The organism is Betaproteobacteria bacterium, assembly GCA_016720855.1.
In the GTDB taxonomy this organism is placed as follows: domain Bacteria; phylum Pseudomonadota; class Gammaproteobacteria; order Burkholderiales; family Usitatibacteraceae; genus FEB-7.
In genome coordinates, this window is the sequence record JADKJU010000002.1 from 1,185,395 (window position 1) to 1,291,498 (window position 106,104).

Here is a 106,104-nt window from a genome sequence, read left to right on the forward strand (position 1 = left end):
CTCGTTCCAGCCAGTCGCCGTGACACCGGTTGACTGTCCCGCCAGGGTATCGACCCGGACGCCGAGCATCTCCAGGACCGGGCCGGAAACCTTGGTGAAGCTTCCGTGCTCGTCCTGCTCCCAGTACCAGTCGGAGGCCAGCTCCGTCAGGCTGCGATAGCGGGCTTCGCTTTCGCGCAGCTCCGCGGTGCGTTCCTGCACGGTTTGCTCCAGCTCCTTGCTGTAGTGCTCCAGCTTCCTGTGGAGCAGGCGCACCTCCAGCATGTTGTGGATGCGCGTCTTGACCTCCACCAGGTCGAAGGGCTTGCTGATGAAGTCCTTCGCGCCAGCCTGCAGCGCGCGCAGCTTGTGGCCGGGCTGGGCGGTGATCACGAGGACGGGAAGGTAGCTGTCGCGATCGTTGGTCTTGAGGCCTTCCATGACCTGGAAGCCGTCCATGACGGGCATCTGCAGGTCGAGCAAAATCAGGTCGTAGCGGTTCTTTCGGTGCAACGCGCAGACCTCCTGCGGATTCATGGTCGAGGTCACGCGGGTGTAGCCGGCCTGGCGCAGCATGTTTTCGAGGAGGCTGACATTGGCCTCCTGGTCGTCGACGATCAGGACGCTGGCGTCGAGAATGTCGGAGTCCGTGACTTTCATGCAGGGTCCTTTGTCGCTGCCCGGGCCGGTGCCGATCGCGAGTGCGCCAGAGCCACGTCCAGCGCCTCCATGAACTCGCTCACCTTGATGGGCTTGGTGAGATAGCTGAAGAAGCCGGCCGCCAGGCCGCGCTCGATGTCGCGGGGTACCGCGTTGGCGCTCAGGGCGATGATCGGGATGTGCGCCGTCGAGGGATCCGCGCGCAGGATCTTCATGGCCTCGATCCCGCTGATGCCGGGCAGGTTGATGTCCATGAGGATCACCTCCGGCTGGTAGGCGCGCGCGAACTCGATGCCGAGGCTGCCGTCCGCGGCGCCCAGCAAGCGCAGCTCGGGGCGGCGGGCGACGAGCTGCTCGACCAGCTCGAGGTTGGCCGGATTGTCTTCCACGTAGAGCACGGTGCGAAGGGGCATGCTTTCGGGCACAGGCGGTTGTGCCAGCGAAGTGCGCTCGGCTCCCAGGGTGGTCAGGTGCGGAGCGGTCGTCAGGGGCAATTCGATCCAGAACACGCTCCCCACGCCGACCGTGCTGTCCGCGCCGATGTCGCCGTCCATCAGCTCGATCAGCCGCTTGGTCATCACCAGGCCGATGCCCGTGCCTTCCTCCGCGCTGGCCTCCTTGCCGAGGCGATTGAAGGGCTGGAAGAGCTGCGCGAGCTGTTCCGGGGCCAGTCCTGCGCCGGTGTCGCGCACGCTGATGCGAATCGAGCCCGGGGGCTTCAGGACGCATTCCACGGAAACCGCGCCGCCCGGCGTGTTGTACTTGATGGCATTGAAGAGGAGGTTGATCAGGACCTGCTTGACCCGGGTCCGGTCGGCATTGACGAAGTAGGGGGTCTCGAACCTCGGGAACGTCATGCCGATGCCGCGCTTGCGCGCCTGCGGCTCGATCATCGCGCGGCACTCGAGCATGACTTCGACCAGCGATACCGGTTCGGGGGACAGCGTCAACTTGCCCGACTCGATCAGCGCGAGGTCGAGGATTTCGTTGATCAGCTCGAGCAGGTACCACCCGGCCTTGAGAATCTGGTCGATGTTGCGCTTCTGCGTCGGCGTCGGCGCCGGAGAGCCGGATTCGAGGAGCTGGGCGAAGCCCAGGATCGCATTGAGCGGCGTGCGCAATTCATGGCTCATGCCGGAGAGGAAGTCGGATTTCGCGAGGTTGGCCTTTTCCGCGGCGGCCATGGCCTCGTTAAGCTCGGACTCGACGCGCTTGCGCACCGAATTGTCCGTGCCGATCAGGAGGTATCCGATGATGTCGCCGAAGTCGTCCCGCAACGCCGTGATCGACACGATGGCCGGGAAGCGGCCGCCATCCTTGCGGATATAGGTCAATTCATAGATGTCCTCGATCCCGCGCGACGCCTTGAAAGCAAGCGCCTCGAAGCCCGCCGCAATGGGAGTCGCGAGCTCGACGCTCAAGGCCTCGGCACGCGCCTTCACTTCCCGGGGGTCGTGGATATCGCTCGGGCTTATCCGGTTGACGACCTCGGCGGCGCTGTAGCCGAGCATGCGCTCGGCGCCGACATTGAACAGCTGGATGATGCCCTTCTCGTCGGTGGCGATGATCGAGAAATTGGCGCTGGTGAGAATCGCGTTCTGCAGTGCCCCCGCCTTGAGCAGCGCGTTCTGGCGCCGCACGTCGGTATTGCTTTCCGACTTCCAGGCATCGCCTGCCGGGATAAGATCGTCTACGGGTGCGGGCATGGTCTTGGCCGGTTGAATGCGTGCGATGACCTGCGCACGGGTCATGCGTGCCGGGCGGGAAGCCAAGCTCAGGGCAGCCTCCAGCGACAGGCAGGGACTCGAGTTTCCCCGGGTCAGCGCGACCATAGCGTACTCCCCGGCGGAGGTCGGTGCGCCAGGACACATAAGGCCCAGGCGCTGCGAGCTACCGTCCAAGCAGCTCTCCCGCGGGCTTGAGCGATTCGACCCGGTCGCAGATCACCTTGGCGATGGCGATTAGCGGCCCGCCGAGAAGGAGGCCCGCCATACCCCACAGCCATCCAAAGAACAGCAGCGCAATGAACAGCACCGCGGAGTTGACGCGCGCGAAGCGGCCCTGCAGCCAGGTCTGGAACACCAGGCCGATGAGGCCGGCGATCAGCATGGCGGCGCCCGCCACGGCCACGGCATGCAGCAGGTTTCCGAACTGCAGGAAGCCTGCGATGCCAGCGGCAAGCGCCAGCAGCACCGGGCCCAGGTAGGGGACGAAATGCAGCACGCCGGCAGCAACACCCCATACGCCCGCGTTCTCCATGCCCATCGCCCGGAACGCGAGCCAGGTCGCGATGCCGATCAGGGCGTTCGAGACGAGGATCGAAAGCAGGTAGCGCTGCACCTGGCTGTCGATCTCCTCGAGAATCCGCACCGTGTCCTTCTTGCGGGCGGGGGAGGGGCCGACGAACTGGACGAGCTTGCGCCGGAAGTGCTCGCCCGAGGCGAGCAGGAAATAGGCAAGCAGGAGCACGATCGGCGTCTGGCCCGCGACCGCGAACAGCAGCGCAGACTGAGCGACGGCGTAGTCGCGCAGCCAGGCGGTGGGCTCGGTCGCCCTCGCGGTGATCACGCGCGCCCCCGGCTTGGCGCCAGCATCGGCGGCGACGCCCTGGAGCTCGTTGGCCACCTCCTGCATGTTCTGCAGTGCGGTCGGTCCGCTGGTGCGCGCCGCGCTCAGGCTGTGACGCACCTTGCGGGCGGCTTCGGGAAGCTTCTCGATCATCGCGGTCACGTCGTCGCTCACGGAGACCACGACCCACGACACTCCGCCGACCAGCGCGGCCAGGACGATGGCCGCGCCGATGGCGCGCGGAACGTGCAGCGCCTGCAACTGATCGATCACCGGGCGCAGGGCGTAGCTGGCCAGGATGCCGATCAGCAACGGGACGAAGAAGGTGCGCGCAAGATAGAGCGTGGCCACGAGGGCGATGACTGCCAGGATGCCCACGGCCGTTCCCGTCGATTGCGCCGGAGCGCCAGCGGCGGCGACCGTGACTGCTTCAACCGTATCGCCTTTCATCATTCCCGCCCGGTGTGCGTCGTCAATCTGCGCAGGATACGCAGCGAGGGGCCCGCGCTCGGTGCGCTGGCGTACTTACCTAATGTGCGCAATCAAACAGACGGGTCCCTCGGGGCGGCGCAGCATGGGGCCAGGGTCCGCTGCCGGGATCCGATTCCAGAAGGCGAGCGCATGGCGCGCATCCGGAACCGGCGGCGATTTCACACGGAGGCACGAATGAACGCAAAACTTAAAGTCGCATTGGCCATATCCACGCTCTTCATGGCCACGCAGGCGGTGGCCCAGATCACGTTCTACGAGGGCGAAGGTTTCCGCGGGCGCGTGTTCGCCACGAACAAGAAGGTTCCGAATCTCGACAAGATCGGGTTCAACGACCGCGCTTCGTCGGTGGTCGTGGAGCGCGGCAGCTGGGAAGTTTGCCAGGACGCGAAGTTCGCGGGCCGTTGCGTCATCCTGCGCAAGGGCAGCTACGATTCGCTGAGCCAGCTGGGAATGAACGACCGGATCTCGTCGGTGCGGCCGGCGGACGACCGCAGGCGCTATGAGAACGAGGTGCCCGCGCCCCTGACCGCGCCCAACTATGAGTACCGGCGCCGCCCGAGCGAGAAGGTGTACGACGTTCCCGTCACTTCGGTCCGCGCCGTGATGGGGCCGCCCGAGCAGCGTTGCTGGGTCGAGCGCCAGCAGGTCAGCGAACCGGGCCGCGGGGATCCGAACGTGGGCGGCGCGATCGTGGGCGCGATCCTCGGCGGCGTTCTCGGCCACCAGGTCGGCAGCGGACGCGGGAACACCCTCGCGACCGCGGGCGGCGCGGTCGCCGGTGGGGTGGTCGGTGCCAATGTGGGGCGCAGCAGCGGCGGCACGACGGAACACGACGTGCAGCGCTGCGAGAACGTGGCGAGCGACGCGCCGGCATACTGGGACGTCACCTACGATTTCAAGGGCGTCCAGCACCGGGTGCAAATGAGCGCTGCTCCGGGCCGCACCATCGCGGTGAACCGGAACGGCGAACCGCGGCAGTAGGGTCTTCCTGGCAGGAAATGAAAAGCGGCCCTTCGGGGCCGCTTTTCCATGTGTCCGGGGCATTGCCCTCTCGTTCAGGCGCTCATCGCGGCGAACAGAACTGTACGCCCTCGTCGATCCAGTCCGACATCGTCGGGCGCAGCGCGGAATTGAGCATGAACCGATGGTTCGAGTCGCCCTGGGCCGCGCGATCGTTGTAGACGCGGAACACCGGGACCGCATCGGCGGTACACGCCCCGTTCTGCGGCATGAGTGCCCAGAAGAAGATGCCTTCGAACCCCCATCCGAGGAAAGATTTGCCGGCGGCTGCAGCGTCGGCGCGCTGTGATTGCTCGACGTCCTTCAGGTATTGGCATTCGCCCTCGTTGCCCGTGTAGAAGTGCGAATTCGGCCCGTAGGCATAGAAGCGGCAGACGGGATGGGCGCTCGCGGGCGCGTCGGCCTGCCTCATCCACGCCTTGAACTTCTGACCGGTACGCTGCCAGCCGCCCTGTCCGCCCGCATCGAGCTGCTTCACGGAGTCGGGATCGCCGGCCATGAAGTAATGGCCGAGCTGGTCCTGGTAGTACTCGATCATCGGCGTCTGGGTTCCGATGGTGAAGTCGAGCGCGAAGGCTTGCGTCGGCGCGCCGCCGGAGAGCGGGCGTCCATAGGCCTCCACGCGGTAGGCGCCGGGCGCCAGCCCCTCGATGCCCACCCCGGCATACGAAACGGGGCTGGCCGTGGCGGCCGATGCGTAGTCGAAGTCAACGCGGATCACGTTGCCGGTGACCGCGGCGCGCAGCGTGGCCGAATCGAAATTGGCCGGGCTGTGCACGAGCACGCTTGCGGCCTCCCACGCCCCCGGGGCGAAGGGCACGAGAAACACACCCCACGCCGGGGGCGGCGTCACGGCGAATGTTGTCCGCACTATCTGCGGTGCAGTGCCCGGCAGGTCGATGTCGAAGAGCCGTGCCTGGACCGTATAGCTGCCCGGCACGAGTTGACCGATGGGCACGCCCATGTAGCCGAACGTGGGGTCCATCGGGCCGAAGTTTTCGGTCACGTAGTCGAAATCGACCACGATGTTCTTGCCCGAGCGCACGAAGCGGTTCGCGGGCAGGTATTGCGGCACCTCGGTGGTGCCGAGGTAGAGCCGAACCTCCTGTCCGTAGGCCGGCGCCACCGGCAACGGAGCGACGGTGACGGCGTTTGCCCCGAACGAGACGAAAACCGCGGCGATCGCGGCCGCGATTGCGGTGCGCGGTGCGCGGCTCACGGGACGAACCTGTGGGGCATGGGGCGGGTCTGGGTCATGGCGCTGGTACCTTCATGGGATGTCAGTCCGGGAAAGCGCCCGGAGCGAAGCGTCTAGGGAGGAAGAGTAGGGAGCGGGGCGCGAATCGTCTGTCTGGCAGCGTACGGACGGCCCGGCGCCGGTCCCGCTCAGGTCGTCGCGAGGCAGGAGTCTTTCTGCTTCGCCATCTGCCCGCGCTTCATCGACAGGTACTGGCCCTGCTCCATGTCGTGCAACTGCAGCGGGTAGCGCTCCGCCGCCGCGAACCAGTCGCGCAGGCGCCTCTCGGGCTGGTCGGCCGCGGGCAGCGAATACGCGCCGAGGTAGGCCTCGATCGCGAGGTAGTAGCGCATCGTGTTCCTCTCGACCACGCCGCGGATGTCGCCCAGGTAGACCGGGGTGCCGTCGGGCTTGCGCTCGACGATGCTGAAGCCGACCTTGTCGCGGCCGAGTGTGGCGAGATAGGTGCGCATGGCGATCCGCGCCACGACGCCGTACGAAAAGGCGGCTCCGAGGGGCTCGGTCGAACATGCGGCCGACGACAACGTTCAGGATGCTTCCGGCGCCGGCACGGCGCGCGCGGCAGCTCTTGACGTTGAGATGCATGATGAGGATTTCGCACCAGTGGGTGGTTCCCTGCAGCGCCTGGCCGACGACGCTGAAGGGGTGCGCCACGACCGCGAAGGCGTCGCCCTTCATGCCGGTCGTATCGCGAGCAGCGAACCGGTAACCGTGACCGCGGCCACGACGAAAAACAGAACTGCATCCATGGGCGTTCTCCTGCAAGCAGGGTGTGCGCGATGCGGAACGCGGGCCTGTACGCTCACGCACTCATCGATGCCCCCGTGTTTGCCGCCGTGTAAAATCAAGCTTGGGACTGCATTGGGAAATGCATGGTGGCTGCCGCCAATATTCAGCGTAATCAATTGCTTGCGTCCATTCCCGAGGTCGAGTTGGCGCGCTGGCTTCCGCACCTGGACCTCGTGGACATGCCGCTCGGCAAGGTGCTCAACGAGTCCGGCCACACCCTGACCCATGTGTATTTTCCGACGACGTCGATCGTCTCGCTGCTGTACGTCATGGAAGACGGCGCGTCGGCCGAGATCGCGGTTGTCGGGAACGAGGGAATCGTCGGGATCTCGCTCTTCATGGGGGGAGAGTCGACGCTCAGCCGCGCGGTGGTGCAAAGCGCGGGGCAGGGGCTTCGCCTCAAGGCCAGCCTGCTGATGCAGGAGTTCAACCGGGCCGGCCCGGTGCTGCACCTGCTGCTGCGCTATACGCAGGCCCTCATCACCCAGATGGCGCAGACGGCGGTGTGCAATCGCCACCATTCGCTGGACCAGCAGCTGTGCCGCTGGCTCCTGTTGAGCCTGGACCGCCTGAAGTCCAACGAACTGGTGATGACGCAGGACCTCATCGCCAACATGCTGGGCGTGCGCCGCGAGGGCGTGACCGAGGCGGCCGGCCACCTGCAGTCGGCCGGGCTGATCAAGTACCGCCGCGGCCACATCACGGTGCTCGACCGCGCCGGGCTCGAGCGGCGCACCTGCGAGTGCTATGCCGTGGTCAGGAAGGAATACGAGCGCCTGCTTCCGGATTCGACCGCGACCTAGGCGGCTGCGTTACCGGAGAGAAGGAATCTCCCGCGCGAAGTCACTTGCGATCCTGGCCGTGTTCTTCGCTTTTGTTGTCGTGGCCCTTGCCCTGCGAGTTGGACTGGGGAGGCTGCATTTGATGCGGCTGCTGCTGCCGCTGCTGGCCCGGCTGGGAGTGCTGCTGGTAGGTTGGCGTCTGTTGCGGGGCCGGCGCGTGCTGCTGCGGCTGGGCGCGCGATCCGCCCGGGCCACCCTGCTGATGGTAATGCTGCTGCGCCACGGACTCGCGCGGCTGGTACCGGTAGTTCCCGGATCGTATCGATTGCTGCTGCTCCGCCGCGCGCGGATAGCGTTCGCCCGAATACTGCCTCTGGTACGACGGAAGCGGAGCGGCGGACGGGGAGGAGCGGTGGTCCCATCGATCCCACCCGCTTCGGCGCGCTTCCCAGTCGCGGCCCCAATGATCGCCCCAGCGCGGCGGCGCGTCGGCACGCCAGCCGCGGAAATACGCAGGCGGCTGCCGGTAGTAGCGCACCGGGACGCGCAGCACGTAGAGCGGCACGTACTCGGGGCCCACCCGGTACCACGGACCGTTGTACCAGCTGCTTGAATACCAGTTGTCGGTGCGGAAGACCCAGTACAGGCCGTCGTAGAAGAAATAGTTCGAGCTCGCCTGGGGAGCGTAATAGACCGGATAGCCCGGAATCCGGACGAGCTGCGGATACGTCGGGATGTTGATGCCGATGCTGATGCCGGGACCCTGGAAGCCGAAACTGACTTCGGCGCGGGCCGGCATGGCCTGGGCGACGAGCAGCGACAACGCGATGATCAAGTAGCGCATTTCCGTCCTCCTTCTGGTTCGATGACCACCGCATTGGGACGGCCACGCGGCTGATGATAATCCCCGCGCCGGAGGCGGTCTGTGTGGCGGCCCACATTGCCGCGTTCCGTGGCGACGGGTACCCGCCGCGTGTGCGTTGGCAGACAGACGCAAGCCGATCGCGTGCGCAGACTGCACTTGCCTCGACATCGAGGCCGCGCCGCCCCCGCACGCCGGGGCCCGAACACTCCACCTGAGGAATGCCCATGAATACCATGCCGTCGAACTCCAACCGGGCCGCCATGCTGGCCTTGGCGCTCGCCACGTCGTTCGCCGTCGTGGCGGGAGGCTGCGCAAGCGCGCCAGCGCCTCGCGAACAGATGGCGGTGGCGGAAGCCGCCGTCCAGCACGCCAACACCAGCAGCACGAGCAAAGACGCCGCCGCCGAGCTTCAGGTCGCGACGGACAAGCTGGCCAGCGCCCGGCAGGCGGTGGCCAACAAGGACTATGAGCGCGCCAGCCAGCTCGCCGAGCAGGCCGAGGTCGATGCGCAGGTTGCCGAGCTGCACGCGCAATCGGAGCGCTCGCGCAAGGCCGCGCACGAATCCCAGGAAGCCGCGCGCGCCCTGCGCGAGGAAATCAATCGCAATTCCGTTCGTTGAGCGGATAAAGGAGCCCAAAGCATGAAGACCCGGATTTTCGTCCTCGCCACGCTCACTGCCGCCGTCGCGGCCTGCAGTTCCATCCCGGAGCGCAACACGGCTCTCGACCAGGCCCGCGGCCGCTACCATTCGGCCCAGGGCGACCCGCAGGTCACCACGCTGGCGCCCGATGAGTTGAGGCGTGCCGGCGAATCGCTTCGCGTGGCCGAGAAGGCCTGGGCCGACGATGGCACGACGGCCACCGTGAATCACCTTGCCTACATGACCAGCCAGCGCGTGACGATTGCGCAGGAGACCGCTTCGAGCCGGGCCTCGCAGGCCGTCACCGCAGGCGCCGCCGCCGATCGCGACAACATGCGGCTCGCCGTTCGCACCTACGAGGCCGATTCGGCCAAGCGGCAGCTCGTCGTGTCCCAGGAAAACAACGCGCGCACGATCACTGCGCTGGCCGAGGCCGATGCGGCAGCCGAGCGCGACAGGATGCGGCTCGCCGCGCGCACCAACGAGGCGGACGTGGCGCAACAGCAGCTCGCGCTGTCCCGGCAGAGCAATGCGCAGAAGTCCGCGGCACTGGCCGAGGCCGATGCCGCCGCCTTGCGCGGGCAGGCCAGGATCGAACGCCGCGACGCGCGAGTGAGCGACCTCGAGATGCAGCTCAAGGACCTCAATGCGAGGAAGACCGAGCGCGGCATGGTGGTGACCCTGGGCGACGTGCTGTTCGACAGCGGCCAGGCGCGACTCCTGCCCGAAGGCGCGCGCAACATGGTCAAGCTGGCGGAAGTCTTCAAGCGCGATTCGCACCGCAAGGCCTCGATCGAGGGATACACCGACAGCACCGGCGCCGCGAGCGCCAACTACGACCTGTCGGGGCGCCGCGCCAATGCGGTAATGGCGGAGCTGGTGAACCTTGGCGTGCCGGCGGATCGCCTGAGCATGCAGGCCCATGGCTCGGACAACCCGGCAGCCAGCAACGCGACCGCGGCAGGACGGCAGATGAACCGCCGGGTGGAGATCGTGTTCGCCCCGCAGGGCGAAGACATCTCGATGCGGTAGCGGCGGGGCGGGCCCTCGTGTGGTGACGATTCCCGGTTCGCTGAATCGACCGGGCTGCGTCGCTGCCTCAGGCGGGGGCCCCGAACATCGCGCCCACGCCGGCGGTGATCGCCATCGCGAGGGCACCCCAGAAAGTGACCCGCCACGCGCCCGTGAGAACGTCCGCGCCGCCGACGCGTGCCGCAATGGCGCCCAGCAAGGCCAGGAAGGCGAGCGAGGTTCCGGAAACCCAGGCAATCAGGCCCTGCGCCGGCGCCAGGGCCGTCACGGCCAGCGGCAGCACGGCGCCCACTGCGAAGCTCGCGGCCGAGGCCAGGGCGGCCTGGAGAGGCTTCGCGCTCAGGGCCTCGGAGATGCCGAGCTCATCGCGCGCGTGGGCCCCGAGCGCGTCGTGCGCCATCAATTGCCCGGAAACCTGGTTCGCCAGATCCGGCTCCAGCCCCCGGGCGACATAGATGGCCGCCAACTCGCGATGCTCCGCCGCGGGGTCGGTCTCGATCTCGATGCGCTCTCGCGCCAGGTCGGCCTTCTCCGTATCAGCCTGCGAATGGACGGAGACATACTCGCCCGCGGCCATCGACATCGCTCCGGCCACCAGCCCCGCGACGCCGACCACGAGGATGCTCCCCTGGCTCGAGCCGGCCGCCGCGACGCCGACCACGAGACTGGCCGTCGAGACGATTCCGTCGTTGGCGCCGAGCACGGTGGCGCGCAGCCAGCCGATGCGATCGGTGCGGTGACGTTCGGCATGCCGGCGCGACGACTTCATGGGCCCTTGTCCCTTCGGGCCGATCCGAGGCTCGGCCGCGCAATCCCGTTGCCGAAAGTTTACCTGCGCTGCGGCTCGCCGTCGCTGCCGAACACGCGGTCCCGGAACGCGTCGGTCACGCGCTCGCGGAATGGAACCGGAATCGTGTGTGTTCCAGCGCACCGACAGGTGCCGTTCGCTCCTCCATCCTGAGCCTGTGTCCGCAGAGCATTCCGTGTCGGACACGACGGCTGAGCAGCTTCGACGACCATACCGGATCGCCGGACCGGCCGCCGAAACCTGAGAGGAACAAACCATGAACATCCAATTCTTCCGCCGCACCGCCGCGGCCGCTCTCGTCATCGGCTTTGCGGCCATGGCCGGCTGCGCCTCGACTTCGCGCACCGAAGGCACGGGCGAATACGTCGATGACACCGTCATCACCACCAAGGTCAAGGCCGCGGTGCTCAACGAACCGACCCTCAAGTCGGCCGAGATCAACGTCGAGACCTTCAAGGGCAAGGTGCAGCTCAGCGGTTTCGTCAACTCGCGTGCCGACATCGACAAGGCCGTGGCCGTGGCGCAAGCCGTCGGTGGCGTGAAGTCCGTCTCCAACGACATGAAGCTGAAGTAATGACGCAAGCCATGTCTGCCGTGGACACGGCGGATATGTCCGGCTGCCGGGCCCGCCCGATCCCCGCCGACGTCGATACGCCGTTGCGAAGGTCGGGGGCGGGCGGTCCGCGGAATCGCAAACGCTGTGCAAAGGATCAATCATGAACAAGTTCAATTTCACCGCACTAGCGGCCGCTTTCTGCCTCGCCATGAGCACCGGCGCGATCGGTGCCACCCTGTCGAAGGCGGAGCACAAGTCCGCCAAGGAAGACGTCGAATCCCGCTACAAGTCCGAGGCGGAGGCCTGCAAGGCGATGAGCGGCAACACGAAGGACATCTGCATCGAGGAAGCCAAGGGGCGCGCCAAGATCTCCAAGGCAGAACTCGAGGCGAGCTTCAGCCCCTCCGACAAGCACAGCTACGATGTGCGAGTGGCGAAGGCCGATGCCGCGTATGGGGTAGCCAAGGAAAAGTGCGATGACTTCGCCGGAAACGCGAAGGACGTCTGCCGCAAGGAAGCGAAGAGCGCGCACGTTGCCGCCAAGGCGAACGCGAAGCTCGCCGAAAAGACCGCCGATGCCAATGCCTCCGCGGCCGAGAAGACGAATGATGCCAAGGCGACGGCCCGGGCCAAGACCAATGACGCGGTGAGGGATGCGACGGCCGAGAAGGCCGAGGCCGCCTATGCAGTGGCGAAGCAGAAATGCGACGCGTATGCCGGCGACGCCAAGGCCAACTGCATCAAGGACGCCAAGGTTCGCTACGGGCAGTCCTGAACGACGGAGACGAAAATCATGGAAGCGATGGAAAAGCCGGTGATGGGGGCGGGTGACGTGGGTGGCGCGATAGCGCGCACGGTGGATCGCGCCTCGGGTAGCGCGCACAAGGCGATCGACAGGGCATCGGATGCGGCGCATCCCGCGGTGGAGCACATCGCCGCGGGTGCCCACGGGACGGTGGACAGGCTCGCCGGTGCGGCGACCCAGGCCGTCGATACGCTCGACCGCAGGGGCGGGCAGTTGCGGGGCGCGCAAGCGCAGTTCACCGAGAGCTGCCGCGGCTACGTCCGGGAAAATCCGCTCGCTTCGCTGGGAATCGCCGTCACCGCCGGATTCCTGCTGAGCTGGTTGCTGAAACGACGCTAGAGGGAGATCGTCATGCTTTACACCATTGCCGTAGTGCTGTTGATCCTGTGGGTCCTCGGGCTGGTCACCTCGACCACCATCGGAGGCTTCGTCCACATCCTTCTGGTGATCGCGATCGTGATGATCCTGCTGCGGCTCATCAGCGGCCGCGGCGTGTAGCAGCGCCCCGCGCCTTGACGCTGCAACGCCAGGTGGCGCGGGATTGTCTTTGCGAGGCCGCCTTGGCGTCGGAGCCGGCCTCGGTTGATGTGTAAGGGCGCAAGCCGCCGAAACGCAACGTCTCGCATTCCGGAGGTTCTGCTGTTGCCACCCGGAGGAGAGCCCGACTCGCCATGCCGTTGATGCAATCGAAGCGTGTCCGCTGGGGGGAGTTCTGGCGCGGCACCGGCCTGGCGAAGTCCGCTGGCGAGGCGCCGCTTCGTGCGGAGCTGTTCAGCGCCGACCAGATGGAAGAGCACGGTCGAACGTTGGCGGCGGCGCACAAGCTGAGCCCGCGACGTACCCGCAACCGTCTCCTGGCGCGGTTGGCCGACAACGAAGCCGTCCTGGTCGGCGCCGGCAACCTGCTGAAGTCGGCGCTCGAGACGAACCAGCGCATCGCGCCGGCCGGCGAATGGCTGCTCGACAACTTCTACCTGATCGAGGAGCAGGTCCGCACCGCCAGGCGGCACCTGCCGAAGGCCTACAGTCGGGAGCTGCCGCGCCTGCTGAGCGGCCCGTCCAGCGGGCTGCCCCGCGCGTACGACATCGCGCTGGCGGCCATTTCCCACGGCGACGGACGCGTGGACCCGGAAAGCCTGCGGCGCTTCGTGGCGGCCTACCAGACGGTGACGGCCCTGAAGCTGGGCGAATTGTGGGCGATCCCGATCATGCTTCGCCTGGCGCTGATCGAGAACCTGCGGCGCGTCTCGGCCCGGATCGCGGCCGGCACCACCGAGCGAAACCGCGCCGACGTCTGGGCGGACCAGATGATGGAGGTCGCCGAGCAGGATCCGAAGAGCCTCATTCTCGTGACCGCGGACATGGCGCGTTCCAATCCGCCGATGGTGAGTTCGTTCGTCGCGGAGCTCGCCCGCCGGCTGCAGGGACAAAGCCGTGCGCTGGCGTTGCCGCTCACGTGGATCGAACAGCGGCTGTCCGAGTCCAGCCTGACCATCGAGCAGCTGGTCCAGTCCGAGACCCAGGAGCAGGCCGCGGACCAGGTGTCGATGAGCAACAGCATCGGCAGCCTGCGCTTCCTGGGCGCGGTGGACTGGCGCGAGTTCGTCGAGTCGATGAGCATCGTCGAAAGGCAGCTCCGGGAGGACCCCGTCTACGTCGCGATGGATTTCGCCACCCGCGACCGCTACCGCCACGTGGTGGAAAAGGTGGCGAAAGCGAGCCCCCTCTCCGAGGGCGAGGTGGCGGGGCAGGCGATGCGTCTGGTGCGCGAGGCGTCGACCGGCCTGCCATCGCACGGCGAGGTCGACGCCCGCGCGTCGCATGTCGGGTTCTACCTGATCGACAAGGGATCGCTCCGGCTCGAACACGCGGCGCAGGTGAAGGTGTCCGCCGCCGAGGGCCTGCGCAGGATGGGCCGCCGGCATTCCCTGCTGCTCTATCTGGGCGCGATCGCGCTGTTCACCGGCATCCTTGCGGCAGGCCTCATGGCCATGGCGTACGACGAGGCGGCGCCCGATGCCTTGCTGGCGATGATCGGCATCCTGTCGCTCCTCGCCACCAGCCACCTGGCGGTGGCCCTGGTAAACCGGCTGGCCACGTCGTTCATCGCTCCGCATCCGCTGCCGCGGCTGGATTTTTCCGCAGGCATTCCGCCGCATTGCCGGACCCTGGTCGTGGTCCCGGCCATGCTGACCGGCGCCATGGCCATCGAGGACCTGGTCGAGGCGCTGGAAGTGCGCTTCCTCGCGAACCGGGACGACAACCTGTACTTCGCCCTGCTCACGGACCACAAGGACGCCGGCGAGGAAACGCTGCCGGAAGACGCGCCGCTCGCGCAGCTCGCCCGCACTCGAATCGAGGCGTTGAACCGGAAGTACGGGAAGGGCAGCTTCTTCCTCTTCCATCGCGCGCGACGCTGGAACCCCCAGGAACGCTGCTGGATGGGCTACGAGCGAAAGCGCGGCAAGCTCGCGGAACTGAATGCGTTGCTGCGCGGCGGCTCGAAAGGCCTCTTCGCGCTCGTCGTGGGCGACACCCGCCTCCTGGCGAACGTGAAATATGTGATCACCCTCGACACCGACACCCAGCTTCCCCGCGGCGCGGCGCAGCAGCTCGTGGCGACAATGGCGCACCCGCTGAATCGGCCGCGCTACGACGAAGCCAGGCAGTACGTGGCCGAGGGGTACGGCATCCTCCAGCCGCGCATGGCGGTGAGCCTTCCCGGAACCAGCCGGTCGCGCTATTCGCGCCTCTGCGGGAGCGAGCCCGGCATCGACCCGTATACCCGCACCGTGTCCGATGTCTACCAGGACCTGTTCGGCGAAGGCTCGTTCATCGGCAAGGGGATCTACGACGTCGAGGCCTTCGAGCGCTCTCTCAAGGGACGGTTTCCCGAGAACCAGATCCTCAGCCACGACCTGCTCGAAGGGTGCTATGTACGCTCCGGCCTGCTGAGCGACGTGCAGCTGTACGAGGAGTATCCCGACCGGTACAGCGCGGACGTGAAGCGCCGCCATCGCTGGATCCGGGGGGACTGGCAGATCGCGCAGTGGCTGCTCTCGCGCGTGCCCGGGAGCGGCGATCGCGGATCGCGAGGGCGCGCCAATCCGCTCTCCGGACTTTCGCAGTGGAAGATATTCGACAACCTGCGGCGCAGCGTCGTGCCGGCGGCGCTGACGCTCATGCTGCTCGCCGGCTGGACGATCCTGTCGCCGGCCTGGTTCTGGACCGTGTCCGTGCTTGGAATCATGCTGGCGCCCCCCGCGCTGGCGTCGATCGTCGAACTGCTCTACAAGCCGGCCGATGCACCGCTGGGCCTGCACCTCGCCGCGGCAATGCGATCGGCGGGACGCAACTTCGCCCTGGCGACGTTTGCGCTGGCCTGCCTGCCCCACGAGGCGTTCTTCAGTTTGCACGCGATCGCGCGCACCGCGGTGCGCATGCTGGTGACCCGGACCCGCCTCCTTGAATGGACCGCCTCGAGCGAGTCGGATCAAAGCGGCACGCAGGGCGGCCACGGCGAGTTCGCGGCCACGCTTCGCCTGATGTGGATCGGTCCGGTGATCGCCTGCGCCACGGCAATCCCTCTCGCGGCCTTCAGGCCCGCTGCCCTGGCCGTGGCCGCGCCGATTCTCCTGCTCTGGCTCGCCTCTCCCGCCATCGCCTGGTGGCTCGGACGGCCGCGGGCCCGCCGCGATTCCGCGCTCACGGCGGACGAGACTGCGTTCCTGCGCAGATTCGCCCGCAAGACATGGGCGTTCTTCGACCGCTTCGTCGGCCCCGGCGATCATTGGCTGCCGCCCGACAACTACCAGGAGCAGCCCGCCGCGGTGCTCGCGCATCGCACCTCCCCGACCAACATGGGCTTCGCGTTGCTCGCGAACCTGTCCGCGTACGACTTCGGCTACATCACGGGCGGACGGCTGGTCGAGCGCACGGCGAAAACGCTGGCCACGATGCAGGCGCTGGAGAGGTACCAGGGCCACTTCTACAACTGGTACGACACCCTCTCCCTGAAGCCGCTGCCGCCCCTCTACATTTCGTCGGTCGACAGCGGGAATCTCGCCTGCCATCTGCTCACGCTGCGCCCGGGCCTCGCTGCGCTTTGCGACGCGACGATCCTGGGGGCGCGATGGCTGGAGGGCTTTTGCGACACGCTGGGCCTGCTGGGCGACAATCGGTCCGTGCAGGAGCTGGAGACCGCTCGGCGAACTCCGCCAACGACCCTGCGCACGGCCCGGGCCGTGGTCGAGAAGCTTGCCGCGCGCGCGGCGGAAATCGCAGCAGGCGCCGATGCCATCGCCGGGAGCGATATGCAGGAGTGGTCGCAGGCCCTCGCCCGGCAGTGCGGCGACGTGCTCGGTGAACTCGCATTCCTCTTCCCGGACGCCTCGAGCGAATTTCCGCGGGCAGGCGCCATCCCGACGCTGCGTGAACTTGCCGCACTCGACGGCGAAACCGGCCAGCGCGCGAGGATGCGGATCGGTGAGATCGAGCGGCTGGGATGCCAGGCGGGCGAGCTTGCCGCCATGGAATACGACTTCCTGTTCGACTCCGATCGCAAGCTGTTGTCCATCGGATACAACGTGGCCGAGGACCGGCGCGACTCGAGCTTCTACGATCTCCTGGCTTCCGAAGCACGCGCCGCCAGCTTCGTGGCGATCGCCCAGGGCATGCTGCCCCAGGAAAACTGGTTCGCTCTCGGACGCGTGCTCACCAGCGCGAGCGGGGAGTCCGCGCTCCTGTCTTGGAGCGGCTCGATGTTCGAGTACCTGATGCCGCTGCTGGTGATGCCGGCGTACGAGGACACGCTGCTCGATCAGACCTGCCGCGCGGCGGTCCAGCGGCAGATCGCGTACGGAAACCAGCGCGGCGTGCCGTGGGGCATGTCCGAATCGGGCTACAACGCGGTCGACAGCAGCTTCAATTACCAGTACCGGGCGTTCGGCGTGCCCGGCCTCGGGCTCAAGCGCGGATTGACCGAGGATCTCGTCGTCGCCCCTTACGCCTCGGCGCTCGCGCTCATGGTGGCGCCCGCGCAGGCCTGCGCAAACCTGCAGCGGCTGGCAGGCGCGGGGCTCGAAGGAACATTCGGCTTCTATGAAGCGATCGACTACACGCCATCGCGCCTGCCGCGAGGCCAGTCGAGCGCGGTGGTGCATTCGTACATGGCGCATCACCAGGGCATGATTCTCCTGTCGCTCGACGGCCTGGTCCTGGACCGGCCGATGCAGAAGCGCTTCGCCTCGGAGCCGCTGTTCCAGGCGACGATGCTGCTGCTGCAGGAGCGGATTCCGAAGCCCACGGCGTTCCATTCGAGCACCGCCGGGCAGTTCGACATGCTCGCGCGCTCCAGCGGCCCGGAACTTCCCGTACGCGTGCTCGCGAGCGCCGACACCCCGATTCCCGAGGTCCAGCTGCTGTCGAACGGCAGGTACCACGTCATGGTGACGAACGCGGGCGGCGGTTACAGCCGGTGGAAGGACATGGCGGTCACGCGCTGGCGCGAGGACAGCACCTGCGACAACTGGGGCGCCTTCTGCTACCTGCGCGACGTGGCGAGCGGCGAGTTCTGGTCGAGCGCGCACCAGCCGACCCTCAAGCGCCCGGACAGCTACGAAGCGATCTTCTCGGAGGCGCGCGCCGAGTTTCGCCGCAGCGATCACGATTACGAGACGCACACCGAAATCGTGGTGTCACCCGAGGACGACATCGAGCTGCGCCGGCTGCGCATCACCAACCGGGCTCGCACGCGAAGGACGATTGAGGTCACGAGCTATGCCGAAGTGGTCCTCGCCTCGCCTGCCGCCGACGCGCTGCATCCGGGGTTCAGCAACCTCTTCGTGCAGACCGAGATCCTCGGCGATCGCCAGGCGATCCTCTGCACCCGCCGGCCGCGTTCGGCGACGGAAGAGGCCCCCTGGATGTTTCACCTGATGGCCGTGCACGGGGCGGACGCCGGCAGAATTTCGTACGAGACCGACCGGGCGCGATTCATTGGCCGCGCGCGCACGGTAGCGTCCCCTCAAGCCATGACGGGGCCCGAAGCGCTCTCCGGAAGCCAGGGTTCTGTGCTGGATCCGATCGTGGCGATCCGCCAGGGCATAACGCTCGATCCGGGACAGTCGGCGACGGTCGACATGGTCAGCGGCGTCGGCGAGTCGCGCGACGCGTGCCTGACCCTCGTCGGCAAGTACCACGACCGCAACCTTGCCGATCGCGTCTTCGACCTGGCGTGGACGCACAACTGGGTGACGCTCAGGCAGATCAATGCGAGCGAGTCCGACGCGCAGCTCTACGGCCGGTTGGCGAGTTCCGTCCTCTACGCCAATTCGTCGCTTCGCGGCGAGCCCGGCGTGCTTCAGCGCAACCGCCGCGGCCAGTCCGGGCTCTGGGGCTATGCCATATCCGGCGACCTGCCGATCGTGCTGCTGCAGATCGCGGACGCGGAAAACATCGAGCTGGTGCGCCAGCTGGTGCAGGCCCACGCCTACTGGCGCCTGAAGGGGCTGGCCGTGGACCTGGTGATCTGGAACGAAGACCACGCCGGATACCGCCAGGCGCTCCAGGAACAGATCGTGGGACTGATCGCGGCGGGGATCGAGGCCCACGTGGGGGAGCGGCCGGGCGGCATCTTCGTGAGGCGCGCGGAGCAGATCGCGGACGAAGACCGCATCCTGTTCCAGTCGGTCGCTCGCGCCGTGCTGAGCGACAGGCGGGGAACGCTGGCCGAGCAGATCACGCGCGGCCTGGCCGAGGCGCGCGCACCGCACCTGAACCTGCCGCGCTTCACGCCCGCGCGAGTCGCCCGTGCGGAGCGTGCGGAAGACGCGGAGCCTGCACCGCGCGAGCTGATCCTGTCCAACCCCGTCGGCGGCTTTTCTCCGGACGGCACCGAATACGTCATCACGACTTCGCCCGGACGGGTGACGCCGGCGCCGTGGGTAAACGTGCTGGCCAATCCGCACTTCGGTACGGTCATTTCCGAAAGCGGGCTTGCCTACACGTGGAGCGAGAATGCCCACGAGTTCCGGCTCACGCCCTGGAACAACGACCCGGTCACGGATTCGAGCGGCGAAGCCTTCTACATTCGCGACGAAGAAAGCGGGGAGTTCTGGTCCCCGACGGCGCTGCCCTGCCCGGGAGAGGCGCCTTACGTCACCCGGCACGGCTTCGGTTACAGCATTTTCGAGCACGCCGAGGGCGGAATCCACTCGGAGCTGCGGGTCTACGTGGACCTGGAGACGGCGGTCAAGTTTTCGGCGCTCACGGTATCGAACCGCTCGGGCCGCCCGCGCCGGCTCTCCGCGACGGGTTACGTCGAATGGGTGCTGGGAGACCTGCGGGCGAAAACGGCCATGCACGTGATCACCGAAATCGACTCGGCGAGCGGCGCTCTGTGCGCGCACAACGCCTACAACACCGAGCTGGCCGGGAAGACCGCATATTTCGATGTCGACGACACGACCCGCCGCTTCACGGGCGATCGCACCGAGTTCCTGGGTCGTAACGGGACCCTTGGCGATCCCGCCGCCCTGTCCCGCTCGCAGCTGTCGAACAAGGTGGGCGCGGCCCTGGATCCCTGCGGCGCGATCCAGGTGTCGTTCGAGCTTGCCGACGGGCAGGAACGCGAGATCGTCTTCCGGCTGGGCGTGGCGGAAAGACGGGGCGCGAATGATGCAGGCAGCGTGGCGCGCCGCTTGCGGGGATCGGCCGTGGCGCGAGGCGCATTGGAGAAGGTGCGGCAGTACTGGAAGCGCACGCTCGGCGCGGTTCAGGTGGAAACGCCCGATCCGTCGCTGGACGTTCTGGCGAACGGCTGGCTCCTGTACCAGACCCTCGCGTGCCGGGTGTGGGCCCGCAGCGGCTACTACCAGTCGGGAGGCGCCTTCGGCTTTCGCGACCAGCTCCAGGACGTGATGGCGCTCATGCATGCCGAGCCTCGCCTCGCGCGCGAGCATCTGTTGCGCTGCGCGGCGCACCAGTTCAGCCAGGGCGACGTCCAGCATTGGTGGCATCCGCCGTCGGGACGGGGCGTGCGCACGCATTGCTCGGACGACTACCTCTGGCTAGCCTGGGCGACATGCCGCTACGTGCGGGTCACCGGGGATAGCGCGGTGCTCGATGAACCGGCCCACTTCCTCAAGGGCCGGCCGGTCCCTCCCGAAGCGGACTCCTACTACGACCTGCCCGGCCAGTCCGGCGAGTCGGCCAGCCTCTACCAGCATTGCGTGCGAGCCATCGAGCGGGGTTTCCGCTTCGGCGCGCACGGCCTGCCGCTGATCGGCTCCGGCGACTGGAACGATGGCATGAACACCGTGGGCGCGGCCGGCAAGGGCGAAAGCATCTGGCTGGGCTTCTTCCTCTACCAGGTGCTGGTGCAGTTCGCAAAGGTTGCGCGCGACCATTCAGACCCGAACTTCGCGCAGGTGTGCGAGAAGGAGGCGGCGCTCGTCCGTGCCAACATCGAGAAGCACGGCTGGGACGGCGAGTGGTACCGCCGCGCCTACTTTGATGACGGCTCGCCCCTCGGATCGGCGGCCGGCGCGGAATGCCAGATCGATTCGATCGCGCAGAGCTGGTCGGTGCTTTCCGGTGCCGGCGATGAGGAGCGTTCGCTCAAGGCGATGCTGGCCGTGGACCGGCGCCTCGTCCGCCGGGAGCACGGCCTGGTGCAGTTGCTGGATCCGCCGTTCGACAAGCCGGGATCGAATCCCGGATACATCAAGGGCTACGTCCCGGGAGTGAGGGAGAACGGCGGCCAGTACACCCACGCGGCGATCTGGGCGGCCATGGCGTTCGCCGAACTGGGCGACAGCCGCCGCGCGTGGGAATTATTCAGCATGATCAATCCCGTGAACCATGCCCTGACCGCCGGGACCGTCGCTACCTACAAGGTGGAGCCGTACGTGGTCGCGGCCGACGTCTACGCCGTCACTCCCCACATCGGGCGCGGCGGATGGACCTGGTACACGGGCTCAGCCGGCTGGATGTACAGGCTGATTGCGGAATCGCTTCTGGGATTGAGGCGCGAAGGAAACAAGCTGCGCCTCTTGCCGTGCCTGCCGGCGGAATGGGAAGGATTCAATCTGCGCTACCGGTACGGCGAGACCGTCTACCGTATCGCCGTGCTGAACGCGCGCGGCGCAAGCGCAGGCACGCGAGTGACGGTGGACGGCGTGGAACAACCCGACCCGGTGATTGCGCTCGTCGACGACCGCCAGGAACATTCAGTCGAAGTGGAACTTGACCGCGAATCACCGCCTTGAGCCGAGCGATGTGCGGGCATTCGATGCCGGATTGCGCTCGCCTCGAGTTCGCGTGTAGTGTGATCCGGTGACCCGTTTCGCCATTCTCTTCTTCGTCATCGTGACCGCGCTCTTCGCCGCGGAGCTGACCGTTCCCGCCCAGAGCGCCCTGGTGATTCCCTGGACCGAAGGACTCGCGCGCCTGAGCGCGGGGCTGGCCACGCTCATCGACCCGCAGGTCGTCGCCTACGGCAAGATCCTGCAAAGCACCAGGAACGGCTTCGCGGTCTCCATCGAGGCGGGATGCAACGGGATCGAGGCGGCGCTCATCCTGATCGCGGCCATGCTCGCCTTCCCCGCGCCGTGGAAGCACCGGCTGATCGGGATAGCCGTCGGCCTCGTCGCCATCCAGGCGCTCAACGTCGTGCGTGTCGTGAGCCTCTTCTACCTGGGCCAGTGGAGCATGAGCGCCTTCGAATGGGCGCACCTGTACCTGTGGCAGGCGCTCATCATGCTCGACGTGCTGGTCGTCTGGCTGATCTGGATCCGGACGGTGCCGGAAAGAGCGGGGTCGCCGGTACATGCGGCCTGACGACGCGCTCGGCGGATTTGTCCTCAGGTCGGTGCTCTGGCTGCCGGTCTGCTTTGCGGCGTGGTACTGGAGCGCACCGCTCCTCGCCTTCTTCGTCGGCCCCCTGGCGCGGGCGTTCGTCGACGGATTCCAGTCCGGCCTGGTGACCGTTCTGGAGCAGACGGGAAGGAACCTGGCTTTCGTGACCCGCATCACGGTGACGGCCAGCAATGGAGAGATCGGGTTCCTCGTGCCCGAGGTCGATTCGCTCCTGTACACCTACGGGCTTGCCCTCTTCGCTGCCCTGATGCTGGCTGCGCGCGCAAAGGCCTGGATGCTTCTCGTCGGCGCGGTGGCCCTCCTGCCATTCCAGGCCTGGGGGGTCGCCTTCGATGTCCTGGTGCAGATCGGCGTGAAGGCCGGCCCGGATGTCGCCGGGCAGGCGGGATTGATCGGCTGGAAGCGCGAGGCGATCGCGCTGGGCTACCAGCTCGGCGGGCTCATTTTCCCGACCCTGATTCCGGTCGTGCTATGGGTGGCGTTCAACAGGCCGTTCCTGGAGAACGTGCTGGGCTCTCGAGCGAAAAGCCTTGGCACGGGTACGCCATAGCCCGGCGATTCGACGCCTCGCATGTGACAAGGGGCGCTTTCGCGCCCCTTGTGCGTGCCGCGTTGGAGAACCGGCGACCCTAGGTGTTACGCCTGCGAATCGCCGCGAAACCGGCGGCCGCGAGCAGCATCGCCAGCGCGATCATCGCCCACTCCGACAGCGTGGGAACGCCCGAGGCCCCGCCCGCCGGACCGCCGCCAGCGGGGACGAAAGGTGGCGGCACACCGCCCATGCCGCCGCCAGCGCCGCACGCGGCAAAGGACACGTTGTTGTTATCCAGCGTCACCGCGGCAGTTCGCGCCAAGGCTCGCCCGACCAGGTTGGAGCCGTTGGCCATGGTGATGGCCGATTGCGCAAGGATGTTTCCTTTCATCTGACTGCCTACACCAATCGTTGCGGAGGTGCCGATTCGCCATTGCGCGCCGCAAGCGTTACCGCCATTGATGAAGTTGACGTTGCCCGCGGTCGTGAGCGTGCTTCCTGTCTTGAAGGTCCAGACCGCATTGGGGTTGCCCTGGGCGTCGAGAGTGAGGTTTCCCGTCAATTGAGCTGACGTCGCAAAGCAATAGACGCCGGGAACGAGCGTGAGTCCACCCAGATCGATGCCGGTCAAGTCAGCTGTGCACGCAAGGCCAGTCAAGGTATTGAACGCGGTCGTGAGGTCATTCTGCGCGGCAAGCGACGTCGCATCGGCTGCATGCATCACTCCAGCGATTGCGCACGGAACGGGGATGCCAACGATCGCCGCCCCTGGGCTGGTGCCCACATCTCCCGTGAGGGAGGACGCGCCGACGCAGGTCACCGTCGGGCCGGCCAGGACCGCGAAGGGAACCAGGCTCGCGCCCAGGTATTGCTGGGCGAATGTCGAGGTGGAAACCAGAAGAAGCGTGGCGAAGCCTGTGCCCGCCATGACGAGCAGATTCTTAAGGTGCATTGACAATCTCCATGTTGGCCAAGTCACCTGCGCGGGAAATCCCTTGCCGTATTTGCGATGGCGCCATGGCGGTGTCGTGGATGGCGAAGGTCGGCAATTGTTCGCTCTCCACCGGATGAGGCAATGGACATTTGATCGCCGTTGGCCGGCGCTGTCCGTGCGCTGGCGAACATTTCCATCCGCGGTCGCACCTTGCCTTGGCGCCGCTGTGGCCCCGCTGGATCGCGTCCTCGACGGGCGCTGGCGGAAGCGAAGTTCGCTGGCGCACAGACTGCTTCCTGCAATCGCGCTATAGGTATGCACTCCGGTTGCCCGGATCCCTTCGGAGAATCGCATGAACATGACACTCGCCATCGGCCCCTTGGTTTCCTTGATCGCAGGCATCCTCATCCTGGCCGTGCCGCGGCTTCTGAATTACATCGTCGCCATCTACTTGATCGTCATCGGCGTGCTCGGGCTCTTCGGCGCGGGTGGATTTCACCTCCGGTAGGGGCATGCAAGTCGACAGTCCGACCAGGCAACCCGAGCGGCGTGCGTGAGGCCGGCCACAGGACCTATGTTTTCCGGATTTGCACATCGACTGGCGAGGCGAACGCCCGCCTGGCTGGCCCGCCACCGGGACGTTCTCGCGGCGTCGGTGAGGGCCTGGGTCAACCACCGCGCCGACAGCAAGGGTGCGGCGCTGGCCTTCTACACGCTGTTTTCGATGACGCCGATCCTGGTAATGGCGATTGCGGTTGCCGGGTATTTCTTCGGCGCAGAGGCCGCGCAGGGCGAGATCATTGCCCAGGTATCGAGCCTCGTGGGACCCAACGGGGCCCAGGCGATCCAGGCCCTGCTGGTCGCCGCGCGCAACCCCGCGTCCGGGCTGCTGGCAACGATGGTGGCGAGCGTGGTGTTCCTGGTGGCCGCGACCACCGTCTTCGTGGAGCTGAAAAGCAGTCTCGACGAGTTGTGGGGAATCGATCCGCGCGCCAAGCCGGTGCAGGCCCGCTCGGCGTTCGGCCTCATCCTGCAGACCCGGCTGCTGGCCTTCGGGCTGGTGCTCGTCCTCGCCTTCCTCCTGCTGATTTCGCTGGTCGTGAGCGCCGGGCTGTCCGTGGTCGAAAGCCGCGCGGCAGTCCTCTGGGGCGGTTCCGCCGTGGCCCTGCAGGCGGCATCGTCGATCATCTCGCTGGGCGTCGTCGCGTGCCTCTTCGCCGTGATCTACAAGATGCTGCCGGATGCGCCGCTCTCGTGGCGAGACGTCTGGAGCGGGGCGGCGTTCACTTCCGCGCTGTTCAGCCTCGGCAAGTATGCGATCGGCCTGTATATCGGCGGCAGCGGGATCGCCTCGAGCTTCGGCGCGGCGGGCTCGGTCATCGCGCTCCTGCTGTGGGTCTACTACTCGGCGCAGATCTTCTTCTTCGGCGCGGAGTTCACGCGCCAGTACGCGCTGCGGGTTGGCAGCCTGCGGCAATTCCGGCCGCTTTCCTAGGCGGCCGGGTTCGCACGGCGGGTGTCGCTATCCCTTCTTGCCGCCGAAGACCAGGAGCAATCCACCGACCACGATCGCTCCGACACCCGCCCAGACCGGGATGTTGACGGTTTCCTTGTCCTTGACCGACAACTCGATGGGGCCCAGCTTCATCTCGTGGGTTTCCTTGGTGTAGCTGAAGCTGCCATAGGCCAGGCCGAGAGCGCCGGCGACGATCAGTGCGATTGCGATGGCTTTAAGTGCGTCCATGTCTTCTCCTCGAGAGCGATGTCACGGTTCAGGATGCGGTGCCCCAGGCACTTCGGCCAAGCGAAGGGCAATCGGAATGCCGTCGCTCGTACCCGAACGGCGGTTGAGGCTGGGCCGGCGCGCCGACAGACTGGAGCTGGGCGGGGATCGATTCACGCTTGGAGGTCGTGGGCATGGGTCATGGGCACATTCCGGTCGGGGCGCGGTGACTCCACCGACCCAAGGCTAGTCTAGGAGTCCGGACTTGCTTCATCTGTGCGCCCGCGCACGGATCGCATCGTCGCGAATCGAAAGCGGGCAGGCGCTCCGCCTGGAGCCGGCGCCTGTGTTGCGCACCGTACAGACCGGCACGGCCATCGCGCGGCAAGCTGGACGCACTTCAGAGAGGAACTCCGCAATGCGGCAGCCTCGCCACGCCGGCAACGGCGCATCACGGCCCCTCAAGTTCGCAGCGACATGCAGCTCTCAACCGGAGAAACGCATCATGAAAAGCAGGCTTCGTTACATCCCCCTGGCCATCGGCCTCGCCATGGCCGGCAGTGCCTTTGCCAACGTCACGTTCTACGAACGCGAGAATTTTTCGGGACGGGAGATCACCCTAAACCAGTCCGCGGCCAATTTCGACAACATGGGGTTCAATGATCGCGCCCGCTCGGCGGTCGTCAACAGCGGCCAATGGGAAGTGTGCGTCGACGCCGGGTTCAACGGCGAGTGCCAGGTGATCGGGCCCGGGCGATATCCGGATCTCGGCGGGATGGCGAAGCGCATCAGTTCCGTGCGGCCGGTTTCGGACTCCATGTCGCAGCGCGGGCACGAAGGCCAGAGGCATGGTGGCGACCGCAGGGCGCGCGCCATGCTGTTCGAGGGCCAGAATCTCTCGGGACGTTCGTTCGCGCTCAAGAGCGGCATGATCTCGAATCTCGACGGCACCGGATTCAACGACCGGGCGTCGTCGTTGCGCGTCGAAAGCGGCTACTGGGTCTTCTGCAGTGACGCCAACTTCGGCGGCGAATGCCGCACGTTCGGCCCCGGGGACTACGCCAGCCTGCCGTCGGGTCTTGACGAGAGGATCTCGTCTGGCCGCCGCATTTCGGACGAATACCCGTACAGCCAGAAGCCGAACTGGCAGCGCTAGACGTTCAGATGAAGAAGGCCCGCGGAACGCCTTGATGGCGCTCCGCGGGCTTCCCTTTTCTGCTTGCTGCTGCCAATTCCCTGCGTCAGGCCTTGGCGTCGTTGACGGCTTGCTTCAGGTCGCCGACGGCCTTCTGAACCTTGCCTTCGGCCTGGTTCTTCAGACCCATGATTTGCTGTTCCTTGCTGCCGACCAGCTTGCCGGCTTCCTCCTGGATCTTGCCGCCGATATCCCTTGCCGCGCCCTTGACTTGATCCTTGTTCATGGTGAACTCCTCTATGATCGGTTGGAAAATCTCCTGAACGAACCGGAATCGGTTCGCGCTCCGGGTCACACGAAAGTTGAACCGTGTGGTTGAGAGGATGGTAGATCGGAGCGGGAGGGGCGTCGGTGCGCTCGGCAACATTGGGGAGACGCTGCGGCATCCCTGTTGTTGGGTGCGCTATCGCACGGACGAAATCGGCGCCTTTCCGCAACCTTGTCGCCATGGACGAAGAGGGGGTGCCTTGGATCGATCGAGAGTAACGCTGGCGGCAGCGTTGTCGGGGATCGCGCTCGCGATCGGCGGATGTGGCGGCGGAGGCGGCAGCGATGCGCCCGGCCCCTTGCACATGCTGGCCATCGTGCAACCCCTGCCGGTTCCGGGGCCGTATGCGGTGGCGTGCAGCAACGTCGCGCAGGACTTCAGCCGGCTGGCTGCCGGCGAGGACGTGACGGGCTACTGGGAGGGCTTGCCCTCGGCCGGCGGCGCGCCGAGATATGCGATTGACCTGCTGGCCGACCCGGCGAATGCGCTCTCCGTCACCGTGACGGCACCGAACGAGAGTGGCCTCTACGGGTCGTTTGCCGGAAGGCCGGTTGGGTTCGTGGTGCTCGCCTGCTACCCGACCGCCGCGGACAATCCCCGTGCCGACTATCCTCTGCCGACGGGCAAGGTCGTTCCGCACATGCAAACGGGCGCGAGTCCGCCGCTGTTCGCCGACGCCGCGGTGCGATATCCGGTGCTTGCGTTCTCGCACGGCTACCGCGGCAGCCCCCTTTCGAGCGACTACCTGGCGGTGCTGTCCCTGTTCGCGAGCTACGGCTACGTCGTGGTGGCGCCGTTTCACGGCGATCCCCGATTTGCCGACCTCGGCGTCGACGACCTCGGCGACGCCGTGAGGTTCCTGGCGCACATGAGCGACGCCAATGCGATGCAGGCCCTGCGTCCGCTTTCGATGTCGGCCGCGTTCGACCTCGTGCTTTCGCATCCGCAATGGCGCGACCACGTCGATGCGAACCAGATCGGGGGCTTCGGGGCGAGCATGGGCGGCGAGACTCTCATGCTGATGGGGGGCGCGGGATTGACCACGGCGTTCGGGCAGTCATGGACCCAGGTAACGACCGACCCGCGACTCAAGGCGGCGGTGGGCTACGTGCCCTATTTCGGTCAGCCGTTCCTGCCGGCATTCGGTCGCGACCAGCATGGACTCGACGACGTGAAGCTGCCCTATCTCGCCATCAGCGGGACGGCGGACACGACGGCACCCATCGCCATGACGCAGCAGGGCATGGGTCGCCTTGCCGGGACGCGCGAACTCGTCTCGCTGGTCGGCGTGAAGCACGAATTCAATGTTGCATCGACCGGCGACATCTTCACCTGGTCGCTCATGTTCCTCGATGCGGAGGTTCGCGGACTTGCGTCCGCGCGACGCCAGATGGCGGCAATGACGAGCGTGGCCGGCGGGGGCGACGATCGCGTGGTGATTCCCTACAACGGCCCGGCCCCGAACTGAAGGCGCGTGACGGGCCGGAACCGCCGCGGCCCCATGCGGGGCTCCGGCTCAGGCGACCTGCTGGATCCCGGCGATGAGCCAGGTCGCCTTGCGATCGGTCATGCTTTTTCGAACGTGCCAGATCTCGTCGACGGGTTCGGGATTCGCGCCGGCCGATTCCCGGATGAGACCGGTGTAGCGCACGCTCGCGATCGCGTAGTCGCCCTCGACCACGGCCTCGACGAGCTTCGCGTCGATGCTGACGACTTCCGTCTTCTGGGGCGCGTCGCCGCGCTCGCCCACCTGCATCGAGATTTCCGCGAACATCTCCGGCGTCGTGTAGTCGCGGATGTCGTCCAGGTCCTTCGCGTCGTTGGCCGCCTGCAGGCGGATGAAGGAAGTCCTGGCCACGCGCAGGAACGGCTCGGTCTCGAAGCCCGGGATCGGCGTGGAAGCGCTTCCCGCGGGAGCCTCGACCGGAGCGCCAGCGCCGCCGCCGATATTCAGGGCAGGGCGCATCGTGGGTTCCACATTGCCGACACCGGCGAATTCGACCGGCGCATTCGCGGTGGAAGTCCTGCGCGACGCGAACGCGCGCCAGGCCATGAAGGCCACTCCGGCGATGAGCAGCAGCGTGAGGATGCCCCCCATCCCGCCCAGGCCACCGCTGAAGAGCGAGCCGATCAGCGCGCCCATGCCGAGCCCCGCGATCAGGCCGCCCCACCGGCTCATGAAGCTCGGCTTGGGCGGCGGGGTGGTCGGGACGGGTGCGGCCTGCGCAGGCTTTGCCGGGGCGGGCGTGGCGGCCGGCGCTGCCGGGGCGCTGGTGGCGCTCCTCTGCTTGCCGAGATTGCTTCCGCCGCCGAAGCGCCTGGCGGCATCCGAGTCGCCCGCGGCGAAAGTGAGGCTCAGGAGCGCAGCAGTCAGCAAAAGTGATAGTTTCATGAGGTTCTTCCCGGTGCTCAGCCGGCAGGATTGCCGGTCGTGGATGAGGGGCGCTGCGGTATTGCTGGGCAGGCACGGTGGAGAGTATAGCCGGGACCCGCGATTTCAAGGGGGCCCCGCGCGTCAGTCGATCTTCACCCAGGTCATCTCGATGTAGTTGTCCGGCCGGTGGAACACGGTGACGCCCTTCCTCACCGCCCAGGGAATCATCTGGCGGTGCAACGGGATCGTGTAGGCGTTCATGCGCACGCGCTGCAGGGCTTCCTCCATCAGCGCCGAGCGCTTCGCCGGATCCATTTCGACGTCGCTGCGCTCGATCAGCCGGTCGAGTTCCGAGTCCCTGAACTTGCCGGAATTGAAGTCGCCCTTGCCCTTGCCGTCGAAGGAGTGCAGCACCGGTCCGAGCGTAAGGCCGGGGTCCGTGGCCGCACCGCCCCAGCCGTAGAGGTGGATCGCGAAGTCGGTCTGGTCCACTTTCTGGAAGAACTGGGCGCGCGGCAGCAGCACGAGGGAAGCCTTCACCCCGATGCGCGCCAGCATGGCGGCGAGCGCCGTGCAGATGCGCTCGTCGTTCACGTAGCGATTGTTGGGGCACAGGAGCTGCGTCTCGAACCCCTGCGGGAATCCGGCCTCCGCCAGAAGCTTCTTCGCGCGCTCCGGGCCGTAGGGGAGCAATCGCGGCTCGAGCGAGGCGTAGCTCGAGCCCCGGGCGGGCACCATCGCGCCCGTGGGCACCGATTGCCCGCGCATCACCTGCGAGCGGATGGCCTCGACGTCGATCGCCGCGTAGAGAGCCTGCCTGACGCGCTTGTCGGTGAAGGGGTTGCGCCCCTTCACGTTCGAGTACTTGAGCTCGCCGCGCATCTGCTCCATCACGAGGAAGATGACGCGGTTCTCCGGGCCCTCGACGATGGTCACCTGCGGGTTGAACTTGAGCCGGGCGATGTCCTGCAGGGGAGGATCGAGGACGAAGTCGATCTCGCCGGAGACGAGTGCCGCCATGCGCGTCGCATCGGACTTGATGGGGCGATAGACGATCTCGTCGACATTGCCCTCGAAGCGGCCCGCCGCGATGCCCCACCAGTCCGGGTTCTTCTTCAGGACGGTCTTCACCTCCGGCTCCCACGAGACGAAGCGGAAGGGGCCGGTGCCGTTGGCGTTACGCGAGGCGTAGGTATCCTCGGCGCTTTTGAAGTCCTGCGGCTTCGTCGCGCCGTTCTTCAGCGCCCACGCGCGGCTCATGATCATGATCGTGTTCACGTACTCGAGCAGGATCGGCGCCGGGCCGGGGGTGGCGATCTCCACCGTGTGATCATCCACGCGGCGGGGCTTGCCGATGGCGTTGGCGAAGGTCTTGAAGTTGGAGCTGGGCAGTTGCGCGCGCTCGATCGAGAACACCACGTCGTCGGCGGTGAAGGGGGTGCCGTCGTGGAACTTCACGCCCTTCCTCAGGTTGAAGCGCCAGGTGGTGGCGTTCACCTGCTCCCAGGAGGTGGCGAGCGCGGGTACCAGCCTCAGGTTTCTATCGCGGGCCGTGAGGCGCTCGAAGAAATGATAGGAAAGGAGGGTGTTGATCCCCTCGTTCTGCGCGTGGGGGTCGGCGGTGAGGAAATCGCCCTGCGAGGACCAGCGGAATGTGGCGGCCAGCCCCGGAAGGAGCCAGGTCGCGATCAGCAGGGCGACCAGAGCTCGCATCGGGGAAGGCGATCCGGGGACGTGTTCGCGAACACGCCCCCGAAGGGGCCTACTTGATCTTGACCCAGGTGGCCTGCAGCCAGTTGTCGGCGCGGTGGATCACCTCCACGTTGGCGCGCGAGGCCCACGGGATCACCTGCAGGTGCAGCGGGATGTGCAGCACCTGGTCGTGGTGCATCTGCATCGCCTTGTTGATCGTTTCCTGCCGGTGCGCGGGATCGGTGTCGCCCTTGGCGGAGTCGATGAGCGCATCGAACTCGGGCACCTTGTAGTTGCCCCAGTTGTAGTCGCCGTCGCCCTTGTCATTGCGGCTGTGCAGGACGGGCTGCAGCGTGAAGATCGCGTCCGTGGTGGCGCCTCCCCAGCCGAGCATGTACATGGAGACGTCCAGGCGCTGCGCCTTCGGGAAGTACTGCGCGCGCGGCAACGCGTTCACCTTCATCGTGATGCCGCCACGGGCCACCATGCCTGCGACCGCCACGCAGATCTTCTCGTCGTTGATGTAGCGGTTGTTGGGGCAGTCGAGCGTGACCTCGAAGCCGTCGGGATAGCCCGCCTGCGCCAGCAGCTTCTTCGCCGCCGCCACGTCGTAAGGGTAGCGCTTGTCCATCTCCGGCGGGATGCCCGCGCGCGTCGGGTTGGGCAGGTTGATCGCCGTGGGCACGGAAAGCCCGCGCATCACCGCCTTGTTGATGGCGTTCACGTCGATCAGCCGGTACATGGCCTCGCGCACGCGCCGGTCCTTGAAGGGGTTCTTGCCTTTCACGTTGGAGTAGAGCAGCTCGTCGCGCGCCTGGTCCATGCCCAGGAAGATGATGCGGTTCTCGCGCCCCTCGTAGACCTTCACGTTCCTGTCCTGCTTGAGCTTGCCGATGTCCTGCACCGGCGGGTCGAGGACGAAGTCGAGGTCGCCCGAAAGGAGGGCGGCCATGCGCGTGCCCTCCGACTTCACGGGCGTGTAGACGATGTCGTCCACGTTGCCGTCGAAGTAGCCCGGCACCTTCAGGCCCCACCAGTTCGCGTTCTTCCTGAACACGCTCTTCACGTCCGGCTCGCGCGACACGAGAACGTAGGGCCCGGTGCCCATGGCGTTGCGGGCCGTGTAGGCCTCCTTCTCGTTCGTGAAGTCCTGCGCCTTCACGGCGTTGTTCTTCTCGCACCAGCTCTTGCTCATCATGAAGAGGCTGTTGGCGAGCATCTCGAGCATCACGGGGTTCGGCACCGGCGTGGTGAGCTCGACCGTGTAGTCGTCGATTTTGCGCGGCTCGCCCACCGCGTTGCCGTACACGCGGAAGTTGGAGGTCGGGCCCTGCAGGCGCCTGATCGAGAAGACGACGTCGTCGGCCGTGAAGTCCGAGCCATCGGTCCACTTCACGCCCTTCCTCAGGTTGAACACCCAGACCGTGGGGCTCGTCTGCTTCCAGCTCGCGGCGAGCGCGGGAAGGATCTCGAGCTTCTTGCCGCGCGTGACGAGCGGCTCGTAGACGTGGCCGTTGATCGAGTTGGTGAGCAGCTCGTTCTGCGCCATGGGATCGGCGGTGAGGTAGTCGCCCTGGCTGGACCAGCGAAGGGTTTTCGCGCCGGCAAGCGAGGCGCAAGCCAGGATGGCGATCGAGACGGCGACGGTCAGGATTCGGCGCATGGGATTCTCCTCCGGTCGGAAGCGGCCCATGATACGCGAAGGGCGCGGCGCTATACTTTCAGGTTCACCGAGGAGGAAACGCCATGAATGCCGCCGTTGACCGCAAGCCTTGCCCGCCCGTCCTCAAGGATCCTTCGCTTCTGCGCGACCGGTGCTATCTCGACGGCGCCTGGGCGGACGCCGATTCGGGGCGACGCTTCGACGTGGACAATCCCGGGGACGGCACGATCGTCGGCTCCGTGCCCGACATGGGCGCGGCGGAAACGCGGCGCGCCATCGAGGCGGCCGAACGGGCCTTGCCCGCGTGGCGCGCGGCCCCGGCCAAGGAGCGCTCGAAGATCGTGCGCAAGTGGTACGAGCTCATCATGGCCAACGCGGACGACCTGGCGCTCATCCTCACCACGGAGCAGGGCAAGCCCCTGGCCGAGGCGAAGGGCGAAATCCTGTACGGCGCCTCCTTCGTCGAGTGGTTCGCGGAGGAAGCCAAGCGCATCTACGGCGACACGATCCCCAGCCCCACCGTCGACCGGCGCCTCATCGTGCTGAAGCAGCCCATCGGGGTGTGCGCCGCGATCACGCCGTGGAATTTTCCCAACGCGATGATCACGCGCAAGATGGCACCGGGTCTCGCGGTGGGCTGCACCTTCGTCCTGAAGCCCGCGGAACAGACGCCGTTCTCGGCGCTGGCGCTGGCGGAGCTCGCCGAGCGCGCCGGCTTCCCGAAGGGCGTCATCAACATCGTCACCGGCGATGCGCCCGCCATCGGCAAGGAGCTGTGCGCGAACCCGATCGTGAAGAAGGTGACCTTCACCGGGTCCACGGAAGTGGGCCGCATCCTCATGCGCCAGAGCGCCGACACCGTGAAGAAGCTCTCGCTGGAGCTGGGCGGAAACGCGCCCTTCATCGTCTTCGACGACGCCGACCTCGACGCGGCCGCCGATGGCGCCATGGCCTCCAAGTACCGCAACGCGGGGCAGACCTGCGTGTGCGCCAACCGCATGTACGTGCAGGACAGCGTTTACGACGCCTTCGCCGCGAAGCTCGCCGAGCGCATGAAGAGCCTCAAGGTGGGCATGGGAACGCAGGCGGGCGTGAACCTCGGGCCGCTGATCGACGCGCAGGGCCTGGCGAAGGTCGAGGAGCACGTGGCGGACGCGGTGGCCAAGGGCGCGACGGTGGTGGTGGGCGGCAAGCGGTCCGCGCTGGGCGGGCGGTTCTACGAGCCCACGCTCCTCACCGGCGTCACGTCCGGGATGAAGGTGTCGCGCGAGGAAACTTTCGGCCCCGTGGCGCCGCTCTTCCGGTTCAAGGACGAGGCCGAGGCACTGGAGCTCGCCAACGCGACGGAGTTCGGCCTGGCCGGGTACTTCTACGCCCGCGACGTGGGGCGCGTCTTCCGCGTGGCGGAGGGCATGGAGACGGGGATGGTCGGCGTGAACGTCGGCATCATCGCCAACGAAGTGGCTCCCTTCGGCGGCGTGAAGCAGTCGGGGCTCGGACGCGAGGGTTCCAGGTACGGCGTCGAGGATTTCCTCGAGATCAAGTACGTGTGCCTTGGTGGAATCCAGTGACGGTAGCGAGTGATGCGGGACAAAAACGGGGACACGGATGAACACGGATGAACACGGATAATTCGAGTGTTTATCTTGATCATGTGACGCCTTCCCGAATGATGGCCCATCGGCATCACCATCGCCTTGATATCGAATCCTGAAGGAAATATCCGTGTTCATCCGTGTTCATCCGTGTCCCCGTCTTTGGCTGGCCTCACTCCTTGTCGCCACCTCATTCGCCGCGACAGCGCAACTCAGGCCCTCGCAGCCGGAGCCGCCCAGCGGCTGGACGACGAAGGCGCTGGTCACCGCGAAGAAGTACGCCGTCGTCGCGGCCCACCCCCTTGCCGCCGACGCCGGCCTCGCGATGCTGGACAAGGGTGGGAGCGCGGTGGATGCCGCCATCGCCACGCAGCTCGTCCTGGGCCTGGTCGAGCCGCAAGCCTCCGGGCTCGGAGGCGGCGCATTCCTCATCGTCCACGAGGCGAAGGGCAAGCGCACCTTTGCCTATGACGGGCGCGAGACGGCTCCCTCCGGGGCCCTGCCGCAACTTTTCATCGGCGCCGACGGCAAGCCCATGCCCTTCCAGGCCGCCGTGGTCGGCGGGCGCTCCGTGGGCGTGCCAGGCACGCCACGCCTGCTGGAGGTAGCGTACGCGAGGCACGGAAAGCTCCCTTGGGCGACGATCTTCCAGCCCGCCATCGACATCGCCGAGAAAGGCTTTCCGATGTCGCACCGGCTCTTCACTCTGGTGAGCAAGGATGCGAGCCTCGCGGAGCAGCCGGCGGCGAGGGACTACTTCCTCGGTCCCGACGGGAAGCCGAAACCCGTCGGCACGCTGCTGAAGAATCCCGAGTACGCGCGCACGCTCCGGGCCATCGTCGCGAAGGGCGCGGACGCCTTCTACGGCGGCGAGATCGCGGCCGATATCGTGGCGGCCGTGCGCGCTCACCGGAATCCCGGCTCCATGACGCTCGAGGACCTGTCCGGCTATCGCGTTCGCGATGTGGAACCGCTCTGCGGCGGCTACCGCGAATGGACGCTGTGCGGCATGCCGCCGTCGTCGTCCGGGGGCATCGCCGTGCTGCAGATCCTGGGCGTGCTCCAGGGACGCGACATGGCGAACCTGCGGCCGGGCTCTGCGCACGCCGTGCACCTCGTCTCGGAAGGCGGCCGCCTCGCCTTCGCCGACCGCAACCGCTACGTGGGCGACGATCGCTTCGTCGACGTGCCGGTGAAAGGGCTCGTGGACGCGGGCTACCTCGCGGACCGCGCAAAGCTGATCGCCACCGACAAGGCGATGGGCCGCGCGCAGCCGGGTCATCCGCCGGGCCTCAGGGTGGCGTTTGCCGACGACCCGGTGGACGAGGTCGCGGGCACCAGCCACATCGCGGTCGTGGACGGGCAGGGAAACGCCGTCTCCATGACGACGACCATCGAGGGCTACTTCGGCTCGAAGCAGATGGTGCACGGGTTCCTCCTCAACAACGAGCTCACCGATTTCAACTTCCAGCCGGTCGAGCAGGGGCACACGGTCGCCAATGCCGTGGCGCCCGGCAAGCGGCCGCGCAGCTCCATGGCCCCCTTTGTCGTGCTGGACGCGAAGACGGGCCGCCTGGAGGAGGTGATCGGCAGCCCCGGCGGCAGCCTCATCATCAACTACGTCGCCAAGGCGCTCCTCGCGACGCTGGACTGGAAGATGGACATGCAGTCGGCCCTCGCGCTTCCCAACTTCGGCAGCCGCGGGGGGCCCACCGAAATCGAGGCGGGCACGGAACTCGAGGGCGTGTCCGCCGCTCTGAAGGCGATGGGCCACGAGGTTCGCGCCATCGACATGACCAGCGGACTGGCCGGCATCCGCCGAACGCCGACGGGCTGGGAAGCCGGTGCCGACCCGCGTCGCGAAGGCGTGGCTCGCGGCCGCTAGACCTCATTTCCGGCTTTTCCGACAATCCGAAACGCAGAGAAAGGAAACACCTTGAAGAAGATCGTCATCGCAACCGCCCTTGCCATCGCGCCGATTGCCGCCCTTGCACAAATCGGCATGGCGCCTGCGGCTGCCGCGACGCCGGCCCCGGCCGTCACGGAGCTGGTCAAGAAGGACACCAAGGTCGGTGAAGGCAAGCTTGCCGAGAAGGAAAAGGCCGTCCTCGTGCACTACACCGGCTGGATCTACGATCCGAAGGCCCCCGACCACAAGGGCGCCCAGTTCGACACTTCCGTGGGAAGGGCCACTCCGTTCAGCTTCTTGATCGGCAGGGGGCGCGTCATCAAGGGCTGGGACGAAGGCGTTCCCGGGATGAAGGAAGGCGGCAAGCGAACGCTCATCATTCCGCCCGCCATGGGTTACGGCGACAAGGGGGCCGGCGGCGTCATCCCGCCCAACGCGACGCTGCTGTTCGAAGTCGAGCTCATCACCGTGATCAACTGAAACAGGGAGGGGCATCCGAATGCAAGTCACCAGCGCCAGCTTCCGGGACGGTGCGCCGATTCCCGCCGAATTCGCCTTCTGCGCGATGGACTCGAAGACGCACGCCACGCTTTCGCAGAACCGCAATCCGCAGCTTGCCTGGACGGGCGTTCCTGCGGGCACGAAGTCCTTCGCGATCGTCTGCCACGATCCCGACGTGCCCAGCCGGGGAGACGACGTGAACCAGGAGGGGCGCACGGTGCCGGCTTCGCTGGCGCGCGTCGATTTCTTCCACTGGGTACTGGTGGACCTGCCGGCCTCGGTGACTTCCGTTGCGGCGGGCGAATTCGCCTCGGGCGTTACTCCCCGGGGCAAGCCCGGCCCGGCGGCGGCTCATGGCGCGCGTCAGGGCACCAACGACTACACGGGGTGGTTCGCGTCAGACAAGGACATGGCCGGCGACTACTACGGCTACGACGGTCCGTGCCCCCCGTGGAACGACGAGATTGCGCACCACTACGTGTTCACGGTCTTCGCGCTCGACGTCGCGAGGCTCGCGGTGAACGGTCCCTTCATGGGCGCCCAGGCTCGCGAGGCGATGAGGGGTCACGTGCTCGGGCAGGCCTCGATCACCGGCCGCTACACGCTCAACCCGGCCGTCAGGCTCTAGTGCCCGTCGGCATCCTGGTCATCGGCGACGAGATCCTGTCCGGCAAGCGGCAGGACAAGCACTTCGCCAAGGCGGTCGAGATCCTTGGCAGGCGCGGGCTCGAGCTCGACTGGGCGGAGTACCTCGGCGACGATCCGGCGCGCATCACCACCACCCTGCGCCGGACGTTCGCGACGGGCGACATCGTGTTCTCGTTCGGCGGAATCGGCGCAACGCCCGACGACCACACGCGGCAATGCGCGGCGGCGGCGCTGGGCCGGCTTCTCGCGCGCCATCCGGACGCGGTGAGGGAGATCGAGGCGCGCTTCGGCGAAGGCGCGTATCCGAAGCGCGTGCTGATGGCGGAGTTTCCCGAGGGTGCCGATGTCGTTCCCAACCCCGTGAACCGCATCGCCGGCTTCAGCGTAGGCACGCACTACTTCCTGCCCGGCTTTCCCGAGATGGCCTGGGCGATGATGGAGTGGGCGCTCGACACGAAGCATCGCGCGATCTTCCGCGACCACCTCCCCTTCGAGGAGGCAATCATCGTGAGCGGCGCGGGCGAGTCCGACCTGCTCGAGATCATGAACGCGGTGGTGCGCGACTATCCCGAGCTCAAGCTCTCGAGCCTGCCGACGTTTTCCGGCGGCGGGGCCCGGCTCATCGAACTTTCCGTGCGCGGGGATTCCGGGCGCGTCCCGGTCGCCATGGCGCAGGTGCGCGACGAGATCGCGAAGCTGGGTTACTCTTTCGCCAATCGGCCGGTGAAGCCGGCCCCCCTCAATCCCTGAGCTCAGGAGAACCCATGGGACTGCTCGATTCCGTACTCGGTGCCCTCAACCAACGCGGCACCGGCAATCCGTTGCTCGATTCCGTTCTCGCGATGGTCAACAACCCGCAGACCGGCGGTCTCGAGGGCCTGCTCGCGAAATTGCAGCAGGGCGGCCTCGGCCATCTCGCGGACAGTTGGGTATCCACCGGCAAGAACCTCCCGGTCTCGGCGGACCAGATCACTGGCGCACTGGGCCCGGACCAGCTCGGCTCCCTCGCGCAGGGACTCGGGATGTCGCATGGGGACCTGTCCTCGAAGCTCGCGGAACTGCTGCCCGGCATCGTGGACAAGCTCACGCCCAACGGCCAGGTTCCCGATGCCGGCGCACTGGGGCAATTGCTGAACTCGTTCAAGGATCGCATCGGCTGACCGTGGCCCGGGGGTGGTCGATATCGCCGGAGATCGGGCCGGCAGCCCGGGGGATCCGCACCCGGCGCGCGTTACTCGCCCTGGCGCTGGTCCTGGCCGCCGCGCCCGCGATCGCCGACGAGGCGGCCGCCTGGGCCGCGCTGCGCAGCGGCGGCCACGTCGCTCTCGTCCGGCATGCGTCCACCGAACCCGGCCTGGGCGATCCGAAGGGCTACCGGCTCGACGACTGCGCCACGCAGCGCAACCTTTCCGTGCAGGGGCTCGAGGAATCGCGCCTTATGGGCGAGAGATTCCGGCGTGAAGGCATTGCCGTGGACAGGGTCTACTCGAGCCCCTGGTGCCGCTGCAGGGACACCGCGAAGCAGGCGTTCGGCACGGCCGAGGAATGGCAGGCGCTTTCGAGCTTCTTCGACGATCCGCAACGCGGCCCCGGCCTCACGGAACGCGTGAAGCAGCGCATCGGGGGCTATTCCACGCGCCGACCGAAGGGCACGGTCGTCATGGTCACGCACCACGTGAACATCCTGGCGCTCACGAAACTCGCGGTCGGCACGGGAGAAGTCGTGGTCGTGCGGCCCGACGGCTGCTGCGGCCTGAAGGTGGTGGGGCTGGTCCGGATCCCGTGAACGCCCGTCAGGTATAGGCGAGCAGCCGCCCGCAGGCAATCACCGCGGCCCAGATCGCCAGCGAGAGGGCGACCGAGATTCGCGCCGCGACCGGGGCACGCACGCCCGTATCCCATGCATTCACGCCCTGGTACGGCCCGGTGCGGAAGATCATCGCGTTGATGCCCGCGGCGAGCAGCAGCCCCATCTTGAGCACGAACAGGCGGCTGTCGATGAGGTCGTCGGCGTTGGCAAGGAAAAGCAGCCCGCCGGTGGGCACGATGAGCGCAAGCGCCGCGGCGCTCCATGGCAGCAGATGACCCGACAGCGCGCGCACCGACAGGTGCTTCGAGAGTCCGAGCACGCGCAGGTCGAAGGCGAAGACGCTGCCGACGAGCACGACGAAGCCCAGGGTGTGCGCGATCTCGAGCGCGGGCTGCGCCCACGCGGACTCGCGCAGCAGGATCACGAACGGCACCGCGTCGAGGGGGTTGGCCGTATTCACCGGCTCAGTCCTCGTCCTGGCGCTGGAAGAAGTGCACGAGAGTGCGGCGGTCCTTCTTGGTGGGCCGGCCCTTGAAGACCGGAGGCGGCATGGCCTTGAGCTCGGCCGCCACGGCCTCGCGCCGGGCGCGGCTCTGCGCCGTTTCCTCGTACAGCTTGTGCGCTTCGGATGCCGGTCCGCGCCGGTCCGAAATCGCCATCACCGTCACCAGGTGCTCGAAGGGCGGCCGCCGGATCGCCAGCGTGTCGCCCGGCTTCACCGTCTTAGAGGGTCTGGCCCGGTCGCCGTTCACGCTGATGCGGCCGGCGTCGATCGCCTGGACCGCCAGGGCGCGCGTCTTGAAGAAGCGAGCGGCCCAGAGGAACTTGTCCAGCCGGAGGGATCCGGCGCTCCCGCTCATTCGAGGAGCGTCACCGTGTGCAGGGACATCGGCAGCGACGACCCCGTATCGTATTCGGCGCCGGCTTCCACGCCGATCCTCGCCACGGACTCGGGGTTGCGCGCCCGTGGGTAGGAGACATACATGGCGCCCAGCGCGAAATCACGACCCGATCCGATGGCCCAGTAGCGGTCGAACTCGAACACTTCGCGCATCGAATACACCGCGAAGATGCCCGAGGGGTTGGCGATCATCACCGTCATCTGCGAGGACTCGTACGGATCGTCCTCCTCCTCCTTGGGGTTGAGGAATGCCTCGTCCTTGAGCAGCGGGTGCAGGCGCCGGAAGGATTCGTAGATCGCCTCCTTGCCATGCAGCGCGAGATCGGGATTGCGCCCGAGGAGGTTCTCCAGCACGAGCTGGTGCGCCGCGCTGCCGGCCACGCCGATGAAGGAGTCGGCATAGGTGATGATCTTGTGGGGGTTGCGGTCGTAGGCGGGGGCGAGCCGCGTGGTCCCGAAGGTGGTGAGGGAATCGGCGGCGAGGGCGGCCTGCCTGCCCTTGCGGACAGCGACGATGGTGGTCATGGTTTGCCTATTCTAGTCCCGCGCGTGACGAGGGCGACGCCGGCTGCCGAGACGGCGAGTCCAGCGAGCGCGATTCCGGGCAGGCGCTCTCCGAAGAGCAGGAAGGCCATCACGGCAGTCACGGGCGGGGTGAGGAAGAAGTAGCTCGAGACGCGCGAAGCTTCACCGTGGCGGATCATCATGAAGAGGATCCCGATGGCGCCCGTCGAAAGTACGAGGACGAGCCAGCCGAGCGCGAACACGAATTGCGGCGTCCACTGCACCAGGCCCGTCTCGGTCGCGAGAGCGGCGATGAAGGTGACGGCACCGGCGGACGAGTACTGGATCACGCCCCCGGTGAGCATCGGCACGGCGCCGCAGAAGCGCTTCTGATAGAGCGTGCCGGCGGTGATTCCGCCCAGCGCGAAGAGAATCGACGCGTACGCGGTGGCATCCGTGGAGATTCCGCTCCACTTGCCCGCGACGACGAGCACAAGCCCGCCGAAGCCCAGCGCGATGCCAAGCCACTGCCGCCCCGTGAGCCGCTCGCCCAGCAGTGGCCCTGCGGCCAGCGCGGTGAGAATGGGCTGCATGCCCACGATGAGGGACACCGTCGCGAGCGGCATGCCGCGCGCCACGCCGCAGAACACGCCCCCGAGGTAGGCGCCGTGCACCAGGAGGCCCGCGATGGCTGCGTGCCCCACCGCCGCGGGGGACGACGGCCAGGCCGCGCGCGTGACGAGCGTTGCCGCGAGCAGGAGTGCGACCACGACGAGGTAGCGCCACGAAAGGAACGTGAGGGGTTCGGCGAAGGGCGCGCCCAGGCGGCTGCCGATGAAGCCGGTGCTCCACAGGAAGACGAAAAGAGCGGGCGCCCAGCGCAGCCAGGCGGGAGGGGGGGAGTGCATGGGAGGAGGAATTGGGGAAATCGGGGTCAGGTTACTTTACTCATCGCCCCGCGCAGTTGGGGCTCCATGACACTGTAAAGTAACCTGACTCCGATTTTTCCCTGACCCCGTTTTCTCCAATTCCTCCTCCCATGAACCTGGCCCTCTGGCTCGATAGACACGCCCGGACGGATCCGTCGCGGACGGCCGTGTTCGTCGGCGCATCGCCGTGGAAGTCGTACGCGCGGCTCGCGGCCGATGCGGCGGCGCTCGCGCGCGGCTTGCGCGAAAAGCTCGGTCTTCGCGCGGGCGAGCGCGTGGCGCTCGTCATGACCAATGCGCCGCAATACCCGGAGATCCTCCTCGGCATCTGGTGGGCGGGGCTCGCGGCGGTGCCGGTGAACGCGAAGCTGCATCCGCGCGAAGTGGCGTTCATTCTCGGGAATTCCGGGGCGACTGCGGTCTTCGCGACGCCCGACTGGATCGCGGGGCTCGCCGAGGCATCGACGCAGCTCGGCAGGTCTCCGGACGTGATCGAGGCGGGGAGCGTGGGATACCACGCGCTTTTCGGTGAACCCCTGCCGGTCGCCGCCGTGCCGGACGGCTCGCTCGCCTGGATCTTCTACACCAGCGGCACGACCGGTCGCCCCAAGGGCGCGATGCTGACGCACGCGAACCTGAGGGCGATGGCGCAGGGATATCTCACCGACGTCGATGTCGTCGGTGCCGGCGACTGCCTGCTGCACGCCGCGCCGATGTCGCACGGGTCCGGGCTCTACCTCGTCCCGTACCTGCTTGCGGGTGCGGCGCAGGTCATTCCGGAGTCGGGAGGATTCGATCCCGGCGAGCTCTTCGACCTCGTGGCGGCGCACCGGGGAGCGGGGATGTTCGCCGCGCCCACGATCGTGCGCCGCATGGTCGAGCACGCGGCAGTGCACGCGCCTTGCCTCGATGGGCTGCGCACGGTGGTGTACGGAGGCGGCCCGATGTACGTGGCGGACCTGCTTCGCGCGCTGGACGTGATGGGACCGCGCTTCGCGCAGATCTACGGGCAGGGCGAGAGCCCGATGACGATCACGGCGCTCGCCAGGCGTTTCGTGAACGACCGCGGCCATCCCCGCCACCTTGCGCGCATCGCTTCGGTCGGCCTGCCGCAAAGCGCGGTGGAGGTGGCGGTGCGGGACGAGGACGGCCGCGACCTGCCGCCGGGCGAGGTGGGGGAGGTGTGCGTGCGCGGTGCCGCCGTGATGTCGGGTTACTGGAAGGATCCGGAGGCCACCGCAAAGTCGATTCGCGACGGGTGGCTGTGGACGGGAGATCTCGGCGCGTTCGACGAGGAAGGATTCCTCGTCCTCAAGGACCGCAGCAAGGACCTCATCATCAGCGGGGGCTCGAACATCTATCCGCGGGAGGTGGAGGAGGCGCTGCTCACCCATCCGGGCGTTGCGGAAGTGTCCGTGGTGGGACGCCCCGATGCCGATTGGGGAGAGGCCGTCGTGGCTTTCGTGGTGGTGCGCGGGACAGCGACCTCAACTGCGGATCTCGACGCGCATTGCCTTGCGGCGATCGCGCGCTTCAAGCGGCCGAAGGAGTACCGGTTCGTGAGCGAATTGCCGAAGAACAACTACGGCAAGGTGCTCAAGACCGAACTGCGCGAGCGCCTGGCGCGCGAAGCGGCGCGGGAGTGACCCGGCCGGACCGGCGCCACGCCGCCTACGGGTAGCACTGCGAGCCGCCCGGCGACGGGGTGTAGGTGGGTTGCGTCGAGCAGGAGTAGCCGGCGGGAATGTACAGGTTCCCCCACGCCTGGCAGCCCGAGAGGGAGCAGAAGGGACCTTTCGATCCGGCCGATCCGCCCATTGCCGCGGCGCACCCGCTGCTCGTGCCGCAAGTCCAGTTCGCGTAGTAGAACGTGCCGGGGGACGAGGGGCACCCGAACGAGTAGGAGTAGGTGCGCCCGTCGCACGTGCCGCAGCAGTTCGAGCACGACGAAGTACCGCCGAGTCCCACGCCCCAGGTGTACGACCCCGATTGCCCCCCGATGCAGACCTGGGATCCCGAGGCGCAGTTGAGCGTGTGCGCGATCGACTGGCCGTAGGTGTTGTAGTAGTGCGAGGTCGCGTTCGGCCACACCCACTGGTTGATGGAATCGTAGAACTTGTAGTCAACCTGCGAGCCGTTGTTGCACTGGTTGCCGACCGTCCACTTGATCGTCCCGTCGGGCGTCACCGCGCCCACGGTCACGGAAGTCTGGGTGCACCTCGAGCTGGCGGCGATATCCGTCACGCAGATGCCGAACGTGTAGGTTCGCGTGGTCGTGATGGTGCTCGAGGGCGTGCCCTGCAGCATCCCGTCCAGCGTGAAGATCATTCCGGGCGGGGGCGTGCCGTTGGCGAAGGTGTCGGACTGGAAGTGGTAGGGAGGCGATCCTCCGGAGGCGGTCGCCGCGAGCCTGGAATAGTAGGTTCCCGCCGTCAGGGTTCCGACATCGACCGGCGTGATCGCAAGCGGCTGGACCGAGCTCCCCGGCGCCGAGTTGCCGAACGGTTGCTGCGTGATCTGCTTCGTCCTCGAGACCCCGTTGATCGTGTAGCTGAAGCTGCCCGAGCGTCCGGAAAAGGCGATCGTGGCGGTGCCCACCGACGTGACTCGCACCTGCGAAGGATCGAACGTCGCGTTCCCGTAGTAGGGTCCGGTCGTCGTATAGAGCGTTCCCGAGAAGCTGCCGTCGGCGTTGAAGGTGACGCCGGGCAGGACCACGAAGAGCGGCTGACCGTCCGAGTCGTACGTGAACAGCACGCCGAACACGTTGTTGCCGTGCTGTGCCAGCGTAAGGCCCCATCCCGATTCGGCGGAGTTCCACCAGATGTCCGTGAAGTCGCGGCCCCAATCGGGCGTCGAGTTGCCGAAAGGCTGGCGCTGGATCACTTTAGTCTGCGAGACGCCGCCGACCGTGTAGGAAAAAAGCGAGTTGCCCGACGCGACGCCGGAAGGCGAGAAGTCGAATGTCGCGCTGCCCACGCGCGTGACCGTGACGAGGTTCGGGTTGAACGTTGCGGCGTAGGCGGGGCCGGTGGTCTGGTACAGGTCCCCCGTGAAGAAACGGCGGTTCTCGGTGAAGGTGCCGCCGGGCACGACGAACCACATCGGCCGGCCGTTCGCCTGGTAGGTGTACCAGACTGCGAAAATGTTCGTCTCGTGGTCCGCGATCGTGATGCCCCATCCCGATTCGGCGGGGTTCCACCAGATGTCGGAGCGGTTCGCCGACGTCGGGTTCGTCGGGGATCCGCCCGTGGCCGTGAGCGAAATGTCGTCGATGTAGAACGAAGTGATGTTGGAGACGTCGCTCGTTGCGACGAACCGCAGCCGGACGGTTCGCCCCCGGAAGGCCGAGACGTCGTATTGCCGGCTTTGCGCCCAACCGCTCGTCGCGTCGCGGTTGGAGAAGGAGGCGAGCGTGGAGGAACTGCCGCCGGACACGTCGGCGACGAATACCTGCATCGTGTCGTAGGCAGCGCTTCCCGAGGGCTCGTTCGTCTCGATGCGGTACCAGAACTGGACGTAGGCCTGCTGGGCATTGGACGGGATCGCGATGTCCTGGGACAGCGAATCCGTCCCGCTGTTGTACCCCCCAAGCCATGCGTATCCGCTGCCGGCGTGGGCCGCGGAGGCATTGCTGTAGATGATCGAGTAGCCGGTAGTGGAGGCCTCCACCCACGCCGCCGTCCCGCTCTCGAAGCCCGGGTTCGAGACCAGGTTGTCCGATGCTTTCGGTTGGGCGGCGGCGGGCTCGACGCCCCCCAGGGCACAGGCAAGGATGGCAAGGACTGCCGCCGCGGAACGGAATAGCCCGGCGAACAGCCGGTCCTTGCGCGCCTTCATGCGATCTTCCCAGCCCCCCCAGGGGCAGCGGGTAATGCCGCGCTTTCTGGGTCGGCGCGGTCAATGAATGGCAGAAGGAGACACTATGCCCGCCGGTCGATAGCCGTCAAGCGGAGCGACCCGGTGGCGCGGAGAGTCACTTCGAGGTGTTAGCCACCAGCAGCTTTCGATTGACCCCGCTCGTCCATAGTTGGCAAATGCCTCTCTTGAGGCGCGGCCCTCCGGGTGGCGGAAAGCTAGGCCGCCTTGGCGGTCGCCACCGCGCTCAACCAGGCGCCCAGCGACTCGGCGGTGGCGTGCGCGTTCGCAATGCAGTCTCCGACGGAAACCCCGCCGCGGTAGTTGGCGCAGAAGCGAAGACCGGGCACCGCCTTCTCGGCTTGCGCGACCTTGGCGATGCGGCCGAGATGGCCCAGCTCGTACTGGGGAATGGCGCGCGGCCAGCGCGTGACGGCATTCCACAGGGCGGGCGCGCGGGCGCCCAGGAGGGTGCGGTGCTCGCTGGCGACCTTCTCCACGAGCATCTCCTCGTCGGCCGCGGCCAGTTCGGGATTGCGCCGGCCTCCGACGAAGTTGGTGAGTATCACCGTGCCCTCGGGCGCACGGCCGTCGAACATCGAGCTGGAGAAGAGCGTGCCCAGGACGTTGCGCTTTTCCACGCGCGGCACCAGGAACCCGAACCCGCCCAGCGAATGCGTGATGTCATCGCGGCGATAGGCGGATGCGACCACGGTCACGGGCGGGTACTCGATCTCCTGCAGCGCGCGGGTAGCGTCGGGCGCCAGGGGATAGGCCAGGCGCGCGGCCTCTCCCGCCGGCACCGCCAGCACCACGGCGCGGGCATGGCGCTGCAGCGTCTCGCCGTCCTTGTCGAACACCACCACGAAGGAGCCGTCGGGCAGGTGCGAGAGCGCCACCACCTTCGCGCCCAGCGTCACGCGGCCGACATCGCGGGCCAGCGCGTCCGTGAGCGTCTGCATGCCGTTGCGGAACGAGAAGCTCTTGGCTGTGTTCTTCGCGGTCTCCGCGCGCTTGCGGCGCTCGCGCGCGCCGAGGATGGCCCCGAGGATCAGGCTGCCGTAGCGCTGCTCGAGGGCGTGCAGCTTCGGGAACGCCGCCGGTACCGACAGCCGCTCCGGATCGCCCGCGTAGATGCCCGCCACGAAGGGCTCGATGGCGTAATCGAGGAACTCGCGACCGAGGCGCCGGCGGACGAAGTGCGCGATGACCTCCTCCTGGTCGGCGGGCTGCCGGGAGATGAAGGGCTCGAGCACGAGTCGCATCTTCGCCATTGTGGAGAAGAGCGGCGTCGCGAGGAAGGAGCCCGGCGACATCGGAAGCGCGACCGGCCGGCCGTTCTTGACCACGAAGCGCGTATTGGAAATCTCGCTGGCCGGCACCCGCTCGGACGCGACGCCGGCCGCCTCGATGAGTTCGCCGATGAGGGGCGTCGTGTCGAGCGCGCTGTTGGGGCCGGTCTCGTACAGGACGCCCTCGCGCCTGATCGAACCGATGACGCCGCCGGGCTTGGCTGCCGCGTCGAGGACCTGCACGCTGAGCCCGCGCCGCGAAAGGCCGAAGGCCGTGGCAAGGCCGGAAATGCCGGCGCCGATGACGAGGACGTCGAGCGCTGCGGGGGAGGTATCCATGGGGGCCGGTGCGTGCTTCATGATTTCGATCCGTCCTTTGTAGGCCATTGACGCACATCCCCGTTGATTGGCATCAAGCGTCGGGGGGGGATGCAGGGCGGCATAATGGCACCATGGTCCAACAAGAGGCGCTTTTCCCCGGTTTTCGCGTCGCTCGCCTCGATGCCGGGGGTGTGGAGGTGCATGCGGTCGTCGGGGGAAGCGGCCCGGCGCTCCTGCTTCTGCATGGCTATCCGCAGACGCACGCGATCTGGCACAAGGTCGCCCCGCGCCTTGCGAATCGCTTCACTGTCGTGGCCGCTGACCTGCGGGGGTATGGCGATTCGGGCAAGCCCGCCACCGATGCCGGGCATGGCCCGTATTCCAAGCGCGAAATGGCGAAGGACCCCGTCGCGGCCATGCGCGCGCTGGGGTTCGACCGGTTCTTTCTTGCGGGACACGATCGCGGCGGGCGGGTCGCCCACCGGCTCGCGATGGACCATCCGGCGGCCGTCGCGAAGCTCGCGGTACTCGATATCTCCCCCACGCTCGCCATGTACGAGCAGACGGACATGGCCTTTGCGCGCGCCTACTGGCACTGGTTCTTCCTCATCCAGCCGGCGCCTTTCCCGGAGACGATGATCGGCGCCGATCCGGGCTTCTACCTGAAGAAGAAGATGGGCAGCGGCTCGGCCGGCATGGCGCCCTTTGCAGGCGCGGCATGGGTCGAGTACACGCGCTGCTTCAACCCGGAAGCGATCCATGCAAGCTGCGAGGATTACCGCGCCGCGGCGGGCATCGACCTCGAGCACGACCGCGCGGACCGCGAGGCGGGTCATCGCATCGAATGCCCGCTGCTGGCGCTGTGGGGTGCCCACGGCGTCGTCGAACGCTGCTTCGAGCCGCTGGACGACTGGGGGCGCGTGGCGACGGACGTCCGCGGCAGCGCGCTGCCCGCGGGCCACTACCTGCCCGAGGAGGTCCCCGATCTCGTGGCGCAGGAATTCGAGAAGTTCTTTGGAGGCTAGACAGACCATGAAGACCTACCGCATCGCGACCATCCCCGGCGACGGGATCGGCACCGAAGTCGTGCCCGAGGGCATCCGCGTCCTCGAGGCGGCCGGGCGCAAGTTCGGCATCGCATTCACCTGGGACGAGAAGCCGTGGAGTTGCGCGTACTACGCGAAGCACGGCCACATGATGCCGCAGGACGGCCTGGCCCAGATCCGCAACCACGACGCGATCTATCTGGGCGCCGTGGGTTTCCCCGGCGTGCCCGACCACGTGTCGCTCTGGGGCCTGCTGGTGCCCATCCGCCGCGAGTTCCAGCAGTACGTGAACCTGCGCCCGGTACGCCTCATGCCCGGCGTGAAGTGCCCGCTGGTCGGGCGCAATCCCGGCGACATCGACTTCTGGGTGGTGCGCGAGAACAACGAAGGCGAGTACTCGTCGATGGGCGGGCGCATGTACGGCGGCACGGAGCAGGAGTTCGTGACGCAGCTCTCGGTGTTCTCGAAGCGCGGCACGGACCGCATCATGCGCTACGCCTTCGAGCTGGCGAAGACGCGGCAAAGGAAGCATGTCACCTCCGCCACCAAGTCCAACGGCATCGCGATCACGATGCCCTACTGGGACGAGCGCTTCCAGGCGATCTCGGCCGAGTACCCGGACGTGCAGACCTCCCAGTTCCACATCGACATCCTCACGGCGCACTTCGTCCAGCACCCGGACTGGTTCGACGTGGTGGTGGGCTCCAACCTCTTCGGCGACATCCTCTCGGACCTGGGGCCCGCCTGCACGGGCACCATCGGCATTGCCCCGGGCGGCAACATCAACCCGGAGCGCGAATTCCCGTCGATGTTCGAGCCGGTGCACGGCAGCGCGCCGGACATCGCGGGCAAGGGCATCGCGAACCCCATCGGCCAGATCTGGTCGGGCGCGATGATGCTCGCGCACCTGGGCGAGACGGACGCGGCCGAGGCGATCGTGAAGGCGATCGAGCGTGTGCTCTCGGACGGCCCGCGCACCCGTGACATGGGCGGCACGGCGAACACGGTGGAAGTGGGCAGGGCGATCGCCGGGGCGCTCTAGGCGGGGGTCATGGAAAAGCGGACCGGAAGGCGGTATACACTCGGCTCCGAGATCCCGATGACGGGACCGGCAAACGGAGGAGACTCGATTGAAAAGACGTGAATTCCTGGTGGTGGGCGGTGCGATGGCCGCTTCGATCGCTTTGCCGGCCCGCGCGGCCTACCCGGAAAAGCCCGTGCGCATGATCATCGCGTTCGCGCCGGGCGGCGAATCCGACATCGGCGCGCGCCTGCAGCAGGGCGTCTTCCGGAAGCTGTATGGGCAGGAAATGGTGATCGAGTCGAAGGCCGGCGCGGGCGGCGCCCTGGCCTGGAGCCAGCTCAACACCTTCCCCGGCGACGGCTACACGGTCATGGGCACCAACCTGCCGCACATCGTGCTCCAGCCGCTCGAGGGCAACGTCCAGTACAAGACCGACGACATCGTCAACGTCCACTTCTACCAGTACACGCCCGACGCGATCATCGTGAGGAACGAAAGCCCCTTCAGGTCCTACCAGGAACTCCTGAAGGCCTGCAAGGAGGGAGGGGACAAGGTCACCTTCGCCGGCTCGGGGACGAATTCAGCCAACCACTTGGCGCACTCGCGCCTCGACAAGCTCATGGGGACGAAGACGACCTACGTGCCCTTCAAGGGCACGGGCGACCTCGTGGCCTCGGTGCTGGGCGGCCACGTCTCGGCCGCGATGTCCTACAACACGCTGGCGCTCACGCAGAAGAACAAGATGCGCATGCTGGCGGTGGCCTCCGACAAGCGTCTGGCGGCGTTCCCGGACGTGCCGACCTTCAAGGAACTGGGCGGCGACTGGGTCGACGGCGCCTACCGCGGCGTGGGTGTGCCCAAGTCGACGCCGGAAGACCTCCGCAAGCGCATTTCCGCCATGTTTTCGGCGATCAACAGGGACGCGGAGTTCCGCCAGAAGATGGCCGAGGGAGGGTTCGAGCTTGTCGACATCACCTACGACAAGGTGGCGGCGTTCATCGCGGAGCGCACCAAGGTCTATCTGGATGCGGCGAAGCTGATGGGGCTCGCGAAATAGGCGCCGCAAATTCGCGGGGAAGGGCATTCCGCGGTGCGCCATCCGCGTGCCGCGCGTAGGAATATACTTTCCCCCGTTCCGGAATCGTCGCAAGAACGAATTTCACCGAGAAACTTCCAGGAGGCGCCGGCCCGACGGCTGGTGAAGACATAGCGCATGAAGCATCTCATTAAGCGCCCCCGCGATTTCTGGTCCGGGGTCATGTTCGCGGGCGTTGGCAGCCTTTTCGCCGGCATCGGGTACACCTACAAGCTGGGCACCGCCGCCCGCATGGGGCCGGGATTCTTCCCGTTCTACCTCGGCCTGATGCTCGTGTTCGTCGGGGTATTGATCCTGCTTGCGTCGCTCAGGGGGGCCGAGGGACACAAGGTGGACAAGTTTCACTGGGGCCCGCTCTTCTGGGTGCTGAGTTCCATCTGCGTCTTCGGCGTGTTGCTCAAGCTCACGGGCGCGCTCGTCGGGGGTGTGGCGCTCGTGTTCGGCGCGAGCCTGGGCAGCGGCGAGTTCAAGATGCGGGAGGTTGTCTGGCTCGCGATCGGCCTGTCGATCTTCTGCGCGGTCATCTTCGTGGGAGGCCTCAAGCTCCCGATCCCCATGTGCCCGGGATTCGAGTTCTTCGAGCAGTTCTCCCTTTGCCGCGTCTGAGATAACCATGGAACTATTCGCGAATCTTCAGCTCGGCTTCGGCGTGGCGCTCGCCGGCTCCAACATTCTCTACTGCCTCGTCGGCGTGATCCTGGGCACGCTCATCGGCGTCCTGCCCGGCATCGGCCCGGTGGCCACCATCGCGATGCTCCTGCCCGCGACCTTCGCGCTGCCCCCCGTCTCCGCGCTCATCATGCTCGCCGGCATCTACTACGGCGCGCAGTACGGCGGCTCCACCACGGCCATCCTGGTGAACCTGCCGGGCGAGGTGTCATCGGTGGTGACCTGCCTGGACGGCTACCAGATGGCGCGCAACGGGCACGCCGGAAAGGCGCTCGCCATCGCGGCGCTCGGCTCGTTCTTCGCGGGGTCCGTCGCCACCTTCCTCATTGCCGCGTTCGCGCCGCCGCTGGCGGAGATGGCCCTCAAGTTCGGCCCGGCCGACTACTTCTCGCTGATGGTGCTGGGCCTGCTCGCCGCGGTGGTGCTGGCGCACGGCTCGCTCATCAAGGCGATCGGCATGATCGTGCTGGGCCTGCTCATCGGCCTGATGGGCACGGACGTGAACTCCGGCGTCGCGCGCTACAGCTTCGGCTTGGCGGAACTCATCGATGGCGTTGGCATCGGGCCGATTGCCATGGGCGTCTTCGGCTTCGGCGAGATCATCCGCAACCTCGACGGGGGAGGCGAGCATCGAGAGGTCTTCACGAAGAAGGTGACGGGCCTCATGCCCACTTGGCAGGACTTGAAGGATTCGTTCCCGGCGATCTGCCGCGGAACGGCGCTGGGTTCGTTCCTGGGCATCCTGCCCGGAGGCGGCCCCGTGCTCGGTTCCTTCTCCGCCTACACGCTCGAGAAGAAGTTGTCCAAGACCCCCGAGAGGTTCGGCAAGGGCGCCATCGAGGGCGTGGCTGCGCCGGAGGCCGCCAACAACGCCGCCGCGCAGACCTCCTTCATTCCGCTGCTCACGCTGGGCATCCCGTCCAACCCGGTGATGGCACTCATGATCGGCGCGATGATCATCCACGGCATCCAGCCGGGCCCGCAGATCATGACCGCCAATCCCCAGCTCTTCTGGGGGATGATCGCCAGCATGTGGGTGGGCAACTTCCTGCTCGTCGTGCTGAACCTGCCGATGATCGGCATCTGGGTGAAGCTGCTCACGATCCCGTATCGCCTGCTCTATCCCGCGATCCTCATCTTCTGCTGCATCGGCGTGTACTCCATCAGCAACGCCTGGATGGACGTCCTGCTGGCCGCGCTCTTCGGCTTCACCGGCTACCTGTTCGCCAAGCTCGATTGCGAGGCCGCACCCCTGCTGCTGGGATTCGTGCTGGGGCCGATGATGGAGGAAAACCTGCGCCGCGCCCTGCTGCTTTCGCGGGGTGACCCGGCGGTGTTCGTCACCCGCCCGATCAGCGCCACGCTGCTCGCGATGTCGGTCTTCCTGCTGGTGCTCGTGATGGCGCCTTCGATTCGCAAGAAGCGCGAGGAAGCCTTCGTCGAGGAATGAGTATCCGGCGGGCCGGTCACGCCAACTGCGTGACCAGCCCGGCGAGGTCATCGACGATGGCATCGGGCGGCGAGCCCAGCCGCTCGACGGGCGCCTTCCCGCGGTTCACCCAGAACGCGCGGAATCCGAAGGACTTCGCGCCCGCCGCGTCCCACCCGTTCGACGAGACGAATCCGATGGCCGCTGGCGCCAGCTCCATCTGCGCGGCCGCAATCGCGTAAACGCGCGGGTCGGGCTTGAAGACGCCGGCCTCGTGAACGCTGAAGACCCGTTCGCCGAACAGGACGCGCAATTCGTTGTGATCGACCACGGCATCGAGCATGTCGGGATGGCCGTTGGAAAGGATGGCGAGCGGGCGGCGCTCGCCCAGCCGCTCGAGCGAGGCGCGCACCTCGGGAAACAGGCCCAGCGTCCGGTAGGCATGCATGAGCGCCTTGCGGCCGTCCGGTTTCGCGGCGAGGCCGAGCGACTCGATCGCCCAGTCGAGCGCCTGTGCGGTGACCGCATTGAAGTCGTCGTAGCGGCCCATGAGGCTGCGCAGCCAGGTGTATTCGAGCTGCTTCGCGCGCCACGCCTGCGACAGGGCGGCCCCGCGCCCGGGAAAGAGCGAATCGGCCAGGCGCGTCACGGAATGGACGTCGAATAGCGTGCCGTATGCATCGAAGACCAGCGCCTGCGGTTCGGTTTTCATGGCTTCCCTCCCGGTGCCGAGCATACCCCCGATACCTGCCCCTGAAGGCAAAGCCGCTTTCCTTCCCGGTTAGGGGGCGGGACGGATGCGGGCGCCACGCCGGTGCTACCATTCCCCAATCCCCGGACTCCTCCCGCGCCGCCATGTTCCCCCGCCCGCTCGTCGTCGCCGCCGCCTTGCTCGTTGCGGCGTTTCCCTCGTTGGCCCAGACGTGGCCCGCGAAGCCGGTGAGGATCGTGGTGCCGTTCCCCGCGGGCGGCCCCACCGACGTCCTCACCCGGTCGATCGCGGACAAGCTCGGCGCCCAGCTCGGCCACCCCGTGGTGGTGGAAAACAAGCCCGGCGCGGGCGGTGCGATCGGCGCGGACTTCGTCGCCAAGAGCGCGGCCGACGGCTACACGCTCGTCATGGCCACGACCAGCACCCACTCGATCGGGCCGTACCTCGCGAAGCTTCCGTACGACCCGGTGAAGGACTTCACGCCGATCGTGTGGGTCGGCAACGCCACCAACGTCCTCGTGGTGAACAACCAGCTCGGGGTCTCCTCGGTGAAGGAGCTGATCGACCTGGCGAAGAGCGAGCCGGGCAAGCTCAATTACGCCACGAGCGGCGTGGGCACCGTGGTGCACCTCACCACGGAGCTTTTCGCCTCGATGGCCGGCATCAAGCTCACGCACGTGCCCTACAAGGGCGTGCAGCAGTCGATCCCCGACCTCATCTCCGGGCAGGTGTCGATCCTCTTCGACAACATCATGACGGCGCAGCCGCACATCAAGGCGGGCAAGGTGAAGGCGCTCGCGATCTCCTCCCCGAAGCGTTCCCCGCTGGTGCCCGACATCCCGACGGTCGCGGAATCCGGGCTCCCGGGTTTCCAGAGCGTCACCTGGTTCGGCCTGCTGGGGCCCGCCAATACACCCAGGGCGGTGGTCGACCGCGTCAACATCGAGATCAACAAGGCGCTGGCGCTGCCGGACATCCAGGCGAGGTTCGCGCAGATGGGGTTCGAGCCCGCCGGTGGCACCCCGGCCGAATTCGCCTCCACCATCCAGCGCGACGCGGAAAAGTGGTCGAAGGTGATCCGCGAAGCCGGCGTCCAGGCCAACTAGGCGCACTCCCGGAGTCGACATCATGTTCACGTGGGATTTCCCGTACCCGTCGCAGCGCATGCCGCTGCTCGCGAAGAACGTCGTCGCCACCTCGCAGCCGCTCGCCGCGCAGGCGGGGCTGCAGGCGCTTGCGAAGGGTGGCAATGCGGTCGACGCCGCGCTCGCCGCGGCAATCACGCTCACCGTCGTCGAACCGACCTCCAACGGGATCGGGTCGGACGCCTTCGCAATCCTCTGGGACGGCGAGAAGCTGGTGGGCCTCAACGCCTCCGGCCGTGCACCGGCGGGATGGACGCCGGAGCGCTTCAAGGGCCGCACCGCGATGCCCGTTCACGGGTGGGACGCCGTCACCGTGCCCGGCTGTGTTTCGGCCTGGGCCACGCTGTCGCAGCGCTACGGAAAGCTGCCCTTCCCGGACCTTTTCCAGGCGGCGATCCGCTACGCGCGCGATGGCTTCATGGTTTCCCCGATCACGGCCATGAACTGGGCGCGTCAGGCGCCCAACTTCAAGAGTTTCTCGGAATTCGCGTGGACGTTCCTCCCCAAGGACCGCGCGCCGCGCCCCGGCGAGCGCTTCTATTGCCCGCAGCAGGCCGAGACGCTCGAGGAGATCGCGGCCACGAAGGGCGAGAGCTTCTACCGCGGCATGCTCGCCGAGCGCATCGCCATGGCCTCAAAGGCGGACGAGGGTGCGCACACGCTCGCCGATTTCTCCGCCCACCGCTGCGATTGGGTCGAGCCGCTCTCGGTCGAGTACCGAGGCTACCGGCTGCACGAGATCCCGCCGAACGGGCAGGGCATCGTCGCGCTCATGGCGCTGGGCATCCTGAGGCAATTCGACCTCGCGGCGCTCCCGGTGGACGGCGCCGACAGCCTGCACCTGCAGATCGAGGCGATGAAACTCGCGTTCGCGGATGCCTACCGTTACGTGTCGGACCCGGCGACCATGGAATTCGACGCGGCGTTGCTGCTTGAGGACGGCTACCTGGCCGAGCGCGCCAAGGCGATCGACATGAAGCGCGCGCAGAACCCGCCGCCGGGCGAGCCGCGCGCGGGCGGCACGATCTACCTCACGACGGCGGATGCGAGCGGCATGATGGTTTCCTACATCCAGTCGAACTACATGGGTTTCGGCTCCGGTGTCGTGGTGCCTGGCACCGGCATCTCGATGCAGAACCGCGGGGCGGGCTTCTCGCTCAAGCCCGGGCACCCCAACCTTGTCGGCTCCGGCAAGCGCCCCTTTCAGACGATCATCCCCGGCTTCCTCACGAAGGACGGCAAGCCCGTGATGAGCTTCGGCGTGATGGGCGGGCAGATGCAGCCGCAGGGCCACACGCAGATGGTCACGCGCATCGTGGATTATCACCAGAACCCGCAGGTCGCGAGCGACGGGCCGCGCTGGATCGTGAACAACGACTTCAGCGTGAGCTTCGAGGCACCGCGCTTCGCGCCCGGCGTGCTCGACGAACTCAAGGCGCGCGGTCACCGGGTCGTGGACCCCGAAGCCGCGATGTTCGGTTTCGGCGGAGCCCAGCTTATCTGGCGCCTGGACGACGGCTACTGCGCCGGCTCGGACCACCGCAAGGACGGCCACGCCGTCGGCTTCTGAAAAAGGGGACAGGCCCCTTTTCCGGAAAAGGGGTCTGTCCCCTTTTTCAGTCGTCGGCGGGTTTGGAGGGGACGGGGTCGGCGATGGCGCCGCCGGACGGTACGGCCGGCTTGCCCCTCGCGAACCAGGCGGAGACCTTGCGGCCCCAGGCGTCGAGGTAGGTGTAGAGCACGGGCACCACGACCAGCGTGAGCAGCGTCGAGGTGATGATGCCGCCGATCACCGCGCGCCCCATCGGCGCATTCTGCTCCCCGCCGTCGGCCGAGCCGATCGCCATCGGCAGCATCCCGAAGATCATCGCCATCGTCGTCATCAGGATCGGGCGCAGCCGCACCTGGCCGGCGGCGAGGATTGCGTCGTGCCGCGACTTTCCGTCGCGCAGCCCCTGGTTGGTGAAGTCCACCAGCAAGATCGCGTTCTTCGTCACCAGCCCCATCAGCAAGATGACGCCGATGATGGAGAAGATGTTCAGCGTGCTGCCGGTGATGAGGAGCGCCAGGAACACGCCGATCAGCGTGAAGGGCAGTGACGCCATGATCGCCAGCGGCTGCAGGAAGCTGCCGAACTGCGAGGCGAGGATGATGTAGATGAAGATCACCGCCATGCCCAGGGCCGCAACCGCCGCCGTGAACGACTCCTGCATGTCCTGCGTCTGGCCGGCGACGTCGAAGCGGTAGCCCGGCGGGAGCGAGATGGTCTTGAGGAGTTCCTGCACCTCCTTGCCCACATCGCCCGAGGGGCGGCCCTCGACGTTGGCGTAGATGCCCACGCGCCGCTGCAGTTCCTGGCGCTTGATGATCTGCGGGCTGGTCGACTCCTTGAACTCGACGACCTGGCGCAGCGGCACGAGGACGGGCGCGCCGCCGGCGCCGGTCTTGCTGCTCACGACGTACAGCTCGCCCAGGTCGGAGGTGATGCGCCGATCCGACCTCGGCAGCTGCACGTTCACCTCGTAGTTCTGCCCGTCGGGGGCGAGCCAGTGACCGATCACGTCCCCGGCGACGAGCGGGCGCACCGTGGAGCCGATCTGGGACAGCGTGAGCCCCAGGTCGCTCGCGAGCTCGTCCTTGACCTTGATCGTGATCGCCGGATTGTTCGCCTTCAGGCTGCTCTCGAGGTCGGTGATGCCCTTGATTCCGGCGATCTTCTCCATCACGTCGGCCGTCAACTTTTCGAGCTCCTCGTTGGATGGGCCGAGCAGGTTGATCCAGATCGGCCGGTTGTAGCCCACTGAAAGCTCGATGCCCGGAATGGCGCGGATCCTTTCGCGAACCTTCGCCTCGAAATCCTTCTGGCCGAGATGCGGCCGCTCGCGGCGGTCCGTGAGCTTGACCTCGACGCGGGCGACGTTGCGCCCTTCGCCGGTGCCCACGTTCGCGGCTATCACGCGCACCTCGGGAAAGCCGCGCAGAATCGCCTCGACCTGGCGGGTCTTGGCGTCGGTGTACTCGAGGCTCGAGCCGACCGGCGTGGTGAGCCTGAAGGAAGTGCGCCCTTCGTCGGATTCGGGAACGAACTCGGTGCCGACCAGGGGGAGCACGAAGAAGCTCGCGACGAACACCGTCGTCGCGATCGCGAGCACCTTCTTGCGGTTGCCGAGCGCCCACTCGAGGAGCACCCCGTAGCGGTGATGGGCCCATTCCACCCCGCTCTCGACGCGGTTCATCAGCCGGCCGAGCCAGGGCACCTTGGCGAAGCGCCCCTCGGGCGGGTCGTGCCAGATGGACGAGAGCATGGGGTCGAGCGTGAAGCTCACGAAGAGCGAGACGAGGACCGCCACCGCCACCGTGATGCCGAACTGGAAGAAGAACCGGCCGATGATCCCCGCCATGAAGGCGACCGGGACGAACACCGCGACGATCGCGAAGGTGGTGGCCATCACCGCCAGGCCGATCTCCTCGGTGCCCTCGCGCGCGGCGCGATAGTGGTCCTTGCCCATCCCCAGGTGGCGCACGATGTTCTCGCGCACCACGATCGCGTCGTCGATCAGCAGGCCGATGCACAACGACAGCGCCATCAGGGTGAGGAAGTTGAGCGTGAAGCCAAAGATGTACACGGCGACGAAGGTCGCGATCACGGAAATGGGCAGCGTAAGCCCGGTGATGATCGTGCTGCGCCACGAGTGCAGGAACAGGAAGACGATGAAGATGGTGAGGAGCGCCCCCTCGACGATCGTCACCTTCACGCCGTTGAGCGCCTTCTCGATGAAGTCCACGTCGGCATAGACGATCTTCAGCTCCACGTCGGGCGGCAGCGACCCGGCGAGCGCCGCCGCGGCGGCCTTCGTGCCGTTTCCCACCTCGACGATGTTGGCGTCCTGCACCTTGAGCACGGAGATCGTGAGGCCGGGCTGGCCGTTGATGCGCGAGAGCGAATCGGCTTCGCGCTCGCCGTCCACGATGTCGGCGACCTGCCCGAGGTACACGGGCCCGTTGGCGCGGCGCGCCACGATGATCCTGGCGAACCCGGCCGGGTCCTTGATCCGGCCCTCGATGCGCACGAGCTGTTCGGTGGGGCCGTGCGAGATCTTGCCGGCGGGCACGTCCATGTTGGAGGCGCGGATGGCGGCGATGACCTCGTCCACGCCGACCGCTTGCGAGAGCATCTGTGCGGGCCGCAGGTTCACCAGGACCTGGCGGGCGACGCCCCCGGAAACCTGCACCTGTCCCACGCCGGGGACATTCTGGAGGCGCTTCACGATGACCTGGTCGGTGAGCGTCGTGAGCTCGCGCAGGGTGCGCGTGGGCGAGGTTACCGCGAGCGATACCACCGGCTGCGCGTTGTCGAAATCCCCGCGAAGCACCAGGGGATCGCGCGCCTCGCGCGGCAACCCCGGGCGGACCATCGCGATCTTGTCGCGCACATCCTGCACCGCGCGGTCCATGTTGGTGTCGAGGCGGAACTCGATGTAGGTCTCGCTGCGGCCCTCGAAGGAGTTGGAGCGCAGAACCTTCACGCCGTTGACGGTGTTCACCACCTCCTCGACCGCCTTGGTGATGTCGTTCTCCACGGCCTCGGGGGCGGCGCCGGGGTACTGGATCTGGATGAAGACGAACGGGATCGTGATGTCGGGCATGCGCTCGACGCGCAGGCGGTTGTACGAAAAGATGCCCAGGACGCACAGCGCCACCATCACCATCGTGGCGAAGACGGGCTGGTTGATGCTGGTCTTGGTGATCCACATGGCGGCCTCGCTTGTCCGTGTCCCGGCTCGTGCCCCGAGTTCGGTCAGCTCGCCTTGCGCGCGGGCGCGAGGGAACCCTTCAGGATCGCCGGCGCTCCCTGCTTCAATCCTGTCGCTCGCGAACTCACGACCGTCACGCCTTTCTCGAGGCCGCTGCGCACCTGCACGAGCCCGGCCTCGTCCTCGCGCTGGCCCATCGTCACGGCGCGACGTCCGATTCTGCCTTGCTCGATCGTGTACACGAACGCCTGGCCGGCCTCTTCCCGGACGGCCGTTGCCGGGATGACGGGCATCGGCTCGCCCGGATCGAGGACGAGGATGCCCTTGGCGAACATGCCGCCCCGAAGCGCCCCGTCGCGGTTGGAAACCGACAGGTATACCGTGATCGCGCGCGAGGACTGCTCGGCCGTCGGATTGATGCGCTCCAGGCGCCCGACGAACTCGCGATCGCCGAACCCGTCGACGCGCAGCGAGGCAACCTGCCCGGCGCGAATTCCGGGGATTTCCGCGGCAGGGACGGGCGCCTCGACCTCCAGTTTCGCGAGGTCGACGATCGCGAACAGGGCACCGTCGACGCCCACCTTCTCGCCCGCGTTGACCATCTTTCTCGCCACAATGCCGTCGATGGGGGCGCGCACGGCGGCATCATGCATCGCGTTGCGCGCGAGACGGACCTGTGCCTCGGCGGAATTCACGGCGGCGGCAGCGGCCTCGAAGCCGCTCTGCGTCGTGTCCAGGGCGTTCTGCGAAATGAAGCCCTGCTTGTGCAGCTTTATCGCGTTGTCGCGGTTCTTCGACGCGATCGAAAGCCGCGCTTTCGACTCCTCGAGGGCGGCGACCTGCACGTCGAGGCGGGCCAGGATGTCCACGGGGTCGATCTCGGCGAGCAACTGGCCCTGCGCCACCTTTTCGCCTTCGCGCACGAGCACCTTGCGGACCTCTCCCGGGACTTTCGAGCGGACCGTCGATTGCGCCACGGGCGAAAGCGAACCCGAAATCGGGATCGTGCGCGCAAGGCTGCGCAGCTCGACAATGGCGATGTCGGCGGACGTGAATTCCAGGACCGGGGCCGGGGCCTTCGCGGGATCGTCTTTCCTGGCGGAACTCACGCGGAACGCGACGAGCGAGCCGGCGACGAGAACCAGGGCGACCGCGATCAGAGGTTTGGCCAGCCGGCGGGGCGCTCGCACGGCGGCGTCGATGACGGTAGCGTTCGATTTCCGGAAGAACATGGCGGTCGTCCTGGCGCGCCCCGGGGTGTCGGGCGCAGTCATGCCCCGTTGGATGCCGGGGCCGGCCGGTTTGGATTCAACCGAGGCGAGGTCGCGGATTATACGCCGCGGGAGTCACCGGCGGCATCACTGCCCGGTGAATTCCAGTGTCCGCCCGCGCGGTATCCGGGCGGTATCCCACCGCCTTGCCGCCTCCTCGAGAATCGCGGCGGGGCGCCCCGAAGCGCAGACCTCCTGTCCGAGAAACGCCAGCGCGCAGAGCAGGGCGTCCGCCCCGAAGGCCGGGTCGATGGCCGGGGCCAGGGTCTGCTTGGAGAGTTTCTCGCGGCCGCGGGTCGCCACGGGAAGATGCAGGTAACGGGGAGCGGGAAGCCCCAGTGCTCGCTGCAGGGCCGCCTGCCGGGGCGTGGAATCGAGGAGGTCCGCGCCGCGCACGACGTCGGTCACGCCCAGATCGGCATCATCGACCACCACGGCGAGCTGGTAGGCGAAGAGTCCGTCGCGGCGATGCACGACAAAATCGCCAATGTCGGCGCAAAGGCGCTGTTCGAACCGGCCTTGCACGCGATCCTCGAACACGACGACATCGTCCCCGACGACGAAGCGATCCGCGCCCGGCGTGCCCGCGGGAATGGCCGCGTGCCGGCAGGTGCCGGGATAGACGACGCCGTCGATGCCGTGCACGCCGGAATCGGCGATTTCCCTGCGCGAGCAGCGGCAGCGATAGGTGAGTCCGCGGTCGCGCAGGATGTCGAGCGCCTCCTCATAGCGGGCCGTTCGATCGCGCTGGCGCACCACCGGGCCATCCCAGGCGAGGCCCAGGGCGTCCAGTGTGCGCAGGATCGCGTCTTCCGCGCCGGGGACGGTGCGGGGCGCGTCCACATCCTCGATGCGCAGGTGCCATCGGCCGCCCGCAGCGCGCGCATCGAGCCAGCTCGCCACGGCCGCGACGAGCGAGCCGAAATGCAGCGGCCCGGTGGGGGAGGGCGCGAAGCGGCCGACGTAATCCACGGCGGCCTTCACGAGAGCAGGGAGGCGGCCACGAGCGGATCCTCGAGTCGCTTCACGAACCATTTCGCCGCCTTGCCGGCCGAGGACGGGCGCCACGCCACCACGATCTCCGAGGCCGGCCGGGTCGCTTCCGGCTCCAGGATCACGAGCCGCTGCGCCCAGGCTTCCCGCTCCGCGATCCAGCGCGGAAGCCAGCCCACGCCAAGCCCGGCGACGTGGGCCGCGACTTTGGCATCGAGTGAAGCCACGGTGAGCACGTCCTGCCCCGAGAGCAGGCCCAGCGTTCGCGGCGGCAACAGCCGGGAGCTGTCCGCAACACTCACCGCCCGGTATCGAAGGAGCGTTGCTTCCGTAATTGGCAGGGGTTCCTTCGCCAGGGGGTGGAAGGGGGCGGCGACGAGGACCATGTCCACGCGTCCCAGCGGGCGCGCGGTGTAGGCGGCGCCGGCCGGCGCGTCGCCCGAAGCGCCGATGGCAAGATCAGCTCGGCCGGAGGCGAGCGCATCCCACGTGCCGCCCAGCACCTCGTGCAGGAACTTGAGCCGCGTGCCGGTGTTGGATGCGTAGAACTCGGTCACGATCCCGAAAAGCTTGTCCATGCCGATCAGCGTATCGACGGCGATGCGAAGCTCCGCCTCCCAGCCCTTGGCAACCTGGCGCACGCGGCATTCCAGTTCGGCGGCCCCCCGAAGCAGGTGCCGACCCTCCTCGAGCAATTCGCGCCCCGCCTCGGTCAGCTTGGCGCGGTGGCCCCGCCGGTCGAACAGCAGGACATCGAGGGCTTCCTCCATTTGCTGAACGGAGTAAGTGATTGCTGACGGAACCCGGTGCAGTTCGTCCGCCGCGGCCGCGAAGGAACCTCGCCGGTCGATCGCGTCCAGCACCTCCAAGGCATCGAAGGTCAATTTCATTGTCAGAAAATATGAATGAATAGGTGAGAAATGTTCGCTTTCATGACAATAACATCAACCCTATCATGAACATCATCATTCTATGTCAATGCATAAAAAGGAGGTCGCCGTGTTGGAGCTTCGCCGCAGCCAGGACCGGGGCCACGCCAACCACGGGTGGCTCGATTCGTTTCATTCCTTCTCGTTCGCCGACTACCACGACCCTCGCCACATGGGGTTTGGTGCCCTGCGCGTCATCAACGAGGACCGGGTTCAGCCCGGGATGGGCTTCGGCACCCACGGTCACCGCGACATGGAAATCATCAGCTACGTCCTCGAAGGCGCGCTCGAGCACAAGGACAGCATGGGCAACGGCTCCGTGATCCGCCCCGGCGATGTCCAGCGCATGAGCGCCGGGACGGGCGTTCGGCACAGCGAATTCAACCCCTCGGCCGGCGAGGGCGTGCATTTCCTGCAGATCTGGATCGAGCCGGGCGTTCGCGGCGCCGCCCCGGGATACGAGGAAAGGAACTTCAACGCCGCCTCCAAGCGCGGTCGGCTCGCCCTCATTGCCTCTCCGGACGGGCGCGAGGGCTCGGTCACGATCCACCAGGACGCGCTCGTTTTCGCCGCGCTTCTCGACGGCGCCGAGACCGCCGTCCATGCGCTCGCTCCGGGACGCAAGGCCTATGTGCACGTCGCGCGCGGGGAAGTCACGGTGAACGGCCAGCCGCTTAGTGCCGGTGACGCGCTCAAGGCCAATGGCGAGAGCGAGGTCCGTCTCGAAAAGGGCCGGGGCGCCGAGATCCTGGTGTTCGACCTCGCCTAGGCACACGCGATGCAAGCTGCCGCTTCCCGCGCCGTCGAGCGCGTCATCCATTCCCAGCCCGCTTCCGCCGGCACCTTCAGCGTGCGCCGCGCACTGCCGGACCGCGAGCGCCAGTCGGTGGGGCCGTGGGTCTTCCTCGACCACTTCGGGCCCTTCCGCGTAGCCGTTGGCGACGAGGGCGTGGGCCCTCATCCCCATGCAGGCATCGAGACCGTCACCTATCTCCTGACCGGACGCAACGAGCACCGCGATTCCGCGGGGCACGAGGGAATCGTCACGGCCGGGGGCGCGCAATGGATGACGGCGGGGCGCGGCATCGTGCACTCGGAGCGCCCCCTTGCCGACGGGGCGGGAGAGGTGATCCAGCACGGCATCCAGCTCTGGATCTCGCTGCCGCGGGCGCTCAAGATGATGCCGCCCCGCTATCGGGCCATCGATGCCGCGGCGATTGCGGAAACGCGAGTGCCTGGCGCGGAACTCCGGGTGGTAGCAGGTGAAATCGCGGGCGTGAAGGGCCCGGCGGACACTCTGATGCCGGTGTTCCTCGCGCACGCTTCGGTCGAAGCCGGCGCCACCGTGAATATCGACATCGCGGCCTGCCACGAGGCGGCCGCGTACGTGATCGACGGCGAAGGCGGCTTCGGTGCCGGCGGCGAAGCGAAGGCGGCTACCGGCGATCTCGTCGTCTTCGCGAACGCGGCAGGCGCGCTCGTGGTCGCGAACACCGGCACGAAGGCGCTCGAGCTGATGGTGCTCGGGGGCGCTCCTGCGGAGGGTCCGCTCGTGTTCCACGGCCCCTTCGTCATGAACAGCATGGAGCAGGTGCGGGCTGCGGAAATCGCGTTTCGCACCGGCCGCATGGGAACCCTGGGATGAAAAGGGGTCGGATTACCTTGCACGTTGTTGGTGCAAAGCAATCCGACCCCTTTTAACCACGCATTCAATCATTCATCACTCACGAGAGAAACGACCATGACAGCAACCCTTTTCACGCCCGTCACGCTCGGCAGCCTGCAACTGAAGAACCGCGTCGTCATGGCGCCCATGACGCGCAACCGCGCCATCGGCAACGTGCCGAACGCGCTCATGGAGAAGTACTACGGGGACCGCGCCTGCGCCGGGCTCATCATCACCGAGGGCACGTCGCCCTCGCCCAACGGGCTCGGCTATGCGCGCATCCCGGGCCTCTTCAGCGACGAGCAGGCGAAGGGCTGGAAGCGCGTGACCGACGCCGTTCATGGAGCCGGCGGGACTATCTTCGTGCAACTGATGCACACCGGGCGCGTGGGGCACCCGGCAAACCTGCCGTCCGGCGCAAGGATCGTGGCGCCTTCGGCCATCGCCGCGCCGGGCGAGATGTGGACGGACGCCGGAGGCCAGCAGCCGCATCCAGCGCCGGTCGCGATGAGCGAAGCCGACATCGCGCAGGCGATCGCCGAATATGCCGGCGCGTCGAAGCGCGCGATCGATGCCGGTTTCGACGGCGTCGAGCTGCATGGCGCGAACGGCTACCTGATCGACCAGTTCCTCAACACCGCCTCCAATCAGCGCACCGACCGCTGGGGCGGCAGCGTCGAGAACCGCATCCGATTCGCGGTGGAAGTGGCGAAGGCCGCGGTGGCCGCGATCGGCGCCGGGCGCATCGGCATGCGCATTTCCCCCTATGGCGCCTTCAACGGCATGGCGCCGGATGCGCAAATGGATGCGTTGTACCTGCGCCTGGTCGACGAGCTGAACGCGCTCGGCGTTGCGTACATTCACGTGGTGGACCACAGCTCGATGGGGGCGCCGGAAGTGAGCCCCGTTCTGAAGGCGAAGATCCGCGCCGCGTTCAAGGGCAGGTATGTCCTGTCCGGGGGGTACGATGTGGAGCGCGCCAATGCCGACCTGGAGGCGAAGCGCGGCGACCTTGTCGCATTCGGGCGCCCGTTCATTTCGAACCCGGATCTCGTGAAGAAGCAGCGCAGCGGCGCCGTCCTGGCCGCGCCGGATTCCGCCACGTTCTATACACCGGGAGCGCATGGATACACCGACTACCCGGAGGGCGTGGTGGTCTGACCCGGAGACCGGAAGCACACCGAAGGAGATCGCCATGGCCCGCATCCTCGTCTTTGCCGGCAGCGCCCGGCGCGATTCGCTCAACAAGAAGCTGGCGCGGGCGGCGGCTGCCTTCGCGCGGGAGGCGGGGGCCGAGGCGACGTTCGTCGATCTCGACGACTATCCGATCCCGATCTATCACGGCGACCTGGAGGCGGCATCGGGAATGCCGGAGAACGCCGTGAAGCTTCGCGAATTGTTCCTCGGCTGCGACGGGCTCATCATCGCGTCCCCGGAGAACAACTCGTCGATCACGGCGTTGCTCAAGAACACGATCGACTGGCTATCGCGCGACGTGGCGGACGGCAAGGGCGATTCCTCGGGCCTTGCGCCGTGGAAGGGAAAGGTGGCGGGCCTCATGGCCGCCTCGACGGGCGGCTTCGGCGGCGTCCGGGCGCTGCCGCACCTGCGCCAGGTCCTGTCCGCGCTGGGTGTCATCGTCCTGGGAGCGCAGGTTGCGGTTCCCAAGGCCCACGAGGTCTTCGCGGCCGATGGCGCGATCGCGGACGAGCGCGTGGCGCGGAACGTCCGCGCGCTCGCCGCGGCCGTCGCGGAAGCGACGAGCAAGCTGAACTGAAAAAGGGGACAGACCCCATTTCCGGAATTGGGGTCTGTCCCCTTTTCTGGTTTTGCCTATCAGCCGGATAGGCAATTCCGATTGGCGCCGCGCGCAAAATCGTCGGAAAATATCGCAGGCATCGCAATCAAGGAGATCATCGTGGCAAAGAACATGGCGACGGCGGGTTCCATCGACATCGGCATCGCCGAGAAGGACCGCGCGAAGATCGCGCAGGGACTCTCGCACCTGCTCGCGGACACCTACACGCTTTACCTCAAGACCCACAACTTCCACTGGAACGTGAAGGGCCCGATGTTCCAGACCCTGCACCTCATGTTCGAGGCGCAGTACAACGAGCTGGCCCTGGCCGTGGACCTCATCGCCGAGCGCATCCGCGCCCTGGGTTTCCCCGCGCCGGGCACCTACAAGGCCTATGCGAAGCTTGCCTCGATCCCCGAGACCGACGGCGTCCCCGAGGCTCGCGACATGATCCGGCTGCTCGTGGAAGGGCAGGAGGCGGTCGTGCGCACCGCGCGCAAGACCTTCCCGGTCGTGGACAAGGCCGCGGACGAAGCGAGCGCCGATCTGCTGACCCAACGCATGCAGGTCCATGAAAAAACGGCGTGGATGCTGCGCGCCCTCCTGGAGAAATAGATGGCCGTCGTCGAACTCACGAAGGAAAACTTCGAGCAGGTGGTGACCTCCAGCGCGACGGTCATCGTGGACTTCTGGGCGCCGTGGTGCGGCCCTTGCCGCGGCTTCGCGCCCGTGTTCGAGAAGGTCGCGCAAATGCATCCGGACGTGGTGTTCGCCAAGGTGAACACGGACGAGGAACAGGAAATCGGCGCGCACTTCCAGATCCGCTCCATCCCCACGCTCATGGTGTTTCGCGAGCAGGTCATCGTCTTCTCGCAGCCCGGCGCGCTGCCGCAGGGCGCCTTCGAGCAGGTGGTCGAGAAGTCGAAGTCCCTCGACATGGAGATGGTGCGCAAGGAGATGGCGGAGCAGGAAGCCGCGGCGAAGACCGCATCGTAGGGCCCGCCGCGGCCCGGGCCGGCGGCTTCGCCCCCCTTTGCCGGTGAACTGCCCCTAGGCGTCGGAAGCCTTGAGCTTCGCGACCCCCTTGGGCGCCTTCGTGCCGGACAGGAGCACCACCATGGGCGTTCCGTCCTCCTTCCACGAGCCGACGGCGTCACGGCAGATCTCGACGAACGTGGAGAACTGGTCGGGGTGGGCCGCGAGCAGGGCGTCGATGTGGTCGTAATAGATCACGTAGCCCGGCGCGTCCACCCATTCCATGTCGGTGAGGCACTCCTCGAGCGCATCCCAGTTGCCGCCGAAATAGTTGGGGAAGCGCAGCGCCGTGGCCACGTGGTTCAGGAGCTGCTCCTTGCGCGATATGTTCTTTCCCTCGATGTGGAAGAACGCGAACCTGGCGCGCTTGGCGGCAGCCTGCACTTCGTGGGGCGTGGCGTGCTGCGGCAGGAAGAAGATGCCGCCCGTCTCGTCCTCGAGCAGGTCGTTGAGCGCATCAAGCGGCATGGCCGGGCCTCATTCTCGAATCCGCCGGAAAGTGGCGTAGTGATCGTCCGTGTACCAGTATTCGCCGGGGAGGCCGGCGACGATGCGCCTGGCCCCGCGCGTACGCTCCCCCGGCGTCTTTACCGTGTATTCGCGATAGTAGCCGCGCTTCTGCTTCGGCAGGCGGGCCTCGCGGTTGCCGAAGACCACGCCATCCTTGGCGTACGAGTAAGGGCCGCCTTTCCTGATGACGGCGAGCGTCTCTCGTGCCTCCCTCGGAAGCTGGGCGACGCGGATTTCGGCGGCGGCGGGCGCGACGAACTGCGGGAGGGCAGCCGGCGCGAAGAAGGCAAGGATCGCGGTGACCGCGAGGAACGCCGCCGTGCGCGCTTTCATGCGGCAACCCGCGCGCACGCCGAGCCGGCCGGGCGCATCGCCTTCATCCGTTCTTCGGGCGGTCGGGGCAATCCGCCTTCAGGCAGTCGGCGTAGAGGTAGAGCGAGTGGTCGTTGATCGCGAAGCCCCGCTCCCGCGCGATCTTCGCCTGCCGCTTTTCGATCTCGGGATCGTAGAACTCCTCGACCTTGCCGCACTGCAGGCACACGAGGTGGTCGTGGTGCTTGCCTTCGTTCAGCTCGTAGACGGCCTTTCCGCCCTCGAAGTGGTGGCGCACCAGCAGCCCCGCCTGCTCGAACTGGGTGAGCACGCGATAGACGGTGGCGAGCCCGATGTCGGCGTGCTCCTCCAGCAGGCGCCGGAAGACGTCTTCGGCGGTGAGGTGGCGGGAGGAGCTCGTCTGGAAAAGGTCCAGGACGCGAAGCCGCGGCGCGGTGACCTTCAGGCCGGTGCTGCGAAGTTCCTTGGGGTCGCTCATGGGGGGCTGGGCTCGTGCATTGCTCCGGAATCATAACCGCGTTCACCCCCTTCCGGGATAGCGGGAGAATCGGTGCCCCCGCGCTATAATGGCCGGCATTTTCCGACCCTGGTTCCCATGCGCCTCGTTGCCGTCATTGCCCTCACCCTCGCTCTCGCCGGCTGCGGCCGGCTGATACATCGCATCGACATCCAGCAGGGCAACGTGGTTGCGCCCGAGACCTTCCTGAAGCTGAAGACCGGGATGACGAAGACCGAGGTGCGAAACCTGCTGGGCACGCCGCTGCTCACCGACATCTTTCATGGCAACCGGTGGGACTACTACTTCAGCTTCGAGTCGCGCGGCAAGCTGGTCGAGCAGAACAAGTTCGCGGTGTACTTCGAGAACGAGAAGATGGTCCGCGTCGAGGGCGGCCCGACCCCATCCGCTGCCCGCGTGGTGCCATCGGCGTCGCCCACTGCGCCGCCCGATGCGACGCCTTCCGCATCGCCTGCTGCGGAACCTTCCGCCGCGCCTTCCAAGTGAGCGCCATCCGCCTTGCCATCGCGGGCGCGAGCGGCCGGATGGGCCGCGCGCTCCTCGAGGCGGGAACCGCGGACGCCGGGACCACCATCGCTGCGGCGCTCGACCTTGCCGGTTCCTCACTGGTGGGCCGCGATGCCGGCGAGCTTTGCCCGGGCGCGAAGGGGGTGCTCGTCGGATCGGACGTGGCCGCGGCGATGGCGGCCTCCGACATCCTGATCGACTTCACGCGGCCGGCGGGCACGCTCGCCCATCTGGCTGCCTGCGTGGCGGCGCGAAAGCCGATCGTGATCGGCACGACCGGCCTCGAGGAGCCGCAAGTCGAGGTGATCCGCGAGGCCGCGCGCACGATCCCGGTGGTTTTCGCCCCCAACTTCGCCATCGGCATGCTCGTGATGACGAGGCTGGTCGAAATGGCCTCGAAATCCCTGGGAACCGGGTATGACGTGGAGGTCTTCGAACTGCACCACCAGCGCAAGGTGGACGCCCCTTCCGGGACGGCGCTCAAGCTGGGCGAGGTCGCGGCGGCTGCACGCGGCACCACGCTCGCGCAGGACGGTGTTTACGCCCGCCATGGCGTTACCGGAGAGAGGAAGGCGGGAACGATCGGATTTTCCGTGGCCCGCGGCGGTGACGCCATCGGGGATCACACGGTCTATTTTCTGGGCACTGGTGAGCGCCTGGAGATCACGCACCGATCGTCCAGTCGAGCGACCTATTCGCAGGGGGCCATTCGCGCGGCGAAGTGGCTTGCCGGGCGTGCTCCGGGGCTCTATGACATGGGCGACGTGCTGGGGCTCGGGGGCTGACGGTTGGGGTAAACCTTTGGAACACGGATGAACACGGATAAAGGCGGATGAACACGGATTAGGGCTGGAGGTTTTTCCGAAGTCGGATGAGCTTCCAGATTGCAGTCAGTTGCTTCGAAATTGGCGGCCGAGAACGAAATTCCAGCACCTATCCGTGTTCATCCGCCTTTATCCGTGTTCATCCGTGTTCCAAAGGTTTACCCCCGCATCAATCGCCCGCGCTTCCCTACACGAATAATCCCACCACCGCCGCGGTTAGGCAGGTGGCGATCGTCCCCGCCACGATCGACTTCATCCCCAGCGTCACGATCTCGCCGCGCCGCTCCGGCACCATTGCGCCCATGCCGCCGATGAGGATGCCCAGGCTGCCGAAGTTGGCGAAGCCGCACAGCGCATAGGTCATCAGCAGCCGCGAGCGCGGGCTCAGGGCCTGCGCGGGCAACTTCGCCAGGTCGAGGTAGGCCACGAATTCGTTGAGGATCGTCTTCGTTCCCAATAGCGCCCCGCCCGCCCGGGCCTCCTCCCACGGCAAGCCCGAGGCCCAGGCGAGCGGCGCGAAGAGCCAACCGAACATCCGCTGCAGCGTGAGCGGCGAGCCGTCCAGGCCGGGCAGCAGGGAAAGGGCCGCATTCGCCAGGTGCACGAGGGCAATGAGGACGATGAGCATGGCCACGATCTGGATGAGGAACTGCGCGCCTTCGGCCGTGCCGCGGGTGATGGCATCCATGGCGCTCGCGTCCTGGCGCGGGATCTCGACCGCATCCTCGCGCGACATGTCGCCGGGCACCATGAGCGCGGAGACCACGATCGCCGCGGGCGTGGCGACGAAGGAAGCGATGATGATATGGCCGATGGCATCGGGCACCACGGGGGACAGGATCGCGCCGTAGAGGGCCATCACCGTCCCGGCGATGGTTGCCATGCCGCACACCATCACCATGAAGAGCTCGGAGCGGGAGAGCTGCACGAGATAGGGCTTGATCACGAGCGGCGCCTCCACCATCCCCACGAACACGTTCACGGCCGCGGAGACGCCGACCGCGCCGCCCAGCCCCATCGACTTGTTGAGGACCCAGGCGAACGCCTTCACGATCACGGGAAGCACGCGCCAGTGGAAGAGGAGGGCGGAAAGCGCGCTCACGACGAGCAACAGAGGCAGCGCGCGGAACGCGAGGACGAAAGAGGCCGACGGGTTGGTGAGCGCGTAGGGCGCCGGCCCGCCCGCCAGGAAGCCGAACACGAAGGTGGTGCCGGCCTGGGTGGATCGCTCGAGGACCTCCAGGACGGTGTTGAGGGAGAAGACCGCGTCTCGCAGCCACGGCACCGCGAGGAGCAGCCCCGCCAGGGCTACGGTGAGCGCCATGCCGGAGGCGACGACCCTCCAGTGCACGCCCCGCCGGCTTTCCGACAGGGCCCAGGAAAGGGCGAGGAGGAAGGCGATGCCGGCTAATGCATGGAGGGCTTGCATGGTCGATGGAGGAGCCGGCAGGAAAAAATGGGTGCGGGAATTATCCTCCCGGCAACGCCTCCGAGTTGAAGGAAAGGCGCGAATTTGCTATGATTGCGAGTTAATGAAAGCGGGATGAGCCGGTACCAATCAAAAGCTCCTCCCGTTTTTTTGCGCCCGTTGTTTCCCCACGTTTTCCGGAGCCGTCCTTGCCGCAGAAGACCCCCGCCCTCCTGGTCCTGGCCGATGGGTCCGTCTTTCGCGGCGCCTCGATCGGCGTAGCGGGGCGCACGGTCGGAGAGGTGGTCTTCAATACCGCCATGACCGGCTACCAGGAGATCCTCACGGATCCCTCCTATGCCGGCCAGGTGATCACCCTGACCTGCCCCCACATCGGCAATACCGGGACGAACCCCGAGGATGCGGAGTCCCGTGGTGTCTTCGCTGCGGGACTCGTGATCCGCGACCTGCCGGTCGCCGCCTCCAGCTGGCGGATGACGGAAACGCTGCCCGCGTACCTCGAGCGCAACCGCGTCGTCGCCATTGCCGGCATCGACACCCGGCGCCTTACCCGCATCCTGCGCACGAAGGGCGCGCAGAACGGCTGCATCGTCACCGGGACGGCCGACGAGAAGGCCGCCCTCGAGGCGGCACGCGCCGCGCCCTCGATGACCGGGCTGGACCTTGCCAAGGTCGTGTCCTGCAGCGAGCGCTACGAGTGGAACGGCTCGCTCTGGTCGCTGGGTACGGGATACGGCCCGGGGGCTGCGCCCCGCTTTCATGTCGTCGCCTACGACTACGGCGTGAAGCACAACATCCTTCGCCACCTCGCCGAGCGCGGCTGCCGGGTCACGGTGCTGCCCGCACAGGTGCCGGCACGGGAAGCCCTGGCGCTCGAGCCGGACGGCGTGTTCCTCTCCAACGGTCCCGGCGACCCGCAGGCCTGCACGTACGCAATCGAGGCCATCCGCGAGATCGTGGCCTCCGGCACGCCCACCTTCGGCATCTGCCTGGGCCACCAGTTGCTCGGACTCGCATGCGGCGCGAAGACGGTGAAGATGAAGTTCGGCCACCACGGCGCCAACCACCCGGTGCAGGACCTGGACACGAAGCGCGTGTTCATCACGAGCCAGAACCACGGATTCGCGGTGGACGAGGCGACGCTTCCCGCGAGCGTGCGCACGACGCACAAGTCGCTCTTCGACGGATCGCTGCAGGGCATCGAATTCACCGACCGCCCGGTGTTCAGCTTCCAGGGCCACCCTGAAGCCTCTCCGGGACCGCGGGAGATGGCGTACCTCTTCGACAAGTTCATCGCTTCGATGGCGAAGGGCAAGGCGCAGGAACACGGATGAACACGGATATCCACGGATGAGAACGGATACTGCGAGGCGAGTCGATCTCTCCATGGCGATGGCCGCGAACGTCCCACGGTGGCGCAAGGACGTAAGCTGGGCAATCCCGGAATTCATCCGCGTTCATCCGTGGATATCCGTGTTCATCCGTGTTCCCGGGGTACTCGTGCATGCCTAAGCGCACCGACATCAAGAGCATCCTGATCATCGGCGCCGGCCCGATCGTGATCGGCCAGGCGTGCGAGTTCGACTACTCCGGCGCGCAGGCGTGCAAGGCGCTTCGCGACGAGGGCTACCGGGTGATCCTGGTGAACTCGAACCCGGCCACGATCATGACCGACCCGGAGATGGCCGACGTCACCTACATCGAGCCCATCAACTGGCGGATGGTCGCGAAGATCATCGAGAAGGAGCGTCCCGACGCCCTCCTGCCCACGATGGGCGGGCAGACGGCGCTCAACTGCGCGCTCGACCTCGCGAAGCACGGCGTGCTCGACAAGTTCGGCGTGGAGATGATCGGCGCCAAGAAGGAAGCCATCGACAAGGCCGAGGACCGCGAGAAATTCAAGATCGCGATGGCGAAGATCGGACTGGAAAGCGCGCACTCTGTGCTGGCCCACTCGCTGGAGGAAGCGCTGCAGGTCCAGGCGAGCGTGGGATTCCCCACGATCATCCGCCCCTCGTTCACGCTAGGCGGCACCGGTGGCGGCATCGCCTACAACATGGACGAGTTCGTCGCCATCTGCGAGCGCGGGCTGGAGGCCTCCCCGACCAAGGAACTCCTCATCGAGGAGAGCGTCATCGGCTGGAAGGAGTTCGAGATGGAGGTCATCCGCGACAAGGCGGACAACTGCATCATCATCTGCTCCATCGAGAACCTCGATCCCATGGGCGTGCACACGGGCGACTCCATCACCGTGGCCCCGGCGCAGACGCTGACGGACAAGGAATACCAGATCATGCGCGACGCCTCGATCCGGTGCCTGCGCGAGATCGGGGTGGAAACCGGCGGCTCCAACGTGCAGTTCGCCATCAATCCCGACGACGGCCGCATGGTCATCATCGAGATGAACCCGCGCGTGTCGCGCTCCTCGGCGCTCGCCTCGAAAGCGACGGGCTTCCCCATCGCCAAGATCGCGGCCAAGCTGTCCGTGGGCTACACGCTGGACGAGCTGGCCAACGAGATCACCGGAGGGGCCACCCCGGCTTCCTTCGAGCCCACGATCGACTACGTGGTGACGAAGGTGCCGCGCTTCGCCTTCGAGAAGTTCCCCCAGGCCGACGACCGCCTCACCACCCAGATGAAGAGCGTGGGCGAGGTGATGGCCATCGGCCGGAACTTCCAGGAATCCCTGCAGAAGGCCCTGCGCGGGCTGGAAGTGGGCGTGGACGGCTTCAACCTGAAGTCGGTGGACATGGAAAAGATCGAGGACGAGCTCGCCTACCCGCGCGCCGAGCGCCTCTGGTACGTGGCCGACGCCTTCGGCGTGGGCATGAGTCTCGAGGACGTGCACCGCTTCACGAAGATCGACCTGTGGTTCCTCGCCCAGATCAAGGACCTCGTCGATACCGAGCTTGCGATCGAGAAACGTCCGCTGGCCGATTTCCCGGCCGACGAGCTGCGCGACCTCAAGCGCAAGGGCTTCTCCGACCGGCGCCTGGCGCACCTCTGGAAGTCGAGCGAGCAGCAGGTGCGTGCGCGCCGCCATGCCCTGGGCATCCGCCCCGTGTACAAGCGCGTCGATACGTGCGCCGCGGAATTCGCCACGCAGACGGCCTACCTCTACTCGACCTACGAGGAGGAGGACGAGGCCGAGCCGACCGACCGCCGCAAGATCATGGTGCTGGGCGGGGGACCCAACCGGATCGGCCAGGGCATCGAGTTCGACTACTGCTGCGTCCACGCGGCCCTCGCCCTTCGCGAGGACGGCTACGAGACGATCATGGTCAACTGCAACCCGGAGACCGTCTCGACCGACTACGACACGTCCGATCGCCTGTATTTCGAGCCCCTTACGCTCGAGGATGTCCTCGAGATCGTGGACAGGGAGAAGCCCGAGGGCGTGATCGTGCAGTTCGGGGGGCAGACGCCGCTCAAGCTCGCGCGCGACCTGGAGGCGGCCGGCGTGCCCATCATCGGCACCACGCCCGACTCGATCGACAAGGCCGAGGACCGCGAGCGTTTCCAGAAGATGCTTCACGAGCTGAAGCTCCTGCAGCCGCCCAACCGCACCGCGCGCACGCCGGAGGCGGCGATCGAAGCGGCCAGGCAGATCGGCTACCCGGTCGTCGTCCGGCCTTCCTACGTGCTGGGTGGCCGTGCCATGGAGATCGTGCACGCCGAGTCCGACCTCGTCCGCTACATGAAGGAGGCGGTGAAGGTCTCCAACGATTCGCCCGTGCTGATCGACCGGTTCCTCAATGACGCGATCGAGGTGGACGTCGATGCGGTGAGCGACGGCGTCGACGTGGTCATCGGGGGCATCATGGAGCACATCGAGCAGGCGGGCGTGCACTCGGGAGACTCCGCCTGCTCGTTGCCGCCCTTCAGCCTTTCCGACGAACTCCAGGACGAACTGCGCCGCCAGACGGTGGCGATGGCCCGGGGGCTCAACGTGGTCGGCCTCATGAACGTGCAGTTCGCCATCCAGAACGACAAGGTCTTCGTCCTGGAGGTGAATCCGCGCGCCTCCCGCACGGTGCCCTTCGTGTCGAAGGCGATACGCACGCCGCTCGCCAAGGTGGCGGCACGCTGCATGGCCGGGCAGTCGCTCGCGTCCCAGGGCGTGACGAAGGAAGTCGTGCCGCCCTACTACTCGGTGAAGGAGGCGGTGTTCCCCTTCATCAAGTTCCCCGGCGTGGACACGATCCTGGGGCCGGAGATGAAATCGACCGGCGAGGTGATGGGCGTGGGCCACACCTTCGCGGAGGCGTTCGTGAAGAGCCAGCTCGGCGCAGGCGTGCGCCTGCCCAAGTCCGGCAAGGCGTTCCTCTCCGTGCGCGACGAGGACAAGCCCAGGCTGGTCGAGGTGGCCCGCACGCTGGCGGGCCTGGGCTTCACGCTGGTGGCCACCCGCGGCACCGCCGCGGCGCTGGAAGCCGCCGGCCTCACGGTGCAGCGGGTGAACAAGGTGATGGAAGGGCGTCCCAACGTGGTGGACATGGTCCGCAACAAGGAGATCAGCCTCATCATCAACACCGTGGAGGAGGACCGCCGCTCGGTGCGCGATTCGTGGTCGATCCGCAATTCCGCGCTGCAGGGCCGCGTCACCTACTACACGACGGTGTCCGGGGCGCGCGCGGCGTGCCTGGGCATGCAGCACCTCGAGGAACTGCGGCCATACGACCTGCAGGGCCTTCACGCAACAATCCACCACTGAGGGGTATCCCGGCCATGGGCAAGTTTCCGATCACCCGATTCGGCGTGGAGCTCCTCAAGACGGAGCTGCACCGCCTGAAGTCCATCGACCGCCCGACGGTCATCACCGCCATCGCGGAGGCGAGGGCGCATGGCGACCTCTCCGAGAACGCGGAATACGACGCGGCGCGCGAAAAGCAGGGATTCATCGAGGGCCGCATCCTGGAGCTCGAGGCGAAACTCGCCAACGCCCAGGTGATCGACCCCGCCCTCCTCGAGGACGACGGCCGCGTGGTGTTCGGCACGACCGTGGAGCTCAAGGAAACGGCCGCCACGCAGAGCGTGAACTACCAGATCGTCGGGGAAGACGAGGCCGACCTGAAGCTGAACAAGATCTCCTACTCCTCGCCGATCGCGAAGGCCCTTATCGGGAAGTACGCGGGCGACGTCGCAGAGGTCCGGACGCCGGGGGGCGTAAAGGAGTTCGAGATCGTGGACGTTCGATACGAATGAGCTCTTCGGCCGTGCGGTGCTTCTTCGCCTGACGGCGCTTCGGGACGGCCTTCTTCTTCGGGACGGGTTTCGGCGCGGCCCTGGCGGCAGGCTTCGGGGCCTTGTCCGGGTTCTCGCGCCAGAGCACGAGGATCTTGCCGATGAGCTGCACGGGCTGGGCGTCGAGGCGCTCGCACAACTGCCCCATCCAGGCCACGCGCGCCTCCCGGTCGTTGGTGGAGGCCTTCACCTTGATGAGTTCGTGCGCCTTCAGCGCGCGTTCCACTTCGGCGACGACGGTTTCCGTGAGGCCCTTGTCGCCGATCATGACGACGGGGACCAGGCCATGGGACTTGGCGCGCAATTCGCTGCGGCGAGCGGGGGTGAGGGCGGGCATGCGGCAATTATGACGCGATTTGCGGGCGGAGGATTCCGATGAAGCGCTCGGCATCGAGCAAGCAGTGGCTGCGCCGCCACGTGAACGATCCCTACGTCCAGCGCTCGAAGCGCGAGGGCTACCGGGCGCGCTCGGCCTACAAGCTCATCGAGATCGACGACCGCGACCGGATCCTCGCCCCCGGCGCCGTGGTCGTGGACCTGGGCGCGGCCCCCGGTGGCTGGACGCAGGTGGCGATGGAGCGTGCCGGGCCCAAGGGCCGCGTCGTCGCGATCGACCTCCTGGACATGGAAGCGGTTCCCGGGGCGGTCTTCATCCGGGGAGACTTCTCGAAGGCGAGCGGGCTGGCCGAGGTCGAGGCTGCGCTCGCCGGGGTGAAGGCCGACGCGGTGCTCTCCGACATGTCGCCCAACATCTCCGGAATCGCCATGTCGGACCAGGCCCGGTCCATGGCGCTGGCGGAGATCGCCCGCGATTTCGCGCTCTCCTGCCTGAAACCCGAGGGCGCCTTCCTGGTCAAAGTCTTCCAGGGCGCGGGGTATGACGAATTCTTCCGGTCGCTCAAGGCCGGCTTCCGGAAGGTGGTGGTCAGGAAGCCGGACGCCTCCCGGGGGGAAAGTGCCGAGCTGTACGTGCTCGCCCGGGGCTTGAAAGGGTGAAAAGGGATCTGGTTGCTTTGCGCACATTTTAAGCAAACATTGCCTAAAATATGCGCAAAGTACCCCGACCCCTTTACCGGGCCCCTTTTCAGGCCCCCTTGAAACGGGGCCGGGCGCCCGAACTTTGCTATAGTAGTCCTCCCCCATCCCGCTGATTCGCTGGGGACTTTTCCCCCGAGGAACCGTTCGTGAACAACACCGTTCGCACCATCATGGTCTGGCTGGTCATCGGCATCGTGCTGACCATGGTCTTCATGCAGGTCGGCAACCGCCAGGCGAGCGCCAATGTGCTCGACTACTCGGCCTTCATGGAAGAGTCCCGGCAGGGCCGCATCGCCAAGGTGAAGATGGACGGCAACCGCACGCTCAAGGCCACCGCCAAGGACGGCAAGAACTACACGGTGTACACGCCGGGGATCATGGACCCGTGGATGGTCTCGGACCTCCTCAAGAACGGCGTCACCGTCGAGGCGAAGGCGGAAGAGGAACCCTCCCTCCTCATGAACATCTTCGTGTCCTGGTTCCCGATGCTGCTGCTGATCGGGGTCTGGATCTTCTTCATGCGCCAGATGCAGGGCGGCGGGCGCGGCGGTGCTTTCTCCTTCGGCAAGTCGCGGGCCCGGATGCTGGACGAGAACCAGAACCAGGTCACGTTCGCTGACGTGGCGGGCGTCGATGAAGCCAAGGAAGAAGTTGCCGAGCTGGTCGAGTTCCTGCGCGACCCCTCCAAGTTCCAGAAGCTGGGCGGACGCATTCCCCGCGGCGTGCTGATGGTCGGCGCGCCCGGCACGGGCAAGACGCTGCTCGCGCGCGCCATCGCGGGCGAGGCGAAGGTGCCCTTCTTCTCCATCTCCGGCTCCGACTTCGTCGAGATGTTCGTGGGCGTGGGCGCGGCCCGCGTGCGCGACATGTTCGAGCAGGCCAAGAAGAATGCCCCCTGCATCGTGTTCATCGACGAGATCGACGCGGTCGGCCGCCAGCGCGGCGCGGGCCTGGGCGGCGGCAACGACGAGCGCGAGCAGACGCTGAACCAGCTCCTCGTGGAGATGGACGGCTTCGAGGGCAACTCCGGCGTCATCGTGATCGCCGCGACCAACCGCCCGGACGTGCTGGATCCCGCGCTCATGCGCCCGGGCCGCTTCGACCGCCAGGTGACCGTGCCGCTGCCCGACATCCGCGGCCGCGAGCAGATCCTCCTCGTGCACATGAGGAAGGTCCCGATCGCGCCGGACGTGGATGCTTCCGTCATCGCGCGCGGCTGCCCCGGTTTTTCCGGCGCTGACCTCGCCAACCTCGTGAACGAGGCGGCGCTCTTCGCTGCGCGCGGGGCCAAGCGCCTGGTGGACATGGAGGACTTCGAGCGCGCCAAGGACAAGATCATCATGGGCACCGAGAGAAAGTCCATGGTGATGCCCGAGGAGGAGCGCAAGAACACCGCGTACCACGAGTCGGGGCATGCGATCGTCGCCAGGCTCCTGCCGGGCACGGACCCGGTGCACAAGGTCACGATCATCCCGCGCGGCCGGGCGCTCGGCGTCACCGTGCAGCTCCCGGAGCAGGATCGCTACAGCTACAACCGCGACTTCCTCCTCAACAACATCGCGGTGCTTTTCGGCGGGCGCATTGCCGAGGAGCTGTTCATGAACCAGATGACCACCGGTGCCTCGAACGACTTCAAGCGCGCCACCGAAATGGCGCGCCGCATGGTCACCGAGTGGGGCATGTCCGATGCGCTCGGGCCCATGACCTACAGCGAGAACGAGGGCGAGGTTTTCCTCGGCCGCTCCGTGACGACGCACCAGGCGATCTCCAACGAGACCATGCAGAAGGTCGACAAGGAGATCCGCCGCATCATCGACGAGCAGTACAACCTGGCCAGGAAGCTCCTCGAGGACAACCGCGAGAAGGTCGAGGTCATGGCCAAGACGCTCCTCGAGTGGGAGACCATCGACGCCGATCAGATCAACGACATCATGGAGGGCAGGCCTCCGCGCCCGCCCAAGCCCGTGGCGCCCAAGGCGAGCCCGCCCCCGGGCGACGGCGGTGCCAGGAGCGTCGAACCCCCGACGAACCCTTCGCCGGCGGAAAGCGCCTGACCCCCGACGAACGGGGCCAGGTCGCGTGTAACAATGGGGTCAGGTTCGCGAACCTGACCCCATTTTCTTGATGGTTCCCACACTTCGCTGCGGCTCGTTTGCACTCACCCTCGACCGTCCGAGGGTGATGGGCATCCTCAACGTCACCGCGAACTCCTTTTCGGACGGCGGGCGCTTCCTGGTCGAGGCGCGCGCCATCGAGCACGGCCTCGGCCTTGCATCCCAAGGCGCCGACCTCGTGGACGTGGGCGGCGAATCGACCCGTCCGGGAGCCGAGCCCGTCCCGCTGGACGTGGAGCTCGCCCGTGTGATGCCGGTCCTCCGGGCGCTGGTTCGCGAGGGTGTCGCAGTATCGGTGGACACGATGAAGACCCAGGTGATGCGCGAAGCCATCGACGCGGGCTGCGCCATGGTGAACGACGTGAACGCGTTCCGGGCGGAGGGCGCGATTGCCGCGGTCGCGGCCTCCGGCGTGGGCCTTTGCGCGATGCACATGCCGGGAACGCCCGCGACGATGCAGGCCGATCCGCACTACGACGACGTGGTGGCCGAGGTCCGCGCCTATCTCCTCGGAAGGGCGCAGGCGCTCGAGGCGGCAGGCGTGTCGCGCGATCGCATTGCCCTCGATCCCGGCTTCGGCTTCGGCAAGACTTTTCCGCACAACCTGGCGCTTCTTGCGGGACTGCCGGCACTCGCCGCCGCCGGCTATCCGGTCGTGGCCGGGCTCTCGCGCAAGCGGATGATCGGCGAGATCACCGGCCGCCCCGTCGAGGATCGTGTCGCCGGAAGCGTTGCCGCGGCCCTGCGCGCGGTTCAGAATGGCGCCCGGATCGTGCGCGTGCACGACGTCAAGGAAACGGTGGATGCGCTCAAGGTGCAGCGAGCCCTCTCCACCGAACCCCCTGCCTCACGTAGAGGGGTCGGCAACGAGGGCTCTGCGCCCGGCAGAGCGGAGCAAGATTCTCCCTCTCCCTCCGGGAGCGGACCGAGGTGAAGGGATACTGAATTCCATGACCAGAAAATTCTTCGGCACCGACGGCATTCGCGGTCGCGTGGGCGAGGCGCCCATCACGCCCGATTTCGTGCTTCGCCTGGGCTACGCCGCGGGCCAGGTGCTCTCGCGCGCCGACGTGGCGCCCCCGCACCGCGACCGTCCGGCCGTCCTCATCGGCAAGGACACGCGCATCTCCGGCTACATGCTCGAGGCGGCGCTCGAGTCGGGGCTTTCGGCGGCGGGCGTGGACACGCTGCTCGTCGGTCCCATGCCCACGCCGGGCGTGGCGTTCCTCACGCGCGCGCTCAGGCTCTCGGCGGGCATCATGGTCTCGGCCTCGCACAACCCGTTCGAGGACAACGGCATCAAGTTCTTCTCCGCCGAGGGCGCGAAGCTCCCCGATTCGGTGGAGCGCGAGATCGAGGCGGCGCTGGACCAGCCGCTCGTCGCGCGGGACTCCATTCACCTCGGCAAAGCCGAACGCGTACACGACGCGGAAGGGCGATACATCGAGTTCTGCAAGGGCACCTTCGCCAAGCACCGCACGCTGAGGGGGCTGAAGCTCGTGCTCGACTGTGCGCACGGCGCGTGCTATCGCCTGGGCCCGCGCGTCTTCCAGGAGCTGGGCGCGGAGGTGGTCGCGATCGGCGCCCACCCCAACGGCATGAACATCAACGCCGGTTATGGCGCCACGCACCCCTCCACGCTGGCGAAGGCGGTGGTGGAGCACGACGCGGATTTCGGCATCGCCTTCGATGGTGACGGCGACCGCCTGGCCATGGCCGACCACGACGGACGGCTCTTCGACGGCGACCAGCTGCTCTATGCGATCGCGAAGCACCGCCGTGAGATCGGGCGTCTGGTCGGCGGCGTGGCGGGCACGCTGATGACCAATTTCGCCCTCGAGCGGCGCCTGGGTGAAATGGGCATTGCCTTCGCGCGCGCCAGGGTGGGTGACCGCTACGTGCTCGAGATGCTCAACGAGAAGGGCTGGGAATGTGGCGGCGAGAATTCCGGGCACATCCTCTGCCTCGATTGCCATTCGACGGGAGATGCGATCATCTCGGCGCTTCAGGTGCTGGAGGCTCTCGTCGCGGCGGGCCAGACGCTCGGCGATTTCACGCGCGAGCTGACGCTGTTGCCGCAGGTGCTGGTGAACGTGCGCGTGCGGGCCGACGTGGACGCGATGGGTGACGAGCGCGTTCGCGAGGCGGTGAAGACAGCGGAAGCCGCCCTGGCCGGCCGCGGGCGCGTGCTGCTCAGGCCCTCGGGCACGGAGCCCGTGCTGCGGGTGATGGTCGAGGGCGAGGACGGATCGCACGTGCGTGCGCTCGCGGACGCGATCGCGGCTACCGTGAAAGTCGCGGGCGCCGTCCCCATCGCGAACTGAGGCATTCCCGCGCGCCGCCTGCCCGCGGCGGTCGGCGCGGCCGCCCCGTCAGCCGCAGCACTTGGTCGATTGCCCGCCGCCGCAGCAGGCGCCGGCAGTCGCCGGGACACCGGCGAACCACTGCTCGATCTTCTCCCGCGTGGGCACGCCTCCGGCATGCACGACCTTGCCGTCGATCACCACGCCGGGCGTGGACATGACGCCATAGGCCACGATGTCCTTGAGGTCCTCCACCTTTTCCAGGTTCAGCGGCACGCCCTTCGCCCTGGCGACCTGCTCGATCGCGGCGACCGTGTTCCGGCAGTTGGCGCATCCCGTTCCGAGGACTTTCACTTCCATGTTCCGCTCCTTTTTTGGGGGCAGTCAGAGGACTGCGTTGAAGACGTAACCCACGATGAGGATGCCGGTCGCGACCACCCCGGCGAACGTGGCGACGAGCCGCATCTTGAGCACCTTCCTCAGGATCACCATTTCGGGAAGCGAGAGCGCGATCACGCTCATCATGAAGGCGAGCACTGTGCCCAGTGCCGCGCCCTTGGCGAGGAGCGCCTGGACGATGGGGATGATCCCGGCCGCGTTGGCGTACATGGGTACCCCGACCAGCACGGCCAGCGGCACGGACCACCACGCCTCGCGCCCCATGAAGCTCGCCATGAAGTCTTCCGGCACGTAGCCATGGATGCCCGCGCCGATCGCGATCCCCGCGACCACGTAGGGCCAGACCTTTCCGACGATCTCCCGCACGCTTCGCAGGCCCGCCTCGATGCGTTCGGCGAGCGCGACCCCGTCTTCCGGGCTGCCCGCCTGGACGCGGGGCATGTCGCGAACCCAGTCTTCGAGGTGCGCCTCCATCCCGAGCCGCCCGATCGTCCTGCCGGCGACGATGGCCACCGCGAGCCCGAGCCCGAGATAGAGCATCGCCACCTTCCAGCCGAACATCGCGAAGAGGAGCGTGAGCGCCACCTCGTTCACCATCGGCGCCGAGATGAGGAAGGAGAACGTCACGCCCAGCGGAACGCCCGCCTGCACGAAGCCGATGAAGAGGGGCACCGCCGAGCAGGAGCAGAAGGGCGTGACGATCCCCAGGCTCGCGGCCATCACGTTGGCCACCCCTTCGCGGCGGCCGGCAAGCAGGGCGCGCGTGCGCTCGGGCGTGAAATAGGAATTCACCATTCCCGTGACGAACACGATGCCCGTCAGGAGCAGCAGCACCTTGGGCGTGTCGTAGGCGAAGAAGTGCAGGGCATCGCCGAGGCGGGTCCCGCGGTCCACCGGCAGCATCGCGACGGTCGCGTCCGCCAAGGGCAGGAGGGCTCCATAAAGGGCAATCCAGGCGAGGGCCGCGACGAGGAGGAATGCGCGGGGACTGCGGCGGGGCAACTCGAGCGAAAGGCTGGCCATGACAAGAAGACGAACGAGCCGCCAGAAGGATGCAGCCCGGCCGGGACTCTCCTCAGGCGGGTCCCCGCGGGACGTGGCAACAGACCTTGCCCGATTCGTCGAACGACACCTGGCACTTCGCCGTCATGATCTCGCGCAAACGCGAACGGGCCCGCAGCAGGCGCGACTTGGCAGCCGGAAGGCCGAGACCATGGGCATCGGCGAAATCCTTCTGCTTCATGCCCTCCAGGTCGCACTTGCGGAGAATTTCCGCGTCTTCAGCCGGAATTTCGGTCAGTACCCGACGGAGGCACTCGGACAATCGATCCACCGGCGCCGGTTCCTCCTCGGGTGCCTGCGGAAGGTCGTCGGGCAGCGGGACCAGCGGCTTCGCGAGCCGGGCATGGTCCACGAGGGCGTTGCGGGCGACGCGGAACAGCCAGGCGCGCGGATCCTCGATGTCGCAGAACCCCAGCCCCTGGCGCACGGCCTTCAGGAATACTTCCTGGAGCAGGTCTTCGGCAAGCGGCGCATCGGCCAGCCTATGCACGAGAAAACGGCGCAGTTCCGATTCGTGGTTTCGCCAGGCGGCGAGGATGCAGGACAGCGTGGTTCCGGCGGATTGCATGGCCAAGTCGATCGAATGCGCCGCACGCGCTAGGCGGGCGAATCCGGAAAGCTGCTCAGGATGAAGCCCGGGTCCCGTTCGCCGCGCGGTGTTGGGAGAGCCGTCGGAGTTCCGGCCGTGATCCAGCCCACGAACGTTTCTCCCGCCCCGCAAAAGGCGGAGACGATCGCCGGATCGGCGGCACGGGCGCCGGCCACCATCTTTCCCGCGAATCCCATGAAATGAAGGGCCGTCAGCGCATTGCTGATGGCTCCGCCCACACAGGTCCACTGTTCATGTGGAGGCACATCGGGATGGTCCGGGTCGATCCGGGCGACCACCGCCACTGCCACGGGAGCCTGCAGGGCGCGCGTGCGTTCGGCAACCAATTGCGCGCCTTTCTTTCCCTTGCGGCGTCCATAGTCCTCGAACAGGTCCGCCAGGCGCTCCAGCCCGCGGCCGCGCAGGACCACGAAGCGGAACGGCATCAGCTTGTCGTGGTCCGGCGCGCGCATGGCGGCCAAGGCCATGGCCCAGAGCTGGTCGTCGGAGGGGCCCGGTGCCCCCAGATGCCTGCCGCTCACCGAGTACCGGGTCAGCAGCAGTTGCAGGGCCGCGCCGCCTTCCGGGGTCGCCGCCTGGATCGCCATGTCATCGGGTTCCGGCTTCATACCACCCTTTGCTCGCATTCACGACCTTCACCACCACGAGCATGACCGGCACCTCGATCAGCACGCCGACCACCGTCGCGAGCGCCGCGCCGGAATCGAGCCCGAAGAGCGTGATCGCGGCGGCTACCGCCAGCTCGAAGAAGTTGCTCGCGCCGATGAGGCAAGACGGCCCCGCCACCTCGTGCGCCACGCCCAGCGTGCGGTTCAGGAGGTAGGCCAGGCCCGAGTTGAAGAACACCTGCAGCAGGATAGGCACCGCGAGGAGGGCGATCACCAGCGGCTGGCGAAGGATCGCCTCGCCCTGGAAGCCGAACAGCAGCACGATCGTGGCGAGTAGGGCCGAGATGGAGTAGGGGCCGATTCGCGCGAGTGTGGCCCGATAGGCCGCCTCCCCTTTCAGCAGTAGCACCTTGCGCCACACCTGCGAGAGCGCCACGGGCATCGCGACATAGAGGACCACCGATGCGAAGAGCGTGTCCCACGGAACGGTGATGCTCGACAGGCCCAGCAGGAGGGCCACGATTGGCGCGAAGAGCACGATCATGAGCGAATCGTTGAGCGCCACCTGCGACAGGGTGAAATACGGGTTGCCCCGGCACAACTCGCTCCACACGAACACCATGGCCGTGCAGGGCGCGGCGGCCAGCAGGATGAGCCCGGCGATGTAGCTGTCGATCTGCGCGGCTGGAAGGTGCGCGGCGAACAGGTGGCGGATGAAGATCCAGCCGAGCAGCGCCATCGAGAACGGTTTCACCGCCCAGTTCACGAAGAGCGTGACGCCGATGCCCTTCCAGTGCGCCTTCACCTGGTGCAGGGCGCCGAAGTCGATCTTGAGGAGCATCGGCACGATCATCACCCAGATGAGCGCGCCCACCGGCAGGTTTACCCGGGCCACCTCCAGGCGTCCGATCTGCGCAAAGGCGGCCGGGAAAAGGCGGCCGAGCGCGATCCCGGCCACGATGCACAGCGCCACCCACACGGTGAGATAGCGCTCGAAGGTGCGCACCGGATCAGGCCTTCCCGATGTCGCGCAGCCGGGACTGCAGCGCGAGCTTGTCCAGCCGCGCCATCGGCAGGCCGGCGAAGAGATCGATGCGGCGCTTGAGGATCAGGAACGCCTCGTGGAAGGCCTTGCGCTTTTCCTCGTCCGTCCCCTCGACCGCGGCGGGGTCCGCGATGCCCCAATGGGCCGTCACTGGCCGGCCAGGCCAGACCGGGCATGCTTCACCCGCCGCGTTGTCGCAGACGGTGAAGACGAAGTCGAGCGCAGGTGCGCCGGGCGCTGCGAATTCGTCCCAGTTCTTGCTGCGCAGGCCTTCGGTCGGAAGCCCGTGCTTCGCGAGCAGTTGCAGGGCGAAAGGATTCACGCGGCCTGCGGGGTGGCTGCCCGCGCTGAAGCCCCGGAACCGCGCCGGATCGATGGCGCTCATGATCGATTCGGCGAGGATGGAGCGCGCCGAGTTGCCGGTGCAGAGAAAGAGGGCGTTCAGGGGCCGGCCGGGCAAGGGCTTTCCTTCAGGATTGAGGCTTGGGGGAGGACGACGGCGGGCAGCGCGACAGGGCGGTTTCCACCGTGGCGAGGCATTCGTCGGGCATGGTCTGGCAGCCGTTGCGGGTGAGGCAGGACAACAGCGCGGCCATCCGGCGGGGCATCGCCCTCGGTGCCCGATTCGAGCAGTTGGCGAAAGCCCTTCAGGCGCGATTCGTTTGCCAGTGCGGCAAGGGCGGCAACGGCATCCTTGATCTGCATAGTTCCAGAATTATCGAAACGACGATCGATGTCAACCCCGTCAATAGCCACTCCACGGGTCCGGGAATGGCTCAAATTGACCGGGTATGCGCCGAACCTGTAAAATCCTTCGGTTTTGAGGAGCGCATATGCGGCAGAAACACGTCGTCGGGAACTGGAAGCTGAATGGAAGCCTTCCCGGCAACGAAACGCTGCTGCGGGCGATCCTCAAGGAAGTGACGCCGAAGGCCGGCCGCCACCTCGCGGTGTGCGTGCCGGCGCCGTACCTGGCGCAGGTCAGCGCGCTCCTGGCGGGCACGCCGGTCGCCTGGGGCGGGCAGGACGTGAGCCGGTTCGAGAAAGGCGCCTATACCGGGGATGTCTCCGCCGCGATGTTGCGGGAATTCGGGGCCACCTACGCGATCGTCGGGCACTCCGAGCGTCGGACCGTTTTCGGGGATACGGACGCGATCGTGGCGGAAAAGGTCGCCGCCGCCCGGAAGGCCGGCCTCGTGCCTATCTTCTGCGTGGGCGAGACACTGGAGGAGCGCGAGCGCGGTGTGACCGAAGCGGTGCTCGCCCGGCAGCTCGACGCGGTTCTCGAGAAGTCCGGGCCTGCGGCGCTGGACGGCGGATTGCTGGCATACGAGCCGGTGTGGGCCATCGGGACCGGCAGGACGGCCACGTCGGCACAGGCGCAGGAAGCGCATGCGTTCCTGCGCGGACGGGTGGCACTGAAGGATGCGGCCGTGGCCGCGCGGCTGCCGATGCTGTACGGCGGCAGCGTGAAGGGCGCGAACGCGGCGGAATTGTTTGCGATGCCCGATGTCGATGGAGGGTTGATCGGCGGGGCGGCGCTGGTAGCGGATGAATTCGTGGCGATCTGGCGGGCAGCCGTCGCCGCAAGCTGAAAGGCAGGAAATGCATACCCTGGTAATCGTGTTTCACGTGATCGCGGCGGTGTCCATCGTCGTCCTGGTGCTCCTGCAGCACGGCAAGGGCGCCGACATGGGCGCGGCGTTCGGCAGCGGCTCGGCGGGCAGCCTCTTCGGCTCCTCGGGCGCCGCCAACTTCCTGTCGCGTTCCACGGGCGTGCTGGCCGCGGTGTTCTTCGTGACCAGCCTGGGCCTCACCTTCCTGTCGGCATCGCCCTCGAAGTCCGGCGGTGTCACGCAGTCGATCAAGACGGATGCCGGCTCGCCCGCCACGCAACCGGCCGTGCCCGCGCCCACGGCGCCGGCGAAGCCGGGGGATCCCCTGTCGAAGTCCTCGGAGATCCCGAAGTAATCCTCGCAGCACCTGAAGCACACAATGCGGTCGTGGTGGAATTGGTAGACACGCTGTCTTGAGGGGGCAGTGCCGAAAGGCGTGAGAGTTCGAGTCTCTCCGACCGCACCAGTTCGAATGAAGTCGCCGGGCTTCCGTGATCCTCCGGCACGGGTTACGCGTTCCCATTCAGGCGCCATGCTGGAAAACTACTTTCCCGTCCTGCTGTTCCTCGCCATCGGATGCGCCGTGGGCATCGGAGCGATCGTCGTGAGCGGCGTGCTCGGCCGCCTGACGGGCGCCTACCACCCCGACCCGGAGAAGCTGGCCCCGTACGAGTGCGGCTTCGAGGCCTTCGAGGACGCGCGCATGAAGTTCGACGTGCGCTACTACCTCGTGGCCATCCTCTTCATCCTCTTCGACCTCGAGATCGCCTTCCTCTTTCCCTGGGCCATCGTGCTGCAGGAAATCGGCTGGTTCGGCTTCATCGCCATGATGATCTTCCTCGCCATCCTCACCGTGGGCTTCGTCTACGAGTGGAAGAAGGGGGCGCTCGAATGGGAGTGACGGCATGGGCGCGCTGAAAGAGGGCGGGATCTCCGACCAGGGCTTCGTCGTGACCCAGGTGGACAACGTGCTCAACTGGGCGCGCACGGGGTCGCTGTGGCCGATGACCTTCGGGCTGGCCTGCTGCGCCGTCGAGATGATGCACGCCGGGGCCTCGCGCTACGACCTCGACCGCTTCGGCATCGTCTTCCGCCCCAGCCCGCGCCAGTCCGACCTGATGATCGTGGCCGGCACGCTGTGCAACAAGATGGCGCCGGCGCTGCGCCGCGTGTACGACCAGATGGCCGAGCCGCGCTGGGTGCTCTCCATGGGCTCTTGCGCCAACGGCGGCGGCTATTACCACTATTCCTATTCCGTCGTGCGGGGTTGCGACCGCATCGTGCCCGTGGACATCTACGTCCCCGGTTGCCCGCCGACGGCGGAGGCGCTGATCTACGGCCTGCTGCAGTTGCAGAACAAGATCAAGCGCACCCACACGATCCGCCGCCGCTAGCCATGCCGGAAACCCTCCGGGCCCTGCAAGAAGCCGTCGCCGCCGCGCTGGGGCGAGGCTCGCCCGCGCCAGCGTCGACCGGGGCGAGCTCACCGTGGAGGTGGCGGCCGCGAACCTCGTGGAGTCCGCGCGCATCCTGCGCGACCACGACTCGCTCGCGTTCTCCACGCTCGTCGACCTGTGCGCCAACGACTATGAGGGTTTCGGCGATGTCCCGCGCGATGGCCCGCGCTTCGCCGTCGTCCTGCACCTGCTCTCCCTTCGCCACAACCGGCGCCTGCGGGTGAGGGTGTACTGCCCGGAAGACGGGTTCCCCGTCGTGGATTCGCTCATCGACGTGTGGCCGTCCGCCAACTGGTACGAACGCGAGGCGTTCGACCTGTACGGCGTGGTCTTCGAAGGGCACCCGGACCTGCGCCGAATCCTCACCGACTACGGCTTCATGGGCCACCCGTTCCGCAAGGACTTTCCCATCTCCGGCCACGTCGAGATGCGCTACGACCCCGTGCAGAAGCGCGTGATTTACCAGCCGGTCACCATCAGGGCGAGCCTGGCGAGATCAAGCTGCGCGTCATGGCTCCGCGCGGCATTCCTACGGCGTGCGCAAGCGCAAGTCACCCCGATCACTGGGAGGCCAGCGTGGCCGAGATCAAGAACTACACGATGAATTTTGGCCCGCAGCACCCGGCGGCGCACGGCGTGCTGCGCCTGGTGCTGGAGCTGGACGGGGAAGTCGTCCAGCGCGCGGACCCGCACATCGGCCTGCTGCACCGCGGCACGGAGAAGCTCGCCGAGACGCGCACCTTCCTGCAGAGCGTGCCGTACATGGACCGCCTCGACTACGTGTCGATGATGGCCAACGAGCACGCGTACGTGATGGCTATCGAGAGGCTCGTGGGCGTCAAGGTCCCGGTGCGCGCGCAGTACATCCGCGTGATGTTCGACGAGATCACGCGCATCCTGAATCACCTGCTGTGGATCGGCTCGCACGCGCTCGACGTGGGCGCGATGACGGTGTTCCTCTACGCCTTCCGGGAACGCGAGGACCTCATGGACATGTACGAGGCCGTCTCGGGCGCTCGCATGCACGCGGCCTACTACCGGCCGGGCGGCGTGTACCGGGATCTTCCCGAGCGCATGCCGCAGTACCAGGCGTCCAACCAGCGAAGCGCCGCGGAGATCGTCCGCCTCAACGGCAACCGCCAGGGCTCGCTCCTCGATTTCATCGAGGACTTCACGAACCGTTTCCCGGCCTGCGTGGACGATTACGAGACGCTCCTCACCGAGAACCGCATCTGGAAGCAGCGCACGGTCGGCATCGGCGTGGTGTCGCCGGAGCGCGCGCAGGCCCTGGGCTTCACCGGCCCCATGCTGCGCGGATCCGGCATCGCCTGGGACCTGAGGAAGAAGCAGCCCTACGAGGTGTACGACCGGATGGATTTCGACATCCCCGTCGGCACCAACGGCGACTGCTACGACCGCTACCTGGTGCGGGTGCAGGAGATGCGCGAATCGAACCGCATCATCCGGCAATGCGTGAGTGGCTGCGCGCGAACCCCGGCCCGGTCATCACGGACAACCACAAGGTGGCCCCGCCCTCGCGCGAGCAGATGAAGGGCTCGATGGAGGAGCTGATCCACCACTTCAAGCTCTTCACCGAAGGCATGCACGTGCCTCCCGGCGAGGTGTACGCGGCCGTCGAGCACCCGAAGGGCGAGTTCGGCATCTACCTGGTTTCCGACGGGGCGAACAAGCCCTGGCGCCTGAAGATCCGCGCCCCGGGCTTCCCGCACCTGGCGGCCATGGACGAGATCACCCGCGGCCACATGATCGCGGACGTGGTCGCGATCATCGGCACGATGGACATCGTGTTCGGGGAGATCGACCGGTGAGCGGGATCGGCAAGCGCGTGGTGAACGTCGACGAGCTGCGGCTCGAGCACTTCGCCGCCGCGGGCGGCCGGTTCGAGTCCGACGCGGTGCGTGTCGGGCCGCTTGTTGGCGCGAAGGACCTGGGCTATTCCTACGACGTCGTCCAGCCCGGCAAGATCTCCTGCCCGTTCCACAGCCACCGCGCCGAGGAGGAGATGTTCTTCATCGTGAAGGGCGAGGGCACCTTGCGCTACGGGGGCGAGCGCCGCAAGGTGCGCGCCGGCGACTTCATCTGCTGCCCGGTGGGAGGCACCGAGACCGCCCACCAGATCGTGAACGACTCCGGCACCGAGCTCGCCTACATCTCCGTGAGCACCATGATGCCCGCCGAGGTGTGCGAGTACCCCGACTCCGGCAAGATCGGCGCCTTCGGTGGATCGGGAGAAGGCCGCCTGCGCCACATGACGATGGCAGACGCCGGCGTCGACTACTGGAAGGGCGAGTGATGGGACTGCTCACGGTCGCCGCCCTGGAGCGCATCGAGCGCGAGGTCGCGCAAGTACCCGCCGGAGCAGCGCCAGTCGGCGGTGATGGCCTCGCTCGCCATCGCGCAGGACGAGCACGGCTGGCTCTCCAGCGAGGTCATGGAGGCCGTGGCCGAGGTGCTCGGCATGGCGCCGGTCGCGGTGTACGAGGTGGCGACCTTCTACAACATGTACAACCTGGAGCCCGCCGGCAGGCACAAGGTCACGATTTGCACCAACCTGCCCTGCGCGCTCTCCGGCGGTGAGGCCGCGGCGGAGCACCTGAAGGCGCGCCTCGGCGTGGGCTTCGGCGAGACCACGGCCGACGGCTGCGTGACGCTGCGCGAGGGCGAGTGCCTGGGCGCCTGCGGGGATGCGCCCGTGCTGCTGGTGGACAACAAGCGCATGTGCAGCTTCATGTCGAGCGAGAAGCTCGACAGGCTGATCGAGGAGCTGAAGAAGTGAGCCTCCTGGACTACGGCCCCGACGCCGTCATCATGAAGGGCCTGGACGGCGCCAACTGGCGCCTCGCGGACTACGAGGCGAGAGGCGGCTACCGGGCGCTGCGCAGGATCGCCGAGGAAAGGATCACGCCCGAGGCGGTGATCGCGGAAGTGAAGAAGTCGGCGCTTCGCGGCCGCGGCGGCGCGGGCTTCCCCACGGGCCTCAAGTGGTCGTTCATGCCGCGCGCGTTCACCGGCCAGAAATACGTCGTCTGCAATTCGGACGAAGGCGAGCCCGGCACGTTCAAGGACCGCGACATCATCCGCCACAACCCGCACGCCCTCATCGAGGGCATGATCATCGGGGGCTACGCCATCGGCGCGACCGTCGGCTACAACTACATCCACGGCGAGATCTGGGCCGACTACCTGCGCTTCGAGGAGGCGCTGGAGGAGGCGCGGGCGGCCGGCTACCTGGGCGCGGACATCCTGGGCGGCGGCTTCGACTTCCAGCTGCACGCCCACCACGGCTTCGGCGCCTACATCTGCGGCGAGGAAACCGCGCTGCTCGAGTCGCTCGAGGGCAAGAAGGGCCAGCCGCGCTTCAAGCCGCCCTTTCCGGCGAGCTACGGCCTCTACGGCAAGCCCACGACCATCAACAACACCGAGACGTTCGCCGCGGTGCCGGCCATCATCGTGAACGGAGGCGACTGGTTCCTCGAGCTGGGCAAGCCCAACAACGGCGGCACCAAGATCTTCTCGGTCTCCGGCCACGTGAACCGCCCCGGCAACTACGAAGTCCGGCTGGGCACGCCCTTCGCGAAGCTGCTCGAGATGGCCGGCGGCATGCGCGGCGGCAGGAGCCTCAAGGCCGTGATTCCGGGCGGCTCCTCGATGCCGGTGCTGCCGGCCGAGGTGATGATGTCGCTGGACATGGACTACGACTCCATCCAGAAGGCAGGGTCGTTCCTGGGCTCCGGCGCGGTCATCGTGATGGACGACAGCACCTGCATGGTGAAGGCGGCCGAGCGGCTCGCCTATTTCTATTTCGAGGAATCCTGCGGGCAGTGCACGCCCTGCCGCGAGGGCACGGGCTGGTTGTACCGGATCATCCACCGCATCGAGAACGGCCGCGGCCGTCCCGAGGACCTCGACCTTCTGCTGAACCTCGCGGACAACATCCAGGGCCGCACGATCTGCGCGCTCGGCGATGCCGCCGCGATGCCGGTGCGCGCGTTCGTGAAGCAGTTCCGCGCCGAGTTCGAGCACCACATAGAGCACAAGCGCTGCCTGGTCAGGATGGGGGAAGGTTACTCGTCTCCGGGCACGGCACCGCCACAGCCCTCGACGTCCTCGTTGATGGGCAACCTGTCCCCGTGACGATCACATGACGATCAACCTCGAAATCGACGGCAAGTCCGTCCAGGTCGAAAACGGCGCCACGGTGATGGAGGCCGCCAACCGGCTCGGCACCTTCGTGCCGCACTTCTGCTACCACAAGAAGCTGTCCATCGCGGCCAACTGCCGCATGTGCCTCGTGCAGGTGGAGAAGGCGCCCAAGCCGCTGCCGGCCTGCGCGACTCCCGCCACCGAGGGCATGAAGGTGTGGACGCAGTCCGACCTCGCCATCGCCGCCCAGAAGGGCGTGATGGAGTTCCTCCTCATCAACCATCCGCTCGACTGCCCCATCTGCGACCAGGGCGGCGAGTGCCAGCTGCAGGACCTCGCGGTGGGCTACGGCGGCTCGTGCTCGCGCTACGAGGAAGAAAAGCGCGTGGTGGTGAACAAGAACCTGGGCCCGCTCATCTCCACCGACATGACGCGCTGCATCCACTGCACGCGCTGCGTGCGCTTCGGCCAGGAAATCGCGGGGGTCATGGAGCTTGGCATGGCCGGCAGGGGCGAGCACGCCGAGATCCTTTCCTTCGTGGGCCGCACGGTCGATTCCGAGCTTTCCGGAAACATGATCGACCTGTGTCCCGTGGGCGCTCTCACCTCGAAGCCGTTCCGGTTCTCGGCCCGCACCTGGGAGCTCGCCCGCCGCAAGTCGGTGTCGCCGCACGACGGGCTGGGGTCCAGCCTCGTGATGCAGGTGATGCAGGATCGCGTGATGCGCGTCGTTCCGTACGAGAACGACGCCATCAACGAGTGCTGGCTCTCGGACCGCGACCGCTTCGCCTACGAGGGCCTCAACACCGAGGACCGCCTCACCCGCCCGATGGTATGCAAGGACGGCGCCTGGATCGAAACGGACTGGCCGGAGGCGCTGGAAGCCGTCGCGAAGGGCCTGAAGGAGGCGGTCGCGAAACACGGCCCGGCCGCGCTGGGCGTGCTCCTGTCGCCCACGCTCACGCTGGAGGAACTCGCGCTGGCCACGAAGCTCGCGCGCGGGCTCGGCACCGGCAACATCGACTACCACTTCCGGTCGCTCGATTCGCGTGCCCGCTTCGCCGGCGCCCCCTGGCTCGGCATGAGGATCGCCGAGCTGGGCCGCCAGCAGGCGGTCCTCCTCGTGGGCTCCACGATCCGCAAGGAGCACCCGCTCCTGGCCAACCGGCTGCGCCAGGGCGCGAAGCAGGGGCTGGCCGTCAACGTCGTGCATGTGGCGGACGACGACCTCCTCATGCCGGTGGCCCATCGCCTCGTGGCGCGGCCCTCGGGCCTGGCCATGGCGCTCGCCTCGATTGCGAAGGCCGTTGCGGAAACGGCGGGCAAGCCCCTGGAAGGCGAGGTCGCGAAGGCAACCGCCGGCGTCGCGGTGACGGACGAGGCGCGCGCCATCGCGAAGAGCCTGGCCGGGCGCGAGCGCACCGCCATCCTGCTCGGCCACTACGCGCAGCAGCATCCCGACTTCGCCGTGCTCGCCGCCATCGCCCACGAGATCGCCCGCCTCACCGGCGCGAAGTTCGGCGTGCTCGCGCAAAACGCCAACAGCGTCGGCGCGAAGCTCGTCGGCGCCATTCCCGGCCCCGGCGGGCTCGATACCCGTGGCATGGTGGCGAATCCGCCCAAGGCCTGGCTGGTCGCCGGCTTCGAGCCCGAGCGCGACGCGGCCTTGGCGCCCGCGGCGATCGCGGCGCTGATGCAGTCCGAATTCGTCGTCGCGCTTTCCGCGTGGCGCTGCTGGGCGCCCGAGTACGCCCACGTGATCCTGCCCATCGCGCCGTCGGCCGAGACAGCCGGCACGTTCGTGAACATGGAAGGCCGCGTGCAGTCGTTCCATGCGGTCGTGAAGCCGCGGGGCGAGACCCGCCCCGGCTGGAAGGTGCTGCGCATGCTGGGCTCGATGCTCGGGCTCGACGGATTCACGGCCGACACGGTCGAGGCCGTCCGCGCCGGGATCGCGCCGGACCTGCAGGCCTGGGCCGATGCGGGGCTCGCGAACGACCTCGCGCCCTTCCCGATTTCGCTGGGCCTTCCCGGCACGGGCCTCGAGCGCGTGGCCGAATGGCCCCTCTACGGCACCGATCCGCAGGTACGCCGCGCGCCGAGCCTGCAGAGGACCGCCGAGGCGAAAGCGGCCACGAAGGCGCGCATGAACGCGGCGACGGCGATCGCTGCGGGGCTCGCCCCGGGCGACCGGGTTCGCGTGTCGCAAGGCGGGGGCGAGGCCGAGTTCGCGGTGGCGATCGACCCCGCGCTTGCCGACGGTTGCGTTCGCATCGCGCGCGGCATTGCCGCTTCGGTCGCACTGGGCGAGGGCCCCCTCACCCTCGCCAAGGTCCGCGCGGAGAGCGCCGCATGACGCAGCTCATCGGCACCGTGCAGGAAACCATCCAGGGCTGGTTCGGCCCGGCGTGGGGACCGTACGCGTGGACGTTCGCGAAGTCGCTCGCGGGCATCGTGGCCGTGCTCGTGCCGCTGCTGCTCACCGTCCTCTACTACCAGCTCGTCGAGCGCTGGGTCATCGGCTGGATCCAGGTGCGCAAGGGCCCGAACCGCGTGGGCTGGAAAGGTGTGCTGCAGCCCATCGCGGACGCGATCAAGCTCCTCATGAAGGAGCGCATCGTTCCCGCGGGCGCCTCCAAGGGGCTGTTCGTCCTGGCGCCGATCCTGTCCGTGGCGCCGGCACTCGCCGTGTGGGCGGTGGTGCCCTTCGCGCCGGGCTGGGTGATCGCGAACGTGGACGCGGGGATCCTCGTGGTGCTGGCGATGACCTCGATGGGCGTTTACGGGATCATCATCGCCGGCTGGGCCTCGAACTCGAAGTACGCGTTCCTGGGCGCCATGCGCTCGGCCGCGCAGGTGGTCTCCTACGAGATCGCGATGGGCTTCGCGCTGGTGGGCGCGCTCATGGCCGGGAGAAGCCTGAACCTCACCGAGATCGTGATGCGCCAGGACGGCAACTGGGGTTTCCTCGAGTGGTTCTGGCTGCCGCTCCTGCCCTTCTTCGTCGTCTATTTCATCGCGGGGCTCGCGGAAACCAACCGCCTTCCCTTCGACGTGGCCGAGGGCGAAAGCGAGCTGGTGGCCGGGTTCCACGTCGAATACTCGGGGATGACCTTCGCGGTCTTCTTCCTGGCCGAGTACGCGAACATGATCCTGGTCTCCACCCTCGCGAGCCTGCTCTTCGTGGGCGGCTGGCTCTCGCCGTTCAATTTCGCCGCCCTGCACGGGGTGCCGGTGCTCGGGCTCCTGGCCGCCCCCGGCATCCACTGGCTGCTCGCGAAGATCGCGTTCTTCATGTTCCTGTTCGTCTGGGTGCGCGCCTCCTTCCCGCGCTACCGCTACGACCAGATCATGCGCCTGGGCTGGAAGGTGTTCATCCCCATCACGCTCGTGTGGATCGTGGTCACCGGCGTCATGATGCTCGAGCCCCTGCGCAGCACCGCGCCCTTCTCCATCTGGTTCGGGAAATGACCGCCATGTGGGATCGCGCGAAGGAAATCGCCTCGAGCTTCATGCTCTCGGAGTTCCTGAAGGGGCTGGGCCTCACGGGGCGCTTCCTCTTCGCGCGCAAGGTCACCATCTACTTCCCCGAGGAGAAGACGCCGCAGAGCGTGCGCTTCCGCGGCCTGCACGCGCTGCGCCGCTACCCCAACGGGGAGGAGCGCTGCATCGCCTGCAAGCTGTGCGAGGCCGTCTGCCCCGCGCTCGCGATCACCATCGAGAGCGAGGAGCGCCAGGACGGCACGCGCCGCACCACCCGCTACGACATCGACCTCACCAAGTGCATCTTCTGCGGCTTCTGCGAGGAGAGCTGCCCGGTGGATTCCATCGTCGAGACGCGCATCCTCGAGTACCACGGCGAGGCCCGGGGCGACCTCTACTGCACCAAGCCCGTGCTGCTCGCAACCGGCGACCGGTACGAGGCGCAAATAGCGGCGGACCGCGCCGAGGATGCAAGATTCCGATGAACCTGCCGCTACTCGCCTTCTACGTGAGCGCCGCGATCCTGCTGTTCGCGGCCCTGCGCGTCATCACGGCCCGCAACCCCGTGCATGCCGCGCTCTGGCTCGTGCTCGCCTTCTTCACGGCGGCGGACCTCTGGCTGCTTCTCTACGCCGAGTTCCTCGCCGTCGCGCTGGTCCTCGTTTACGTGGGCGCGGTGATGGTGCTCTTCCTCTTCGTGGTGATGATGCTCGACATCAATTTCGACAAGTTGCGCGAGGGCTTCTGGCGGCACGTGCCGCTCGCCGGAGGCATCGGCCTGCTGATGGCGCTCGAGATGTCGCTGGTGCTCGCCTCGCGCGAGTTCGGCGCGGAATCGGCGCCCTCGCCGGGCGCGCCTCCCGCCGGCTACTCCAACACCAAGGCGCTGGGCCGCCTCATCTACACGGACTATGTGTTCCCGTTCGAGCTGGCGGCCGTGGTGCTTCTGGTGGCGATCGTCGCGGCCATCGCGCTGACCCTTCGCCGCCGCAAGGCAACGCGCTACCAGGACCCGGCCGAGCAGCTCGCCGCCTCCAAGGCGACGCGGCTGAAGATCGTGAAGGACGCGCCGGCGCCGGGCGGGTCCGCCACCGGGGGAGGCGCGGCCCGATGATCCCGCTCAACCACTTCCTCGTCCTCGGGGCCCTGCTCTTCGCGATCGCGGTGGTGGGGATATTCCTCAACCGGAAGAACCTCATCGTGATCCTCATGGCCATCGAGCTGATGCTGCTCGCCGTGAACATGAACTTCGTCGCCTTCTCGCACTTCCTGGGCGACCCCGCGGGGCAGGTGTTCGTGTTCTTCATCCTCACGGTGGCCGCGGCGGAATCGGCCATCGGCCTGGCGATCCTGGTGACGCTCTTCCGGAACCTGCAGTCGATCGACGTCGACGACATGGATTCCCTCAAGGGATGAGGCGCCGATGGAACTGATGACGATCGCCCTCATCGCCGCCCTCTCCCCGCTCGCGGGTGCGCTGCTCGCGGGCCTCTTCGGCTGGAAGCTGGGGCGCGCGTTCGCGCACACGGTGACGATCGCTTCCGTGGCGATCTCGCTCGCGGCTTCCGCCGTGCTGCTGCGGGAGGTCGCGTCGGGGTATTCCTTCTCCGGCGTGCTCTACACCTGGCTTTCGGGCGCGGGGTGGTCGATGCACGTGGGCTTCCTCGTGGACCGCCTGACGGCAGTGATGATGGTGGTGGTCACGTTCGTGTCGCTCATGGTGCACGTCTACACCATCGGCTACATGGCCGACGATCCGGGCTACCAGCGTTTCTTCGCCTACATCTCGCTCTTCACCTTCTCGATGCTGATGCTGGTGATGGCGGACAACTTCCTGCAGCTCTTCTTCGGCTGGGAGGCGGTGGGCCTCGTCTCCTACCTGCTCATCGGCTTCTGGTTCAAGCGGCCGACCGCCGTCTACGCGAACCTGAAGGCCTTCCTCGTGAACCGCGTGGGCGACTTCGGGTTCCTGCTGGGCATCGGCTTCGTCTTCGCGTACTTCGGCACGCTCGACTATGCCGATGTGTTCGCCAGGGCGCCCTCGCTCGCCTATGTCGGGGTGGAGCTGGTGCCGGGCAGTTCCGTGGCGCTCGGCACGATCATCTGCATCGGGCTCTTCATCGGCGCCATGGGCAAGAGCGCCCAGTTCCCGCTGCACGTGTGGCTGCCCGATTCCATGGAGGGCCCCACGCCCATCTCCGCGCTCATCCACGCGGCGACGATGGTGACGGCCGGCATCTTCATGGTGGCGCGCATGTCGCCGCTTTTCGAGCTTTCGCAGGCGGCGCTCTCGTTCGTCATCGTGATCGGGGCCATCACCGCGTTCTTCATGGCGCTCATCGCCATCGTCCAGGTGGACATCAAGCGGGTCGTCGCCTATTCCACCCTCTCGCAGCTGGGCTACATGACCATGGCGCTGGGGGCGGCGGCCTACCCGGTGGCGATCTTCCACCTGATGACGCACGCCTTCTTCAAGGCGGTGCTGTTCCTGGGCGCCGGCTCGGTCATCATCGCGCTGCACCACGAGCAGGACATGCGCAGGATGGGCGGGCTGCGCAAGTACATGCCCATCACCTACCTCACGGTCCTCATCGGTGCGCTGGCGAACGCGGGCCTGCCCCCGTTCGCCGGGTTCTTCTCCAAGGATTCGATCATCGAGGCGCTGCAGCTTTCACAGACGCCCGGGGCCGGGTTCGCCTACGCGCTCGCGCTGGCCGGCGTGTTCGTCGGCGGCTTCTACTCCTTCCGGCTGGTGTTCTTCGCCTTCCACGGCAAGGAGCGCTTCGAGACGCACGGCGAAGCGCACGGGCATGGCGGCAAGCCCCATGAAACGCCGTGGGTGGTGACCGTGCCGCTGGTCCTGCTCGCGATTCCGTCGGTCCTCATCGGCTGGGTCGCGATCGGGCCGATGCTCTACGGAGGATGGTTCGGCCAGTCGATTGCGCCCACGGAGACGATGAGGGAGATGGCGAAGCACTTCCATGGCGCCGGCAGCATGGTCCTGCACGCCTTCGGCACGCCTGCGTCCTGGCTCGCGCTCGGCGGCGCGGCGCTCGCGGGCTACCTGTATCTGGTTCGCCCGGACCTGCCGGCCGTGATCAAGGCGAAATCCGGCTTCCTCGCCACCCTCCTCGAGCGCAAGTACTACTTCGACGAGTTCAACGACTGGTTCTTCGCCGGCGGCGCCCGCAAGCTCGGCCACGGGCTCTGGCTGTGGGGCGATCGCACGATCATCGACGGGATCATGGTGAACGGCACGGCCAAGGCCATCGGCTGGTTCGCCGGCGTCGCCCGGCGCACGCAGACCGGCTTCGTCTACCACTACGCGTTCACGATGATCATCGGCGTCTTCGGCTCCTCACGCTCACCCTCATGCACGCGGGGATCTAGAAGACATGCCGCAGGGCTTCCCGATCCTCTCCGTCGTCACCTGGCTGCCGATCCTCTTCGGCGCTGCGGTGCTTGCGCTGGGCTCCGACCGCAACCCGGCGGTGGCGCGCTGGACGGCGCTTGCGGGCTCGGTGCTCGGCTTCCTCGCCGGCCTGCCCCTGTGGACGGGCTTCAGCCCGGCCGCGGGCGGGGCGATGCAGTTCCAGGAGCTTGCGCCCTGGATCCCGTTCTTCAACGTGAACTACCACCTGGGGGTGGACGGCATCTCCATGCCGCTCATCCTCCTCAACAGCTTCATGACGGTGCTGGTGGTGATCGCGCACTGGGAGGTGATCACGGACCGGGTGGGCCAGTACCTCGCGGCCTTCCTCGTCATGTCCGGGCTCGTCAACGGCACCTTCGCCGCGCTCGACGCGATCCTCTTCTACGTGTTCTTCGAGGCGATGCTCATCCCGATGTTCCTCATCATCGGCGTGTGGGGCGGCCCGAACCGCGTGTACGCCGCGGTCAAGTTCTTCCTGTACACGCTGCTGGGCTCGCTCCTCATGCTGGCCGCGTTCATCTACCTCTACTCCAGACCAACGGCAGCTTCGAGATCCTGGATTTCCACAAGCTGCCGCTCGGGATCACGGCGCAGGTGCTCGTGTTCCTCGCCATGTTCATGTCCTTCGCGGTGAAGGTGCCGATGTGGCCGGTGCACACGTGGCTGCCGGACGCGCACGTGGAGGCGCCCACGGGCGGCTCGGTGATCCTCGCGGCCATCACCCTGAAGATCGGCGCGTACGGGTTCCTGCGCTTCAGCATGCCGATCGCGCCCGACGCCTCCCACGCGCTCGCCGGCTTCATGATCACGCTCTCCCTCATCGCGGTGGTCTATATCGGCCTGGTGGCGCTGGTGCAGGTGGACATGAAGAAGCTCATCGCCTATTCGTCCATCGCGCACATGGGGTTCGTGACGCTGGGCTTCTTCCTCTTCAATGCCGACGGCGTGCTGGGCGGCCTCATCCAGATGGTCTCGCACGGCTTCATCTCGGCGGCCATGTTCCTGTGCGTGGGCGTGCTCTACGACCGGATGCACTCGCGCCTGATTGCCGACTACGGCGGGGTGGCCAACACCATGCCCGTCTTCGCGGCGTTCTTCGTGCTCTTCGCCATGGCCAACTCGGGCCTTCCGGGCACCAGCGGCTTCGTGGGCGAGTTCCTCGTGATCATGGGTGCGGTGAAGGTGAACTTCTGGACCGCGCTGCTCGCCGGCACGACGCTCATCACCGGCGCCGCCTACACGCTGTGGATGGTGAAGCGCGTGCTCTACGGCGAGGTCGCCAACGAAAACGTGGCCGCGCTCAAGGACGTGGGCCGGCGCGAGCTCGTGTTCCTCGCGCTTCTGGCGGCCTGCGTGCTCGCGATGGGCGTCTACCCGAGGCCCTTCGCCGACGTCATGAACCCGACGATCCGGGACCTGCTCAACCACGTGGCGACCACCAAGCTATGAACACGGCCACCTTTTCCCTCGCCACCCTGGCCCCCGCGATTCCCGAGATCACGCTGCTCCTCTTCGTGTCCGCGCTCCTCGTGATCGACCTCTTCGTCCCGGAACGCGACAAGCACGTCACCTTCTGGCTGGCCATCGCCTCGCTCGTGGGTTGCGCGGCGCTGTCGTGGACGCTGGTCGGCAGCGCCTCCGTGGTCACCTTCCAGGGCATGTTCGTCGTCGATCCGATGTCGCAGGTGCTCAAGGTGGCCGCGCTCCTGGCGGTGGCCGTGACGCTCGTGTACGGCCGCGTTTACCTGGAGGTGCGCGAGCTCCTGCGCGGGGAGTTCCTGTCGCTCTCGCTCTTCGCCACGCTCGGCATGATGGTGATGATCTCCGCGCACCACTTCCTCACCCTCTACCTGGGGCTCGAGCTCCTGGCGCTCTCGCTCTACGCGCTGGTCGCCCTGCAGCGCGACTCGGCGCGGGCGACCGAGGCGGCGATGAAGTACTTCGTGCTCGGGGCGCTCGCCTCCGGAATGCTGCTCTACGGCATGTCGATGCTTTACGGCGCCACCGGGTCGCTGGACATTGCGCGCGTCGCGGCCGCCCTGGGCGGCACGCATGCCAGCCAGACGCTCGCGGTCTTCGGCCTCGTCTTCGTCGTGGCGGGCATCGCCTTCAAGCTGGGCGCGGTTCCCTTCCACATGTGGATACCGGACGTGTACCACGGGGCGGCCACGCCGGCGACGCTCTTCATCGGCGCCGCGCCAAAGATCGCCGCGTTCGCCTTCGTGATGCGGCTGCTGGCCCAGGGGCTGGGCGGGATGAGCGGCGACTGGCAGCAGATGCTCGCGATCCTCGCGGTCGCATCCATCGGCCTGGGCAATCTGGTCGCGATCGCGCAGACGAACCTGAAGCGCATGCTCGCCTACTCGACCATCTCGCACATGGGCTTCCTGCTGCTGGGCATCCTCGCGGGCACCGACAACGGCTACAGCTCGGCCATGTTCTACGTGATCACCTACGTGCTCATGACGCTGGGGGCCTTCGGGATGATCCTGCTCCTGTCGCGCGCCGGCTTCGAAGCGGAGGAGATCGAGGACTTCAGGGGCCTGAACCGCCGCTCGAAGTGGTACGCCTTCGTGATGCTGGTCATCATGTTTTCCCTGGCGGGCATCCCGCCGGCGGTGGGTTTCCTCGCGAAGCTGGCCGTGCTTCAGGCGGCTTTCGAGGCGGGATACGGGTGGCTCGTGGTGTTCGCCGTGCTGATGAGCGTGGTGGGCGCGTTCTACTACCTGCGCGTCGTGAAGCTCATGTACATGGACGAGCCGGCCGGGGAAATCACGATAGCTCCGCGCAGCGACATGCGTGTGCTCCTGTCGGCGAACGCGATTGCGGTCCTGGCGCTCGGCGTGGTCCCGGCGCCCCTGATGGACCTGTGCGCGCGGGCGATCACGGCCAGCCTCTAGGACCCAGCACGTGAGCCGCCCGCCGGATCCGACCGGGGATTTCACCGAATCCATGCTCTCCACGACGCTTGCCTACGACGGCGGGCTCCTCAAGCTGCGCCGCGACGAGGTGCGCCTGCCGGACGGCGCCAGCGCATGGCGTGAGTACGTCGAGCACCCCGGCGCCGTGATCATGATGGCCTTCCCCGACGAGGAAACCGTCCTCCTCGAGCGCCAGTACCGCTACCCGATGCGGCGCCACTTCCTGGAACTTCCGGCCGGGAAGATGGAGCGGGGCGAGCCGCCGCTGGCGACCGCCAGGCGAGAGCTGGTGGAGGAATGCGGCTACGAGGCGGCCGAATGGTGGCACATCGCGACGCTGCACCCCAACATCGGCTATTCCACCGAGGTGATCGAGATCTACGGCGCGCGCGATCTCACCCACGTGGGCGCCCGCCTGGATCCCGGCGAGTACCTCGAGGTCTTCCCTGCCCGCATCGATGATGCGCTGGGCTGGATCCGCGAGGGCCTGATCACCGACACGAAGACGATCATTGGACTTTTGTGGTGGTCCCGGTTCGGCCCGTCCGGGGTAAAGTAAGGGGTATCCCGGACACTTCCGGGGGAAAAGGGAAAAACAAGAATGTCTGCGCAGTCGGCAAGTACAACGGAATACGATCTCCTGGTCATCGGCGGCGGCGTCAACGGCGCGGGCATCGCGCGCGATGCAGCCGGCCGCGGCCTCAAGGTGCTGCTGGTGGAAATGGCGGACATCGCCTCCGCGACCAGCGGGTGGAGCTCCAAGCTCATCCATGGGGGGTTGCGCTACCTCGAGCACTACGAATTCCGGCTGGTGCGCGAGGCGCTGGAGGAGCGCGAGGTGCTCCTTCATGCAGCGCCCCACATCGTGCGGCCCATGCGCTTCGTGCTGCCCCATGACCGCACCATGCGCCCGGTGTGGATGATCCGCATCGGCCTGTGGATGTACGACCACCTCGGCAAGCGCGTGTCGCTTCCGGGGTCGCATGCGGTCTCCTTCCCGCACGTCGAATTCAGCGCGGGCCTCAAGCCCGAGATCCGCTCCGGCATCGTGTACTCGGATTGCCGCGTGGACGACGCGCGACTTACCCTCCTCACCGCCATGTCCGCCCGGGACAAGGGCGCGACCATCCTCACCCGGACCCGATTCACGGGCGGGCGGCGCGAGAACGGCGCCTGGCAGGCGGACCTAGAGGACATGCGCAGCGGCGCGAAGCGCACCATCACCGCCACGGCCGTGGTGAACGCGGCGGGGCCGTGGGTGTCGAGCGTGCTCCAGGGCGTTCCCCACAAGACCACGGGCGCCCACGTGCGGCTCGTGAAGGGCAGCCACATCGTCGTGCCCAAGGTCCACTCGCTCGGCCACGCGTGCATCCTGCAGAACACCGACAAGCGCGTGATCTTCGTGATCCCCTTCGAGGGCAAGTGGAGCCTCATCGGCACCACGGACGTGCCCGTCGATACGCCCGAGGAAGCCGTGGACATCACAGGGCAGGAGACGGACTACCTCATCGAGGCAACCAACCGCTTCCTCGCCAAGCCCATCTCGAAGGCCGACGTGGTGTGGACCTTCGCGGGAGTCCGCCCGCTCTATGACGACGGCAAGTCCGACCCGTCCTCGATCACGCGCGACTACGTGCTCGAGCTGGACGACGAGGGCGGCAAGGCCCCGATCCTGTCGCTCTTCGGTGGCAAGCTCACCACCTACCGGTGCCTGGCAGAAACGGCGCTGCAGAAGCTCTCGCCCTACCTGCCGCCCATGGGCCCGCTTTGGACCAAGGAAGCGCACCTCCCCGGCGGCGACATCCCCAACTTCAACGCCTTCCGCGACGAGATCTTCGACCGCTACAAGGGCTTCCCGCGTGAACTCCTCGACGGCGTCGTGCGCCGCCACGGCAGCCGCGCCAGGACCGTCCTCGGCGACATCCACAAGCCCGAAGACCTGGGCACGAACTTCGGCGCCGGCCTCACCCAGCGAGAGATCGACTGCCTCATCGCCGAGGAATGGGCCCAGACCGCCGAGGACATCCTGTGGCGGCGCACGAAGTGCGGCCTGCACATGGACGCCGCCCAGCGCGCCGCCGTCGAGGTCTACGTCGCAAGCCGCAAGGGCGGGGGGGGGGGTTTGCCAGAACACGGAGAAGACTCGACAGAATCGATGCGCCCCAGAACATCGTAGACAAGTGTCTCGACGCATTCCCTCCACCCGATGAAGCCGCTGGCCGAGTTTCCCCTCGATGCCCGCCGCGCGATCCGCGGCGTGCTGACCGACATCGACGACACGCTCACCACGCAAGGGCGCCTGCACGCGGTGGCGTATACGGCGCTCGAACGGCTGCGCGAAGCCGGGCTCCTCGTGATTCCGGTCACCGGACGCCCGGCGGGATGGTGCGACCACATCGCGCGCCTGTGGCCGGTGGACGCCGTGGTCGGCGAAAACGGCGCGTTCTGGTTCCGGCACGACGCGAAGCAGGGCAGGCTCGTGAAGCGTTACGTGATCGGGGAGTCCGAACGCGCCAGCCGCGCGCAGCGCATGGACGCCATTGCCGCGCGCATCCTGGCGCAGGTGCCGGGGTGCGGCATCGCCTCCGACCAACCCTACCGCGAGGCGGATCTGGCCATCGATTTCCGCGAGGACGTGCCGCCGCTCGGGCGCGATGCGGTGGCGCGCATCGTGGCGATCATGGAGGCCGAGGGCCTCACCGCGAAGGTGAGCTCCATCCACGTGAACGGCTGGTTCGGGGGCTACGACAAGCTCTCCACCTCGCGCCTGGCCCTCGCGGAGGATTTCGGCGTGGACCTGGACCGGGAAAGGGAGAACTTCGTCTTCGCGGGCGATTCGCCCAACGACCAGCCGATGTTCGCCTTTTTTCCCAACGCGGTCGGGGTCGCGAATGTTCGCGACATGGCGGACCTGATGCAGGTCCTGCCGCGTTACGTGGCTCCTTCGCCGGGATCGGCGGGCTTCGCCGAGATCGCCGCGGCGGTGCTTGCCGCGCGTTGAATCAGCCCGCCTCGTCGGGGAGCTTGCCCATCGAGGCCAGGATGGCGAGCAGGTTGTCGCGGCGGAAGGGCTTCGGGAGCGTCCCGTCGAAGCCGGCGGCCAGCTTTGCCTCGCGGAAGGCGGAGGAGTGGTCGATGCTGGTCGCGTAGATCTTCGTCGCCTGCGGGTCGCGCTTGATGTGGCCGCGAAGCACCTGCGCCGCGTCGGATCCGTCGAGTCCCTCGAGGCTGGTTTCCACGAAGACGATGTCGTAGAGGTCCTGGTCGAGGCAGGCGATGGCCTCGGTGAGATCGGTGGCCACGACGAGGCTCGAATCGCGCTTCCTCAGGATATGGGCCGCCAGCATGTGGCTGTCGCGGTTCGGGTCCACCAGCAGGATCGTGGCGCCTTTGCGCTGCTCGCGAAGCGAGTGTCGCGTGACGAGCGTGGGCGTTTCGTCCGCGTCCAGCGACGCGCCGGTGACCGCGACGATGGCGTCGTTCAGCTGCTTGTCCGAAAGGGGGTAACGCAGGTACGCGGCGATGCCATTCTCGCGGCAGGCGATTGCGTCGCCTGGCCTGCCCTCGGTGGCGAGCATCATCACCAGCGTATGGGAGAGCCCGGGGTGGTTGCGCACGCGGAAGGCGAGGAGGAAGCCGTCCTGCCCGGCCATGCGGTTGGGGACCAGCATGAGAGGCACGGGGTTGCCTTCCTCGTGCATGCGTTCGAGGAGGGCGATCGCCATCGCGGCGTTGTCCGCCTCCAGGGGCGTCATGCGCCAGCCGCGCAGCCGGTTCGTGATCTCGTGGCGCCGGGCCGCATCCTCGCTCACCACCAGTACCGACATGGCGACCAGCGATGCGTACGTGGGGCGTTGCACGGGCGCCGGCCCCGGTCGCACGGGGAACTCGATCGTGAAGGCGTAGATCGGCTCCGAGGGCCGCGAGCCCACCTCGAGCCTGCCGCCCATGGCAACCACCATGAAGCGCGCGACCGCGACCCCCATGCCCGCCTCGGCCGAGGATCGCGGCCCGGGCTTGTCGTCCACGCCCGGGGTCGCCGTCACGGCGAAGGAGAGCTGGATGCCGGCTTCCGTCGTGTATTCGGGCGCAATCGCGAGCAGCACGTCGGCGCCGGGGAGAACCGCGAACGCGCTT

The 106,104-nt window shown here is 67.2% G+C and carries 99 protein-coding genes, 1 tRNA gene and 4 pseudogenes (1 of these 104 running past the window's edge); 68 read left to right on the forward strand and 36 right to left on the reverse strand.

Going from position 1 to position 106,104, the window contains the following annotated elements; genetic code table 11:
* The 3 genes from IPP91_13060 to IPP91_13070 all read right to left on the reverse strand — a co-directional run.
* On the reverse strand, nucleotides 1-639 hold the 5' portion of the coding sequence (locus IPP91_13060) for a response regulator (protein MBL0142996.1). The gene continues 186 nt to the left of window position 1, outside the view; 639 of the gene's 825 nt are visible here — the first part of the coding sequence; its start codon is at nucleotides 637-639; its stop codon lies off the left edge, out of view.
* Nucleotides 636-2,345, reverse strand: coding sequence for a response regulator (locus IPP91_13065; GenBank protein MBL0142997.1), 1,710 nt, complete (start codon nucleotides 2,343-2,345; stop codon nucleotides 636-638). The genes IPP91_13060 and IPP91_13065 overlap by 4 nt, the downstream gene beginning before the upstream one ends.
* A gap of 184 nt (nucleotides 2,346-2,529) precedes the next feature.
* Nucleotides 2,530-3,660, reverse strand: a complete 1,131-nt coding sequence (locus IPP91_13070) for an AI-2E family transporter (GenBank protein MBL0142998.1) — start codon at nucleotides 3,658-3,660, stop codon at nucleotides 2,530-2,532.
* A 213-nt stretch (nucleotides 3,661-3,873) separates the two neighbouring features.
* Here IPP91_13070 and IPP91_13075 point away from each other — a divergent pair, with 213 nt between their 5' ends.
* Entirely contained in the window at nucleotides 3,874-4,680 is an 807-nt protein-coding gene (locus IPP91_13075) for a glycine zipper 2TM domain-containing protein (protein MBL0142999.1), read from the forward strand.
* Between the two features lie 82 nt (nucleotides 4,681-4,762).
* Here IPP91_13075 and IPP91_13080 read toward each other — a convergent pair whose 3' ends face one another.
* Together IPP91_13080 and IPP91_13085 are read right to left on the reverse strand one after the other, a co-directional pair.
* Nucleotides 4,763-5,938 (reverse strand): hypothetical protein, encoded by a 1,176-nt coding sequence (locus IPP91_13080; GenBank protein MBL0143000.1) that lies wholly within the window; start codon nucleotides 5,936-5,938, stop codon nucleotides 4,763-4,765.
* 167 nt (nucleotides 5,939-6,105) lie between these two features.
* Nucleotides 6,106-6,429, reverse strand: coding sequence for a hypothetical protein (locus tag IPP91_13085; protein ID MBL0143001.1), 324 nt, complete (start codon nucleotides 6,427-6,429; stop codon nucleotides 6,106-6,108).
* A gap of 420 nt (nucleotides 6,430-6,849) precedes the next feature.
* On the opposite strand from IPP91_13085, the gene IPP91_13090 reads away from it, so the two are divergent.
* Nucleotides 6,850-7,569, forward strand: a complete 720-nt coding sequence (locus IPP91_13090; protein MBL0143002.1) for a Crp/Fnr family transcriptional regulator — start codon at nucleotides 6,850-6,852, stop codon at nucleotides 7,567-7,569.
* 40 nt (nucleotides 7,570-7,609) lie between these two features.
* Here IPP91_13090 and IPP91_13095 read toward each other — a convergent pair whose 3' ends face one another.
* Nucleotides 7,610-8,392 (reverse strand): hypothetical protein, encoded by a 783-nt coding sequence (locus tag IPP91_13095; GenBank protein MBL0143003.1) that lies wholly within the window; start codon nucleotides 8,390-8,392, stop codon nucleotides 7,610-7,612.
* Between the two features lie 254 nt (nucleotides 8,393-8,646).
* Between IPP91_13095 and IPP91_13100 the strand changes: the two genes are divergently transcribed.
* Both IPP91_13100 and IPP91_13105 read left to right on the forward strand, forming a co-directional pair.
* The gene (locus IPP91_13100; GenBank protein MBL0143004.1) at nucleotides 8,647-9,033 is read left to right on the forward strand and encodes a DUF4398 domain-containing protein; all 387 of its coding nucleotides are present in this window, start codon (nucleotides 8,647-8,649) and stop codon (nucleotides 9,031-9,033) included.
* A 21-nt stretch (nucleotides 9,034-9,054) separates the two neighbouring features.
* Nucleotides 9,055-10,086, forward strand: coding sequence for a DUF4398 and OmpA-like domain-containing protein (locus IPP91_13105; GenBank protein ID MBL0143005.1), 1,032 nt, complete (start codon nucleotides 9,055-9,057; stop codon nucleotides 10,084-10,086).
* Nucleotides 10,087-10,153: 67 nt separating this feature from the next.
* On the opposite strand, the gene IPP91_13110 is transcribed toward IPP91_13105, so the two are convergent.
* Complete coding sequence (locus tag IPP91_13110; GenBank protein MBL0143006.1) at nucleotides 10,154-10,855, reverse strand: VIT family protein; 702 nt, start codon at nucleotides 10,853-10,855, stop codon at nucleotides 10,154-10,156.
* A gap of 295 nt (nucleotides 10,856-11,150) precedes the next feature.
* Here IPP91_13110 and IPP91_13115 point away from each other — a divergent pair, with 295 nt between their 5' ends.
* From IPP91_13115 to IPP91_13145, 7 genes are all read left to right on the forward strand, one after another.
* The gene (locus tag IPP91_13115) at nucleotides 11,151-11,468 is read left to right on the forward strand and encodes a BON domain-containing protein (protein ID MBL0143007.1); all 318 of its coding nucleotides are present in this window, start codon (nucleotides 11,151-11,153) and stop codon (nucleotides 11,466-11,468) included.
* Between the two features lie 142 nt (nucleotides 11,469-11,610).
* The gene (locus tag IPP91_13120; protein ID MBL0143008.1) at nucleotides 11,611-12,225 is read left to right on the forward strand and encodes a hypothetical protein; all 615 of its coding nucleotides are present in this window, start codon (nucleotides 11,611-11,613) and stop codon (nucleotides 12,223-12,225) included.
* Nucleotides 12,226-12,372: 147 nt separating this feature from the next.
* Nucleotides 12,373-12,594, forward strand: a complete 222-nt coding sequence (locus IPP91_13125; protein ID MBL0143009.1) for a DUF883 family protein — start codon at nucleotides 12,373-12,375, stop codon at nucleotides 12,592-12,594.
* Between the two features lie 12 nt (nucleotides 12,595-12,606).
* Nucleotides 12,607-12,753 carry a lmo0937 family membrane protein gene (locus tag IPP91_13130; GenBank protein ID MBL0143010.1) on the forward strand — a complete coding sequence of 49 codons (147 nt, stop codon included), beginning with the start codon at nucleotides 12,607-12,609 and terminating at the stop codon, nucleotides 12,751-12,753.
* Nucleotides 12,754-12,935: 182 nt separating this feature from the next.
* Nucleotides 12,936-21,524 (forward strand): cyclic beta 1-2 glucan synthetase, encoded by an 8,589-nt coding sequence (locus IPP91_13135; protein ID MBL0143011.1) that lies wholly within the window; start codon nucleotides 12,936-12,938, stop codon nucleotides 21,522-21,524.
* Nucleotides 21,525-21,591: 67 nt separating this feature from the next.
* A complete protein-coding gene (xrtH, locus tag IPP91_13140) occupies nucleotides 21,592-22,095 on the forward strand; it encodes an exosortase H (GenBank protein MBL0143012.1) in 504 nt (167 codons plus the stop codon).
* A complete protein-coding gene (locus tag IPP91_13145; protein ID MBL0143013.1) occupies nucleotides 22,085-22,684 on the forward strand; it encodes a hypothetical protein in 600 nt (199 codons plus the stop codon). Before xrtH ends, IPP91_13145 begins: the two co-directional genes overlap by 11 nt.
* Nucleotides 22,685-22,763: 79 nt before the next feature.
* On the opposite strand, the gene IPP91_13150 is transcribed toward IPP91_13145, so the two are convergent.
* Entirely contained in the window at nucleotides 22,764-23,618 is an 855-nt protein-coding gene (locus IPP91_13150) for a DUF3494 domain-containing protein (GenBank protein MBL0143014.1), read from the reverse strand.
* A gap of 334 nt (nucleotides 23,619-23,952) precedes the next feature.
* On the opposite strand from IPP91_13150, the gene IPP91_13155 reads away from it, so the two are divergent.
* Together IPP91_13155 and IPP91_13160 are read left to right on the forward strand one after the other, a co-directional pair.
* A complete protein-coding gene (locus IPP91_13155) occupies nucleotides 23,953-24,108 on the forward strand; it encodes a DUF3096 domain-containing protein (GenBank protein ID MBL0143015.1) in 156 nt (51 codons plus the stop codon).
* Between the two features lie 66 nt (nucleotides 24,109-24,174).
* Entirely contained in the window at nucleotides 24,175-25,095 is a 921-nt protein-coding gene (locus IPP91_13160) for a YihY/virulence factor BrkB family protein (protein MBL0143016.1), read from the forward strand.
* A 27-nt stretch (nucleotides 25,096-25,122) separates the two neighbouring features.
* On the opposite strand, the gene IPP91_13165 is transcribed toward IPP91_13160, so the two are convergent.
* Nucleotides 25,123-25,344 (reverse strand): hypothetical protein, encoded by a 222-nt coding sequence (locus IPP91_13165; protein MBL0143017.1) that lies wholly within the window; start codon nucleotides 25,342-25,344, stop codon nucleotides 25,123-25,125.
* A gap of 244 nt (nucleotides 25,345-25,588) precedes the next feature.
* On the opposite strand from IPP91_13165, the gene IPP91_13170 reads away from it, so the two are divergent.
* The gene (locus tag IPP91_13170; protein ID MBL0143018.1) at nucleotides 25,589-26,479 is read left to right on the forward strand and encodes a beta/gamma crystallin family protein; all 891 of its coding nucleotides are present in this window, start codon (nucleotides 25,589-25,591) and stop codon (nucleotides 26,477-26,479) included.
* An 85-nt stretch (nucleotides 26,480-26,564) separates the two neighbouring features.
* On the opposite strand, the gene IPP91_13175 is transcribed toward IPP91_13170, so the two are convergent.
* Nucleotides 26,565-26,744: a CsbD family protein gene (locus IPP91_13175; protein ID MBL0143019.1), complete on the reverse strand. Its 180-nt coding sequence runs from the start codon at nucleotides 26,742-26,744 to the stop codon at nucleotides 26,565-26,567.
* Between the two features lie 241 nt (nucleotides 26,745-26,985).
* Between IPP91_13175 and IPP91_13180 the strand changes: the two genes are divergently transcribed.
* The gene (locus IPP91_13180; protein MBL0143020.1) at nucleotides 26,986-28,254 is read left to right on the forward strand and encodes a hypothetical protein; all 1,269 of its coding nucleotides are present in this window, start codon (nucleotides 26,986-26,988) and stop codon (nucleotides 28,252-28,254) included.
* Nucleotides 28,255-28,302: 48 nt separating this feature from the next.
* Here IPP91_13180 and IPP91_13185 read toward each other — a convergent pair whose 3' ends face one another.
* The 3 genes from IPP91_13185 to IPP91_13195 all read right to left on the reverse strand — a co-directional run bounded on the left by IPP91_13185 (nucleotide 28,303) and on the right by IPP91_13195 (nucleotide 32,515).
* Nucleotides 28,303-29,178, reverse strand: a complete 876-nt coding sequence (locus tag IPP91_13185) for a Tim44 domain-containing protein (protein ID MBL0143021.1) — start codon at nucleotides 29,176-29,178, stop codon at nucleotides 28,303-28,305.
* A gap of 123 nt (nucleotides 29,179-29,301) precedes the next feature.
* Nucleotides 29,302-30,873, reverse strand: coding sequence for an ABC transporter substrate-binding protein (locus IPP91_13190; protein MBL0143022.1), 1,572 nt, complete (start codon nucleotides 30,871-30,873; stop codon nucleotides 29,302-29,304).
* A gap of 49 nt (nucleotides 30,874-30,922) precedes the next feature.
* Entirely contained in the window at nucleotides 30,923-32,515 is a 1,593-nt protein-coding gene (locus IPP91_13195; protein ID MBL0143023.1) for an ABC transporter substrate-binding protein, read from the reverse strand.
* A gap of 83 nt (nucleotides 32,516-32,598) precedes the next feature.
* Here IPP91_13195 and IPP91_13200 point away from each other — a divergent pair, with 83 nt between their 5' ends.
* The 7 genes from IPP91_13200 (at nucleotide 32,599) to IPP91_13230 (ending at nucleotide 38,954) form a co-directional block, all read left to right on the forward strand.
* Nucleotides 32,599-34,086, forward strand: a complete 1,488-nt coding sequence (locus IPP91_13200; protein MBL0143024.1) for an NAD-dependent succinate-semialdehyde dehydrogenase — start codon at nucleotides 32,599-32,601, stop codon at nucleotides 34,084-34,086.
* A 160-nt stretch (nucleotides 34,087-34,246) separates the two neighbouring features.
* A complete protein-coding gene (gene ggt / locus IPP91_13205; GenBank protein MBL0143025.1) occupies nucleotides 34,247-35,995 on the forward strand; it encodes a gamma-glutamyltransferase in 1,749 nt (582 codons plus the stop codon).
* A 117-nt stretch (nucleotides 35,996-36,112) separates the two neighbouring features.
* Nucleotides 36,113-36,499, forward strand: a complete 387-nt coding sequence (locus tag IPP91_13210) for an FKBP-type peptidyl-prolyl cis-trans isomerase (protein MBL0143026.1) — start codon at nucleotides 36,113-36,115, stop codon at nucleotides 36,497-36,499.
* A 19-nt stretch (nucleotides 36,500-36,518) separates the two neighbouring features.
* On the forward strand, nucleotides 36,519-37,148 hold the full coding sequence (locus IPP91_13215; protein ID MBL0143027.1) for a YbhB/YbcL family Raf kinase inhibitor-like protein: 630 nt from the start codon (nucleotides 36,519-36,521) through the stop codon (nucleotides 37,146-37,148).
* The gene (locus IPP91_13220) at nucleotides 37,148-37,918 is read left to right on the forward strand and encodes a competence/damage-inducible protein A (protein ID MBL0143028.1); all 771 of its coding nucleotides are present in this window, start codon (nucleotides 37,148-37,150) and stop codon (nucleotides 37,916-37,918) included. The genes IPP91_13215 and IPP91_13220 overlap by 1 nt, the downstream gene beginning before the upstream one ends.
* Before the next feature lie 14 nt (nucleotides 37,919-37,932).
* The gene (locus tag IPP91_13225) at nucleotides 37,933-38,328 is read left to right on the forward strand and encodes a DUF937 domain-containing protein (GenBank protein ID MBL0143029.1); all 396 of its coding nucleotides are present in this window, start codon (nucleotides 37,933-37,935) and stop codon (nucleotides 38,326-38,328) included.
* A gap of 53 nt (nucleotides 38,329-38,381) precedes the next feature.
* Nucleotides 38,382-38,954: a histidine phosphatase family protein gene (locus IPP91_13230; GenBank protein MBL0143030.1), complete on the forward strand. Its 573-nt coding sequence runs from the start codon at nucleotides 38,382-38,384 to the stop codon at nucleotides 38,952-38,954.
* Nucleotides 38,955-38,961: 7 nt separating this feature from the next.
* Here IPP91_13230 and IPP91_13235 read toward each other — a convergent pair whose 3' ends face one another.
* The 4 genes from IPP91_13235 to IPP91_13250 are packed head-to-tail and all read right to left on the reverse strand — an operon-like array spanning nucleotide 38,962 to nucleotide 41,291.
* A complete protein-coding gene (locus IPP91_13235) occupies nucleotides 38,962-39,411 on the reverse strand; it encodes a hypothetical protein (GenBank protein ID MBL0143031.1) in 450 nt (149 codons plus the stop codon).
* A gap of 31 nt (nucleotides 39,412-39,442) precedes the next feature.
* A complete protein-coding gene (locus IPP91_13240; protein ID MBL0143032.1) occupies nucleotides 39,443-39,838 on the reverse strand; it encodes a hypothetical protein in 396 nt (131 codons plus the stop codon).
* Nucleotides 39,835-40,404, reverse strand: a complete 570-nt coding sequence (locus IPP91_13245) for an MFS transporter (GenBank protein MBL0143033.1) — start codon at nucleotides 40,402-40,404, stop codon at nucleotides 39,835-39,837. The genes IPP91_13240 and IPP91_13245 overlap by 4 nt, the downstream gene beginning before the upstream one ends.
* Nucleotides 40,401-41,291 (reverse strand): DMT family transporter, encoded by an 891-nt coding sequence (locus tag IPP91_13250; protein ID MBL0143034.1) that lies wholly within the window; start codon nucleotides 41,289-41,291, stop codon nucleotides 40,401-40,403. Before IPP91_13250 ends, IPP91_13245 begins: the two co-directional genes overlap by 4 nt.
* A 131-nt stretch (nucleotides 41,292-41,422) precedes the next feature.
* On the opposite strand from IPP91_13250, the gene IPP91_13255 reads away from it, so the two are divergent.
* Entirely contained in the window at nucleotides 41,423-42,958 is a 1,536-nt protein-coding gene (locus tag IPP91_13255; GenBank protein MBL0143035.1) for an AMP-binding protein, read from the forward strand.
* A 25-nt stretch (nucleotides 42,959-42,983) separates the two neighbouring features.
* Here the strand turns inward: IPP91_13255 and IPP91_13260 are convergent, their stop codons facing one another.
* Nucleotides 42,984-45,152, reverse strand: coding sequence for a hypothetical protein (locus IPP91_13260; protein ID MBL0143036.1), 2,169 nt, complete (start codon nucleotides 45,150-45,152; stop codon nucleotides 42,984-42,986).
* A 236-nt stretch (nucleotides 45,153-45,388) separates the two neighbouring features.
* On the reverse strand, nucleotides 45,389-46,822 hold the full coding sequence (hemG, locus tag IPP91_13265; GenBank protein ID MBL0143037.1) for a protoporphyrinogen oxidase: 1,434 nt from the start codon (nucleotides 46,820-46,822) through the stop codon (nucleotides 45,389-45,391).
* 92 nt (nucleotides 46,823-46,914) lie between these two features.
* Between hemG and IPP91_13270 the strand changes: the two genes are divergently transcribed.
* The 5 genes from IPP91_13270 to IPP91_13290 all read left to right on the forward strand — a co-directional run bounded on the left by IPP91_13270 (nucleotide 46,915) and on the right by IPP91_13290 (nucleotide 52,068).
* Entirely contained in the window at nucleotides 46,915-47,808 is an 894-nt protein-coding gene (locus IPP91_13270) for an alpha/beta hydrolase (GenBank protein MBL0143038.1), read from the forward strand.
* 7 nt (nucleotides 47,809-47,815) lie between these two features.
* Complete coding sequence (locus IPP91_13275; GenBank protein ID MBL0143039.1) at nucleotides 47,816-48,871, forward strand: tartrate dehydrogenase; 1,056 nt, start codon at nucleotides 47,816-47,818, stop codon at nucleotides 48,869-48,871.
* A 124-nt stretch (nucleotides 48,872-48,995) separates the two neighbouring features.
* Nucleotides 48,996-49,910: a tripartite tricarboxylate transporter substrate binding protein gene (locus tag IPP91_13280; protein MBL0143040.1), complete on the forward strand. Its 915-nt coding sequence runs from the start codon at nucleotides 48,996-48,998 to the stop codon at nucleotides 49,908-49,910.
* A 156-nt stretch (nucleotides 49,911-50,066) separates the two neighbouring features.
* Nucleotides 50,067-50,555, forward strand: coding sequence for a tripartite tricarboxylate transporter TctB family protein (locus IPP91_13285; GenBank protein MBL0143041.1), 489 nt, complete (start codon nucleotides 50,067-50,069; stop codon nucleotides 50,553-50,555).
* A 7-nt stretch (nucleotides 50,556-50,562) separates the two neighbouring features.
* Nucleotides 50,563-52,068, forward strand: coding sequence for a tripartite tricarboxylate transporter permease (locus IPP91_13290; protein MBL0143042.1), 1,506 nt, complete (start codon nucleotides 50,563-50,565; stop codon nucleotides 52,066-52,068).
* 16 nt (nucleotides 52,069-52,084) lie between these two features.
* Here IPP91_13290 and IPP91_13295 read toward each other — a convergent pair whose 3' ends face one another.
* A complete protein-coding gene (locus tag IPP91_13295; protein ID MBL0143043.1) occupies nucleotides 52,085-52,759 on the reverse strand; it encodes a haloacid dehalogenase type II in 675 nt (224 codons plus the stop codon).
* Nucleotides 52,760-52,902: 143 nt separating this feature from the next.
* Between IPP91_13295 and IPP91_13300 the strand changes: the two genes are divergently transcribed.
* Together IPP91_13300 and IPP91_13305 are read left to right on the forward strand one after the other, a co-directional pair.
* Nucleotides 52,903-53,865: a tripartite tricarboxylate transporter substrate binding protein gene (locus IPP91_13300; protein MBL0143044.1), complete on the forward strand. Its 963-nt coding sequence runs from the start codon at nucleotides 52,903-52,905 to the stop codon at nucleotides 53,863-53,865.
* A gap of 58 nt (nucleotides 53,866-53,923) precedes the next feature.
* Nucleotides 53,924-55,474 (forward strand): gamma-glutamyltransferase family protein, encoded by a 1,551-nt coding sequence (locus tag IPP91_13305; GenBank protein ID MBL0143045.1) that lies wholly within the window; start codon nucleotides 53,924-53,926, stop codon nucleotides 55,472-55,474.
* Between the two features lie 46 nt (nucleotides 55,475-55,520).
* Here the strand turns inward: IPP91_13305 and IPP91_13310 are convergent, their stop codons facing one another.
* The 4 genes from IPP91_13310 to IPP91_13325 form a co-directional block, all read right to left on the reverse strand.
* Nucleotides 55,521-58,658, reverse strand: a complete 3,138-nt coding sequence (locus tag IPP91_13310; protein ID MBL0143046.1) for an efflux RND transporter permease subunit — start codon at nucleotides 58,656-58,658, stop codon at nucleotides 55,521-55,523.
* A gap of 44 nt (nucleotides 58,659-58,702) precedes the next feature.
* Nucleotides 58,703-59,932 carry an efflux RND transporter periplasmic adaptor subunit gene (locus IPP91_13315; GenBank protein ID MBL0143047.1) on the reverse strand — a complete coding sequence of 410 codons (1,230 nt, stop codon included), beginning with the start codon at nucleotides 59,930-59,932 and terminating at the stop codon, nucleotides 58,703-58,705.
* 84 nt (nucleotides 59,933-60,016) lie between these two features.
* On the reverse strand, nucleotides 60,017-60,964 hold the full coding sequence (gene gluQRS / locus IPP91_13320; protein MBL0143048.1) for a tRNA glutamyl-Q(34) synthetase GluQRS: 948 nt from the start codon (nucleotides 60,962-60,964) through the stop codon (nucleotides 60,017-60,019).
* Entirely contained in the window at nucleotides 60,910-61,812 is a 903-nt protein-coding gene (locus tag IPP91_13325; GenBank protein MBL0143049.1) for a LysR family transcriptional regulator, read from the reverse strand. The genes gluQRS and IPP91_13325 overlap by 55 nt, the downstream gene beginning before the upstream one ends.
* Before the next feature lie 109 nt (nucleotides 61,813-61,921).
* On the opposite strand from IPP91_13325, the gene IPP91_13330 reads away from it, so the two are divergent.
* The 6 genes from IPP91_13330 to trxA all read left to right on the forward strand — a co-directional run bounded on the left by IPP91_13330 (nucleotide 61,922) and on the right by trxA (nucleotide 66,311).
* A complete protein-coding gene (locus IPP91_13330; protein ID MBL0143050.1) occupies nucleotides 61,922-62,620 on the forward strand; it encodes a pirin family protein in 699 nt (232 codons plus the stop codon).
* 9 nt (nucleotides 62,621-62,629) lie between these two features.
* Entirely contained in the window at nucleotides 62,630-63,496 is an 867-nt protein-coding gene (locus tag IPP91_13335; protein ID MBL0143051.1) for a pirin family protein, read from the forward strand.
* A gap of 96 nt (nucleotides 63,497-63,592) precedes the next feature.
* The gene (locus IPP91_13340; GenBank protein MBL0143052.1) at nucleotides 63,593-64,678 is read left to right on the forward strand and encodes an alkene reductase; all 1,086 of its coding nucleotides are present in this window, start codon (nucleotides 63,593-63,595) and stop codon (nucleotides 64,676-64,678) included.
* 34 nt (nucleotides 64,679-64,712) lie between these two features.
* Nucleotides 64,713-65,294: an NAD(P)H-dependent oxidoreductase gene (locus IPP91_13345; protein MBL0143053.1), complete on the forward strand. Its 582-nt coding sequence runs from the start codon at nucleotides 64,713-64,715 to the stop codon at nucleotides 65,292-65,294.
* 141 nt (nucleotides 65,295-65,435) lie between these two features.
* Nucleotides 65,436-65,930, forward strand: coding sequence for a DNA starvation/stationary phase protection protein (locus tag IPP91_13350; GenBank protein MBL0143054.1), 495 nt, complete (start codon nucleotides 65,436-65,438; stop codon nucleotides 65,928-65,930).
* On the forward strand, nucleotides 65,931-66,311 hold the full coding sequence (gene trxA / locus IPP91_13355; GenBank protein MBL0143055.1) for a thioredoxin: 381 nt from the start codon (nucleotides 65,931-65,933) through the stop codon (nucleotides 66,309-66,311).
* 54 nt (nucleotides 66,312-66,365) lie between these two features.
* Here trxA and IPP91_13360 read toward each other — a convergent pair whose 3' ends face one another.
* The 3 genes from IPP91_13360 to fur are packed head-to-tail and all read right to left on the reverse strand — an operon-like array spanning nucleotide 66,366 to nucleotide 67,671.
* Complete coding sequence (locus IPP91_13360) at nucleotides 66,366-66,818, reverse strand: barstar family protein (protein ID MBL0143056.1); 453 nt, start codon at nucleotides 66,816-66,818, stop codon at nucleotides 66,366-66,368.
* 9 nt (nucleotides 66,819-66,827) lie between these two features.
* Nucleotides 66,828-67,193: a ribonuclease gene (locus IPP91_13365; GenBank protein ID MBL0143057.1), complete on the reverse strand. Its 366-nt coding sequence runs from the start codon at nucleotides 67,191-67,193 to the stop codon at nucleotides 66,828-66,830.
* Between the two features lie 43 nt (nucleotides 67,194-67,236).
* Nucleotides 67,237-67,671, reverse strand: coding sequence for a ferric iron uptake transcriptional regulator (fur, locus tag IPP91_13370; protein ID MBL0143058.1), 435 nt, complete (start codon nucleotides 67,669-67,671; stop codon nucleotides 67,237-67,239).
* A gap of 117 nt (nucleotides 67,672-67,788) precedes the next feature.
* On the opposite strand from fur, the gene IPP91_13375 reads away from it, so the two are divergent.
* Nucleotides 67,789-68,196 (forward strand): outer membrane protein assembly factor BamE, encoded by a 408-nt coding sequence (locus IPP91_13375; protein ID MBL0143059.1) that lies wholly within the window; start codon nucleotides 67,789-67,791, stop codon nucleotides 68,194-68,196.
* Nucleotides 68,193-69,002 (forward strand): 4-hydroxy-tetrahydrodipicolinate reductase, encoded by an 810-nt coding sequence (gene dapB / locus IPP91_13380; protein MBL0143060.1) that lies wholly within the window; start codon nucleotides 68,193-68,195, stop codon nucleotides 69,000-69,002. The genes IPP91_13375 and dapB overlap by 4 nt, the downstream gene beginning before the upstream one ends.
* 226 nt (nucleotides 69,003-69,228) lie before the next feature.
* On the opposite strand, the gene IPP91_13385 is transcribed toward dapB, so the two are convergent.
* Nucleotides 69,229-70,470: a nucleoside:proton symporter gene (locus IPP91_13385; protein ID MBL0143061.1), complete on the reverse strand. Its 1,242-nt coding sequence runs from the start codon at nucleotides 70,468-70,470 to the stop codon at nucleotides 69,229-69,231.
* A 188-nt stretch (nucleotides 70,471-70,658) separates the two neighbouring features.
* Here IPP91_13385 and carA point away from each other — a divergent pair, with 188 nt between their 5' ends.
* From carA to greA, 4 genes are read left to right on the forward strand one after another with little or no spacing between them, the layout of a single operon-like run.
* Complete coding sequence (carA, locus tag IPP91_13390) at nucleotides 70,659-71,804, forward strand: glutamine-hydrolyzing carbamoyl-phosphate synthase small subunit (GenBank protein MBL0143062.1); 1,146 nt, start codon at nucleotides 70,659-70,661, stop codon at nucleotides 71,802-71,804.
* Nucleotides 71,805-71,820: 16 nt separating this feature from the next.
* Entirely contained in the window at nucleotides 71,821-71,982 is a 162-nt protein-coding gene (locus IPP91_13395; GenBank protein ID MBL0143063.1) for a hypothetical protein, read from the forward strand.
* Nucleotides 71,975-75,184, forward strand: coding sequence for a carbamoyl-phosphate synthase large subunit (gene carB, locus IPP91_13400; GenBank protein MBL0143064.1), 3,210 nt, complete (start codon nucleotides 71,975-71,977; stop codon nucleotides 75,182-75,184). The genes IPP91_13395 and carB overlap by 8 nt, the downstream gene beginning before the upstream one ends.
* 14 nt (nucleotides 75,185-75,198) lie before the next feature.
* Nucleotides 75,199-75,675: a transcription elongation factor GreA gene (greA, locus tag IPP91_13405; GenBank protein MBL0143065.1), complete on the forward strand. Its 477-nt coding sequence runs from the start codon at nucleotides 75,199-75,201 to the stop codon at nucleotides 75,673-75,675.
* Here the strand turns inward: greA and yhbY are convergent.
* On the reverse strand, nucleotides 75,587-76,051 hold the full coding sequence (gene yhbY / locus IPP91_13410; GenBank protein ID MBL0143066.1) for a ribosome assembly RNA-binding protein YhbY: 465 nt from the start codon (nucleotides 76,049-76,051) through the stop codon (nucleotides 75,587-75,589). The two genes, greA and yhbY, sit on opposite strands and share 89 nt — an antisense overlap.
* A gap of 38 nt (nucleotides 76,052-76,089) precedes the next feature.
* On the opposite strand from yhbY, the gene IPP91_13415 reads away from it, so the two are divergent.
* From IPP91_13415 to glmM, 4 genes are all read left to right on the forward strand, one after another.
* Complete coding sequence (locus IPP91_13415) at nucleotides 76,090-76,710, forward strand: RlmE family RNA methyltransferase (protein ID MBL0143067.1); 621 nt, start codon at nucleotides 76,090-76,092, stop codon at nucleotides 76,708-76,710.
* A gap of 188 nt (nucleotides 76,711-76,898) precedes the next feature.
* A complete protein-coding gene (gene ftsH / locus IPP91_13420) occupies nucleotides 76,899-78,806 on the forward strand; it encodes an ATP-dependent zinc metalloprotease FtsH (GenBank protein ID MBL0143068.1) in 1,908 nt (635 codons plus the stop codon).
* Between the two features lie 70 nt (nucleotides 78,807-78,876).
* A complete protein-coding gene (gene folP / locus IPP91_13425) occupies nucleotides 78,877-79,800 on the forward strand; it encodes a dihydropteroate synthase (protein ID MBL0143069.1) in 924 nt (307 codons plus the stop codon).
* A 16-nt stretch (nucleotides 79,801-79,816) separates the two neighbouring features.
* Nucleotides 79,817-81,190 (forward strand): phosphoglucosamine mutase, encoded by a 1,374-nt coding sequence (gene glmM / locus IPP91_13430; GenBank protein ID MBL0143070.1) that lies wholly within the window; start codon nucleotides 79,817-79,819, stop codon nucleotides 81,188-81,190.
* A 48-nt stretch (nucleotides 81,191-81,238) separates the two neighbouring features.
* On the opposite strand, the gene IPP91_13435 is transcribed toward glmM, so the two are convergent.
* Genes IPP91_13435 through IPP91_13460 form a run of 6 tightly spaced genes read right to left on the reverse strand, consistent with a single transcriptional unit; the run spans nucleotide 81,239 to nucleotide 85,353 of the window.
* On the reverse strand, nucleotides 81,239-81,529 hold the full coding sequence (locus tag IPP91_13435) for a thioredoxin family protein (GenBank protein ID MBL0143071.1): 291 nt from the start codon (nucleotides 81,527-81,529) through the stop codon (nucleotides 81,239-81,241).
* 24 nt (nucleotides 81,530-81,553) lie between these two features.
* A complete protein-coding gene (locus IPP91_13440) occupies nucleotides 81,554-82,591 on the reverse strand; it encodes a permease (protein ID MBL0143072.1) in 1,038 nt (345 codons plus the stop codon).
* Between the two features lie 52 nt (nucleotides 82,592-82,643).
* A complete protein-coding gene (locus tag IPP91_13445) occupies nucleotides 82,644-83,198 on the reverse strand; it encodes a sigma-70 family RNA polymerase sigma factor (protein ID MBL0143073.1) in 555 nt (184 codons plus the stop codon).
* A gap of 29 nt (nucleotides 83,199-83,227) precedes the next feature.
* Nucleotides 83,228-83,848, reverse strand: a complete 621-nt coding sequence (locus tag IPP91_13450) for a nitroreductase family protein (GenBank protein MBL0143074.1) — start codon at nucleotides 83,846-83,848, stop codon at nucleotides 83,228-83,230.
* Nucleotides 83,829-84,854, reverse strand: coding sequence for an ACR3 family arsenite efflux transporter (arsB, locus tag IPP91_13455; protein MBL0143075.1), 1,026 nt, complete (start codon nucleotides 84,852-84,854; stop codon nucleotides 83,829-83,831). Before arsB ends, IPP91_13450 begins: the two co-directional genes overlap by 20 nt.
* Nucleotides 84,855-84,858: 4 nt before the next feature.
* A complete protein-coding gene (locus IPP91_13460) occupies nucleotides 84,859-85,353 on the reverse strand; it encodes an arsenate reductase ArsC (protein ID MBL0143076.1) in 495 nt (164 codons plus the stop codon).
* Between the two features lie 23 nt (nucleotides 85,354-85,376).
* Here IPP91_13460 and IPP91_13465 point away from each other — a divergent pair, with 23 nt between their 5' ends.
* From IPP91_13465 to IPP91_13570, 22 genes and pseudogenes are all read left to right on the forward strand, one after another.
* Nucleotides 85,377-85,763, forward strand: coding sequence for a hypothetical protein (locus tag IPP91_13465; GenBank protein MBL0143077.1), 387 nt, complete (start codon nucleotides 85,377-85,379; stop codon nucleotides 85,761-85,763).
* A complete protein-coding gene (locus IPP91_13470; GenBank protein ID MBL0143078.1) occupies nucleotides 85,727-86,488 on the forward strand; it encodes a triose-phosphate isomerase in 762 nt (253 codons plus the stop codon). Before IPP91_13465 ends, IPP91_13470 begins: the two co-directional genes overlap by 37 nt.
* Before the next feature lie 10 nt (nucleotides 86,489-86,498).
* Entirely contained in the window at nucleotides 86,499-86,864 is a 366-nt protein-coding gene (secG, locus tag IPP91_13475) for a preprotein translocase subunit SecG (protein MBL0143079.1), read from the forward strand.
* A gap of 26 nt (nucleotides 86,865-86,890) precedes the next feature.
* Nucleotides 86,891-86,975, forward strand: a tRNA-Leu gene (locus IPP91_13480).
* 66 nt (nucleotides 86,976-87,041) lie between these two features.
* A complete protein-coding gene (locus tag IPP91_13485) occupies nucleotides 87,042-87,410 on the forward strand; it encodes an NADH-quinone oxidoreductase subunit A (protein ID MBL0143080.1) in 369 nt (122 codons plus the stop codon).
* A 13-nt stretch (nucleotides 87,411-87,423) separates the two neighbouring features.
* Nucleotides 87,424-87,903: an NADH-quinone oxidoreductase subunit B gene (locus tag IPP91_13490; GenBank protein ID MBL0143081.1), complete on the forward strand. Its 480-nt coding sequence runs from the start codon at nucleotides 87,424-87,426 to the stop codon at nucleotides 87,901-87,903.
* Between the two features lie 94 nt (nucleotides 87,904-87,997).
* Nucleotides 87,998-88,570, forward strand: coding sequence for an NADH-quinone oxidoreductase subunit C (locus IPP91_13495; GenBank protein ID MBL0143082.1), 573 nt, complete (start codon nucleotides 87,998-88,000; stop codon nucleotides 88,568-88,570).
* Nucleotides 88,543-89,795, forward strand: a pseudogene (locus tag IPP91_13500) (NADH-quinone oxidoreductase subunit D). The gene IPP91_13495 and the pseudogene IPP91_13500 overlap by 28 nt, the downstream one beginning before the upstream one ends.
* Complete coding sequence (locus IPP91_13505) at nucleotides 89,792-90,280, forward strand: cupin domain-containing protein (protein ID MBL0143083.1); 489 nt, start codon at nucleotides 89,792-89,794, stop codon at nucleotides 90,278-90,280. Before IPP91_13500 ends, IPP91_13505 begins: the two are co-directional and overlap by 4 nt.
* A pseudogene (gene nuoE, locus IPP91_13510) lies at nucleotides 90,280-90,763 on the forward strand (NADH-quinone oxidoreductase subunit NuoE). Before IPP91_13505 ends, nuoE begins: the two are co-directional and overlap by 1 nt.
* Before the next feature lie 32 nt (nucleotides 90,764-90,795).
* Nucleotides 90,796-92,121: an NADH-quinone oxidoreductase subunit NuoF gene (gene nuoF, locus IPP91_13515; GenBank protein ID MBL0143084.1), complete on the forward strand. Its 1,326-nt coding sequence runs from the start codon at nucleotides 90,796-90,798 to the stop codon at nucleotides 92,119-92,121.
* Nucleotides 92,122-92,128: 7 nt separating this feature from the next.
* Complete coding sequence (locus IPP91_13520; protein ID MBL0143085.1) at nucleotides 92,129-94,486, forward strand: NADH-quinone oxidoreductase subunit G; 2,358 nt, start codon at nucleotides 92,129-92,131, stop codon at nucleotides 94,484-94,486.
* Nucleotides 94,483-95,601, forward strand: a complete 1,119-nt coding sequence (nuoH, locus tag IPP91_13525) for an NADH-quinone oxidoreductase subunit NuoH (GenBank protein ID MBL0143086.1) — start codon at nucleotides 94,483-94,485, stop codon at nucleotides 95,599-95,601. Before IPP91_13520 ends, nuoH begins: the two co-directional genes overlap by 4 nt.
* A 5-nt stretch (nucleotides 95,602-95,606) precedes the next feature.
* Complete coding sequence (gene nuoI, locus IPP91_13530; protein MBL0143087.1) at nucleotides 95,607-96,098, forward strand: NADH-quinone oxidoreductase subunit NuoI; 492 nt, start codon at nucleotides 95,607-95,609, stop codon at nucleotides 96,096-96,098.
* Nucleotides 96,095-96,727 carry an NADH-quinone oxidoreductase subunit J gene (locus IPP91_13535; GenBank protein ID MBL0143088.1) on the forward strand — a complete coding sequence of 211 codons (633 nt, stop codon included), beginning with the start codon at nucleotides 96,095-96,097 and terminating at the stop codon, nucleotides 96,725-96,727. The genes nuoI and IPP91_13535 overlap by 4 nt, the downstream gene beginning before the upstream one ends.
* On the forward strand, nucleotides 96,724-97,029 hold the full coding sequence (gene nuoK, locus IPP91_13540) for an NADH-quinone oxidoreductase subunit NuoK (GenBank protein MBL0143089.1): 306 nt from the start codon (nucleotides 96,724-96,726) through the stop codon (nucleotides 97,027-97,029). Before IPP91_13535 ends, nuoK begins: the two co-directional genes overlap by 4 nt.
* 7 nt (nucleotides 97,030-97,036) lie before the next feature.
* Nucleotides 97,037-98,965, forward strand: a pseudogene (gene nuoL, locus IPP91_13545) (NADH-quinone oxidoreductase subunit L).
* A 43-nt stretch (nucleotides 98,966-99,008) separates the two neighbouring features.
* Nucleotides 99,009-100,495, forward strand: a pseudogene (locus tag IPP91_13550) (NADH-quinone oxidoreductase subunit M).
* On the forward strand, nucleotides 100,492-101,946 hold the full coding sequence (gene nuoN, locus IPP91_13555; GenBank protein ID MBL0143090.1) for an NADH-quinone oxidoreductase subunit NuoN: 1,455 nt from the start codon (nucleotides 100,492-100,494) through the stop codon (nucleotides 101,944-101,946). The pseudogene IPP91_13550 and the gene nuoN overlap by 4 nt, the downstream one beginning before the upstream one ends.
* 52 nt (nucleotides 101,947-101,998) lie before the next feature.
* Nucleotides 101,999-102,526 (forward strand): NUDIX hydrolase, encoded by a 528-nt coding sequence (locus IPP91_13560; GenBank protein MBL0143091.1) that lies wholly within the window; start codon nucleotides 101,999-102,001, stop codon nucleotides 102,524-102,526.
* Nucleotides 102,527-102,568: 42 nt separating this feature from the next.
* Nucleotides 102,569-104,143: a glycerol-3-phosphate dehydrogenase gene (glpD, locus tag IPP91_13565; GenBank protein ID MBL0143092.1), complete on the forward strand. Its 1,575-nt coding sequence runs from the start codon at nucleotides 102,569-102,571 to the stop codon at nucleotides 104,141-104,143.
* Between the two features lie 30 nt (nucleotides 104,144-104,173).
* Nucleotides 104,174-104,968: an HAD-IIB family hydrolase gene (locus IPP91_13570; GenBank protein MBL0143093.1), complete on the forward strand. Its 795-nt coding sequence runs from the start codon at nucleotides 104,174-104,176 to the stop codon at nucleotides 104,966-104,968.
* A 1-nt stretch (nucleotide 104,969) separates the two neighbouring features.
* Here the strand turns inward: IPP91_13570 and IPP91_13575 are convergent.
* Nucleotides 104,970-106,104 (reverse strand): response regulator (locus IPP91_13575; protein MBL0143094.1); only part of this gene is annotated, 1,135 nt, incomplete at its 5' end.

Excerpts from the sequence above, each read along its gene's own strand:
- IPP91_13065 (MBL0142997.1), bottom strand. The coding sequence starts at position 2,345 with ATGCCCGCACCCGTAGACGATCTTATCCCGGCAGGCGATGCCTGGAAG.
- IPP91_13070 (MBL0142998.1), bottom strand. The coding sequence starts at position 3,660 with ATGATGAAAGGCGATACGGTTGAAGCAGTCACGGTCGCCGCCGCTGGC.
- IPP91_13075 (MBL0142999.1), top strand. The coding sequence starts at position 3,874 with ATGAACGCAAAACTTAAAGTCGCATTGGCCATATCCACGCTCTTCATG.
- IPP91_13085 (MBL0143001.1), bottom strand. The coding sequence starts at position 6,429 with ATGCGCACCTATCTCGCCACACTCGGCCGCGACAAGGTCGGCTTCAGC.
- IPP91_13090 (MBL0143002.1), top strand. The coding sequence starts at position 6,850 with ATGGTGGCTGCCGCCAATATTCAGCGTAATCAATTGCTTGCGTCCATT.
- IPP91_13095 (MBL0143003.1), bottom strand. The coding sequence starts at position 8,392 with ATGCGCTACTTGATCATCGCGTTGTCGCTGCTCGTCGCCCAGGCCATG.
- IPP91_13100 (MBL0143004.1), top strand. The coding sequence starts at position 8,647 with ATGCCGTCGAACTCCAACCGGGCCGCCATGCTGGCCTTGGCGCTCGCC.
- IPP91_13105 (MBL0143005.1), top strand. The coding sequence starts at position 9,055 with ATGAAGACCCGGATTTTCGTCCTCGCCACGCTCACTGCCGCCGTCGCG.
- IPP91_13110 (MBL0143006.1), bottom strand. The coding sequence starts at position 10,855 with ATGAAGTCGTCGCGCCGGCATGCCGAACGTCACCGCACCGATCGCATC.
- IPP91_13115 (MBL0143007.1), top strand. The coding sequence starts at position 11,151 with ATGAACATCCAATTCTTCCGCCGCACCGCCGCGGCCGCTCTCGTCATC.
- IPP91_13120 (MBL0143008.1), top strand. The coding sequence starts at position 11,611 with ATGAACAAGTTCAATTTCACCGCACTAGCGGCCGCTTTCTGCCTCGCC.
- IPP91_13130 (MBL0143010.1), top strand. The coding sequence starts at position 12,607 with ATGCTTTACACCATTGCCGTAGTGCTGTTGATCCTGTGGGTCCTCGGG.
- IPP91_13135 (MBL0143011.1), top strand. The coding sequence starts at position 12,936 with ATGCAATCGAAGCGTGTCCGCTGGGGGGAGTTCTGGCGCGGCACCGGC.
- IPP91_13145 (MBL0143013.1), top strand. The coding sequence starts at position 22,085 with ATGCGGCCTGACGACGCGCTCGGCGGATTTGTCCTCAGGTCGGTGCTC.
- IPP91_13150 (MBL0143014.1), bottom strand. The coding sequence starts at position 23,618 with ATGCACCTTAAGAATCTGCTCGTCATGGCGGGCACAGGCTTCGCCACG.
- IPP91_13155 (MBL0143015.1), top strand. The coding sequence starts at position 23,953 with ATGAACATGACACTCGCCATCGGCCCCTTGGTTTCCTTGATCGCAGGC.
- IPP91_13160 (MBL0143016.1), top strand. The coding sequence starts at position 24,175 with ATGTTTTCCGGATTTGCACATCGACTGGCGAGGCGAACGCCCGCCTGG.
- IPP91_13165 (MBL0143017.1), bottom strand. The coding sequence starts at position 25,344 with ATGGACGCACTTAAAGCCATCGCAATCGCACTGATCGTCGCCGGCGCT.
- IPP91_13175 (MBL0143019.1), bottom strand. The coding sequence starts at position 26,744 with ATGAACAAGGATCAAGTCAAGGGCGCGGCAAGGGATATCGGCGGCAAG.
- IPP91_13185 (MBL0143021.1), bottom strand. The coding sequence starts at position 29,178 with ATGAAACTATCACTTTTGCTGACTGCTGCGCTCCTGAGCCTCACTTTC.
- IPP91_13190 (MBL0143022.1), bottom strand. The coding sequence starts at position 30,873 with ATGCGAGCTCTGGTCGCCCTGCTGATCGCGACCTGGCTCCTTCCGGGG.
- IPP91_13195 (MBL0143023.1), bottom strand. The coding sequence starts at position 32,515 with ATGCGCCGAATCCTGACCGTCGCCGTCTCGATCGCCATCCTGGCTTGC.
- IPP91_13200 (MBL0143024.1), top strand. The coding sequence starts at position 32,599 with ATGAATGCCGCCGTTGACCGCAAGCCTTGCCCGCCCGTCCTCAAGGAT.
- IPP91_13210 (MBL0143026.1), top strand. The coding sequence starts at position 36,113 with ATGGCGCCTGCGGCTGCCGCGACGCCGGCCCCGGCCGTCACGGAGCTG.
- IPP91_13215 (MBL0143027.1), top strand. The coding sequence starts at position 36,519 with ATGCAAGTCACCAGCGCCAGCTTCCGGGACGGTGCGCCGATTCCCGCC.
- IPP91_13225 (MBL0143029.1), top strand. The coding sequence starts at position 37,933 with ATGGGACTGCTCGATTCCGTACTCGGTGCCCTCAACCAACGCGGCACC.
- IPP91_13240 (MBL0143032.1), bottom strand. The coding sequence starts at position 39,838 with ATGAGCGGGAGCGCCGGATCCCTCCGGCTGGACAAGTTCCTCTGGGCC.
- IPP91_13245 (MBL0143033.1), bottom strand. The coding sequence starts at position 40,404 with ATGACCACCATCGTCGCTGTCCGCAAGGGCAGGCAGGCCGCCCTCGCC.
- IPP91_13250 (MBL0143034.1), bottom strand. The coding sequence starts at position 41,291 with ATGCACTCCCCCCCTCCCGCCTGGCTGCGCTGGGCGCCCGCTCTTTTC.
- IPP91_13255 (MBL0143035.1), top strand. The coding sequence starts at position 41,423 with ATGAACCTGGCCCTCTGGCTCGATAGACACGCCCGGACGGATCCGTCG.
- IPP91_13260 (MBL0143036.1), bottom strand. The coding sequence starts at position 45,152 with ATGAAGGCGCGCAAGGACCGGCTGTTCGCCGGGCTATTCCGTTCCGCG.
- hemG (MBL0143037.1), bottom strand. The coding sequence starts at position 46,822 with ATGAAGCACGCACCGGCCCCCATGGATACCTCCCCCGCAGCGCTCGAC.
- IPP91_13270 (MBL0143038.1), top strand. The coding sequence starts at position 46,915 with ATGGTCCAACAAGAGGCGCTTTTCCCCGGTTTTCGCGTCGCTCGCCTC.
- IPP91_13275 (MBL0143039.1), top strand. The coding sequence starts at position 47,816 with ATGAAGACCTACCGCATCGCGACCATCCCCGGCGACGGGATCGGCACC.
- IPP91_13280 (MBL0143040.1), top strand. The coding sequence starts at position 48,996 with ATGGCCGCTTCGATCGCTTTGCCGGCCCGCGCGGCCTACCCGGAAAAG.
- IPP91_13285 (MBL0143041.1), top strand. The coding sequence starts at position 50,067 with ATGAAGCATCTCATTAAGCGCCCCCGCGATTTCTGGTCCGGGGTCATG.
- IPP91_13290 (MBL0143042.1), top strand. The coding sequence starts at position 50,563 with ATGGAACTATTCGCGAATCTTCAGCTCGGCTTCGGCGTGGCGCTCGCC.
- IPP91_13295 (MBL0143043.1), bottom strand. The coding sequence starts at position 52,759 with ATGAAAACCGAACCGCAGGCGCTGGTCTTCGATGCATACGGCACGCTA.
- IPP91_13300 (MBL0143044.1), top strand. The coding sequence starts at position 52,903 with ATGTTCCCCCGCCCGCTCGTCGTCGCCGCCGCCTTGCTCGTTGCGGCG.
- IPP91_13305 (MBL0143045.1), top strand. The coding sequence starts at position 53,924 with ATGCCGCTGCTCGCGAAGAACGTCGTCGCCACCTCGCAGCCGCTCGCC.
- IPP91_13310 (MBL0143046.1), bottom strand. The coding sequence starts at position 58,658 with ATGTGGATCACCAAGACCAGCATCAACCAGCCCGTCTTCGCCACGATG.
- IPP91_13315 (MBL0143047.1), bottom strand. The coding sequence starts at position 59,932 with ATGACTGCGCCCGACACCCCGGGGCGCGCCAGGACGACCGCCATGTTC.
- gluQRS (MBL0143048.1), bottom strand. The coding sequence starts at position 60,964 with ATGGTTCGTGAAGCGACTCGAGGATCCGCTCGTGGCCGCCTCCCTGCT.
- IPP91_13325 (MBL0143049.1), bottom strand. The coding sequence starts at position 61,812 with ATGAAATTGACCTTCGATGCCTTGGAGGTGCTGGACGCGATCGACCGG.
- IPP91_13335 (MBL0143051.1), top strand. The coding sequence starts at position 62,630 with ATGCAAGCTGCCGCTTCCCGCGCCGTCGAGCGCGTCATCCATTCCCAG.
- IPP91_13340 (MBL0143052.1), top strand. The coding sequence starts at position 63,593 with ATGACAGCAACCCTTTTCACGCCCGTCACGCTCGGCAGCCTGCAACTG.
- IPP91_13345 (MBL0143053.1), top strand. The coding sequence starts at position 64,713 with ATGGCCCGCATCCTCGTCTTTGCCGGCAGCGCCCGGCGCGATTCGCTC.
- trxA (MBL0143055.1), top strand. The coding sequence starts at position 65,931 with ATGGCCGTCGTCGAACTCACGAAGGAAAACTTCGAGCAGGTGGTGACC.
- IPP91_13360 (MBL0143056.1), bottom strand. The coding sequence starts at position 66,818 with ATGCCGCTTGATGCGCTCAACGACCTGCTCGAGGACGAGACGGGCGGC.
- IPP91_13365 (MBL0143057.1), bottom strand. The coding sequence starts at position 67,193 with ATGAAAGCGCGCACGGCGGCGTTCCTCGCGGTCACCGCGATCCTTGCC.
- fur (MBL0143058.1), bottom strand. The coding sequence starts at position 67,671 with ATGAGCGACCCCAAGGAACTTCGCAGCACCGGCCTGAAGGTCACCGCG.
- IPP91_13375 (MBL0143059.1), top strand. The coding sequence starts at position 67,789 with ATGCGCCTCGTTGCCGTCATTGCCCTCACCCTCGCTCTCGCCGGCTGC.
- IPP91_13385 (MBL0143061.1), bottom strand. The coding sequence starts at position 70,470 with ATGCAAGCCCTCCATGCATTAGCCGGCATCGCCTTCCTCCTCGCCCTT.
- IPP91_13395 (MBL0143063.1), top strand. The coding sequence starts at position 71,821 with ATGAGAACGGATACTGCGAGGCGAGTCGATCTCTCCATGGCGATGGCC.
- carB (MBL0143064.1), top strand. The coding sequence starts at position 71,975 with ATGCCTAAGCGCACCGACATCAAGAGCATCCTGATCATCGGCGCCGGC.
- greA (MBL0143065.1), top strand. The coding sequence starts at position 75,199 with ATGGGCAAGTTTCCGATCACCCGATTCGGCGTGGAGCTCCTCAAGACG.
- yhbY (MBL0143066.1), bottom strand. The coding sequence starts at position 76,051 with ATGCCCGCCCTCACCCCCGCTCGCCGCAGCGAATTGCGCGCCAAGTCC.
- IPP91_13415 (MBL0143067.1), top strand. The coding sequence starts at position 76,090 with ATGAAGCGCTCGGCATCGAGCAAGCAGTGGCTGCGCCGCCACGTGAAC.
- folP (MBL0143069.1), top strand. The coding sequence starts at position 78,877 with ATGGTTCCCACACTTCGCTGCGGCTCGTTTGCACTCACCCTCGACCGT.
- glmM (MBL0143070.1), top strand. The coding sequence starts at position 79,817 with ATGACCAGAAAATTCTTCGGCACCGACGGCATTCGCGGTCGCGTGGGC.
- IPP91_13435 (MBL0143071.1), bottom strand. The coding sequence starts at position 81,529 with ATGGAAGTGAAAGTCCTCGGAACGGGATGCGCCAACTGCCGGAACACG.
- IPP91_13440 (MBL0143072.1), bottom strand. The coding sequence starts at position 82,591 with ATGGCCAGCCTTTCGCTCGAGTTGCCCCGCCGCAGTCCCCGCGCATTC.
- IPP91_13445 (MBL0143073.1), bottom strand. The coding sequence starts at position 83,198 with ATGCAATCCGCCGGAACCACGCTGTCCTGCATCCTCGCCGCCTGGCGA.
- IPP91_13450 (MBL0143074.1), bottom strand. The coding sequence starts at position 83,848 with ATGAAGCCGGAACCCGATGACATGGCGATCCAGGCGGCGACCCCGGAA.
- IPP91_13470 (MBL0143078.1), top strand. The coding sequence starts at position 85,727 with ATGCGGCAGAAACACGTCGTCGGGAACTGGAAGCTGAATGGAAGCCTT.
- secG (MBL0143079.1), top strand. The coding sequence starts at position 86,499 with ATGCATACCCTGGTAATCGTGTTTCACGTGATCGCGGCGGTGTCCATC.
- IPP91_13485 (MBL0143080.1), top strand. The coding sequence starts at position 87,042 with ATGCTGGAAAACTACTTTCCCGTCCTGCTGTTCCTCGCCATCGGATGC.
- nuoF (MBL0143084.1), top strand. The coding sequence starts at position 90,796 with ATGAAGGGCCTGGACGGCGCCAACTGGCGCCTCGCGGACTACGAGGCG.
- IPP91_13520 (MBL0143085.1), top strand. The coding sequence starts at position 92,129 with ATGACGATCAACCTCGAAATCGACGGCAAGTCCGTCCAGGTCGAAAAC.
- nuoH (MBL0143086.1), top strand. The coding sequence starts at position 94,483 with ATGACGCAGCTCATCGGCACCGTGCAGGAAACCATCCAGGGCTGGTTC.
- nuoI (MBL0143087.1), top strand. The coding sequence starts at position 95,607 with ATGTGGGATCGCGCGAAGGAAATCGCCTCGAGCTTCATGCTCTCGGAG.
- IPP91_13535 (MBL0143088.1), top strand. The coding sequence starts at position 96,095 with ATGAACCTGCCGCTACTCGCCTTCTACGTGAGCGCCGCGATCCTGCTG.
- nuoK (MBL0143089.1), top strand. The coding sequence starts at position 96,724 with ATGATCCCGCTCAACCACTTCCTCGTCCTCGGGGCCCTGCTCTTCGCG.
- nuoN (MBL0143090.1), top strand. The coding sequence starts at position 100,492 with ATGAACACGGCCACCTTTTCCCTCGCCACCCTGGCCCCCGCGATTCCC.
- IPP91_13560 (MBL0143091.1), top strand. The coding sequence starts at position 101,999 with ATGCTCTCCACGACGCTTGCCTACGACGGCGGGCTCCTCAAGCTGCGC.
- glpD (MBL0143092.1), top strand. The coding sequence starts at position 102,569 with ATGTCTGCGCAGTCGGCAAGTACAACGGAATACGATCTCCTGGTCATC.
- IPP91_13570 (MBL0143093.1), top strand. The coding sequence starts at position 104,174 with ATGAAGCCGCTGGCCGAGTTTCCCCTCGATGCCCGCCGCGCGATCCGC.